This is a genomic window from Amycolatopsis sp. WAC 01376 (genome assembly GCF_003947415.1).
GTDB lineage: Bacteria > Actinomycetota > Actinomycetes > Mycobacteriales > Pseudonocardiaceae > Amycolatopsis.
Genome location: NZ_QHKL01000006.1, coordinates 230687 through 343001, shown reverse-complemented (window position 1 = coordinate 343001; position 112315 = coordinate 230687). Strand labels below are relative to the sequence as shown.

Genomic DNA, 112315 nt, shown 5'->3' with positions numbered 1-112315 from the left:
CGGTTGCGCGTCACGTTCGACGACCGACGGCCCATGATCCAGCCGGCGACGTGCCCGACGGCTCCGGTCGGCCGGTGGAACTGCGCCAAGATCCGGCTCAGCAGCCTTTCCTTGATCTTCATGGGGTGAGCCAAGCACTTCAAGTACGCTTGAAGTCAATGTCTGCCACCGAGCGCACCCCGGCGTCGTTGTCCATCGGCGAACTGTCCGAACGGACCGGCGTGCCGACGAGCGCGCTGCGGTACTACGACGAACTCGGCTTGGTGCGGCCGACGGCGCGGGAAGCGGGCCGACGGCGCTACGCCGAGTCGGCGGTCAGGGACGTCGGCGCGATCCTCTTCTTCCGCGAGATCGGATTCTCGCTGACGGAGATAGGACGCTTCCTCACGGGCGAGCGACAAGGCCGACGGGAAATGATCGATCACAAACTGGCTGAACTGACCGAACAGCAGCACCGTATCGAAATCGCCCGCGCCGCACTCGAACACGGCCGGAAATGCCCGGCCGTCGATCCCATGAAATGCACCCGATTCTGGGCGATCCTCGAAGGGCGACAGCGCGGCCTCTCGCTGGAAGAAAGCCACTCGCGAGTGCACTGACCGAACCTGTCGGGCGAACCCACGGACCTGCGCGCGGAGCCGCTCAACGCCTGGACGCGATGTCGGATTCCCGGTCGATGCTCGGGTTCGAGCCGAACCAGTCGAGGCAGACGACCATGGCGTCGTCGGCGGCCATGCCGCCCTTGCGGCGGTCGTGCAGTTCGGCGAGGACGGCGCTCGGGACGTGTGCCGCGGGCAGTTCCGTGGTCGTGAGGATGGCCTGGGTCAGTTCGCGGTCGCCGTAGAGTTCTCCGTGTGGTCCGGCCGCGTTGTACACGCCGTCGCTGACGAAGACGAACCTGTCGCCCGGCAAGGCCTGCAGGGTTTCGGCGGTATAGAGGGTGTCTTCGAAGGTACCGAGGGGAAGCTGTTCGTCGAATTGGACACGTTCGGCTTTGCCGTCGCGTAGCCGCCACAGGCGGGGTGATCCCGCGTCGACCGCGGTGATCCCACCGGTGGCGAGGTCGAATTCCAGCAGGAGCGTGGCGACGTGTTCTTGACCGCGGTGCTGCGCGTAGATGGCTTGGTCGGCGAGTTCCGCCTGCGTGTCCAGGGGGATCCCGGCGCGGCGGGCGTTGCGCAGCGCGTTGACGGCGAGGTTCGTCAGCAGGGCGGCGCTGCTGCCTTCGCCCATGCCGTTGACCAGCGTGACCGTCAAGGTGTGGGCGGAGGCCGACCAGTCGAAGCAGTCGCCGTAGATGGCGTACGCGGGTTCCAGCTGCCCACCGAGAGCGAATTCGGGGCGGCTGCACGCGCGGCCGGGGAGCAGCTGCCACTGCATTTCCGCGGCGAGCGTCAGCCGTGAGGAACGGCGGGCCTGCACGTACAGGTCGGTGTCGCGGTCGGCGACGAAGACCTCGTGCCCGAGCGCTTCGGCGAACCGGCCGAGTTCGGCCCACACCGGCGGTTCCGGCTCTTCGGGCAGCGTGACGACCAGGACACCGAGCCGGTCGCCGCGTACGGTGACCGGGAGGTTGGCGCGGATGCCGTCTTCGGCGGGTTCGAACGTCGCCAGCTGGGTGGTGAAGGCTTCGCCCGCCGCGGTGTCGGCCACCGGCATCGGCTCGGTCGTGTACGGCAGGACGGTCACTCGCCGCAGTTCGGTGAGGCTGTAGTCGGCCATCAGCAGCTCGACGGCACCGGCGCCGAAATGCTCGCTCAACGCCGCGCGCAGTCCGTCGAGCAGCGCATGAGGCTGAACGCCACGCAGGACGCGTTCGACTGCCAAGGATCTGTCCACCGCGTTTGCCTCCTGCCCACCCGGAACCCGGTGTCTCGGATCGAGCACACGGGATGAGTCCGCACCGCTCCGTCGGACCGGTCGCAGGACGTGCCGCGGTGAGCTGAGCTGACAGCTCAGCATAAGGATGCGAGAGTGGGTCTGTGAATCGGTCCTCCGAGCCGCACGGCACCGAGACGGTGGCGGCGGCCGTGACCGAGACGGCCGAGCTGCTCGAGATCATGTTCGAGCGGGCTCGCGAGGCGTCACCGCGTCCGCTGTCGACGTCCCAAGTACGCGCTGTCGTGGCACTCGATCACCACGACGGGCTGAACCTGCGCGCCCTCGCCGAGGTGCTCGGCTCGACCCCGCCGCTGGTGAGCCGTCTGTGCGACCGCTTGGAGGCGGTCGGCTTCCTCGAACGGCTGCCCAGCTCGGCCAGCCGCCGGGAGATCACGCTGCGGCTCAGCGACCGCGGCCGCGCGTACCTGCAGGACCTGCGGGCCCGCCGGCGCGAGAGCCTGCACGCGGTGCTGGCGAAACTCACCCCCGAAACCAGGGCGGCGCTCACCACGGGCCTGCAGGAATTCCGTGAGGCGGCGGCAGGCGACTAGATCCGGGTGTGACGTACCTGGCTCTCTCCAGTAGGCTAACTATTGTCATATGACAATGGTCGCTGCTCGCGCACAGCCGGAGGCGGCCCGGAACTCTCGGGAGGCCGCTCGGTGTTGAGGACGGACGACTCCGCCGTCCGGGACTTGCTGTCGCGGATCTTCGGTGAAGACCAGGACGAGCTTGCCGACGACTGGGTCCGCCGGCAGTCGACGGACTCGTCGGCCCTGCTCGACGAGTCGGCGCTGCGCCGCGAGGCGACCGAGTTCTTGGGCGCGCTCCGCGACGCGCTCGACACCGGATTGCCGCTGACCCGGATCATCGAGCGGAACCAGGCGGTCCGCTCCGCCCTGCGCGGGCTTTCCGAACGGCGCGCTCGCGCGGGTGCCACGCCCGCCGCCACAGCCACGGCGATCCTCGCGCTGAAACGCACGACCATGACCGCGCTCGAACGCCGGAGCGACGACCCGGCGGTGCGCTATCAGGCGTCGCTGCTGGTCAACCAACTCCTGGACGCCGCGGGCCTGTTCACCTTCTCGGTCTACGTCGAAGGGCGCGAGGAGATCATCCGCCGCCAGCACCAGCAGATGCTGGAACTGTCCACCCCGGTGGTACGGCTGTGGCGGCAAGTACTGGCCGTGCCGTTGATCGGCACCCTCGACAGCGCCCGCACCCAGGTCGTGATGAACAGCCTCCTGGAGGCCATCCAGACCCACGAAGCCCGCGTGGCGATCATCGACATCACCGGTGTGTCCACAGTGGACACCGCAGTGGCCCATCATCTGCTGCAAACGGTCAGCGCGGTACGGCTCATGGGCGCCGAATGCCTGATCAGTGGTGTCCGCCCGTCGATCGCGCAGACCGTCACCCAGCTCGGCATCGATCTCTCCCACATCGTGACCCGCGGCTCGCTGGCCGACGCCCTCGCCGCCGCGCTGGAGCTACTCGGCGACCGCACCGGCGCGGTGAACGGGTGACCACGCAGGCGGGACTGCCGATCCTGCGGCTCGGGGACATCCTGATCAGCGGCCTGCTGGCCGACCTGGACGACACGACCGCGTTGCGGTTCACCGACGAGCTCACCACGCGCATCGCCGACGAAGGAATCCGCGGGGTCATCCTCGACATCTCCCGGCTGGAGATCATCGACTCCTTCGTCGCACGGGTGCTGATGCAGCTGGCCGCCACCGGGCGCCTGCTCGGGGCGCGGATGATCGTCGCCGGCATGCGCCCGGCGGTCGCGATCACGCTGTCCGAACTCGGCCTGCGCCTCACCGGCGTCCAAACCGCGCTCAACGCCGAACAAGCCATGGAACTGCTCGGGTGGCGCCGTCCCGCCGAGGCGGCGCCTCATGCTTCCTGACGAACTCACCGGACCCGGGCAGGGCGTCCCCGCGCGCGAACACGCCGTCCGCGCCGAGGAGGACCTCCTCACCGCCCGCCACGCCGTGCGGGCCAGTGCGGTCGCCGCAGGCTTCACCATCGTCGACCAGACCAAAATCGTCACCGCGGCCAGCGAACTGGTCCGCAACGCCTACATCCACGGTGGCGGCGGCACGATGACGATCGCCGTCGCGCGAGACGGCCGGGGACGCGCGGGCCTGCGGCTGACCGTGCGCGACGAGGGCCCCGGAATCGCCGACGTCGAACAGGCCATGACCGACGGCTTCAGCACCGGCGCCGGCCTCGGGCACGGCCTCGGCGGAACCCGGCGGCTCGTCGACGAGTTCACCATCGACACCGCCCCCGGCCACGGCACCACCGTCACCATCGTGCGCTGGAAACCATGACCGTCACCGTCGCGGAACCCACCCGTCAGATTCGCATCGACCACGTGAGCGCGGTCTACACGGCGGCGCGCGTCGCTCGCGAGGTCGCCGCCGGCGCGGGGCTGCCCGAGGTGCTGGCCGAACGCGCGGCCGTCATCGCGTCGGAGCTGGCGGGCAACATCGACAAACACGCCACCGACGGCGCGGTCTTCGTCCAACGCTCGCTAGCCGGGTCCGGTGTCGATGTCTACGCCGTCGATTCCGGGCCGGGTATGGCCGATCTGGAGTACTGGCGGATCGACGGCCACAGCACGACCGCGACGCTGGGCACGGGCCTGGGCGCCGTCGGCAGGCTGGCCACCGAGTTCCGGATCCGATCCGCGGCGGGCTCGGGCACCGTCGCGGCGGCACGGACACTGGTCACCGGCACGAACGCCGCGGCCGTCGCGCACGTCCGCCTGGCCCGCGAGGGTGAAGACCGGTGCGGTGACGGCCTGGCACTGGCCTGCGTACCCGGTGTCCGGACCATCGCCGTCGTGGACGGTCTCGGCCACGGCCCGGCGGCAGGCGACGCGGCGGTGGCCGCGATCGACGTCTTCCACCGCGACCCCGGCCGTCCGCTCCGCGACCACCTCACCACCATGCACCGGTCGCTGCGGCAAACCCGCGGCGCCGCCGTCGCGCTGGCCCGGATCTCCGATGGTCTGCTCGAATTCTGCGGTGTCGGGAACATCGGCGGCCTGGTGCTGATGCCCGGGGAAACCCGGCCGCTGCTCAGCATGCCCGGCATCGTCGGATTCACCTTGCCGGACGCACACGTCCGGACGGTGAGCCTGCCGGAGCACCACCTCGTCGTGCTGCACACCGACGGAATCGGCAACGGCTGGCGCGGCGCCGCACCCCTCGGCCCGCTTCCGGCCCCGGCACTCCTCGCCGCCGACCTCGCCCACCGGCACCGCGATCCCCTCGACGACGCCACGCTGCTCGTGGTCGGATCCGGAACGGGCAAGCCATGACGCACTCCCCCGTCGACCGGCTACGCCGACGTCTTCGTGAGGCCTGCGCCGCCGCGGGTGTCGCCGTCGACGACCGCGCCAAGCTCGTTCTCGCGGTGCCCCTGCTCGCCGAGCACGCGGGGCAGCCACCCGAGCTGTCGACCTGTGCGGGTAACGGCAGACTCGCCGTCACTCTCCGGTTGCCCGGCCCGGTCGGGCAAGACCACCGCAACGCCCTGCCCCTGCTGCCCGACGCCGGAGACGGCGCGACCCTGACCTGGCACCTCCCCGCCGTCCACGACACGGCGACCGTTCCCGTGGACGACGAACCGGCCACCCGCGAGGAAATGCTCGCCCTCATCGCCCGCGCCGACGCGGTGACCCAGGAGCAGCGCGAACTCAAACACGAACTCGCCGAAACCAACAGCGGTGTGCTCGCCATGTACGTCGAACTCGAGGAACGAGACGAGCAACTCCGCCAAGCCCACGCGGTGATCTTCCGCGAACTCGAAGACGCGCTGCGGCCGCCACCACCACATGCGGACGCTTTCGAACTGGCTGTGCATTACGCGCCCAGCGAACCGGACTCCCCGACCGGCGGCGACCTCTACGACTGGTTCGTGCTGCCCGACGGGAAAGTGCACATCACCCTCGTCGACGCCGTCGGCCACGGCGTCACCTCGACCCGGCACGCCCTGACCGTCACCCACGCCATCCGAACCCTCGCCCTCGAAGGCCACGCCCTCCACGACCTGATCGCCCGCACCGCCAACGCCCTGGCGACCATCGAGCCCGACTTGATGGCGACCGTGCTGCTGGCCCGGCTCGACCCGGTCACCGGCGACGTCACCGTCGCCAACGGCAGCCATCCCCGTCCGGTCCTCGTCACCTCCGCCGGCGACACCGAACTCCTGGTGCCTTCCCGCGTCGGAAGAGGTGTCGGCTTCCCCGACCCAGGCAACGGCAGCCTCGTCCGCCGCACTCTCGCGCCGGGCGATCTGATCCTCCTGTACACCGACGGCTTGACCGAGAGCCGCAAGAACCACCAGGAAGGCGAGGCCCGGCTACTGGCCACCGCACCGCGCCACGCCGGAGAACCCACAGCGACGATCCCCAGCGCACTCGCCACCGCGATGCACGACGTGGTCCTGCACGCCGACGACACCGTCGTCATCGCGATCCGGCGCAGACCGTGACCCCGGTTACCGCGGCGCCGCAACCGAAAGAACTGACCGAGCAAACGAAACCCTTTGGGAGGCAAGAACTATCACGCAACTGCCCCTGAAGGTGAATGTGGAGCGGCAACCGCGGAGTTTGCTTATGTTCACCGCGGGGTACTGGTTTCAGTGCGCGATGTTTCCAGAAAAGCGTCTATGCGAGGCGGGTGGGACGGATGTCAACACAGCCGAGGGCTACGGAGCGCAACAAGCCGAACCCGGTCGACGTGGCCTACGACCTGGACGCGACCTCGACCAGGGACGTCCGGCACGGTGTTCGCGAGGTGCTGGGCCGATACCGGGGGCTCACCGTGGACGACGCGGTCCTGGTGGCCGACGAACTGGTCAGCAACGCCCACCGGCACGGTGACGCGCCGCGCGCCTGCCGCGTCGGGATCACGCACCAGGGCCGGTGTCTACGGATCGAGGTCGACGACGCTTCGCCGCGCCAACCGCGCCGTCGGACTCCGGACGGTTCCGGCGGGCGTGGATTGATGCTGATCGACCGGCTCTCCTCCACCTGGGGCGTCCAGAACTACGCCGATCACAAGACCGTGTGGGTCGAGCTCGCGCTGAACCGCGAGGGAAGCAGCGGTCACGCACCGCATCTGGCCGCGGCCCGCGACTGGCAAAGCGAGGACTAGCCATGTCCCGCACCCGAACAGGCGGGTACCGGACCAGCGACACATTCCCCGGTGTCGCTGGTCCGGTACCGTCGACCCTTGTGAGCCAACCGTCCCAGGCCGAGCCGCCACCACCCGACCTGGACATCGTCAGCCGTGTCGTGAACGGGAACATCGTGGTCTCGGTGACCGGTGAAGTCGACACCGAAGCCGCGCCGAAACTCCATGCGGCCGTCACCACGGCGATCGACGACACCGGCAGTGCCTGCGTTCTGGATCTGACCACAGTGGACTTCCTCGACTCCGCGGGCCTCGCCACGCTGATCACCGCCAACGCTCACGCGGAAACACACGGAAAATCACTACGCATCGCCGTGGACTCCAACAGCCCCGTGATCCGCCCCATCGAAATCACCGGCCTCGACATCGTGCTGAGGCTCTACCACACCGTCGACGAAGCACTCCAAGCCTCAAATCAGCCTCCGCGGTCAGAGCGCTGACACGCAAAGACGTCGTACTCCGCAGCGCCACCGCACCTGGCGTCCGTCTACGTGTCGGCCTGACCACCGGCCGGAAACAGGATCGGGCTCAGTAAATACTGCGTACGGCCTGGGGTGGCAGCGTTGCTCAAGTGCGGAAGAATCGCCGCGCGCAGACCGTCGATCAGGCTTCCGACCTCCTCACGATCGAGCCACACCGCGTGTTGCCGATAGCCGACCAGATCGGCGACCGGATCGGCGTCTTCACGATCGAGATAGGTGTTGAATTCGGCGAGCAGGGTGACCATGGCCAAGGCGAAGACCTCGCGGTGGTCTTCGGGTTTCGCCGCGGCCACCGCGTCTGCGTCGATGGTCGCGCGCTCTGGGCGCAGGCGGTAGGTCCGCTCCACGGCGCCCCGCACGCGGTGCTCGGCGGCGACCTCGAGAACACCCCCGCCGGCGAGCAGGTCGACGTGCCGGTACACGGTCGCCTTCGACACGTCGGGCAGGCGTGCGCACAGCTGCGCGGTCGTTTGAGTCCGCTTGCCGGACAGAGCGTGCACGATCCGCAGCCGCACCGGGTGCGCCAGCAGCTCCAGAGAATCCATGACCCCTATGCTCTCATTCGTGATACCGTTCTCAAAGTTGAGAATGGTGAGATGGAGGGCACTATGGCGTCAGTCGAATCGACCGATACGGACCTCGAGGCGTGGCAGTCACCGGACTATGCGGATCCGGACCTGTTCGACGAACATGCGGTGACTGTGGGTTCGGGCGCCTTCGCCGTGCCAGGAACAGTCACCGTCCCCCACGGCGAAGGCCCCCATCCGGCGGCTGTACTGCTCGCCGGCGGCGGACCGTTCGATCGGGACGGCACCGCCGGGCCGAACAAGAACTTGAAGGACATCGCCTGGGGTCTGGCCAGTCGCGGTGTGGCGGTCTTGCGTTTCGACAAGGTCACCCGCACGCACCGCGAACAGATCGCCGCCACCCCGGACTTCACCCCGGCCGAAGAATACGTTCCCCATGCCGTCGCGGGCATCGAGATCCTGCGCGGACTGTCGACAGTGGACGGTGAGCACGTCTTCGTGATCGGGCACAGCATGGGCGGCAAGTTCGCACCCCGGGTGGCCGCCGCCGGGCCAAGGGTGGCCGGTCTCGTCGTTCTCGCCGGGGACACGGTGCCGATGCAGTGGTCGATGGTGCGCGTCATCGAATATCTGACGAAGGCCGATCCGGCGACCGCGGCGTTGCTGCCCACCGTCGAGGCGGCCACCGAACACGCGAAACTGGTGGACAGCCCGGATCTTTCGCCCGCCACACCCGCCGAGAAACTGCCGTTCGGAATGCCCGCACCGTATTGGCTGGACCTGCGCGCCTACGATCCGGTGGCGGTCGCCGCGACACTGGATCTGCCCATGCTCTTCCTCCAAGGGGAGCGCGATTACCAGGTGACCATCGACGGCGATCTGGCCGGCTGGCGCGACGGCCTGGCCGACCGGCCGGACGTCACCTTCCGCACCTACGCCGCCGACGATCACCTGTTCTTCCCCGGCACCGGACCGTCGATGCCCGCGGACTACGCACATCCACACCACGTGGACCCCGAAGTCATCGCTGACATCGCCGACTGGCTCACCAACCGCGCTCGCCTTTGACCGCTGCGAGTTGAGGTGTGCTCAGGAGATCTTGCGGCGGTAGGTGATCGTGGCGAAGACGTACGCGACGACGAGGAGACCGGCGCACCAGGCGAGGGCGATCCAGATATCGGTACCGACCGGCTGCTCGGTGAGCAGGGCGCGGAGGGCGTTCACGATCGACGTCACCGGTTGGTGTTCGGCGAAGGCACGCACCGGGCCCGGCATGGTGGCGGTGGGCACGAACGCCGAACTGAGGAACGGCAGGAAGATGAGCGGGTAGGAGAACGCGCCCGCCCCGTCCACGGATTTCGCGGAGAGACCGGGGATGACGGCCAGCCACGTCAACGCCAGCGTGAACAGCAGCAGGATGCCTGCGACCGCGAGCCACGTCGACAGTCCCGCACCTGAACGGAAACCCATGAGGAGGGCGACACCCACGACGATCACGAGCGAGAGGAGGTTGGCGACGAGCGACGTCAGCACGTGCGCCCACAGCACACCCGAGCGTGCGATCGGCAAGGACTGGAAACGTTCGAAGATCCCGCTTTTCATATCGGTGAAGAGCCGGAGCGCGGTGTAGGCGACGCCCGACGCGACCGTGATCAGCAGGATCCCGGGCAACATGTAGCTCACGTACGAATCCGACCCGGTGCTGATCGCGCCACCGAACACGTAGACGAACATCAGCATCATGGCGACGGGCATCATCGCGGTCGTGATGATGGTGTCCACGCTGCGCGTGACGTGTTTCAGCGATCGTCCCAACAGGACGGTGGTATCGCCGAAGAAGTGCTTGTTCATCGTCATCCCCTTACTTGTCCGCGCCGACGATGGCCAGGAAGACGTCCTCGAGGGACGGCTGCTTCTCGACGTGTTCGACCTTGGCGGGCGGGAGCAGCCGCTTGAGTTCGGCGAGGGTGCCGTCGACGATGATCCGTCCTTTGTGGAGGATCGCGATCCGGTCGGCGAGCTGTTCGGCCTCCTCCAGGTACTGCGTCGTCAGCAGCACCGTCGTGCCGTTCGCGGCGAGTTCCTTCACCGCGGCCCACACTTCGATGCGCGCCTCGGGGTCGAGCCCGGTGGTCGGCTCGTCCAGGAAGATCACCGGCGGGTTCCCGATGAGGCTCATGGCGATGTCCAGCCGGCGGCGCATGCCACCCGAATAGGTCGACACCTTCCGCCCGGCCGCGTCAGTCAGTGAAAAGCGCTCCAGCAGGTCGTCCGCGATCTTGCCCGGCTGCTTCAGGTGCCGAAGCCGGGCTACCAGAACGAGGTTCTCGCGGCCGGTGAGGATCTCGTCGACGGCGGCGAACTGCCCGGTCAGGCTGATGACCTCCCGGACCTCCGCCGATCGCGTGGCGACGTCGAAGCCGTCGACACTCGCCGCCCCCGCGTCCGCCTCGAGCAAAGTGGACAGGATCCTCACGACCGTGGTCTTGCCCGCCCCATTGGAGCCGAGGAGGGCGAAGATGCTGCCTCTCGCCACGTCGAAGTCCACACCTCGCAGGACATGCAATGCCTTGTACGACTTCTCCAGGCCTCGCACCTGGATCGCCTGGGCTTGTGTCGCCATCAGACAATTCCCCCTCCTTGACTACTCAGTATCACTGACTACCGGTACACAGTAGCACTGACTAGTGATTGCGCAAGCACGTATGACGCTTGACGTAGTGGTGACGTCAAGACCCGGCCGTTCGGCATGCGAAGCCCGTAAGCGGCTCTTCAGCCGGTGTCGTCGACAGGTTCAGCTATCGGGATGCGTACCGTGCGCCGGAGACCGGTCTCCGCCTTGATCAGCTGTCCCCTCGGTTTCGCCGGTGCTCTCGCCGCGGCCTTTCTCGCACAGGCGGGCGGCGTTTCGCCTCAGCCGTTCGTTTCCGTGCTCCTGATGGTCGCGGTGATCGACGCCGTCGCCTTGTTCAGCACCGCACAAGCCGCCTTCGCCACCGCGGCGATCTGTTGGGTCCTGCACTCTTGGCTGGTGCTGGGGCATCCGTCCGGGCACGACGCTCTGGTGTTCGCGCTCAATGCCCTGGGCGCCATCGGTTTCGCGTTCTTGTCCCGTGACGTCCGACGCGGCGGTGACCCGGATCTCCGGCGCGTCAGTGCGGTGTCGGGTTCACCGGAATCGGTATCAAGAACCTGTCAACGCCCTCGCACCGACGAGGAGCAGAACCCCACGCTGACGGCGTGACAACCACACTCGCCCGCCCCGAGAGCGGTACCGACCGCTCCGAACGGCACCGTCTTTCCGTCGTCGGCGGACTCGCCGCGCTGTCCTTGGACGCGATGGCGTCGGTCGCCTACGGACCCGAGGCCATCGTGATCGTCCTGGCCGTCGCCGGCGGAGCGGGGCTGGGCTTCACGTTGCCGGTCACGCTCGCGATCGCGGTGCTGCTGGGTGTTTTGACGCTCTCCTACCGTCAGGTGATCGCGGCGTTCCCCGACGGCGGCGGCGCCTACGGGGTCAGCCGGACCTACCTCGGGCGCCGTGCCTCGCTGGTAGCCGCGGCCTCGCTGATCGTCGACTACGTGCTCAACGTCGCGGTCTCGGTGGCGGCCGGGGTGGCCGCGCTGACCTCGGCGTTCCCCGGTCTCCTGCCGTACACGCTGTGGCTGTGCCTCGGCGTCCTTGCCTTGGTCACCGCGGTGAACCTGCGCGGCATCGCCGAAAGCGCCCGGGTGTTCGTCGTACCCACCGTGATCTACGTCGGCGCGATCCTGACCGTGATCGTCGCCGGCCTCTTCCGGTCCGGTCCGGCCGCGCAGATCGCGGCCCCGGAACACGCGCAGAACCTGCAAGCGGTCGGGATTCTGTTGCTGCTGAAGGCTTTCGCGAACGGATGCGCGGCGCTGACCGGAGTCGAGGCGATCGCCAACGCGGTGCCGTCGTTCCGCAAACCCCGAGTACGGCGCGCGCAGCACGCGGAGATCGCACTGGGCGGCCTGCTCGGCGTGATGCTGATCGGGATCGCCGTGCTCATCGGGAAGTTCGCCATCCATCCGGTGGACGGCGTCACCGTGCTCTCGCAGGTGACCACCGCGTCCTTGGGCGACGGCTTCGGCTTCTACCTGGTGCAGTTCTCGACCGTGCTGCTGCTCGCTTTGGCCGCGAACACGTCCTTCGGCGGATTGCCCGTGCTGGCCCAGCTGCTCGCCAAACACAACAAGCTGCCGCACGTGTTCGCCCTGCGCGCGGAACGCCAGGTGTACCGCTACGGCGTCGGGTTCCTCGCCATCACCGCCGCGCTCCTGCTCGTCATCACCGACGGCGACATGAACACCCTGGTCCCGCTGTTCGCGATCGGGGTGTTCGTCGGGTTCACGCTGTCCCAGTCCGGGATGGTCCGGCACTGGCGACGCACCCGCCCGTCCGGCTGGCGCGGCAAGGCCACGCTCAACGGCTTCGGCGCGCTACTCACCGGCGTCGCCGCGATCGTGGTGACGACAACGAAGTTCAGCGAAGGCGGCTGGCTGATCGTGGTCGCGCTGCCACTGCTGGTGGCGGCCATGGAATGGGTCGAGCGCAGCTACCGCCGCATCGGCGATCGGCTCGGACTCGGCCTGACACCCACTCCCCCACGGCCGCACCGTTCGCTCGTGATCGTCCCCGTCCACACCGTCTCCCGCCTGACCCGTGACGCGCTCGCCGCCGCGCTGTCACTCGGCGACCACGTCGAGGCCGTGCACGTCACCCACCCCGGCGACGAACAGTCGGCGCAGGACTTCCTGGCAGCTTGGGAGAAGTGGCATCCCGACGTGACGCTGGTCCAGCTCCACGACGAACGCCGCCGTCTCGGCGATCCGCTGGTGGAGCACCTCCGCACCGTCGGCGACCGGCACGTCTTCGTGCTGATCGCCGAGGTCGAACCGGAGCACGGGTGGCAGCGGATCCTGCAGAACCAGCGCGGCGCAGTGCTCGCCCGCGCACTGCGCCGCCGCTCGGACGCCGTCGTCTGCCGCATGCGCTTCCGGTTGAGCCCCCACAGAAGGAATCCGTAAAACCGGATCAGCCGATCTTGCTCCCCGGAAGCGGACACGTTTTGCTGGAGCCATGGGCAGAGGTGACGTTCGCGGGCACGCGTGGGGCGTGGACCACGACGACCGTCCACCTCATCCGGTGCCGGTCGGCGATACCCCCGATTCCGGCGATTCCCCGGCCGGCCGTTGACCTTCCGGCCCCGGCGCGTGCGATCGCGCCCTTGAATCCTTTGTGGATGGACCCATGAACGAAAACCCCACAGTCCTGCTCACCGGAGCATCGGACGGCATCGGTTTCGAAACCACCCGGCTGCTCCTCGGCCAAGGGTGCACGGTGATCGCCCATGCCCGCACCCGCGAGGAAAGCGACGAATCCCGCGACCGGCTGGTGAAATCCGGCGTCGACACACGAAAGCTCCGGCCGGCCGTCGCCGACTTCACCGACCTTCGCCAGGTCATCGACCTCGCCATCGCCGTCACCGAGACCTATCCCCGTCTCGACGTCCTGGTCAACAACGCCGGAATCACCGGCCCACACGGACGCGTACTCACCAGGGACGGCCACGAACAGACCATCCAGGTCAACTATCTCGCCCCGTACCTGCTGACCCGGCTACTCGAAGACGCGCTCGACCGCTCCGAGGTGAGCCGCGTGGTGAACGTGTCCTCCTCGCTGCACCGCGGCGGCCGGATCAACTGGAACGACCTCAACTGGAAGCGCCGCTACAACCGCGGCGCCGCCTACGCGCAGTCCAAACTCGCCCTCACCATGATGACCACCGCACTGACCGAGTTCCGGCCGAAAGTCCGGGAAGCCGTCAGCGTGCACCCCGGCATCATCGCCACCAAAATGCTGCCGGGCTACAGCTACCGCGGCCGCCCGGTGACCGAAGGGGCCGAACCGGTCGCCCGGCTGGCAGACCCCGGGGCAAAGGTCCTCAACGGTGGCTACTACGACGGCCGGCTGCCCGCGAAAGCCGCGGCCGCCGCCGTCGACCCCGACTGCGTACGGAAATTATGGACACTCAGCGAACGCCTGACACTCTTCGACAAGCGAAAGGTCTGACGCCGCAACGGATGCCCGGGAACTCATCAACCACGCGTCAGAGGTGAGCGGGGAGGATTTGGGACGTTGAACGTCCTGATTCCTCCCCGCTCGACTGGTCGACGAAGGAACGAGGCCGAGACGAACTCGCTGACGATGGAGGTTTTGGGACACTGAACGTCCCAAAACCTCCATCGTCAGCGCCGAGACCCTTCAGGTGACGACGCGTACCGTGCCCAGCTCCGGACTACGCGATCCGCACGCCACACTGAACCGGCACGGAACCCGTCCACTTCGGACGGCTGGTGACGACGAACGTGGTCTGCCTTGCCAGCGAGACCGCGTGATCGGCGAACCGTTCGTAGTACCGGCTCAGCAAAACCGCGTCGACCGCTTTCACCGTCCCGTAGGCCCAGTCCTGGTAATCGATCACCGTGAAGAGCGTGCGGTGCAGGTCGTCCATGTCGTCGTCGACGCTGATGAGCGTCCGGGCCAACACGGCGTCACGACTCTCGACGGCCTGGCCTGCCATCACCGCCAGCCACACCGCTATCCGACTCATTTCGACGAACCGCGGCATCAGCACCTGCGGCACCACCCGGTCCGGATACCTGCGCTGGACGGCTTCGGCGACATGAATCGCCAGGCGTCCCATCCGGTCGAGGTCGCCGACGGCGTGGATGGCCGCCAGCACGACCCGCAGATCGGTCGCCACCGGGGATTGCAGGGCCAAGATCGCGTGCGCGTGCCCCTCTGCCTCGACCTTGGCCCGTTCCAGGGCGGCGCTCTCGGCGACGACCTCGCGCGCCAGCTCGCCGTCCGCCTCGAACAGGGCGGTTCCGGCACGGTCCATCATGTCCGCCACCACCCGCGACATCCGCGGCAGCCGGGCGACGAGCCGGTCGAGTTGCTCGTGATACGAGGTGCGCATGCACCCGATCTTCACGTGCCGGGACCCGTTTCCCGGCGCTGTGCGGCGTTTTTCACGCGAACAGAACGCCGACGGCCCCGATGACGGCCTCGCGTTGACGCCTGATGTCAGCCGACGTGGATTCCCGGCCGCCGGGCCGGGTCGCGTTCGCTGGTGCGGATGATTTCGCGGACCACCGGGGCGGTGTCGCCGCGACCGAGGATCAGGTAGCGGAACAGATGCCCCAGCGGGTTGCCCTCACTCCACTCGAAATGGCACTGCGGCCGCACACCGGTGGCGTCGCGCAGCGCGAGCAGGACAGCCGCGATCGCGTTCGGCGCGGCCGGGCTTTCCACGCGCAGGACACGGAAACCCTCGATCTCGACACCGCGGACCTTCAGCACGTCGCTGAACCCGGACGGGTCGATGACGTCGATTTCGAGGAACAGGACGTCGGCGGCGCCCGGCACCGGGTTCAGGCCTCGCTGTTCGGCTTCCTTCGCCCGGTATTCGTCGGCGTCCCCGGCCTGACGGCGGTTCGCGATGATGGTCAGCGCGCCGTCGTGCGCGATCGACTCGGTGACGAACCGGCGCGCGGGCTCGTCGAACTCGATGTGCTCCACCCGCAGTTCCGTGGTGCGGGTGACCCGCGAGATCAGCGACACCACGATGATCCCGAGAATGAAGAACGCGGAGATCGTGAGGCCGTCGGGCTTCTCGATGACGTTCTCCACCAGCGCGTAGATCAGGATCAGGGTCAGCACGGCGAACGCGATCGCGGCCTTGCGCTGACGCCTCTTCGCCGCGGAGATCGCCACGGCCACCGACGCGGACACCATCATCGCGAGGATCCCGGTGGCGTACGCCCCGGCCTGTGCGTTGACGTCGGCGTTGAAGATGATCGTGACCAGGACACAGATCGCGGTGTAGACCAGCACCACCGGCCGCACGGCCCTTGCCCAGTCCGGCGCCATCCCGTAGGCGGGCAGATACCGCGGCACGATGTTGATCAAACCGGCCATCGCCGAAGCCCCGGCGAACCACAGGATCAGGATGCTGCTGATGTCGTACGCGGTGCCGACCCAGTCGCCCATCAGCTCGTGCGCCAGGTACGCCAGCGCCCGGCCGTTCGCTTCGCCGCCCGGTTTGAACTGTTCCGCCGGGATCAGGATCGTGGTGACGAAACTGGTCGCGATCAGGTACACCGACATGATCAGCGCGGCCGCGGTGAGCAGCTTGCGGGTGTTGCGGATCCGGTTCGCGAGTTTCTGCTCGGCGTTCTCGCCCTTCGCCGCCACCAGCGGCATCATGCTCACGCCGGTCTCGAAACCGGACAATCCGAGCACCAGCAACGGGAACGCCAGGATCGCCGGGCCGATGACCCCGCCGATCCCACCGCCGCCGGAGGTCAGCGCGTCCAGCCAGCGATCGAACGCGGCGGGTTCGGTCAGCACCTCACCGATCCCGGCGACCACGACCACCGCGTTCAACACCAGGAAGATCGCGACCAGCGGGATCGCGACGCCGACCGCCTCGCTGAACCCGAGCAGGAACACCCCGCCGAGGATCAGCAGCAGGATCACCGTGATCAGGACTTCGTGTCCGTGCAGGAACGACGGCGCGATCGGGTTCTCCAGCGCGTGCACGGTGGCATCGGCGGAGGACAGCGTGATGGTGATGATCCACGAGGTCGCGACGAAACCCAGCAATACCAAGACGAAGATCTTGCCGCGCCAGAACGGCAGCAGGTTCTCCAGCATCGCGACCGAACCCTGACCGTGCGGGCTCTCCTTCGCCACCCGCCGGTACATCGGCAGCATGCCGAGCAGGGTGAGCGCGACGATCAGCAACGTCGCCAGCGGCGACAGCGCGCCCGCCGCCAGCGCGGCGATACCGGGCAGATAGGACAACGTGGAGAAGTAGTCCACGCCCGTGAGACACATGACCTTCCACCACGACTGCGGTGTGGCGTGCTCCTCATGGCTCTCCGGCCCCACCGGCTGGACCCGGTGCTCCATCAGCCACCGGCCCACCTTGCCCGACGGTGCCGCCTGCCGGACCGGGCTGTCCACCCGTGCCGGCACAGCGTGTTCTGGAACCTCGGTCATACCCCTGTCCTCCCCGGATCTCCCGTGCGCCGCACCCCGCCCCGCCATCTCCACCCCGGCGTGACGGCCGCGCACCGACGCGGACACTAACGATCCAGCGTCAAGAATGACCGAGCCGGCCGTAAAGAAAACATCAATGTCGCGCGACAAGCGGGTCCGACGTTCGCGGCGACGGCCAGGCCATGCCCTTGATCACCGGACGGGTCGAGTTCGGAGGTAGCGTGTACGCCGGACGAACCGAAGGGAATCCGGGCGCTGTGGCTGCTCCCCTACGGCGAGGTGGCCTCGGCACTGGCCTTGGCCTCCTGCGCAGCCTCGACGAAGCCGGCCTGATCACACCGCAATAAGCCGTCAGGTCAAGGGTTTGCCGCCGCACCATGGCGTGAACCACTCCACGCCACTGGTCCCTGGGCCACGGGTGGTGGTCAGTCCAGTCGGACGCGGCGAGTGAGGGCGTCACGGGCGAGTTCGGTCAGAGACCGGTCGTGGCGAAAAGAGTAGGCGCGGAGCCGGGCGAGTGCGTGATCCGGCGGGATGGCAAGGGTGGTGGCGAGGAACTCGGCGGCTTGCTGGACTTCTTCGCGGTAGCGGCGGAGGCCGGAGTCGCTGCCGGCCGAACTCGGCGCGCTCCGCAGCACCAAGGGCAGCAACGCTTGGCGGACGCGATGGAAATCGCGTGATTGCGATGCCGTCATGGCGCCGGGCGTGGCGCGGTACCCGGTAAGGGCTCCGACAGTGTCGCCGTCAACCCGAAGCGGGGCGGCGATGACGGCTCGGGCCGGGGACTGCATCGCGGCGGGCAGGAACAGCGGCCAGCGGGCCTGGTCGGTGGCCGCCAGATCGTGTTCGGTCACCGTGTAGCCGTGCTGGGCGGCTTCCAGGGTGGGGCCGTCACCGAGCGTGTATTGCAGGGTGTCCAGCTCGGGCCCTGGCCCGTCGACGGGGTCGCACCACACCAGTTCCAGTGTCCCGGCGCTGTTGACCAGGTCGATGGTGAGAGCGTCCAGACCGAGAAGCCCGGCGATGCGCAGGGAGGCGAGGGCGCCGAGATGCTGCTCGTCGGCGGCCGCACGGTGCAGGCGCGCCAGAATGGTCTCGAGGTCTTCGGGCGGTGTCATGGGTTCACCGCGAGACCTGCCGCATCAGGCGCCGTCTCGGCGGCGGCGAAGCGGTGTTCAGGGTTGTGCAATCGAAGTCACCTGTCGAGTGGTTCCTCAACCGCGGTGACGTGGATCCGGCCACCGGCGCGCTCAGGAGCAGTTACCCCGCAGAGGGGTACGTCATGCCCGCTGGCAGGTGCTCGGCTCGCCTCATTTTTCGGTGGCCCGCCCGAGGCCACAATCCGACCGGTTCCACACAGTCTGAACGACCTCACGATACGTGACTCATTGTAGCGCTACCGCCAGAAGGAGCGAACACGGCTGCCGCCGCAGGCTTCCAAGCCCGTGGCGAGGCGTATCGATATCCGGCCGTTTCGTGCCTGGTCCGGGGGTCGTGAGTAGCGAGGATGAGCGGGCGGCTGCTTCAGTGCTTCCGATGGGGCCGCCGTCGAGCCCTTCACGACATCCCCACGACCTCGAACACTCACGTGAGCGCCTGGCTGGAGGCCTTAACGGACCGGGCCCGGCATCAACCGCAGCCGGAACCCACGTAGATACCTAAGACACCCTTGGTTCTAACCCGAATCGCCACTCACGACCCCCGCCGAAACCGCACATGGACACTCAAGACGAGGCCGGCTCCCGTGGCCGGTCCGGAACCTCGCCATGAAGACCTCCTGACCACCTTGAAGCCGGCGAAATGCTCACAGCCTCAGCCCGTCAAAATCGCATCAAGACTTTCCGGACCTTTTCCAGCGACACCGAGATGGGTCAGCGGGCGGAAGAACTCGACGTCGATATCCGTGCGGAGAACGGTGTCTCCGCCGCTGCCGACCTACTCGAAACCCTGACCTGACAAGGAAAGGCCACCTACTTCCCCGCCCCGCCGATGGACTCCTGATAGAGGTCCGCGTAGGTGGGCGAGTCCTTGATCAGGTCGTCGCAGAAGGCGGCGACATCGTCGCCGATGAGTTCCAGTACTCCCTTGCCGGACGCGGCACCCTCCTCGAAGAAGTCCACGATCCCGGGGAGCAGGGGCCCGTCGGCGAGGTCGACCGGTCCCACCTTGAAAAGGTACTTCTGCATCTCCTGGTAGACGATCCGATAGTCCGGCGGGAGCGCCTTGACCCGTGCCACGTGCGCGCGCCACTGCTTCTTGCCCTCGATGATGTCCTGGATGCCCATGTCAGCCTCCCAGCTGCTTCAGTTTCCTGGCGACGTTCCTGTTCAGCTGCTCGCGCCAGCGGTCGCGATAGCCACGGCCACGTTCTCCCCCGGCCAGCGCCGCGCAGAAGCCCTCGATGTCATCGCCCAGCACGTCGTGCACGTTCTGCCCGTCCGCCGCGGTTTCCTCGAGCAGCCCCAAAGCGGCGTCGAAAATCGGCGTCAGGTTCCGTCCGCTGAAGTCCGAATAGGAAGAAAGATGCGCCGTGATCGCTTCCCACGCCGATCGGTGGTCGGCGGGCAAGGCCTTGGCCCGGACTTCGAACGCCTTCCATTCCCTGGTGAGATCGCTACCGGTGATGGTCTCCCAGAAGTTCATTTCCCGCCCTCCTTGAGCTTGTCGATCCGCGAACTGACGTACTCCCATTTCGCCCAGAACCTCGCGAGTTCTCCACGCCCCGCGTCGTTGAGCGCGTAGAACTTGCGCGGCGGCCCCTGCTCGGACGGCCGTTTCGTCACCTGGACCAGCCCGTTCTTTTCCAGTCTCAGCAGGATGGTGTACACCGTCCCTTCGACGACGTCGGCGAAGCCGAGTTCGTTCAAGCGACGCGTGATGGCATACCCGTAGGTCTCCTCGCCGCCGACGATCTGCAGCACACAACCCTCGAGCGTGCCCTTCAGCATCTCGGTCAGATCGTCCATCGTGCCCCCTTTCGACATCCAGTACCCAGTGCCACCGAGTACCAGTACAAAGTATCACAGAGTACTTCGGACCGCGCGACACCGCGATGAAGCCATGGTGAAACCGGCCGCTCGCACTCTCCTTTCATCCGTGGCCGACAGCGCCACGAAGAAGAGAGGGGGAACATGACCAGCACACGAGCACGATCGGCGATCACGGTGACCGGGCTGCGCAAGTCGTTCGGAGACAAGGTGGTGCTCGACGGCATCGACCTGGACGTCGCCGAAGGCACGACGTTCTCACTGCTCGGCCCGAACGGGGCGGGCAAGACCACCGCCGTGCGGATCCTGTCCACACTGATCGGCTCCGACGGCGGCCGAGCGTGGATCGCCGGGCACGACCTCGCGAAGGAACCGGAGGCGGTCCGCCGCGCGATCGGGGTCACCGGCCAGTTCTCCGCGGTGGACGACCTGCTCACCGGCGAGGAGAACCTCGTCCTCATGGCCGACTTGAACCATCTCGGTCGTGCGGAGGGCCGACGGCGAGTCGCCGAACTGCTCGATCGGTTCGATCTCGTGGAGGCTGCCGGGAAGCAGGCATCGACCTACTCCGGTGGCATGCGGCGCCGCCTGGACTTGGCGATGACGCTGGTCGGCGGCCCGCGGATCATCTTCCTCGACGAGCCGACCACCGGCCTGGACCCGCGCAGCCGCCACACGATGTGGCAGATCGTCCGCGAACTGGTGGCCGAAGGCGTCACGATCTTCCTGACCACGCAGTACCTGGAGGAGGCCGACGAACTGGCCGACCGGATCGCCGTCCTCGACCACGGCAAGCTCGTCGCGTCCGGCACCCCGGACGAACTCAAACGCGGAATCCCCGGCGGCCACGTGCGGCTTCGCTTCGGTGACACGGCCGGTCTCGACGCGGCGGCCCGCGCTCTCGGCGGGTCGACCCGTGACGACGATGCCCTCACCCTGCAGGTTCCGAGCGACGGCGGCGTCTCGGCGCTGCGGGCACTCCTGGACCGGCTGGAGCAGGCCGCGATCGAAGTCGACGGGTTGTCCGTGCACACCACCCCCGACCTCGACGACGTGTTCTTCGCGGTGACCATGGTGCGGCGCAACACCAAGCACACCTTGCGCAATCCCAGCACGATGATCATGACGATCGGGCTTCCGGTGATCCTGCTGCTGTTGTTCGTCGGCTTCCGGCCCGACGACCCCAGGGCGGCGAATCTGACCAAAGCCGTCCGCGCCTGCCTCGGATGACGGGAAGCTCCTCGTATTCGTGACGAAATGGGCGGAATCCGGCGCGTCCTTGCGTCCACTGTGGACAAATTTCGATGACTGAATGTCCGATGATGACGAAATGGGCCGTTTGTCAGGGGGTCGTGAGTGGCAATGGTCGTTCTAGCGAGCTTCCCCTTGGGTACCTACTGCGTGACCTGTGGCGCTTCTTGCGTGATGACGTGATGCCGGGTTGAAGTACATGAAGGACCCCTTCCTGTACCTAGGCGCAAGGATGGGGTCCTTCATGTACTCGGGTTCTGCGCGTGAAGGGCCCCTTTGAGACGTTCATCGTCTCAAAGGGGCCCTTCACGACATCCCCACGAACCGCGACCACTCACGTGAGCGCCTGGCTGGAGTCCTTTGGGTACCGGGGGGAGGTGTGAAGGTCGAGTTTCCTCGGCTGAGCCGAGGGAAGGGGGCCTTCACGCGCCACTGTTGTGGCTGCTGGCGCCTGTGGGGCGAACGTGGCGATGACCGAGTCCGGGGCCTGGCATCAACCGCAGCCTCAACCACGTAGGTACCTAAGACACCCTTGACTCTAACCCTCATTGCCACTCACGACCCCCTCTCACAGCTGCACAAAGCACCCAAATCGCGCACCCTGATCCGGGCTAGCGTCCCGTGTGGACAGTCGCGCCCCGGGTCCCCTGCCGGCGACTTGTCCGGCTTGATCGATCCTTTCCCGCCCGCCGCGGCGACAGGCGGTTCAGCTGATGAAACCCGCCGACTTGAGCCAGTCGCGGGCGACCGTGGCGGGCTTCTGGCCGTCGACGCTGACCTTCTTGTTCAGGTCCGTGAGCGTCGCGGTGTCGAGCTTCGCGGCGATCGGCGTGAAGACCTGCTCCAGCTGCGGGTATTTCTGCGCGAGCGGAGTGGCGATCGTGATCGCGGGGTTGTACGTCGGGAAGAAGTGCTTGTCGTCCTCGAGCACGGTGAGTTGCTGCGCGGCCACGCGCCCGTCGGTGGAGGCGACCGAGCCGAAGCCGCAGGGGTCCCCCTTGCCGATGCTCGTGTAGACGACGGCGTCGTTGAGCAGGTGCACGTGCGGGTCGGGCAGGGTGAACCCGTAGGTCTTCGCCAGGCCGGGGAATCCGTCGTCCCGGCTCTTGAACTCGGGGCCCATACAAGTCGAGGCCGCGGCCGGGTCCCGCTTCACCAGGGCCGCGTAGTCGGACAGCGTCTTGACGCCGGTCCGGGCCAGTGTCGCCGGGTTCCCGGCGAGGGCGTAGGTGTCGTTGGCGGGCGAACGTGCCCACCAGGTGACGCCGTTGGCGGTGTCGGCTTGTTTGACCGCTTCGTACTGCGCCTGCGGATCGCTGATCGGCTTGGTCTGGTTCAGGTAGCTGATCCAGGCGGTGCCGGTGTACTCCCAATACAGGTCGACCGCGCCGCTGGTGAGCGCCCGGCGGACATTGCTCGAGCCGGTGATGTTGGTCTTGTCCTGCGGGCTGGCCCCGGCCGCCTGAAGTGCGACGAGGGCGATCTGACCGAGTAGCAGCTGCTCGTCGAACTCCTTGGAGCTGACGCGGACCTGGGCGCCGTTCAGCGCGTCGATCTTCGTGATGGAACCCGCGCCCACCTGGGCGCCGGTCTCGTCCTTGCCGATCGTGCAGCCTGCTGTGAGCGCCGCTGCCACGGCGAGCGCGAGCACGGCTGCGGTCGTGCGCTGAAGCATCCGCATGGGTCGATCCTCCTTGAAGTCGGTCGAGCTACATGCCGCGCGGGTGCAGGAACTCCTCGGCGACCAGCCCCAGCCAGTCGACGAAGAGCGCCAGTGCGGCGACGATGATGCCGAAGGTCAGGCTCAGGATCGGGCGGTCCAGGCCGATCCCGGCGACGAGCCCTCCGCCGAGACCGCCGCCGTCGATGAAGGTCGCCAGCGTCGCGCTCGCGACGGTGAGCACCAGCGCGGTCCGGATCCCGGCGAGAATCACCGGGACGGCCAGCGGCAGTTCTATCCGCCACAGGACGGCCGTCTTGCCCATGCCCATGCCGCGCGCGGCGTCGACGAGGGTCGGATCGACGTCGTCGAGACCGACGATCGTGTTGCGCAGCACCGGCAAGGTCGCGTAGACGACGAGCGCCGTCACCGCCGTCGCGGTGCCCGTGCCGATCCAGAGCGCGAGCAGCACGACGAGCCCGATCGACGGGATCGCCTGGCCGAGGTTGCCCAGCCCCAGTCCGATGGGCCGGGCCCAGCGGGCGCCGGCGCGGGTGAGCAGGATGCCGAGCGGGAGGGCGATGGCGATCGTGCACGCCGTCGAGATCAGGGTGAGCCGCAGGTGCGCGCCCAGTTCGGTGAAGATCTCGCCGGCGTTGAGGAAACGCTGTTCGATCGAGTCGATCGGATGCGCACGCACGATCATGAAGAGCGCCAGCAAGGCGATGGTCAGCAGGACCGGGCGCACCAGCAACCCGAGCCGTCGCCGACGAGGCCGTGTGGGCACCGTGGCGTCCGTGCCCGGCGGTGGCGCCTCCCCTGTGTCCGCGGGCGCGGGCGCCTCGCCGGTGGGTCCCTCCTCTGTAAGCCTGAGCGCCGCGACGAGGCTGGGCACGTCGCACACCCCCAGCGGCCGCGCGGTGCCGTCCTCGGTGACCACGACCTCGGTGCTGCCGGTCCGCACCATCACGTCCAGCACGTCCCGCAGGGTGGCGTCGGGCCGGACCTGAGGCAAGCCGTCCGGCTCTGCCGACGGCCGGAGGCCGAGGTCACCCACCCGGATCAGCGCGAGCCGCTTCAGATTCCGCTTCGAGCCGACGAAGCTCGCGACGTAGTCGTCCGCCGGCGCGGCGAGGATCGCCTGGGGCGTGTCGTACTGAGCGATCACCGACCGCGGCCGCAGCACGGCGATCCGGTCACCGACCTTCAGCGCCTCGTCGAAGTCGTGCGTGACGAACACGATCGTCTTGCGCACTTCCCGTTGCAGGCGAAGGAATTCGTCCTGCAGCCGGGCGCGCGTGATCGGGTCGGTGGAGCCGAACGGCTCGTCCATCAGCATGACCGGCGGGTCCGCGGCCATCGCCCGCGCCACACCGACGCGCTGCTGCTGACCACCGGAAAGCTCACGCGGGTACCGGATGCCGTACTCGCGGGTCAGGCCGACGACGTCGAGCAATTCGCGCACGCGGCCGGCGATGCGTCGTCGAGTCCAGCCGAGCACCCGCGGCACCACGCCGATGTTGGCGTCCACTCGCAGGTGCGGGAAAAGCCCGACCTGCTGGATGACGTAGCCGGTGTTGCGCCGGTGTTCGTCGAGGTCGAGCGCCGACACGTCGGTGCCGCCGATCGTGACGACGCCAGCGGTGGGCTCGACGAGCCGGTTGATCATCCGCATCGTGGTCGTCTTGCCGCACCCCGACGGACCGGTCAGCACGACGATCTCACCCGCGGGGATGCGCATCGTCAGGCTTTCGACCGCCGGTACCGCTCGCCCGGGGTAGTGCTTGCTGACGTCCCGCAGCTCGATCGTCTCGCCGCCCTTTCCGGCCGCTCCCCCCGACGTCGTCGGAGCCACTCCTCGGCGGGCAAGGGGACGTCGCCGTGTGGTCAGCTTGCCGACCACCACGAAGGCCAGGTCGAACAGCAGCGCCAGCACCATGATCCCGAGCGTTCCGGTGAGCACCTGGTTCAGCGAGTTGACCGAGCCGAACCGGCCGAGCCCGTCGAAGATCTCGTTGCCGAGGCCGGGACCCTTGACATACGCGCCAATGGCCGCGATACCGATCGTGATCTGCGTCGAGACCCGGATGCCGGAAAGGATCACCGGCCAGGCAAGCGGCAGCCGCACGCGAAACAGCAGCCGCACGCGGCCGAACCCCATACCACGCGCCGCGTCCACCACGGCCGGATCGACGCCACGCAGCCCGACGATCGTGTTGCGCGTGATCGGCAGCAGTGCGTAGAGCACCAGTGCGCACAGGACATTCGTCAACCCCAGCCCGAACGGGCCGATCAGGATGCCCAGCAGCGCGATCGACGGGATGGTCAGGAACGCCGCCGTCGTCGTGGTCGCCATCGCGCCCAGCCACCGCCGCCGGTAGGTGAGCAGGCCGATCGTCATGCCGACCAGCACGGCCAGTGCCATCGCCGCCAGGGTGAGATCCACGTGCAGGATCGCGTCGTTCACGACGTCGATCCAGTTCTCTCGGAGGTACTCCCACAGGCTCAGGGCGCCGCTCCTCGACATCGCAGGATGGAAAATGGCCGACCACGTCAGGTTCGGCCGGGTCTCAGCCCAACATGTCCACGGGGCTCCTGTCCACAGCTCGGCCTAAAGATTCGGCACGACTCGACCCGATCGACATCAAGGTCCCGGTCTGCCCGCGCGAACAACTGCTGGCACGTGTACGAGAGGACCGCGTCGCCGGTGAAGTCGGCGTGTATGCCAGAAAGGTCGGTGCCCTCGTGCTCGCGCACGAGGACGTGGCAGATCGCCTGGGTGTCGGCGGGTCGATGCGGCACTGCGGAGAATCGGCTCGAGCATGAGAGTCATGGAGACCTCGACCGCATGATGCGCCTAGCTGGGCAGCCCCAGCTTGTCGAAGAACGCCCGGTTCCTCTCCGTGGCCGAGTTGACCAGCCCATCGAAGCTCATGACCTCGATGTACGCCTTGGCTGAGTCATTGAAGCCGAAGTATCCGAGGCCGTCGTGAGTCGGCCGCAGGTTTGAGATCTCGCACCGCTCGATCATCTTGGCCGTGAGGTCGGCGATGATGTAGCAGAAGGCTGGGGGCTCCTGTGTCGGTGGGATTGGTCTCCCCGTCGCGGTCAGCACGCCTCCTGCGCGGATCCTCTTGACATAGTCGAGGCACTGCTGGATCGGGTTCTTGTCCTCGGTAGCGTCCTTGCGCATCGGACGCTTGATCTCGACCACGACGATCGACGGCAGCGGCAGCTTCTGCCCCTCCGCTGCCAGCACCGGCGAGTCGTTGAGACGCGTCGCGAGTATGTCGGGCTCTTTGGTGGAAACGGACCCCGTGATCGGCATGCTCTTCAGCGTCTTGTCGGACGCGAGGTAGTCGTGGAATGCGAGCCTCTCATCGATGATCCACAAGTTCGAGCCTTCGGAGGAGACCTCATTGGAGTCTGTCCGCATGGGAACGATCAAGGTGTGGATCGCGTCCTCTCGGCTGTAGTTTCCGTCCTTGTCCGCGCGGATCAGACGCTCGAGTAGATCCAGCACCGTTCGGCGGCGCGCCACGTAGGCGGCCAGGTCTGATTGGTTGATCTCGCTGACGGTGCTGAGGTACGTCGCGAGCCGCTCCGCGTAATCCTCCCCCGGCTCCGAGTCGGCTTCCGCAAAGATCTCCTGTCCTTGTACTAGCGCTTCGGATTCGATCTTCTGCAGGTGCCGATGGAGCAGGAACTCAAGGTCCTGGTCCTTGACCGATGGATCGACCGTGATCCCACGCTCCTCGATCTTGGCCAGGACCGGTCGGTACCGCGGAGCATGCTTGCTCACGAAGTCGTGGATGCGCTGCTTGCCCTGCTCACGAGCGGACTTGAGCGGATCTTGGAGGATCTTTCCGACTTCTTCGTGGACGGCCTCCCGGATGTCGTCTAGCGAGAGGTCGTCGACGAGCGTCTCCCCAGCGTTGTGTTCGCTGATGTCGAACGCCGTCCGATCGGACCGGACACGGTCGTCAAGGTAATCCGATGTCAGATAGCACGCGTAGACGAATTCGCCGGACTTCTGGTCCTTGAGCTTGCCGTGGAGCCCTGGCACTTTCCCGCTCAGGTTCTCCTCGATGACGACGCGGCTTGCCGCGCACCAGTGGAGACGGGGTACGGAGTTGCGTGTAGACGACTTGAGGCGAAGGTTCAGCATGTCGAACTTCTTGCCCTTGACCTCGATCACCGACGACGACATCGCCGAGTCGACGAACTCGTCCATCAGGTCTGCCAGCGACACCGACTCGTCGTCGTCCGCGATCATCACGATAGGCGCGCCGCCGGGCCGGAGGAAGTACCAGATGCAGTGCTCGAACACCTCGCGCGCGATGGCGTCGACGCCTTTCGGCGCGTGCTGCTGGAAAGACTTCTTGAAACCGTCGAGGCTCACCACCGCACCAGTGCGCGTGAACCCGTCCGCGTCACCGCCGTGCTCGACCTCGCGATCGACCGAGAACCTGAACTGGCGTCCTCGTAACTGACCGCCCTCGTCCTCGTACGCGCTGCGGACCGACACCCTGTCGAAGGCCTTGAGCCACAGCAGTCGTCCGACGCCGCGGCAACCGAGGTCCGACTTGTAGCCGCTGTCCAACGTCTCGAACGAGGACATGTTCTGAGCCGTGAATCCCACGCCGTTGTCCTCGACCGTGAAGCCGACGATCGGCTTCATCGGGGCGCGCCCAGGACCCGATGGACCGAAGTCGAACTCGACCTGTGCGTCGCGATGCACCCTCACGTCGATCCGGCCAGGCACTGCGGAGTACTCCTGCCACGCGTCAATCGCCTGAATACCGTTGACGATTGCCTCGAGGAGCGGCAGGAGCGCGTGACTCTTGGGCAAGCTCGTGTTGCGGACTCGACCCGCCAGGGAGGTCGTCAGCGCCATGATCCATCCCTTCACCGCATACGGAGCGACCATACCGAAGAGCACCGACAACTGCCGTGCGCCGATCCACTCGCAGCGACCCGCATGATCAGTCGTCGCTGATCACAAGCTCGCCCAGCACCTGAGCGATCTTGGCGATGGTCACGGCCACAGGCAGGGCCCTGCTTGAACCTAACCTGGCGGTGGAGGGTCGCGCAGGTTCTCGAAGGTCAGGCCCCATCACAAGAGCGTTCCACGACCTTCACCAGACGATACGCACGGCGGCGGCAGCCCGTCGACATGGCCTGCCTTGACTCGCCAGGAGGCGGTTGACATCCGATTGCGCTGGCCAAGCCCGAAGTCACGAGCAGCCGCCCTCCGCCAGTTTTGTTAGCCGCCGCAAGGCGCCTTACGCCGGCGCACACGCCGCAAGCTGAAGTAAGGGTCATCCGGAGGCCCATGATCGGCATGCCGAGGGCCAGCTGATCGCGATAGATCGAAACCGCTGGGACAGAAGCTGCGAAGCCGAGCTCCGCGGACTGACGTAGCGAAGTGGGCAACCTCATCGTAAGCGTCGCACTCAGACCAAGCTGGATGCGCCCAGTCAGACACCACCGTCGCGATGAGTACGGCCCAGGCGCTGCCTGGATGAAGCCAGCTCGGCTTCATCGGAGCACAGCTTTCGTGCGCGCCGGTTGTCGGAGCGGCGTTTCCGGCTCTCAAACGGAGTCAAGTTGCTTCTGAATCCGGGCAGCTTCACTCGTCCGACCTTGAGTCTCGCACAGCATGAGAGCCTGTTGCCAAGCTTCGACAGCCTGGGCTGTTTGCCGCAGGGCAACGTATGTATGTCCGAGCCGGTCTAGCGTGTCGGGCTGACATCGCGTGTGGCCGCTTTCACGGAACAGATCGAGCGCTCTAAGGTAGCAATCGAGCGCTTCGGTGGGACGCCCGGTGTGGTGTGCCAGGTACCCAAGGATGTCAAGACTGTTTGCCTCGCCCGCCGGGTGGCGGTACTCTCGACTCAAAGTGAGTGCTGTCGCTCGATTCGCGTTCGCCTCGTCGTATCGTCCCAGACGCGCCAGATACCACGCCATCATATTAAGCGATTCGGCCTCGTAGACTCCAGCGTTGAGTGACCGAAACAGTCGTGCAGCGATCATCACGTGCTCATATGCATACGCCTCATCGCCAGACTGTTCATATAGATATCCAAAGATGCGGTGCGCCTGTGCTTCATTGAAGGGATCGTCGCTATTTTTGGCGATTTCTAGCGCTTTTCCATTGTGCACGATGGCGTTACAATGCTGCCCAGTTAGCCCCAGCGCGAACCCGAGGCGCCTGTGAGCATGAGACCGCTCCGCCGAATCGCCCAACCGCTGAGCAGCTTCGATAATCACAGGCGAGACGACCAGTTCGTCGTGAAATTTTCCCCGCGGGTAGTGGTATCCACCGAGAATTCGCCCAAGGCCTACGACAATGACGTCCCATTGCTTCTCCGCAGCCAAACGGATGATTGCCATCAAAGACTCATGCTCGCTGTCAAACCAGGCAAAAGCCTCCGTCAGGCTAGCCGAACGATCAATGTGGCAGCCCGACCGGGGGCGATCGAGCGTCGGCTGCACCCGCAGAGGCGGGATCATCTGATCACAGGCGAGGGCCGTATGAGTATAGTAGTCCGCGAGACGTCGTAGCGCCTCGGCAAGTTCACTTCTGTCGATAGTGCGGCGCGCCTGGTCCACTGCGTACAAGCGGACGAGATCATGTGTGCGCCATCGACCAGGCGCTGGCTGTTCAATTAACGACACTCGCTCTAATGCCCGCAGATGCAGTTTGGCGTCTTGGGCGGGCAGTCCGACCAGGCTTGCAAAGGCAGATTGGCCAATGGTGAAGCCTGGAGCAATACTTAGAAGGGCAAAACTGCGTACGTGGTCGAGTGCGAGCGCGGCGATCGACCACGATAGGACCGCCGGCAAGCTCGCGGTGTCGTCATCATCCAGCGCGCTAAGTCTTGTCTGCGTGTCACGCAGTTCGCGCGCAAGCGCCGCGAGTGGAAATTCCGGGTAGGAGTGCGCGCGTCCTGCAATGATACTAAGGGCAAGCGGTATCCCGCCGCAGCATCCGACTAGTTCCTCGACAGCAGCGGGTTCGGCCGTGAGCCTGTCTTCTCCTAATCGAGTTGCGAGCAGGGCACGAGCCTCTTCGCGGGGCAACACGTTGATAGGGACAAGGTGCGCACCGTAGGCCGTGACCAGGCCGGACATATGATCGCGGCTCGTCACAAGGACAGTACAGGACGAACCACCTGGCAGTAATGGCAGCACTTGCGCGGAATCACGGGCATTGTCCAGGAAGATCAGCATCCGTCGATCCGCCATCCGGCTCCGGTACATTGCAACCCGGGCGTCTGGATCAGCAGGGATACGCGCCGACTCGACACCGAGCGCCTCGAGGAATCTGCGTAGTACCACTTGCGGTGAGCGTGGCTCGTGCTCAGGCCCAAATCCGCCGAGATCGACAAAAAGCTGGCCGTCAGGGAAACGGCGCAGATGACGGTAGGCCCAGTGCAACGCCAACCAGGTCTTGCCTGCTCCCCCAACGCCCCTGACAACAGCTATCGCCACACCTGACATCGAGTTCTTCCCAGGCGCCAACTCCGCGTTCAGGGTCTCGATATCGCGTGTGCGGCCAACGAAGGAGTGCGGCTGCGCCGGCATTTGACGCGGGACTGCGACTTCCGGCCGAGGAGGCGGTTCGGCCGCCTCGACGACGGACAGACCCGGTTGATCTGGAAGACAAATCCAGCCGAGAGCATCGGTCTCTTTAACCGAGATGCGGACTAAGCGAAATTCTGCAGGGTCAAGCACGCTGCTGTGTCGCACGACTTCGTCGAAGAACCAATCCGAGGTGATCAGCGCGAGCACGCCGGGCGACCTCTGTAGCGCATCTTTCACGACACCGGCATCGAGGAGGCGAAACGCCAAATTGATCGAGGCTGAGGTAACGCCATAGTCGTCAAAGGTCACTTCACCGGCGTGCAGGACCATCCGAAGCCGAACACGGTCCGGCCCCTGATGACCAGCATTGTGTCGAGCCAGAGCCTGGGCAAGTGCCAGCGGGATTACGTCGACGAACGGCGTCTTTGGCGTTTCCGCCGGAGCCAAGATGAACACCCCGTCACCTCTGTCTTCGCAGTGACACGCTGCCCAGCTCACCTCCGCCGCTGCGAACGCAGCCTGCAACGCGCAATAGACTGCTCGCCGAATCGCGAGCTGATGACGATTCGTCCGACCGGGATCTCCGAAACTCTCCACGTCGACCACAATGATGGTTCTGTGCACTGCCACCCGTCGAACGTTCATGCGGTCCTCCCCGACCTAGCCGCCATGTGACTCAGGCCACGATAGTCGAACACAGCAGTTTCGGTATGGCATGCCTCTTCTGACCAAGCCAGATGACTGCTGCGCCGTGACCGTCGATACCTGGCGCCAGCTGCGCCCGTTATTGGGTCCTGGCACGTGCTGTCCGTCTGCTGAGACTCCGACGTCACCCACGTGCCACCGGCCTCGGCCGATCGGGATGCACCCTTACCCTCGTCCCCGGCACAATCCGCCCCCTACGTCACTCTGACCGTCTGCCGAACATCGCAAAGGGCATGCGGAATACGCGGTTTCAAGCAGGGTGCCCGCCGGTCGGGCATATCCAGTCCTGGTGGATTTCTCGCTGAGGAATCCTCATTCCTACTTTCCCAGCCCGTACGGTGACATCGCGCAGCCGGGGTTGAGTTTGCGGCTAAGCCGATCGGGCTTCGGCCAGCCGACATCGGTGGCCGGTCCGGCTGCGTCGAACAGCCAGATCAGCTGCGCGAAAAGCCGAGCTGACCTCTGATCGCCCTGTTGCCGCCTCAGCCTGCGGAAGCCACTTATCACGGCATGAGCGGACTCTCCGAGCCACGCCAATTCCGCACGAGCACGAAAGCCAAGTGAACGAACTGGACCACCTGGCTTGGTCTTGCGCTCATACGCTTGACCCCACCTGGGACCATGCACATACTCTCGGCCCTGATCAACAGAACAGACGCCGGCTTACGCATACCCCGTTTCTGTCTTCAGGGACCTCCAGCGCTGCATGACGCGCGGTACTACAGCCGTGATGACCAGGGGCCTTTCAGCGACCGATGTGCAACCTGCAAGAGTCGCCCCTTTGCCTCGGACAAGTCGACTCGCGCTGTGCATCCCAGTGGAGCCTGTCCGGGACCCCAACAACTACCCCACAAGCAGATCCAGCCCGCTGGGCTGGGAATTCTTGGGGATTCATGGTCTGGAGATCCTCTCCGCCGCCTGACCGATGTCGGGCAGCTGGTCTGCTGGGAGCTTGGCCGGTGGATAAGCCCGGCAGCGCTCCGTTCGGAAGGCCCCTTTGGCCTGCAGGGTGCGTTTTTCACCAACGCGGTCAATCACTGCCGTCGCCTGGCTTGGCTGCAGGCGTCCCACTGTTCCTGCTGTGGCACCGGACAGTTTTCAGGCGTCGCGTTCCGACCGCAGGATTCCCCGCTGATATGCGGCGGCGACCGCGGAGGCCCGGTCAGGGACCTCGAGTTTGGCGTAGATGTGCAGCAGATGCGTTTTGACGGTGGCCTCGCTGATGTGCAGCTCGGCCGCGGCCTCCCGATTGATCTTGCCGCGTGCGATCAGGGCGAGGACTTCGCGTTCCCGCGCGCTCAGTTTGGCTTCGGTCACCGGCTTTCGCGGCCGGACCCGGTCGAGGAGCAGCGCGACCACCGACGGGGAGAGCACGCTCTCGTTGCGAGCCGCGGCACGCACCGCGCGGAACAGCTCCTCGCGTGGCACGTCCTTGAGCAGATAGCCGATCGCCCCTGCCTCGACGGCGGGCAACACGTCGGAGTCGGTGTCGTGCGTGGTCAGCACCAGTACCCGGGTGGCCGGAACGCGTTCCCTGAGCAGCCGGATCAACGCGGCGCCGCTCGGGGCGGGCATGCGCAGGTCGGTCAGCGCCACGTCCGGGCCGGTGGCGGCCACCACGGTCAGTGCCTCGATGCCGCTCGCGGCCTCGCCGACGATCTCAAGGTCCGGCTGGGTGCCGAGCATGCCCCGCAAGCCGTCCCGCACCACCGGGTGGTCGTCGACGATCACCAGCCGCACGGACGTCATCGGGCCACCTCGATCATCGGGACGCTGACACTGACCGCCGTCCCCGCACTGGGGGCTGACTCGATGTCCACCGTGCCGGACAGCAGCCGTGCCCGCTCGCGCAGGGCGGTGAGCCCGAATCCGGCGGATGAAGCCTGGGTGTCGAAGCCGGTGCCGTCGTCGCGGACGTCCAGGATTATCACGTCCTCCATATAGGACAGGGTGATGTCGACCCTGTTCGCCTGGGCGTGCCTGCCGACGTTCGAAAGGGTTTCCTGCGCCGCCCGCAGGACCATCACCTCGATCTCCGAATGTATCGGTCGAGGCGTACCGGTCATGACGAAAGTCGCGGGTACGCCGTTCTGCTCCAGCCATGTCGCGACCGCGGCGGCCACCGCGTCGCCGAGCCTGGCGTCGTGCAGGGGGCCCGGCCGCAACGCCTCGATCGAACGGCGGACCTCCACCAGGCTCGAGCGGGCCAGCTGCCGGGCGGTGCCGATCCGGCCGCGCAGCGGCCCCTCGACCGGGGCCAGTTCCTCGGCGACCTCCAGCTGAGTGACGATCCCGGTCAGTCCCTGAGCGACGGTGTCGTGGATTTCCCTGGCGATCCGGGCGCGTTCCTCGGCGGTACCGGTGTCTTTGGCCCGCGCCAGCAGTTCCGCGTGCAATTCGGCGTTCTCGGCCGCCATGGCGACGAGCCTGCTGTTGGCCTTCCGGCGCCGAATCGCCTCCCGTTCCATCCCCCGGATCGCCCAGCCGATCAACGCGGCCAGCGGTGTCACCATCGCGAGGTTGAGCAACGTCTGCCAAATCTCGGTGCCCGACAGCACCAGCCACGGGACGTTCGCGAGCACCACCCCGGCATAGGCGAGCCAGCCGGGCAGGGCGACGAACGCGAGCACGTAACACACCGGGACGAACAACTGGAAACTGTCGCCGCGGAGCGCGAGGACCACGGTGCCTGCCAGCAACCCGGCGAAGTACACGACCATCGCCAAGGTCTGACGTTCCCACCACTGTGGATGCGCGACGATGAACCAGCCGTGCCACCCGCTCAGCGCCGCGACGATGGCCAGGGTGACCAGCCGGTCCGGCCAGGTGGCCGCATCGAAGACCAGGGAAAGGACGGTCGCGAGGCCGAGCAGCCCGTACGGAGCGAGCGCCCACGCCCGGTTCCATCGCCGTTCCAGCCGTTCCTCCATCGACGTCACCCGGCCCATCTTGTCAGCGGGAGTTCCGATAGGTCAGCCGCCGGAGCAGAACCTCCGCGGGTCCGCGTTTGCCCGCCCGCCGCATCCGGTCGGCGAGCAGCACCGACACCAGCCAGGTGCCCAAGGCCAGCAACGCGACTCCGGCCGATCCCAAAGTGCCGCCGAGGCCCAAGGTGTAGGGCATCAGCAACGCGACGAAAACCACCGACTGGAACAGATAGCAGCTGAGTGAGCGCTGCCCGCACGCGGTTATCGCCAGGACCACCGGGCCACTCCGGTCACGGAACCGCGACGCGAGCAAGCCGATCAGGGCCGCATAGCCAAGACCACCCGCCACCCCGGTGACCGAATGCGCGGCCGAAAAGGCCCACATGACCAGACCGGACGACGGGGTCCAGAATCCGCCGACCGCGAGACCCATCGGCAAGCCACCGGCCACCGCCACGACGAGTCCGCCGATCGCGGTGCGGACCAGCAGCGTGCGGTGCCGTTCCGGCTCGGTGAGCACCCCGCGCCGCGCCGCCCAGACACCGACCAGGACGGCGCTGCCGACGCCGAGCATTCCCAGCGGTGTCATCACCCATTCCACCGGATGCAGGGCGAGGGCGGTGGCCGGGTCGCTGACCGCGAAGGACCAGAAGAAGGAACGTTGTCCGCTGCCCTGCGGGGTCACGTAGGCGATCCCCTGGACCAAGGCGACCACCACCAGCCAGCCCGCGGCGATGATGAGCAAAGTCCGGTCCTTGACCCGCAGCATCGCCAGCAGCGCGAACCCCAGTACCCCGTACAGACCGAGCACGTCACCGGGGAACAGCAGTACCGCATGGACGAACCCGAACACGATCAGCCAGCGGAACCGTCGCCGCAGCGCCCGGCTGATGTCGTGGTCCGGGATACCCGTGGCCTGCTGCCGCCGCACCATTTGCACGACGCCATAACCGAACAACGCGGCGAACATCGGATAGCCGCGTACCTCCACGAAAACCACGTTGAGCATGCTGACCACCCGGTCGAGCAGGTCTTGCTCGACGATGTGCTGTCGCGCGCCGTACGGGCGGTCATAGAGGTAGAGCACCGAGTTCGCCAGCGCGACCAACGCGAGCATCAACCCACGAGCGAGATCCGGCGCGAGCGCCCGTTCGCGAAGGGCGACTGGGCCGGCACTTGTTTCACTTGTCGACATGCGCATCAGCGTGCTGGCGAGACGCATCGCCGAACATCGACGGAACGACTGATCCCCGGATCAACCGCGAGCCCGGCGTATCAACCGATCGATTGATGCGCTCACGGGTAACGGGATCACGTGGCAGGCGTCGCCTTCTTGAAGATCTCGAACACGGCCAAGTAGTTCTTTCCGCTGTAGCCCTCGGTGATCGCCCGTTCGGCGATCTCCTTCATCAGTCGCGGCTGATCGGAGTGGACGCCTTGTTCCACGCAGGTCCGGGTGATGTGCTCGAGCGCGTTCAGGTTCATTTCCATGGTGCCGAGGTCACCGGGGTAGTTGCCCTTGTCCAGGTCGGGCGCCTGCTCGGCCAGGGTCGAGTCCACCACCGAGGGCATGAACCAGCCCAGCGCGAGCTCGCTGAACTCGACCGCCGAGACGTTCGCCGAGCCGACCATGGCGGTGGCGTGCAGGAAGCCGTTCATGGTCGCGTACATCATTTCGAGCAGTGCCGCGTTGTACAACACCGCCAGGCTGGGGTCGGAGCCGAGGAACCGCGGGTCCCCCATGCTCGCCAGCGCCACCCCGGCCTTGTCGAAGACGTCCCGCGAACCGCTGTACAGGAAGACGGACCCAGGCTGTCCGACGAGCGGCGGCGGCACCATGATCGCACCGTCGAGGTACTCCGCTCCACGCTCGGCCGCCCAGTCGAGTGCCCTGCGTGCCTCCGTCGGCGTGCCGGAGTTGAGGTTCACCAGGACGCGGCCTTTCAGGGCGTCATCGGCGGACTCGAAGATCCCGTACGTGGTCTCGTAGTCCTTGAGACAGATGATCGTGACAGGGCTCGCGGACACCGCATCGGCGACGGTCGCCGCTCGGCGGGCACCCTTGGTGACGAGATCCTCGGCTTTGCCTGGAGTGCGGTTCCACACTGTCAGAGGGTGGCCCTGATTCAGAAGCGCCTCGGCGAGGGCCGTGCCCATGGGGCCGAGGCCGATGACGGTGACAGGGTTGCTGTGCGGGCTTGTCGGCTCCGGTGTTGTCATGAGCGAGACGTTAGAGTCTCACATGGATGTGAGAGTCAACTCGGAGATGTGTGGTGATCGGCACGTGCGTATCGGAGCTTTGTCCCAGCGGACCGGGGTCAGCGTCCGGCTGTTGCGCTACTACGAGGAGCAGGGCCTGTTGACGCCACACCGTCGCCCCAGCGGATATCGCGAGTACCAGGACGAGGACGTGCGCACCGTTCAGCACATCCGCACGCTGCTTGCCGCGGGCCTCACTACCCACACGATCGCCGATCTGTTGCCCTGCATGGTCGACGAAGGCCAGGGATTGGCGCCGGCTTGCCCCGACATGCTTCCCGACCTGTACCGCGAACGTGAACGGATCGACAGCGCCGTAGCCGATCTCGCGGCCGCGCGCGCCGTGCTGGACACCATCATCGCGGCCACGCCGCCGCACGACAGCGTTGAACCGGATGCCTGCCTTGCGATGACGATCAGTGCCACGCCATCGTGACGGACATGTGAGCCGCGGGTAGCGGCCGAACTCAGCTCTCGCAGTTGTCAGAACGGAGCACTCGCGTTTACGACCACATCCCGCCGGACGACGAATCCGCGCGCCCTGCCGACAACGACTTCGCCCTCGCCCCCGGCGAACGCCTGCTCTGGGAAGGCTCACCGAAACACGTCCGGTTCGCCAGAAAGCAGGACCTCGTCATCGTCCCCTTTCTGTTGGTGCCGTGCTACGCCATGTACCCCACCTTCGATAAACCAGGTGGCTGGTTCCTTCTCGGCCTGCTCGTTCTGCTCTCCGTGGCCAAGGGAGTTCACCGCTACCTCGCCATGCGTGCGAGCGCCTACATGGTGACCGACAGGCGCGTGGTCGCCTGGACCCGCGGGCAACCCACGATCTCACGATTCCTGGGCGAACTGGGACCACCTCACCTGGTGGAGCACAAGAACGGCACAGGAACCATCACCTTCGGCGGGCCGGGCAAACCACTCTTCTCCGTCGACGACGACCTACCGGCCGGAACCCCGGAACCGCCACCTTCACCTGAACTCAACGGCCTCGACCACGCGAGCCGGATCCGCGACCTCATCGCCGACGCACAAGACCGGTCACGCCGGGAGCACTAGCGAATTTCGGCGACCAGGCAGCCCTGAAATCTTCGATCATTCGGTTTCCGAGAATTCGCCCGCCGCCAGGTAAACGCGAGAACCAGATTATTCGCCACATCGCACTGTTTCGAAGAATTCGACATGAAATCGCACGGTTTCCGCGTCACGACACACCCGGCATACCCACCATGCTCGCTCCCAAACCTTTTTCAAGACTGAGTTCCAATGAACCGTCCGCGATAATGCCGCCTGTCTATTCAAGACCGTTCGGTGTAGGGTCCGGGGTGGTTGTTCATCGACCGCCGGTGACCGCTTTCAGCGGGACGTTTGAGCTTCTTGCTCCTCCACCATCGGTCTCGGATCCAGGAAAGTCAAAATGCGACACAATCGCACGATTTCCACGCTTGCCGGCGCTTTGGTTCTGGTTGCCGGATCGGTTGTTCTCCTCCCTGCCTCGGCTCAGGCCCGCGCGGAATCCGTTCCCTGCGACGAGGCGGCGCTGGTCTCCGCGGTCGACGCGGCCAACGCGGCCGGTGGCGGCACCGTGACCTTGACCCCCGGGTGCACTTACACCCTCACCTCCGCCCATGGTGACGACGGCGTCCACGGTCCGGCGGGCCTGCCGCTCATCACCACGCCCATCACCTTCGAAGGCAATGCCAACACCATCACCCGTGCGACGGCGGCGGCCGCTTTCCGCATCGGCCAGGTGACATCCACCGGCGGCATCACGCTCAAAGCGGTCACCATCAGCAATGGCCATGCGGCCGCCGCGGGCACTGACGACGGCGGCGGCATCCTCAGTTTCGGCGCGGTGACCCTCACCGGCGGCGCGTTGTCCGGCAACACCGCCAACGGCCGAGGTGGCGCCTTGTACAGCACCGGGACCCCGTCGGCGGCGACGTTCACCAGCAGCACGGTCAACGGCAACACCGCGGGCCAGGGCGGCGGAATCGCCAGTGTGAACGGGACGCTCACGCTCACCAGCAGTGTGGTCGGCACCAACGCCGCGACGGTGAATCCCGGCGGGATCTATTACGTGGCAGGGTCGGCGACGCTGAACACCTCCACGGTGACCGCCAACACCGCGACCAACTGCACCGGCAGTCCCTCTCCCGTTCCCGGATGCGTCGGATGACCGCCGTGTCCTTCTTGAGTCCCAGCGAAATCGTCTCCAGGAAAGAAGATGTGATGCGAAGAAACCGCGGTGTTCTGCGGGCCGTCGTCGGCGCGACCATCCTGAGCGGGAGCATGATCGCGCTGGCTCCCCTCGCGCAGGCGACCACCATTCCCGTGGCGTGCGGCGAAAACGCCCTCGTCGACGCCATCAACCTCGCCAACTCAACGGTCGACAGCGACACCCTGACGCTGGCAGGCGGCTGCACCTACACGCTGACCGCGCCGCACGGCGGCCTCGCCAACGGGCTGCCGGTCATCACCACACCGATCGAACTGCTCGGCCCGGCGACCATCACGCGCACCGCGCTGCTCCCCTTCCGGATCGCCGAAGTCGGCCCGACCGGCAACCTCACCCTGACCACCTCGGTCGCCTTCACCAACGGCAGCGTGGCCGGCAACGGAGGCGGCATCCTCAACCGCGGCGCCGTGACGCTCACCACCAGCAGCCTGAGCGGCAACTACGCCACCCTCGCCGGCGGCGGCCTCGCCAACGCCGACACCCCGTCCGGCACGGCACCCGCCGCGTCGTTCACCAGAAGCAACGTTCTCGGGAACACCGCGCTCCTTCAGGGAGGCGGCATCTACAACGGTCTCCGCGGCACGCTGACCACCACCGGCGTCTCCGGAACTCCGATGCTCATCAGCGGCAACAGCGGCGCCCAAGGAGGCGGTATCGCCGCGGTCGACTCGACCGCGACGACCATCACCCAGACCGCCGTGACCGTGAACCACGCGCTGCTGACTGCGGGCGGCGTCTACCGGGCCAACGGCACCATGACCACCAACAACGCGCCCATCACCGCCAACACCCCCAACAATTGCGTCGGAAGCACCCCTGCCGTGCCCAACTGCACCGGCTGACCGAACCCCGCCGTCGCACGACAAAGCCCCAGCGGACTCCCCGCTGGGGCTCTGTCGCGTGAAAGCCTTCGGCGCCAACGTGTTCAACGACGTGCCCTTGTACGGCTCCCCCGCTTGACTGATGGAGACGGCATGTGAGGCGGCAGATCTCCTGCTGCTACCGGAAATCGTGCCGCCGCACGTCGATACCGCCGCCTGATGGTCAGCAGGTGCAGATGCCGCCGTTGTTGATTCCGGCGACGCCGTTACCGCCCGCGAGCCCGCTGGTACCGGCCGGGGTGGCGATGGTGTCCGCCCCGTCGTTGATGGTTCCGGAGTTCCCGAGACCGCCGGCACCCGCGGCACCGCCGATGCCACCAGGACCACCAGGACCACTGCAACCGGTTCCACCGTCACCGCCGCCGGCACCGTTACCACCCTTGCCACCGGTCGCGGTGATGAGGTCGACACCGGTTCCGCCCGTGAGAGTGCCGGAGTTCCCGATCCCACCGGCACCGCCCGCGCCACCGACACCACCGGCGCCACCGGGCTGGACGGCGGCGGAGCCGTTGCCGCCCTTGCCACCGACGCCACCGTTACCGCCGAGCCCGCCATTGGACTTCAACGTATCGATACCGGCACCACCGGTGACGGTCCCGGAATTCCCGACGCCACCGGCTCCTCCGGCACCGCCGACGCCACCGGCGCCGCCGCCGTGACCGCAGCCTGCGACGCCACCGGCCGCGCCAGTACCACCGGCACCACCGTTGGCGGTGACGCTGTCGAGACCGGGATCGCCGAGATCGCCGGTGAAGGTTCCGGAGTTCCCGACGCCACCGGCCGCGCCCGCGCCGCCGATGCCCCCGGCGCCCGCGCCGCCGGCCACGAGGCCGCTGTTGCCACCCCGACCGCCGAGACCGCCGTTGCCACCCCTGCCCGCGGTGAAGGTCGCGGTGTCGCTGCCCGCGCCACCGGTGACGTTCCCGGCGTTGCCTGCACCACCGATCCCGCCGACGCCACCGTTGCCACCGGCGCCGCCCGCACCGCTGGCGAATCCCGTCCCGCCCTGGCCGCCGTTTCCTCCGGCACCTCCGGCACCACCGGTGACGGTGATGCTGTCGGTACCGGCGCCGCCGTCGACGACACCGGTGCTCCCCACACCGGCACCGCCGACGTTGCCCGCGCCGCCGTTGCCACCCGCGTCACCCGCGGGAGTACCCGCGTTGCCGTCGGCTCCCGGAGGGCCGTTGGTGCCCGCGGCACCGGCCACGCCGGTGACCCTGATCGTGTCGTTACCGGCAAGACCGTTCACGGTGCCGTTCACGGCACCGCCGGTGACGGTGATGATGTTGTTCCCCGCGGTGCCGTCCAGCACTTGACCGGCGGGGATCCCTGCGGTGCAGGTGAAGTTGGCGCCGCTTTGGGTGCACCCCGGAGGGAGAGCCCACGCCTGCGAGGGCACCAGAAGAGCGAAACCTGCCGCGGTGCCCACACCGATCAATGCCCGGCCGGCCCGGCCTGCCGTGCTGATACGTGCTGTCGATCTCATGATCAACCTTCCACCTGTGAAAGGGATCCGGGACTGCTGCCACGGACCTGCGAGGTGGTGTGATGACCGGGGGTCTGGGGTCACTGCCCGGTGCCGCATATCTGAGGGCACCGGATAACCAACACCCTCGACGTGACCGACCCTTCGCTCTTTCACCGGGCCTGGCAAGGCAAACGGTTGCCGGTCACCCGTACGTGGACAGGTCTCCCACCGGCTTCACAGTTCCGCGTCGAGGTGATCTCCCCGGATGACGGCGACGGGACACTCGGCGTGGGCGATCAGCGCCTGGCTGGTCGACCCGAGGAGCATGCCCTCGAATCCGCCGCGGCCCCGGCTGCCGACGACGAGAAGCCGTGCGCCCGCACCGATTTCGAGCAACGCGCGGACCGGCCTTCCCTTGCGGACGACGATCTCGACCGGAACGTCCGGACACTTCTCCCGCCAGGGAGCCACCTGTTCCTCGGTCGATTTCCGGTCTGCGGCCTCGATCTCGGCCGGATCGACGGCGAGGAACTGAGGCCGGATCGCGCCGTGGTCGACCAGTTCCGACCAGGTCCGGACGACCGTCAGGCGAGCGTTCCACAGCTTCGCTTCGTCGAACGCGAACCCGAGGGCCGCCTCGCTGATCGGCGAACCGTCCGTGCCCACGACGACCGGTCCCGCTTCCGGTGCGGCATCGTCCGGTCGCCGGCCTCGGGCCACGACGATCGGGCAATGGCCGTGATGCGCGAGCGCGACCGCGGTGGAGCCCACCAGCATCCCGGTGAAACCGCCGAGTCCCCGTGACCCGAGCACGACCGCCGCCGCCCTCGCCGACTCCTGGATCAGGGCGGCCGCCGGGTGCCACTCGCGGACCGCGGTCTCGACGACGAGATCCGCATGCCTGGCGAACACCGCTTCCTTCGCCTCGAGGATCCATGCTCGACCGCGGCTCTCGAAACCCTCACCGACCCCGTCGAACGAGGGGACCACCCCCGGCATCTTCACGACCGGGATCGTGAACACGTGGACGAGCCGCAAGGGCAGCCCACGTTTCGCGGCCTCGTCCGCCGCCCAGAGCGCGGCGGTCCTCGCGGACCGTGACCCGTCGATCCCAGCGACGATGGACTTCTCCGTGCCGACCGGCATTTTCACTCCTCAAGCTTTGTCTGACCGAATTCTTGCTTCAGCTCGCCGCGACCACCTTCGGATTCCCAACGGGCGAGGGCGTTCTCCGGGACGGGCCGCGCGCCGAACTCGTCAAGGAGCGCCTCCGGGCCGGCTACGTTGTTCTGCCCGGAGGCCGCCACCAGCACTCCCTCGGCAGCGGCCGGGTCCGCCTCCGGCGGGATGACCAGCAACGTGAGCCGCTGCATGTTCCCGCCGGTCACGTGCACGATATGAACGTTCTGCGAGCCGATTCCCTCCAGCTTGACCAGCCGCCCGTGCCAGATCAGCTCACGGACCGTGACCGCCCAGGCCGACGGCGGGAACGCCACCCGCCACACCGGGCCGATCCGGCCGTCGAGCGACGCGGCGAGCTCCGGCACTTCGACCGTCAAGTCACGCGACCGCGGCCACCAAGCGCCGTCGACGCGACCGCTTTCCGAGTTACGAGGCTTGATCCTCACCCGTTCGGCCGTGTCCAGGACGAGAGGGTCGGCACGCATATTCGGCTCCGGTCTCCGGCCACGAAGACCGGTATCAGATGAAGAACCGAAGGTGACATCGGTCGTTCTCCGACGCGCGAGATACTCTCGGTACTTTTATTGTACAGAGGAAACCGCGTCGCGAACCGGCGATAATTCATCTGTTCCGGATTCCAGCACGGAAATCGGCATATGAACAAGATTTCGTCCATTGAGGACAATGATCGTTCCGCCGGTTCCGGACGGCCGATATCGTCAGCGTAGCCCCTGAACCAGGCGCTACGACCATCGATGCGCGACCGGTGCCTCACGCCCGGTGCCCGCCGGTGGGCACGAGCCGGAAGACGAAACTTCCGTCACGCTCCGCTGAAGATCCGCCTCCAGGCGGCCGCCGGCGTGACCGCGCTGAACGAGGTGAGCCGAATCAAGGCCGCTTTTCGCCAACCGCACTGCCAATACACCAGGTCAGGACGTACCATGGAGGCAGGCGGCAGGCGTGACACTGTCCACGGCGCCGGTCCTGGCAAGCTCCCTGCCGCTGCTCGCGGCAGTCGAGTGATCAACGCTGCCTTCCCTTCTCGGCTCTCCTCGCATTTCACAGCCGGTTCTGACCGGTCCGACTCACTTCACAGGAGATCCTCCATCAGCGTTCCAGTCGTCCTGCCGCATGCAGTCAGCGCTCCTCGTTCTCTCACCGATGTATATGGCCCCGGCATCGCCGTCTGCGCGCGGCCCGAACTGGCCGCGGCCGAACCCGTGAACAGGCACCGCCACACCCGCGACGTGGTCTCCGCGCGGCCGATCGCCGTCGCGGCCGACATGCCGGTGATCTGCAGCGCCGGTGGGACTGACCCGGATTTGCTGGCACACCTGCGTGACAGCGGCCTGCCTGTCGGCACGGATTTGCGCGAGTTCCGAACCGAAAGGGAATTCGCCGACCGCGTCACCGAAGCGATATCCGACGGCCTGCTGATGTCGATGGAGTACCCGCAGCCGACCACGCTGTGCCCGGACGAACGCGCGCTCAAGAGCGCGCAGCTCGTCGGCTATTTGAACAACAAAGCCAGCATCACCACCTTGGTCGATCCACGTTTCCAAGCGCACCGCAGCGTCGTGACCCGCGGGCAACTCGCGGAGGCGGCACCGGCGGAGAAGTCGTGGGTGCTCAAGGCCGCGACCAACGACGCGCACGGCGGCAGCCTTGATGTCTATCTGCACCAGGCCCACGAGCAGATCACGCTGCCGGCGTTCACCGACGTGCTCAACGAGTTCGTCGTCGAGGAGTACTTGCAGATCCTGCGTAACTGGGGCCTGCAGTTCTATGTGGCAGCGGACGCGCGGGCTCGCCTGCTGGCGGTGACGGAACAACGCGTCGACGCGATCGGGGTCTATGCCGGCGGCCGATTCGGCGCGGTCACCACTCCTCCCGCCGAACTGCTCGCCGAATGCCTGGCGATCACCCAGCGCGCGGCCGATGTCGGCTACCGCGGCCTGTGCAGCCTCGACTGTGCCGAAACCCGGGACGGCCAGCAGGTCGTGCTCGACCTGAACTTCCGGATCACCAGTGGCTCGATCCCGTTGCTGGCGATGCAGTCCGTCCGCCCCGACGCGCTCGACCTCCCCGCCGAATCCGTGAAGCTGACCGTCTCCGGCCCACTCACCGACCTGCTCGCCGGGATACGCCCGGAGTTGGCCGCCGGTGGCCTGCTCATCGTGGCCGGTCATGACACCGGTCACACGGACAGTCCGCTCCGGCAAAGCACCTTGCAACTGCTGGTCCTCGGGGACGACCCCGGCGAGGTGACCGCTCGACGCCGTACGCTGGAAGAGAAAATCGGCAAGTAAGGCTCAGTCGTGCGACCGGCGGGCGTCGTCCGGACGTCCCGCCGATCACGCGACGACACCACGGCCTAGGCTCATTGGCACTGCGCCAATCCGAGATGGCGTGGCATGACCTAGCGGAAGGCACTTTCGATGGCACAAAAGGTATCCGTCCAGATCGTCGACGACATCGACGGTGGCGAAGCCACCCAGACCGTGCCCTTCGCGCTCGACGGCGTCACCTACGAGATCGATCTCTCCGATGACAACGCCGGCGCCCTGCGCGAAGAGCTCGAGCGCTTCATCGACGCCAGCAGGCGAGTCGGCGGGCGCAAGGTGAAGGTCGCAACCGGACAGTCCACCGTGGCCGGTGGCGCGGCGAAGCCCACCGACCGCGAACGCAACCAGCAGGTCCGCGCCTGGGCGTCGGCCAACGGTTACGCGATCGCCGAGCGCGGCCGCATTCCCAACGAGATCTACGAAGCGTTCGACAACGCCGAGTCGGCCCCCGCCGAACCGGTCGCCGAAGAGGCTCCCGTCAAGCGCAAGCGTGCACCTCGCAAGAAGTCCTGAATCGCCGATCGCGCCCTTGACGTCCTTTCCTCGTTAGACCGGACAGGGACCTCAAGGGCGCGTCGCGGGAATTGAGGCGCCGCACATTCAGCTGCTGTTCGGGCGCGGCCTGCCCCTGCGGCGGTTATCGAGGGGCAAGGCGAAGGTATCCATTTCGGGTACTTTTCGCGGGGGTCGTGAGTGGCAATGATCGTTCTATTGAGGGGAAGGCCGAACGTGTCGTGGCGCGGGGCCGGCGTCGCTTCTGCGTACGTGTTCTCCTGGTAGTGAGGGCCTCTTTGCCTACTCTGAAGGTAGGGAAGGAGGCTTTCGCTACTTTCAGGTGTGGTCCCTGGTGACAGTGGGACGGCTGTGACCTCGCATTGTCCCCTGTGGACACTCAAGCTCTCGTGGCCAGTCCAGAGCTACGCCACGGGGCTCTTCCACCGATCAGAAATCCTCCGCCACGTCGTCGGTTCTGGTGACCCCCTCGCACCGGTGGAAGGATTGACGACCATGACCGACGCCAGCCCGCTGAACACCGACGAGGCCACGTTCATCGCGGTGGCCCGCTCAGGCGATACCGCGCGGTTCGCGCTCATCACCGAACGCCACCGACGTGAGCTGCAGGTGCACTGCTACCGGATGCTCGCGAACTACGACGACGCCCAGGACATGACGCAGGAGACGTTCCTGCGAGCGTGGAACAAGCGGGAGTCGTTCAAGGGCCACGCCGCGCTGCGGACCTGGCTGTACCGGATCGCGACGAACGCCTGCCTCGACTTCCTTCAGAAGCGCGACGACCGCACACCGCTACCGTCCGAGGTGCTGTACCTGCAGCCGTACCCCGACCGGATGCTCCCCGAGGACCCGCAGGAATCGGTGGTGTCGCGGGAGACGATCGAGCTGGCGTTCATCGTCGCCGTCCAGCACCTGCCGCCGCGGCAGCGGGCGGTGTTCATCCTGCGCGACGTCCTCGGCTGGCCGGCGTCGAAGGCCGCCGACGCCCTCGAGCTGACCGTCGCGTCGGTGACCAGCGCATTGCAGCGGGCCCGCGTGACGATGCGCGAGCAGCTGCCCGACCGCCGCCTCGACTGGCGGAGCCCCGCTCCCCACGAGCTGTCGCAGGACGAGCGCGGCGTGGTGAAGGCGTATATCGACGCCCATGAGCGCAACGACCTCGACGGGCTGATGTCCCTGCTGCGCGACGACCTGCGCTTCGCGATGCTGCCCGAGCTGGGCCCGGTGACCATGACGGCCAAGGACGCGGTGGACGGCTGGGTCGCCGGCGGGCTCTTCCAGCGCGGCCGCGACGACTGGCGCGGTATCGCCACGACGGTCAACCGCATGCCTGCCGCCGTGCTGTACCTCCGCGCCCCCGAAGACGCGGAGTACCGGCTGTTCGCCATCGCAGTGCTGCGCATCGTCGACGGGAAGATCGCCGAGCTCACCGGATTCGACGCCGCCGGCAAACCCTGGCTGGACGCGCCCCCGGCACTCTGACCACTCAGCGCCTCGTCTCGTATCGGGTCAGCACCACGCCGCCGGGAAACGTCCGCGTCTCGACGAGGTTCAGGTTCACCCAGCTGTCCAGCGCGGTGAAGAACGGCGTGCCGCCGCCCACCAAGACCGGCACGGTGACCAGCAGGTACTCGTCGATCAGCCCGGCCCGCATGGCCGCCCCGGCGAGCGTCGCGCCGCCGATGTCCATCGGGCCGCCGTCCTCGGCCTTGAGCCGGGTGATCTCGGCGACCACGTCACCGGTGACCAGGCGGGTGTTCCCATCGACCTTGTCGATCGTCGAGGAGAACACCGCCTTCGGCATGTCCCGCCAGCGGCGGGCGTACTCGATCTCCGCCGGGGTGGCGCCGGGCTGCCGGTCGGCGGTCGGCCAGTGGGGACTCATCGCCTCCCACAGCTTGCGCCCGTACAGCGCCAAACCCGTCGCGGCCACCCGGTCGGACCACCACTGGAACAGCTCGTCGCTCGGCGAAGAGTCCGGTCCCTCACCCCCGCTCCAGCCGAGGTCGTCGCCGGGCGCGGCGATGTAGCCGTCCAGGGTCACATTCATGCCGAAGGTCAGTTTCCGCATGGCGTCAGCCTCCTGTGAATCGATCTCACACGTATAGACGGGCGCGGCGCGGAAACCTGATCGGTGCGTGTCGTCTGTCAGGGCGCGGTCTGGTGTCGGACGGCTTTGGCGAGGGTGCGGATGCCCTTGCGGATCTGGCGTTCGCTGACGTTCCCGAAGCCGAGTACGAGAGCGGGCGGGCGCGGCTCGGTGGCCGGGGCGGACGCGAACCGGTAGTGGTCGAGTCCGTTGACTCGGACACCCATGGTCGCGGCGGCCGCCACGACGGCGCGCTCGGATGTCCCGTCGGGCAGGCGCAGCAAGGCGTGGCAGCCGGCCGCGAGCCCGTGTAGCTTGCCTGGCCCGAAGGCGAGGTCGGCCTCGGCCGCCAGCACGTCCCGGCGGGCGCGGTAGATCTCCCGCACGCGGCGCAGGTGGCGGTCGAACCTGCCCGATTCCATGAGCAGCGCCAACGCTTCCTGGTCCAGCACGGGGGCGCCGCGAGAACTGAGTCGTTGCTCCTGGACGATCCCGGCCACGAACCGCGGTGGCGCGAGGACCCAGCCCAGGCGGATCGCGGGTGCGAGCGTCTTGCTGACCGATCCCAGCGCGATCACCCGGGCGGGGTCGAGGCCTTGCAGCGAGCCGACCGGCTGACGGTCGTACCGGAATTCGGCGTCGTAGTCGTCCTCGAGGATCACCCCGTCGACCTCGTCCGCCCAGGCGACCAGGTCGCGTCGCCGCGACGGGCCGAGCGCGACACCGGTGGGGCATTGGTGGGCCGGGGTCAGCAACACCGCCCGTGCCCCGGTTTCGCGCAGGCGGGCCACGTCGAGGCCGTGGTCGTCGACGCGGACCGGCACGGGGTCCAGGCCGGCGCGGCGCGCGATGAGGTCGTGCTCTCGGGGGCCGGGATCCTCCAGCGCGACCCGCTGGATGCCGTGCTGTGCCAGCGTCGCGAGGGCGAAAGCCAGCCCCTGCCGGAAACCCGAAACGACGACGGCGTCCTCGGCGACCGCGCACCCCGACCGAACGCGACGGTGGTAGGCGGTGACGATCTCGCGCAGGTGTCGCACACCGGCCGGGTCCTCGTCCCCCAGCCCGGCGGTCGGCAGGGTCCGCGTCGCCTCCGACACCGCCCAACTCCAATCGGCCAACGGCACCGAGCCGAGATCGGGGATGCCGTACTCGAAGTCGGCCTCGATCGGGTGGAACGGCGCGGCAAAAGCGGGCGCTTGCCGGGCGGGTCCGTCGGCGGGCAACGAGGCCACCCGTGTCCCGGAGCCGACCGCCGACTCGACGTAGCCCTCGGCCAGCAACTGCTCGTAGACATCGACGACCGTGCCGCGGGAAACGCCGAGCAGCTCAGCCAGGCGCCGAGTCGACGGCAGGCGCTCTCCGGCACCGAGCCGTCGAGCGCGGATGGCCGCCCGCAACTGGGTCTGGATCTGAACCCCGAGCGGTCCAGCGCCACGGTCCAACGTCACCAGAAGGTCGGGGCCACCGCGCGCCCACTCCACAGCCATGCCACCAGTACACCAAAATGGTCCACTCCCCGGGTCGGCGAGTGGACCTTCTGACCAGACCACCTCGGCCCCAGGCTGGAGGGCATGAACATCGGGATCCTCCTGGCACTCTCGTCGGCTCTCTCCTACGGCGCGGCGGACTTCGTCGGCGGCGTCGGCTCGCGCCGTCACTCCTCATCGCAGGTCGTTCTGGTCGGGCAGGTCGCCGGCGCGCTCGTCATGCTCGTGGCCGGCCTGCTGGTGCCGGGCCATCCGGCCACCTCGGACTTCATTTGGGCGCTGCTGGCCGGCGTCGGCTCGTCGACCGGCGGCATCTTCCTGTTCCGCGGGCTGGCCCGCGGCCGGATGGGTCTGGTGGCGCCGATCTCGGCGGTCGGGGCCGCGCTACTGCCCGTACTGGTGGGCGCGGTCCTCGGTGAGCGTCCCGGCCGGCTGGTCTGGGTCGGCGTGTTCGCCGCACTCGCGGGGATCTGGTTGGTCTCCCGCGAGACCACATCGGATCGACCGGCGCGCACGCGCGGAGCGCTCGTCGACGGCGCCATCGCGGGAGTGGGATTCGGGGTCCTGTTCATCGCACTGGACCAGATCTCGGCCGACGCCGGTCTACTTCCGCTGGCCGGAAACCAGCTGATCGGCGCGATCCTGACCATCCTCGCCGCCACGTGCCTGCGGCAGCGATGGCGTCCCAGCCGCGGTGTGGTCGGCTGGGGCAGCGCCTCCGGCCTGCTCGGCGTCTCGGGCACCCTGGGGTTCATGGTCGCCACCGGAACGACCAGCCTCGGCGTCGCCGGAGTCCTCGCCTCCCTCTACCCGGCCGTCACCGTGCTGCTCGCGGCAGGCGTGCTCGGGGAACGGATCGACACCCGGCAAAGAACGGGCATCGGCATCTGCACCCTCGCGGTCGCCTCCCTGGCACTGGGCTGAACCTCGACACACCATCAAGGCAGGAGACCACGAATGAACGACATCAGGCCGCAGGCCGCGGAAGGAGCTTCATGCTGACCCAGGTTGCCGAGGGCGTGCTGGTCCACCAGAGCGAGTTGCTTCGGAACAACACCGTTGTCGTGCAGGGCAATGGCGGCGTGCTGCTCATCGACGCCGGGATAACGGGCGACGAGATGGCCTGTCTCGCGAACGACCTTCGCGAGTTGGGCGAGCCCGTCGTGGCGGGGTTTTCGACCCATCCTGATTGGGATCACGTGCTGTGGCACGCCGAACTCGGCGACGCACCTCGTTTCGGTACAGCCCGCTGTGCGGCTTATACGCGAGATGTGCGGTCGAAGGCGGATTGGAAGGCCCGCGCCGCCGAGGGGTTGCCGCCGGAAATCGCCGAGGAAACACCGCTGGACCTGTACGGCCTCATCACGGGTCTGCCAGCCGGCACCGCGCGGATTCCTTGGGATGGCCCCGAAGTCCGGATCATCGAGCATCCGGCGCATGCCCCGGGCCACGCGGCACTGTTGATCGAAGAACGCCGGGTTCTCGTCGCCGGCGACATGCTCTCGGATGTCTTCATTCCGATGCTCGACGACGTGAACGACACCAATGACCCGATCGAGGAGTACCTCGTCGGGCTGCGGCTGCTCGAGGATGTGGCGGACGACGTCGAGGTCGTCATCCCCGGGCATGGTTCCGTCGGCAGAGGTGATCGGGTACGCGCGAGGATCCACCAGGATCGGGCATACGTGCACGCCCTGCGTGACGGCCGTGATCCCGACGACCCGCGAATCGGTCCCTCGGCCGAGCCCGGCTGGGAATGGGTGAGCGACATCCACGAAGGACAACGCCGGCGCTTCGCCGAGAGAACCGCACGCGGCTGACGCTACCGAACCAAGGAGCCTACGAATGAATGACACCGAACCGCAGACCGCGGCAGGAAAGGTGCTCTGGCACTTCACGATGTCGCTGGACGGCTTCGTGGCGGGCCCGGACCACGCGATGGACTGGATGACCGGGACGAACCGCCCGGGGCTGGAAGGCGAATACGTCAGGACCACGGGCGCCGTGCTGGGAGGTCGAGACGGCTGGGACATGGCCGCCGCGAGTGGGGGCCGCCCGTACGGCGGCGACTGGGACGGGCCGATCTTCGTGCTCACGCATCACCCCGAGGACGCGGCGCCCGCCGAGGGGGTCACCTTCCTCGACTGTGACCCCGCGGAGGCGGTACGGCTCGGACTCGAGGCCGCCGACGGCAAGAACCTCGAAGTGTTGTCCCCGGCCATCGGCGCTCAGCTACTCGATCTGGGCCTGATCGACGAGATCGACCTGCACATCGCACCGGTCCTGCTCGGCGAGGGCATCCGGCTCTACCACGCCCCTGGCCGCGCGCCGATTCACCTGCACCAGGTCGGCGACGGCGATCGCAGCTCGGAAGTCAACGTGCGGTACCGACCTGCCGGACCGTCGACGACCGGCGATTGACTCCCACTATTCAACAAGTTATATATAACCAATGCCATACCTTGGACGAGGTCGTGCGGTGGTGCTCGGTGCGGGGGTCGCCGGTCTCGTGACGGCACGGGTCCTGTCCGAGCATTACGACGAGGTGGTCGTGGTCGAGCGCGACGAGCTTCCCGACCGGCCGGGGCACCGGCGCTTCGTTCCGCAGTCGCATCACGCGCACGGCCTGTTGGGCTCCGGCCGCCGGGTGCTGGTCGGACTGTTCCCCGGCCTGTCGGCGGAACTGGCCGCCGGTGGCGCGCTCACGCCGGGCTCCAACGACCCCGCGATGGGAGACCGTTCGCTCTTCCTGGTCCGCGGCGAGACGACCATCCGGATACCGGCCTGGTGGAGCGCGGGTTTCGGCGCGAGCCGGATCCTGCTCGAGCACGCGATCCGCGCCCGCGTACGGGCGCTGCCGAACGTCACGGTCCTGGACCGGACACCCGCCACCGGGCTGCTGACCGACCGGTCCCGCCGCCTGGTCACCGGTGTCCGAACGCCCGGCGAGGACCTGGGCGGCGACCTGGTCGTCGACGCGTCGGGCCGGAACTCGCCACTGCCGGAGTGGCTCGAGCGGATCGGATACCGGCCGCCTGCCCGCTCGGTCGTCCACTCCGACGTCCGCTACGTCAGCGTGGTCACCGAACCCGATCCGTCCTTCGATCCCGAGTGGCTGGCCATCCTCGGCGGCCAGGCCGAATCCGGCTCCTCCGTCGGCGGTGTCGTGCTCCGCGTCGAGCACGGCCTGCTGCACATCTCGTTCGGCTCGATCGCCCGCGGCGGTCCGGTTCCGGCGGACCTGGCCGAGTTGCGCGGCTTCGCCGATCGGCTGACGGCGCCGGTGGTGGCCGAGGCGCTCCGCCGGTCGACACCGACCGGCCCGATCCGCGCCTTCCGCGTTCGCAGCAACACCCGGCGGCACTACGACCGCACTCGCGAGATGCCCGAGGGCGTCCTCGCCCTCGGCGACGCCGCCAGCGCGGCCAATCCCATCTACGGCCAGGGAATGAGCGTGGCCGCCCTGTCCGCGGCCGCGCTCGGCCGGGTGCTCGCCGCCGGGGACGACGCGGGGTTCGGACGCCGGGCGGCACGGGCCATCGCCGCCACGTCCGGCGCGGCGTGGCGCCTCGCGCTCGGGGAGGACCTCCGCTACGGATGCCGCACCGAAGGGGTCCGGCCATCGTGGACGGCCAGGTTCGGTGAGGGCTACCGCAACCGACTGGAACGAGCGGCGGCGCTGGATCCCGAGGTGGCGGCGGCTTTCAACGACGTGCTCAATCTCCACCGTCCGTTGTCGTCGCTCGGTTCCCCGCGGATCGCCCGGCGGGTGCTGAGGCCGTTGCGTGACCGCGATCCCGGTCCGCTGTCCGCGACCGTCGCCGCGGTACTCGGCGTCGCCTGAACCCCGTCCGAGCGAGGAGGCCCATGTTCCAGCCACAGTTCGTGGACGTCGACGACGTCTTGCTCCACGTCGAATCCGGCGGTCCCGGTGACGGTCCGGCCGCGCTGTTCCTCCACGGCTGGCCCGATCTCTGGTTCACGTTCGAGCCGCAGATGACCGCGCTCGCCGACCAGGGGTACCGGACACTCGCGCCGGACCAGCGCGGCTACGGCCTTTCGTCCAAACCCGCCACCGTCGCCGACTACGAGATGCCCCGGCTGGTCAAGGACATCGTGCTGCTCATCGAGCGGCAGGACGCGGCGCCGGTACATCTGGTCGGGCACGACTGGGGCGGGGCAGTGGCCTGGATGGTGGCGATCGAACGACCGGATCTGGTCCGGTCGCTGACCATCGTCAACTGCCCGCACCCACAGGTGTTCGCCGACTCGTTGCGACGCAAGCCTTCCCAGCTGCTGCGGAGCTGGTACATGGTGGCGTTCCAGATCCCCGGCCTCGCCGAGGCCGTCCTCGGCGCTCGCGGCGGCACGGTTCTCGCGGCGATGCTGAAACACGGCGCCCGGCTGAACGAGGCCGACCTCGGCCGTCACCGCGCCGTCTGGCGTCATCCCGGCACGATCCAACGGCCGCTTTTCTGGTACCGCGCGATGTTCCGGACGATACGGCACTCGCGACGCGCCGAATCCGACCTGACGGTACGCGTTCCGACCCAGATCATCTGGGGACGCCGCGACGGTGCGCTCGGCAAGCATCTCGCCGAACCCAGTGCCGCCCAGTGCGAGCGGTCCGAGCTGCACTGGCTCGACACGCGGCACTGGCCGCACCGCGAACAACCCCGGCACGTCACCGAACTCCTCGCCGCCTGGTTCGCACGGCACGCGGACCGGACCTGATCGGTTGCTATTCTCCGGGTCTCCCGCCGGAAGGAGCCCGATGCTCAGATTCGCCCTGCTGGGCTTCCTGCTCCGGCAGCCGATGACCGGTTACGACCTGGCCACCGCGATCCGCACCAGCATCCACTTCGTCTGGCCCGCCCAGCTCAGCCAGATCTACCGCACGTTGAGCCAGCTCGAGGACAACGGGCTGGTCGTGTCCGAAGTGGAGCCACAGCAGAGCAGGCCCGACCGCCGCGTGTACACGGTCACCGACGCCGGACGGGAGGCGTTCGGTTCCTGGCTGAGCGAACTGGTCACCGAACTCGACCCTGTCCGCGTGCCCTTCATGGTCCGCTTCTTCTTCGCCGGCTCCCGTCCGCTGGAAGACACCGTGACCCAGCTCCGGGTCATGCGCGACCTCCACGTCAAGGACCAGGAGCGGCTCGCCGTCGAACTGCCGGCACAGATCGCGGCGGCCGCGGCCCTCACCGGCGGCAGCGAACTCGATCCCCTCATCTGGGACTCGGTCCGCCGAGCCGGCGAGATGATGGCCCGGACCTGGGTGGACTGGATCGACGAAACCATCGAACGACTCCAAAACGCCGCACGCGACGGCCAGGGGTGACCCGGTCGGAGATATCGGCTACCAGCCTGGCCCGCCCGACTGTCCACAAGAGACACCAGACCCGACGGCAGTGCCCGTTTGGGCACTTTGCGCAGGGGTCGTGAGTGACGATTCGGGTTCTAACCCAATGCCATGTAGCTTAAGTTGATCTTGAGCGGCTGCCGTTCTGCTCGATCACGCCGGACAAGTCACCGGCAGTGGACCCGAGGCGCGACTGTCCACACGGGACAGCAGTCCGGATCATGGTGTCCGATTTGAGTGCTTTGCGCAGCTGCGATAGAGGTCGTGAGTGGCAATGAGGGTTAGAACGACCTTTGCCACTCACGACTCCTTGACAGAACCGCCCATTTCATCATCAATCGGACATTCAGTCATCGAAATGTGTCCACAGTGGACACTACGGGCATGCCGGCTCCCGTCGGCCAGGGCATCCGAGCGCTTGACCTGCGGCAACCGTCCCCACTTGCGATCAAAACCACGTCCAAGATCAACTTAAGCCATGTGGCATTGGGTTAGAACACGAAACGCCACTCACGACCCCCAGCACCGACCACGCCACCTTTGCCTTACCCCTCAAATAACCCGAATCGCCACTCAAGACCCCTCACGCCAGACCAGGGCCGAAGGCTCCCTTCGCCGGTCGGCAGAAGGCATGCGGGTGATCACCAGTCCAGGGCAGGGTCTTCGGTGACCGAATTCAGCGCGGTCACTGTCGCGTGGCCTTCACTCAGCAGACGGGCGTCGCTGCCCGGCGACAACTCGCCCTCGACCGTGACAGCGGTGACGGTGAATGCGCCTTCCTCGCCGTTCTGGACGTGACTGCGCACCGCACCGAATTCGGCCAGCCCGGTGCGTTTCGGGGGCCCCGCCTCGGCTCGATCGGGCACGTTGAGGTTCAGGACCGTTCCCGCGGGCAGTTCCGTGAGCCTGTCGAACAAGGTCGCGGCGACGGCGACCGCGGTGTCCCAATGGGGTCGCGGCCCGGGAGCCAATCCCACGTCGAGGGACACCGCGAGGGCCCTGGCGCCGTTGATCGAGGCGGTCAGTGCCGCGCCGACCGTGCCGGAGTGCAGAATCGCGCGCCCGACGTTCGCCCCGTGGTTCACCCCGGACAGCACGATCTCCGGCGGCTCGCCGAATGTTCCCTGCGCGGCGGCCAAGGCGATCAACCCGGGATGCGCGGCGACGGCGTACACCGGGACATCGGGGAGGCCGGGCGGTTTCCGCCGTTCGACCGTGACCCGCCCCTCTTCCCCGGCACCGGTCAAGCCCGCGCTGGTTCCGCTGGCCTCCGCCGCGGGTGCGGCGACCACGACGGTCCAGCCGTGGTCCACGGCGCCCCGGGCCAGCGCCGCCAGACCCGGGGAATCGATACCGTCGTCATTGGTGATCAGGGCACGCATCAGGAGGCCTCCCACGGTTTCAGGCGTACTCGTCCGGTGAGTTCCCGCACGGCGCCGTCGCTACCCGAACCGAGACCGTGTCGTGTCACGTTGATCGCGCCGGCCGCCGCCCCGAGCTTCACCGCGTCCTCCACCGACCGGCCTTGTGCGAGGCCGACCGCGAGCCCCGCGGTCATCGAGTCCCCGCCGCCGCGGGTGTCGACCGGGGTCAGGTCGGGTGATTCCACCAGGACCAGCTGTCCTTCGAGGTAAGCGAGCGTCTCCTCGGCGGCGCGGGAAACGACGACCGCGCGGGCGCCGCCCGACGCCAGCTCACGGCAACCGTCCGCGAGATCGGGCAGCGAATCCGACTTGGCCAGCCCGTCCTCGACCATTTCCTCATGGCTGACCTTGATCACCGCCGGATCGCCCGCGAGCGCTCGGGCGAGTCGTTCCCCGGACAGGTCCACCACGACCGGCGTGCCCTGCGCGCCCAGATCCCGGGCGAGCCGCTCGTACATCGAATGCGGCACCGGCACGTCATCCTCGTCGGGCCCGCTGAGAATGGCGACGTCCGCGCGCAGCCCCTGGACAAGAGTCAACTCGTACAGATCGTCGAGTTCGTGCCGGGTCAACGCGTCCGCGGGCATCCGCACCATCTCGTCACGACGGCCGTCACGCCGATCGTGCACGTAGGCGCCGTTGCGCGCCGCGACTTCGCGGACCTCGGCATCGACACCGATCAGATGCCGCAGCACCCTTCCCGTCTCCCCGCCGAGCGCGCAGCACACCACCGCCCGCGCGCCGAGGGCCTCGATCATCCTCGACTGCCACACCCCCTGCCCGCCCGCGTGCACGTGGACGTCGGGCGCCCCGTCCAGCTCTTCCACCGTCACCGTCAGCTGCGGAGACGGCGCGAACACCGCCACTCGACCCTCAGTCATACCGGCGTTTACCCGGTTTGCCGGATTTCACTCTTCGTCGTCAGTGGGGCCGCGACAAGTCGACAAGGCTGTCGAACAGCACCTCCGCCGCGTCGCGCACCGCTTGCGAAGTGGTGTCGAGCGGTTCGATGACCCCGGAAAGCTGTTCCCAGGCGAGCCTGCCCAGCACCCGGGCGACCACGGTCCTGACCGCGGCCGGTTCGCCGGTGAGTGAACGCAACGCGTCCTTTCCTCCGCTGAGCGCGCTGCCCGGCGCGAGTGCGTCGAGGCATCGCGAGAGCACCTCGCCGATGAGCCGGACCGCCACCGGACGGGAGGAGCCTCGCAGGTAAGGGGCGACGTCCGGCATGGTGGCCATCCGGCGCACCACGCCGACCACCATGCGGTCCCGGACCAGACGCAACTCGAGAGCGGACGCCAAGGGCTCCCGGAATCGCTTCGACACAGTCTTCCCTTCGGCAGGCAGTCCCCGCACAGCTTCTACGCCGTTGGCGGCACTGGCCAGCCCGAAGGCAATAAGTAAGGGCCCTCACTCATGGGTCGAAGCCCGCAATCCTCAACAGGACAGCGAAGCAACCGAATCTTGACTGTCCACACAGGACACATTGGGCTCGGTGAATGCCTGATCGAGGTCCATCTGCGCGAATGCGTAAGAGGGTCGTGAGCTGTTGAGGGAAAGTCGACCGTGGCGTGCCGGAAGCCGGGCATGCCCCCAATGTGGCATTGGAGACGGTCAGGGTCCCCAATGTCACATTGGGGGCATCAGACCGTGGCGCTTACCTCTCGACACCTCAAGAAACTCGCCGTCCGGCCGGGGTCAGCGCAGCGCCGCCAGGACGTAGTCGTCGCCGAACTGCCACACCGGGGCCGCTTCCGCGAAGCCCGCCTCCCTGAGCAGTCTCGTGTGCTCCTGTGGGCTGAGCCGGTTGCCGTAGCCGGTCGAGATACCCCGCAACTCGCCGGCGGTGAACCGCTCCCCCAGCGCGGGATCGGCGGCGACCGCGGTCCACCAGCTTTTCCAGTCTTCGTGGGACTCGACTCCGGCCCGCGTGGCACGACGGTTCTTGACGGCTTCGGTGAGGTCGCGGATGCCGGGTCGTACGTCGTAGAAGTGGTCGCCGTTGACGAGCGCCCCGCCGTCCCTCAGCGCGACGGCGAGGTCACGGTAGATCTCGGCGAGCCGTTCGGGACGCAGCCAATGCAGGGCGGTCGTCGAGACCGCGGCGTCGATCGGCCGCCACTTCAGCCAGCCGCGCTCGGCGAGGTCTGCCTGGACGTACTCGATGGCCGCGTGCGCAGGCCGGGTGGCCTCGGCGAGGCCGAGCAGGAACGGATCGTTGTCGATGCCGACGACTCGCGCTCGCGGTAGCCGGCGGGCGAGCCTGGTGGCCAGCGAGCCGGGGCCACAGCCGAGATCGAGTACCAGCGGCTCGGCGACGTCGCGGCAGACGTGCTCGACGACATCGATCAGGACGTCGAAGCGTTCTTCGCGGTCGGCGATGTAGCGTTCCTGCTGGACGTCCCACCGTCGCACCCAGCTTGCCGCGAGTTCCTGATCCACCGCGCTCCCCTCGTGATCTTCATCCTGTCTAGCACACCTCGATCATGGGTTACCGTGTGCGTCACAACGTAAGAAGGTGCCCGTCGGGGGAAGCCGGTGTGAATCCGGCGCTGACCCGCAACCGTGAACGGCCTGTGCCGTGAGCCGGACTGCCCGCCGAGTGCTGCCAGCCCCAACTGTCGTGGAGTACGGAGCGGGGTCCCGTTCACGTGCGGCCGCGCGCCCGGGACAGTGCTCGATGTCCCGGAGGTCCTTATGACGCGTCATCCGCTCACTCGTCGGCGCCTGCTCGCTTTGGCCGCGCTCACGCCCTTGGCCGCCTGCGGGACCGCGCCCGCGGCCGCGGGACGGCTGAAAGTCGCGTTCGCGGCGGGCGGGTCGAAGGAAACCCTTGATCCGGCCCAGGTTTCGCTTTTCGTCGACCAGGCGCGGGCCAAAGCGCTCTTCGACACGCTCGTCGCCTACAACGCCGACACCTCGTTGCGGCCGCGGCTGGCCGAATCCTGGGAAAGTGACGGTTCCGGTACGCGCTGGCGGATCAGGCTGCGGCAGGCGTCCTTCCACGACGGGCGTCCGGTCACCGCGGACGACGTGCTCCACAGCTTCCGGCGGATCGCCGATCCCGCACTGGCTTCCTCGTCCCGGCAATACTTCGCGAAGGTGGACTTCGCCCGCAGCAAGGCGGTGTCGCCCGCCGAACTCGAACTGACGCTGACCGCTCCCGACTTCGAATTCCCGTCGGGGTGGGGCGCGCCGGGTGCGGAGATCGTGCCCGCCGGGACGACGGGCTTCACGGCGCCGATCGGGTCCGGCCCGTTCCGCTTCGTCTCGTTCACTCCCGGCGGCCCGGCGGTGTTCCGTAAGAACGAGTCCTATTGGGACGGCGCACCGAGTATCGACGAGCTGGAGTTCGTCCCGGTCAACGACGAAACCGCGCGCGTCAACGCCTTGCTGTCCGGACAGGTCGACTACGCCCACGATCTCGCGGCCGGCACCGCGGCCCGGCTGACCGGCGACGGGCGTGTCTCGCTGCTCGAAGCCAAGGGAACGACGATGCAGGGCCTGATCCTGCGCCTGACACAGCCGCCGTTCACCGATCCGAGGTTGCTGCGCGCCGTACTGTCCGGAGTGGACCGGGAGGCGTTGAACCGGGTCGCGCTGGCCGGTCGCGGCGAAATCGGCAACGACCTGTTCGGCAAAGGACTCCGCGGGTACGCCGCCGGCATCCCGCAACGTCGGCGCGACGTGGAACTGGCCAGGGCGCTCGTGCGGGAGGCAGGAGCCGAGGGGCTCGCCTTCGCCGTCGAAACCAGCGACGTCGACCCGGGCTTCGCCACCGCGGCCACGCTGATTTCCCAGCAGCTCAAGGAAATCGGGCTCACCGTCACGCCGAACACACGCGCGTCGAGCAGCTACTTCGGCGAGATCAAGACCAAGGGGGTCGCCGCGCTCACCCGCACGGCCACCCTGCCGGTGGCGACGTTCCTCAACCAGCGCTTCCGCACCGGCGGCTCCAACAACGTCAACGGATTCGGCTCGCCGGAATTCGACGCCCTCATGGACCGCGCCGCGGCCACCGCGGACGAAGCCGCCAGGCTCACCCTGTTCGGCGACGCCCAGCGGATCGTGCACGACTCCGGCGGCCTGCTCGCCTGGGGGTTCAGCACCTGGACGATCGCCGTGTCGAAGCGGGTTTCGGGGTTGGTGACCGCGCCGCCGAACACCTTCGAGTGGGCGAGGTTCGACCGCGCCCGGCTGTCCTGACGTGCCGGGTCACACCGTGCGGCGGCTGGGTTTCGCCGTAGTGCAGGCGATGGTCGTGCTGGTCGCGACGTTCGCCGTGACCGCGTTGCTCCCCGGCGACGCCGCCTCGGTCGTGCTCGGCGAACAGGCCACCGACGAGCAGGTGGCGACCGTACGCCAACGGCTCGCCCTCGACCAGCCGCTCCTCGACCGGTTCGGGAACTGGCTTTCGGGACTGGTCACCGGCGATCTCGGCCGGTCGCTCGTGACCGGTGCCCCGGTGACCGACGAGATCGTCCGCCGTTTCGCCGCCACCGCGGTGCTCGCCGGAGTGACCCTGCTCGTGCTCGTACCGCTCGCGCTCGTCATCGGGGTGACCTGCGGCCTGCGCGAAGGGTCGCGGATCGACCGGATACTCAACGCTGTCACGCTGTTCCTGCATTCGATACCGGAGTTCGTCCTCGGCCTGCTGCTGGTCGCGGGATTCGCCGTCTACACCGGGTTGCTCCCGGCCACCGCGGCCGGAACGGACCTCGCCGCGCGTCCCGAGGTGCTCGTGCTGCCGGTGATCGTGCTCGTCGCCAGGCAACTGTGCGACGTCGCCCGGCAGCTCCGGATCGGGATCGCCGAGCAGACCCGGGGGCAGGTGGCCGAGCATCTGCGCCTGCTCGGCCTGCCCGAACACACCGTGGTGCTGCGGCACCTCCTGCCCGCCGCCGCGGCCCCCGCCGTGCAGCAACTCGCCCGCGCCGTCGAAGGGCTGCTGACCGGCACGGTGATCGTCGAGTCCCTGTTCGCGATCACCGGCCTCGGCACGGGTTTCGTCGAAGCCGTGCAGAATCGGGACATCCCGCAGGTGCAGGGATACGTGCTGGTGTTCGCCGGGGTGGTCGTGCTCGGGAACCTCGTCGCCGATCTCGTCGCGCACCGGCTGACCCCACGCCGGGAGCTGGTCACGTGGTGAGCAGAGCCCTCGGCCGGCCGCTGCTCGCGGTGCCGCTCCTGCTCGCGGTGGCCGGGCCGGTGATCGCGGGCCCCGTGGTGTCCGTCGGGGCACCGTGGCAGGCACCGGACGCCGCCCATCCGCTCGGCACCGACGTCCTCGGCCGCGACACGCTCACCGTGATCCTCGCGGGTGGTCTTCCCGTGATCGGCATGACGGTGACCGCGCTCCTGCTCGCCTACCTCGTCGGCGTGCCGCTCGGTCTCGTCGCGGCCGGGCGCGGACGGCTGGCCGACGAGACCGTGATGCGATCACTCGACCTCGTGCTGGCCTTCCCCTCGCTGCTGGTCCTCATGGTGCTCGCCGCGACCGGACACCGCGGGCCCGGCGTGCTCGTCCCCGCCGTCGCCGTCCTTCAGTTACCGGCGATCACCCGCGTGGTGCGGGCCGCGGCACTGGCGCCAGGCTGCCGAACCGCCGTGGAAGCCCTGACCCTGCAAGGAAAATCGTGGTGGCGCATCCAGCTCGGATACGTCGCCCGGCACGTCACCGGTCCGGTCGCGACCGACGCCGGCACGCGGCTCGGCGTCGTGCTCTACCTGCTGGCATCGGCGAACTTCCTCGGGCTCGGCCTGCCTGCCGACTCCCCGGACTGGGCCGTGGTCATCGAACGCAACAGCGAAGCTCTCTACACCGCCCCAACGGTGGTCCTGGTGCCCGCCGCGCTGCTGATGGCTCTGTGCGTCGGCACCAACCTCGTCACCGACCGGCTGCTCGCCGCCCGGCGGATGATCCCGTGACCGTGCTGGAGATCGCCGGGCTGTCCGCCCGCGCCGGGGAAACCGTTCTGCTCGAGGACGTCTCGCTGGCCCTCGAACCCGGCCGCGTCCTCGTCGTGCTCGGCGCGTCCGGCGCGGGAAAGACCACACTGGGCCTCGCCGCGACCGGACGAGCCCGGCCGGGGATCGAGCTGTCCGGCTCGGTCCGCCTCGCGGGCTCCCCGCTGCTGGACCGGCCCGCATCCGAACTGCGACGGGTGCGGGCCGGGGTGGTCGGCCACCTGCCGCAGCAGCCGTCGGCGGTGCTGGACCCGGTCCGCCGCTGCGGCCCGGTGCTGGCCGAACTCGCCGCGCTTCACCACCATGGCCGCGCCGCGCGGCTGGCGGCGGCCCGCACCGCCTTGGCGGAAGCGGGACTCGAGCCGGACCTGTGGCGCCGGTTCCCGCACCAGCTGTCCGGCGGACAGCAGCAGCGCATGGCCCTCGCCACCACCCTCGTGACCAGGCCCCGTGTTCTCGTTCTCGACGAACCGACCAGCGGTCTGGACGTGGCGAACAGGACCGCGCTCACCGCCCGCCTCGCGGCACTTTCCCATGCCGGGACGGCAATGCTGATCCTGACCCATGACCTCACGCTGGCGCGCGCCCTCGCCGACGACGTCGCCGAACTCCGCGACCACGGGTTGATGCCGTCCCCCGCCGTTCCCGAACACAGCCGTTTCGAGGGATCTCCGGCCGCGTCGCCGACGTCCCCGGTGCTCGTCGTCCGCGGGCTCACGGTGCGGGCCGGGCGGACGACGCTCGTCGAGGACGTCGACCTGGAGCTGGCGGCCGGCAGCCGCACCACGCTCACCGGTGCCTCGGGCGCGGGCAAAACGACGCTCGGCCGCGCGCTGGCGGGTTTGACCCCACCGGCCGCGGGCACGATCGAAGTCGACGGCGTCCGTCTCCCCCACCTCGCCCGTCGTCGCGATCGCGCGCAACTGCGTGCGGTTCACTACGTCCACCAGGACAGCCGCGCCTCGTTCGACGAGTTCCGCGGGGTGCTCGACCAGGTGGCGGACACCGGCCGCCTCCTCCGCGGCCTCAGCCGCGCGGACGCCCGGCTCGAAGCCGAGGAGCTCCTGCGTTCCCTCGGCGTCGATCCGCTCGACCGCCGCCCCGGCCTGCTTTCCGGCGGACAGCTCCAGCGCTGTGCCGTGGCCCGCGCGCTCATGGCCCACCCGAGAGTCCTCGTCTGCGACGAGGTGACATCGGCTCTCGACGCGGCCAACCGCACCCGGCTGCTCGACGTCCTCACCGCCGCGGCGAACCGGCACGGCACCGCGCTGCTCATGATCAGCCACGACGAAACCTTGGCTCCGTTCGTGGATCGCACGCTCTTCATCACCGGCGGACGCGTTTCCACGAGCGTGGTCACCCGCTGAAGGGCGAGCTCAACGGCACCACGTCAGGGAAGCTCGGCTCGGGCCGTGTCGAGGCCGGCGAGCAGATCTCCCTGCTCTCCGACGCGGTCGAGGACGTCGTCCGCGGTGAACACCAGCTGCGCCGGACGACGGCAGGAGCGGACCTCCTCCCAGGTGACCGGGGTGGAGACGGTGGGATGGTCGCGACCGCGCAATGAGTACGGGGCGACCGTGGTCTTCGCCGGATTGTTCTGCGACCAGTCGATGAACACCCGTCCGGTTCGCTGGGCCTTGGCCATCACGGCGGTCACGTCGTCCGGGGTCTCGCGTGCGAGGCGTTGCGCGAGTTTCTTCGCGTAGGCCGAGGGCGCGGCGGGGTCATCGGTGGAAACGGCGCAGTAGAGCTGCATACCCTTCGACCCGGACGTCTTCGCGAACGGCGTCAGCCCGTCGGCGGTCAGAGCGTCGTGAAGCCGTTCCGCGACGCGGCAACAATGCACGATCGAGGTGCCCGGCCCGGGGTCGAGGTCGAACACCAGCCGGTCCGGCGGACGGCGGGCTCCGTCGGCATCGACGGTCCATTGTGGAATGTGAAGTTCGAGGGCGGCCAGATTGGCAGCCCACACCAAGGCGCCGAGTTCGTCGAGCAGTGCGTACGTGATCGCTTCACCGGAGCCGCGGGAGCCGGAGCGGGCCAGCCGCACGGTGGGAAGCCAGGCCGGTGCGCCGTGCGGGACGTTCTTCTCGAAGAACTGCTCACCTTCGACGCCGTCGGGAAAGCGGATGAACGTGATCGGCCGCCCGGACAGGTGTGGCAGCAGGACGGGGGCGATGCGGGAGTAGTAGTTGATGACCTCGCCTTTGGTGAACCCGTCCGGGTAGAGCACCTTGTCCAGGTTCGACAACGTGAGGCGGCGTTCTCCCGCCTGCACGGTGATCTTCGGGCCGAGCCGCACGGGTGCCTCGGTGCCGGGCGCTTCGGTGGCGATCCGGGCCGGCTCGGCGCCACGGGGCCCTGGCTGCCGAGGTTTGAGGACCTCGCGAGGTTCCTTGTCCTGCCGGAGACCTCGCCAGGCTGTGTGGCGGAGGCGGCCGGCGCCGCGGGTGAAGTGCCGGTATTCGACCTCGCCCACCAGCACCGGGTCCACCCAGTGCGCCCGCACGGTGTCCTCGCGCGGCGGGGTGACGGCGAACGGATGGCTCCGCCGTGCCAGCGCGTCCAATCGGGTTTGCAACCGGGAGCGTTCGGCCTCGCTGAACCCCGTCCCGACGTCACCGATGTAGACGAGGTCGCCGGTGCCGGGATCGTGGGCACCGAGCAGAAGACCACCCATGCGCCCCGTGATCCGGCCCTGACCGGGCCGATAACCACAGATGACGACCTCGGTGGTCCGGGTGAGCGGGTGTTTGAGCCAGGCGTCGCTGCGGCGGCCGGGACTGTAGACCGAGGTGCGGTGTTTGGCGACCAGTCCTTCGTGGCCGCTGGAGACGACGTGCTCGAGCAGATGCGCCGGGGTGCGGCGGTCCGCGGCGAGTTCGGTGAAGGTGAAGCCGCGCACCGTGGAGATCCGGTAGGGATCGGGCATCGGCAGCCCGGTCAGCAGCAGGCGGCGCTCGTCATAGGGCTCGTTCAGCAACTTCTCGGTACCCAGCTGCAGCAGGTCGAAGGCGAGATACCGCACCGGGACATCGTCGAAAGGCCCGCCGCGGCGGCTCGTGCTGTGCGTCTGGAAACGGCCACGGCGCTCCTGCAACGCCCCGAAGTCGATCTCCCCGGCCTCGTTGTAGACGACGATCTCGCCGTCCAGCACCGCGGCCCTGCCCTCCAGGGCTTCGGCGAGGACGCCGCCGAGACCGGCGAACTCGGCGGTGAAGTCGATACCGTTGCGGCTGGTCAGCACCGTCGTACCGGCGGGCGATATCCGCATGCACGCCCGATAGCCGTCGAGTTTGTACTCGTAGGCCCACTCGGGGCCTTCCCGCAGCCTGCCGCCGTCCGGTTTGGCCAGCATCGGCTCCACCCAGGCGGGGACCTCGGTGCCACCACGGCCGCCCGCCGTCCGCGCCATCACCAGCTCCCGTCGTCGAGCCTGCCGGAACCCGCTCGTCCGGCAGGCTGAAACGACGGTAACCCGAACAGCCTAACAATGCCGGGTCTGCGCAGGTGGCGGCCTGGTACCGCGGCCCCGGCAACCCGAACGCCCTGATCCTGCTCACCGGTGCACCGCCGTTTCCGCGCGGGATGCCGGGGTATCACCGGCTGGTGAAGGCAACGGAAAGACGTGAAGAGTTGCAGCGGATCGCCGCGGAGGTCTTCGGCTGGCCGGAACTCACCGGCGAGCAACTCGAGGCGATGGAGCACGTCGTGGCGGGTCGCGACGTACTGGTCGTACTCCCCACCGGCGCGGGAAAGTCCGCGATCTACCAGGTGCCCGCCATGAAGCTGGACGGCGTGACGCTCGTGGTGTCCCCGCTGATCGCCCTGCAGAACGATCAGCGGGAAAGCATCGAGGACAGCCAGGCGCCGGACGCGGTCGCGGTGAACTCCTCCCAGCGGGCGAGCGAGCGGAAGAACGCGTGGAAGGCCGTCGAGGAAGGCGAAGCGGGGTATTTGTTCCTCTCGCCGGAGCAACTGTCCAAAGAAGACGTTCTCGGCACGCTGAACGAACTGGAGATCTCCCTGATCGTCGTCGACGAGGCGCACTGCGTCTCGGCTTGGGGCCATGACTTCCGCCCCGATTACCTCCGTCTGGCGCCGGTGATCGAGCGGCTCGGACATCCGCCGGTGCTCGCCCTCACCGCCACCGCCGCGCTGCCGGTGCGCGAAGACATCGTCGAACGGCTCGGCCTGCGGGACCATCGGGAGGTCATTGACGAACGAGCACGGAACCGGCCTGGTGTACGTCGCCAGCCGGAAGGACGCCGAGTACTTCGCCGATGAGCTCGCGCGGGCGGGTGTGCGCGCGGCGGCTTACCACGCCGGTATGAAGACCCACGGTCGCGAACAGGTCCACGAACGTTTCCTCGACGGTGAGGTGGACGTCGTGGTCGCCACCTCGGCGTTCGGCATGGGCATCGACAAACCCGACGTGCGGTTCGTCCTGCACGCGTCGGCCCCCGATTCGCTCGACACCTATTACCAGCAGATCGGCCGGGCCGGCCGCGATGGCGAACCCGCCACGATCACGCTGCTCTACCGGCCTCAGGACCTGGGTCTCCAGAAGTTCCTCACCGCCGCCAAAGCCCCGGAAGAGCTTCTCGGCCAGGTGGCGAAGACCCTCGGCGAAAACGGCTCACCCGTCCGGGCGGCCGAGCTGAAGGACACAGTGGACGCTTCGGCGGCCCGGCGCACCAAAGCGGTCAATCTCCTCGAAGAGACCGGGGCCGTCGGCACCACCGGTGACGGGCGGCTCGAGTACGTCGACCGCGACCTCCCGCCGGACGAGGCGGCCCGGCAAGCCGTCGAGGCCGCCGAGCGGCACCAGCGGCTGGTCCGGTCCCGGATCGAGATGATCCGGGGCTACGCGGAGACCATGGAATGCCGTCGGCGGTATCTGCTCGGCTATTTCGGGGAACAGCTCGCCGAGCCCTGCGGTAACTGCGACACCTGCGACTTCGGCACCGGTGAGCAGAAACGCGTCGAAAGCGGCAAGTACGCCGTAAACAGCACCGTCCGCCATTCCGAGTGGGGCCGGGGCGCCGTCATGTCGGTGGAACCGGACCGCGTCACGATCCTGTTCGACGACATCGGCTACAAGACCCTGGACCTGTCCGCCGTCGACGAGAACGACCTCCTCACCGTCGAGGAGACCACGACCCGGTGAAAGCCGTCCGCCGCCGGGCGGTCGAGTCGCCCGGCGGCGGATCACGGTGACACCGGAGATGCGACGGGGCAGACGCCCGCGGCGAGCCATTTCTCCCGGAGGTCCGCCGGGATGGTCAGTGCGGTGGATTGTCCGTCGGTGAGGGTGCGGACGCTGCCGCCGAGCAGGAGATCGCCTGCCTTGTCGAGCACCGCCGTGGCCACCCGGCTGCGGTCCTCCGATCGTTCCAGCAGCCGCATGGCCCGTACGCCCGCGCCGACGGCGCGACCCCAGCCGCGTGAGCGTGGTACCTCGAGCCAGTCGGCGACGTCTTCGGTGACGACTTGGCGGATCATCGCGGCGACCACGCCGTCGAAGGCTTTGCCGGGCACCATGTTTTCGTACAGGCGCAAGAGGTTGCGGGTCAGTTCGATGCCTTCGGCGGAGGGACCGTAGCTCGCCTCGACGAGTCCGGCGTTCAGTTCTCGGGCCTCTCGCAGTGTTTCGGGCATCGCTTCGGCGGGGATGCCGAGCATCGCGCCCGTCACCCGCCAGACGTAGTAGTAATCCTCGGCTTCGCGGTCGGTCACCGTGACGCCCATCCGCCGCATCCCGTCGATGACCTGCACCGAGAAGATCAGCAGTGCTCCCAGCATGTCCTGCTGGCACAGCGGGACGCCGTCCGCCTCGACGTCCCACTCGCCGGACCTGGTGATGAAATGCCGGACGGCCGCGTGGATCAGCCGGGTCTTCTGGATCGTGGGCACGAAGCCGCCACCGGAACCGAACGGGTCGGGGCCCATGAGGTTCAGCACGAACTGGGAGGTCTCCGACAGCCGGCGGTGCGGCTGATTGAGCCGGTGGGTCAGCGACAGGACTCGGGACGGCCGCGGCTGGGCATAGCAGTTCACCATCGCCCCGAACGACAGCACCGAAGCGACGTGCATACCGTCGTCGACGAAGAACTCGTACGCCGCCGCGACCCGCTCGAGATCCGCCCAACCCGGCGGTGTGTCGGTCTCGATCAGGTACCGGCGCACCGATTCCGGCAGGTTCTCGGGAATGGGTTGGTCGTTGTCCCTGAACTGTGCCAGCACGTCGTTCACCGCGCTCGTCCGCTCACTGGCCACCAATTCGGCGACGACGGCGTCGGCGAGCGGATCGCCTTGATACTTCAGTCTTTCCAGGGCCGACAGAGTTTCCGACATCGGGTCAGCCTTGTGCACGCCGGAATGCCCCGCTAGCGCCGTCAGGGGTCAGCTCGAACTCGATCTGATGGCACCGTGCTCGCTGTCCGTCACTCCGCGCGGCCAGTAGGGCGCTGACGACCAAGGTGACGAGCCGGCTCAGCCGATCGCGGCCTCGATGTGGGCGAGCTGGACGGCGAGGATCTCTTCGAACACGGCGAGGCGGTCCACACCGAGAGGGCGGACGTCGCGGGCGAAATGGGCCAGCGCGGGAAAACGTTCGGGATCGGCGCCGAGTACCGCGACGCGGAACAGTTCCATTCCCTGTTCGTACTCTTCGGGAGTGAGGGTGCTGACCCCGGCCTCGGAGGCGATCAACGCCGCGATGAGGACCGCGATCCGGTGGTAGCGCGCCGGGATCTCCGCGTCGGGCAGCCCCGACTCGCGCAGCGCCTGCAGCACTTCTTCCATGACGAGGCGGGAACCGGTGCCGCCTGAGGCGTAGCGTCCCCAGACCGCGGCGAGCTGCGGCTGCTGGCCGAAGGCCTCCCGCACGCGCAGGGCCAGGGTCGTGATGCGCTGCTTCCAGTCGCCTTCGGGCCGGTAACCGTCCATCGCGGACAGAAGGATCCGGTCGGCGACCGCGCGCAGCAGTTCGGTCTTGCTGCGGAAGTGCCGGTACAGACTGGACGAATCGGTGCCGAGCACGGCCGCGAGCTTGCGCACGCTGAAGGACTCGGCGTCGCCCGTGCGCAGCAACTCCGCCGCCGCGTCCAGGATGTCCTCGGTCGACCAGCGCCTTCTGCCTGTCATCCCACCCCTCTCGTCGAGCCCCAGTTTAACTTATGCACTTGGTGTTGCACGCACTGCGTGCATAATGGTGGCAAGAGACCGACTCGGGGAAGACGAAAGGACGTATGTCGTGAGGAAACCGCTGGACTCCGCGAAGCTGACCATCGCCATCGAGAATGTCCACCGCGCCGGGATGCCGGGCGTGTTCGCCGAGGTACGAGAAGGCGACGAGGTCTGGTCCGGCGCCGCCGGGGTCGCCGACCTCGCCACCGGCCGCCCTGTCACCGCCGACATGCGGCACCGCGTCGGCAGCATCACCAAGACCTTCACCGCGGCCGCCGTGCTGCAGCTGGTCGAAGACGGTCGGATCGGGCTCGACGCGCCGATCGGCCGCTACCTGCCGAAGCTGGTTCCCGGGACCCGCGGCGACGCGATCACGGTCCGGATGTTGATCAACCACACCAGTGGCTTCGCCGAATACCTTCCGTACGTCTACCCCTCGCTCAAGGCGTTCCCGGCCCTCGCCGAAACCACGCCGCAAAGCCTGGAGGATCACCGGCACACCCGGTTCGACACCATCGAGCTGATCGAGAATGGCGTCGCCGCACCGGCTTTCTCCGCGCCAGGCGAAACTCCGGGGTTGTACTCCAACACCAACTATCTGCTTCTCGGCCGGCTTCTGGAGCACGTAACCGGCACCACGGCCGAAAAGTGCATCACCCAGAACGTCATCGAACGCGCCGGCCTCCGCGACACGGAGTTTCCCGATGGACCGCGGTTCGACGGCCCGCAGTCGCAGATCTACGAGGCGTGGTTCGGCATGTACGAGCCGCCGCGCGACTTCAGTGTCTTCGACATGTCCTATGTGGGGCCGTCGGCTTCGCTGATCTCGACCGTCTCGGATCTCAACCGATTCTTCGGCCAGCTGTTCGCCGGGGAGATCGTCAGCCCGTCGTCGCTGGCGGAAATGCGGCGCACCGTCCGCGTCGTCTCCCAGGAAAGCAAGATCATCGACTACGGGCTGGGCCTGTACCCGATGGAGACGCCCGCCGGCACCTTCTGGGGACATGGCGGCACCGTCTGGGGTGGCGGCGCATTGGCCATGACCAGCGCCGACGGCAAGCGGCGAATGGCCGTCGCGGTGAACATGCAGCGGTGGAACAGGTTCGACTCCACGGGCACTCCGCAGCCCCATCCCATCAACGACGCGCTCGCGGCTCTGTACGACGCGGCGATGTGCGGCTGACCGGGCCCTCACGAAATCAGGAGAACGATGACTACCACCGATTTCGCGGCGGGACAGTCCATGGCCGGGCTGCTGCGCCCTTACAGATGGAGCTTCGGCGCCGTCGTCTTACTGCAGGTGATCGGCGCGCTCGCGGGACTGGCGCCGCTGCTGGCGGTCGTCGAACTGGGGCGCGCGCTGCTGGCCCCTGGCCCGATCGACCACGATCGGGTCTGGTTCGTCGCGATCGCCGGTGCCGTCGGCCTGCTCGTCCGGCTGCTGTTCACCGCCGCGTCGTCCGGAATCGGGCACCTGCTCGACGGCCGGGTGCAATTGGCCTTTCGCCGTCACCTGGCCGCGCGGCTGGGTCGCGTGCCGATCGGCTGGTTCTCCCGGCGCCGGACCGGTGAACTGGCCAAGGTGGTCGGCGAGGACGTCAGTGCCGTGCACCCGTTCATCGCCCACGCCCCCGGCGAGCTCGTCGCCGCGTTCGTGGTGCCACTGGTCTCGCTGGTCTACCTGTTCACCATCGACTGGCGGCTCACGCTGATCACGCTGATCCCGGTGGTGCTGGCACTGGCGCATATCCCGCTGATGATGACCCCGGCCCGGCTGGAACAGGAGAAGCGGTTCGACGCGGCCATGGGGCGGATCGCCGATTCCGTCGTCGAGTTCGTCCAGGGCATCTCGGTGGTCAAGGCGTTCGGCGGTGCCGGGCGCGCCCACCGCAGGTTCCGCACGGCCACCGACGACTTCGTCGGCGTTTACCACGGCTTCGTACGCGGCCTTTCCGTGCTCGCGGCCGGAATGCAGCTGGTGCTGTCACCTCCGTTCGTCCTGCTGGTCGTCCTGATCGGCGGCACCGTGCTGATCACGACCGGTGGCCTGCCCCCGGCCGACCTGCTGCCGTTCCTGTTGCTGGGACTGGGTTTGACCGCTCCGGTGGCGGCTCTGATCGCGCACGCTTTCGACGACCTGCAGGCCGCCAAACGCGCGATCGGCCGGATCAGGACCGTGCTCGACGTGGCGCCGCTGCCGGAGCCCGCACATCCGATCGCGCCGCGGGGCCACCGGGTGGAACTGCGTGATGTGCGCTTCGGTTACGAAGCCGATCGCGAGGTGCTGCGCGGAATCGACCTGGTCCTCGAACCGGGCACGGTCACCGCGATCGTCGGGCCCTCGGGCAGCGGCAAGTCCACCTTGGTTCAATTGCTGCCGCGTTTCTTCGACCCGGCCCACGGTTCGGTCACCCTGGGCGGCGTCGATCTGCGCGAACTCGGCAGCCATGACCTCTACCGGATGGTTTCCTTCGTCTTCCAGGACGTTCGCCTGCTGCGAGCCTCGGTCGCGGACAACATCGCGCTCGCCGTACCGCACGCCGATCTCGACGACGTGGTCCGCGCGGCCCGGATGGCGAACATCCATGATCGGATTCTCGAGCTGCCACACGGCTACGACACGGTGCTGGGGCGGGAAGCCGGGCTGTCGGGTGGGGAGGCGCAGCGGATCTCACTCGCCCGCGCCTTGCTCGCCGCCACCCTCGTCCTGGTGCTGGACGAGGCGACCGCCTTCGCCGACCCGCAAACCGAGCAGGCGGTACGGCGGGCGTTGACCACGCTGGAAAGCGATCGCACGATCCTGCTCATCGCCCACCGCCTGGAGACGATCGCCGACGCCGACACCGTCGTGATGCTGGACGACGGGTCGATCGTCGAGCAGGGCAAACCCGCCGACCTACTGGCACAGAACGGAAAGTTCGCCGCCTTCTGGCAATCCGAGGAGTACCGATGATCCGCACCCTGCTGCACGTCCTCGGCCAGGACTACGCCCGGCCAGTGCGCCGCACCGTGGCCTTGATGACGACGACCGCGATCGTCGAGGGGTTGTCCTACGCACTGCTGGTTCCCGTGCTGACAGCGCTGTTCGGCGGCAATCCCGCGGACGCGGTGCCCTGGCTGATCATGTTCGGCGGCGCGGTCGCGATCTACGCGGTGCTGCGCTATGTCAGCGATCTGTTCGGCTTCCGCGCCGGAACCACGCTGCTGGGCGGGATGTACCACCGCCTCGGCGATCATCTGGCCCGGCTGCCCCTCGGCTGGTACAGCACCGGCCGCGTCGGAGAGCTGTCCGTCCTGGCGGGCCAGGGCGTGCTGGAGACGATGGGCGTGATCGCGCATCTGCTGGGGCCCTACATCTCCGCCTTCGTCACCCCCTTGACGATCATCGGCGTGATGCTCGCCTTCAACTGGCAGCTGGGGCTCGTCGCGCTCCTCGCCGTTCCCCTCGTGGTGGCGATCCAGCTCCGGGCAGGCCGCTCGGTGGCCGCGGGCGATGCCGACCGCCACGAACGGGACACCGAGGCCACCGGCCGCGTCATCGAGTTCCTTCAGGCCCAGCCGGTGCTGCGCGCCGGCGGCCGGAGCGCCCACCGTTTCGCGTTGCTCGACGAGGCACTGCAAGGACTTCAGCGTGCCTCCCGCCGTACCGTGTTGTCGGTTTTGCCCGGCATGATCGGCTTGACGCTCGTGGTGCAGGCGATGTTCACCGTGTTGCTGCTTCTGGGCACCTACCTCGCGCTCGGCGGGAGCATCGGTGTCGCGGAGGTGCTGACGATCCTGGTGCTGGCCGCCCGCGGCGCCGATCCTGTCCTGTCGCTGGCCGACATCGGCGGCAAACTCCGCTCCGCACGCTCCGAACTGGCCAGGCTCGACGCGGTCCTGCGCACCGAGCCCCTGCCGGAAGCGGCCGACCCGATCCGGCCGGTGGGTCATGGCCTGGATCTTGAGTCCGTCACCTTCCGGCATGGCGAGCGCACGGTGTTCGACGACCTGTCGTTGTCCGTGCCGGAGGGACAGCGCCTCGCCGTGGTCGGCCCCTCGGGCGCGGGCAAGAGCACACTGCTGCAGGTGCTCGCGCGCTTCCACGACGTGGACGCGGGCGCGGTGCGCGTGGGCGGCGTGGACCTGCGCTCCGTCGCCACCGAGGAGTTGATGGCGAGGATCGCCATCGTCTTCCAGGACGTCTACCTTTTCGACGGCACGATCGAGGACAACGTACGGCTGGGCCGTCCCGAAGCCACCGAGGCCGAACTGCGGGCGGCGGCGAGCGCCGCGCGGCTGGACGAGGTGATCGAGCGGCTGCCCGGCGGCTGGGCGGCGACCGTCGGCGAGGGTGGCACGCTGCTGTCGGGAGGCGAACGTCAGCGCGTCTCGATCGCGCGGGCGCTGCTGAAGGACGCGCCCATCGTGCTTCTGGACGAAGTGACCTCCGCGCTGGACCCGGTGAACGAGGCCGCCGTCCACGAGGGCATCGAACGCCTGATGGCGGGCAGGACGGTCGTGATGGTCGCGCATCGGATGCGGACGGTCCGGCGCGCCGATCGCATCGCCTTCCTCGACGGCGGCCGGATCGTGGAAGAAGGCCGCCATGACGAACTGCTCCGCCGCGGCGGCCGCTACGCCGACTTCTGGAACGCTTCCCTGGCACCGGCCTAGCGCGGCACGCTCGGGTTCGCGGCCGCATTGTACGAATCTTGTACGCGCTTCGAGAAGTTTCGATCGGACCTCGAAACTCGACGAAGGTGAGCGCTCATGTCCGAGCACGTTTCCCGACGTTCACTGTTGCGCATGGGCGGTGGACTCGCCGCGACGACGGCGCTGCTCGGCACCGGCGCGATGTTTGCCGGACCGGCTTCGGCCGCGATCACCGCGATGCCGGTGTCCAAGCGTTTCGACCTCACCAAGCCGTCCTACGACGAGTTCCGCAGCAAGATCCTGCACGAGTCGCACCACGTGATGCAGGGCTTCGCCTTCGACAACCAGAACGTGCGCATCTTCATCGTGAACGCCCGCAACGGCGGGACCGGGGACGACCTGTGCGTCACGCAGGTCAACTTCTCCGGGGAGATCCAGGGCTCGATGCATCTCAACAACGCCGGGCACGGTGTTTCGATCGGCGTCGAACCGGTGGGCACCGACTCCTACATTTGGATGGAATGCGACTCGGACGGACCGACCGGCGCCGGTCGCGGGACGGCGCTGGCCAGGTTCAAATTCGTCAACGGTGGCACGCCGTCGGTGAAGAAGTTCCTCACCGGCAGCGACACGATCACCTGCGCCACCGATCCGATCAACAAGCGGATCGCGGTGCGCCGCAAGGAAGGCGGCAAGATGCACATCAGCGTGTACCCGCTGGCGTCCGCCGCGGCAGGCAACTTCAGCGCACCGCTGGCGCACTTCCCGCAGCCCGCACTGTCCGACCAGGCGGTGACGTTCCAGGGGTACACCATCTACGGCCAGTATCTGTACACATTGGACGGTACCGGCCACGCGGATCCCGCCGACATCAATTCCTACGTCACGTGCATCGACATGAACACCGGCCAGGTGAAGAGCCGCGCGCTGACCAAGGCGGGGCAGTCGCTGGTGTTCCGCGAGCCGGAGGGACTCGGGATCTACCGGAGCCTGGCCGGCGAGACCCGGTTGTACATGGGCTTCGGTTCGCGCAGCAGCATGGACAACATCAACCGCTACGCGAACCTGTTCTACAAGAACGTCCTCATCGACTGAGGCCGGGACTCAGTGTCCGCGGGCGATCCACTCGGCCAGATGGGGCGCTTCGGTACCGATGGTGGTGGGGTCGCCGTGTCCGGTGTGGACCTTCGTGTCCTCGGGCAAGGCGAAGAGCCGTTCCCTGATCGAGGAAATGATCGTCGGGAAGTCGGAGAACGAGCGCCCCGTCGCGCCGGGGCCGCCCGCGAAGAGCGTGTCCCCGGAGAAGAGCGCTTTGGCCTCGGGAAGGTGCAGGCACACCGATCCGGGTGAGTGCCCCGGCGTGTGGATGACCTCGAGTTCCGTGCCGGCGACGGCGATCCGCTCGCCGTCCTCGATGTGCCGGAAGTTGCGGCCGGGGTGGGTCATCTCCCACAGCTCCTGGTCCCCCGGATGCAGTACGACGGGGGCGTGCAGGTGTTCGCTCAGCATCGGAGCGACGGTGACGTGGTCGTTGTGCCCGTGGGTGCAGACGACGGCGACCACGTCACGGCCGCCCACGGCCTCGGTGATGGTCTTCTCGTCGTGCGCGGCGTCGACGATCACGACCTCGTCGTCGTCCCCGACGAGCCAGACGTTGTTGTCGACGTCCCAGCTCCCGCCGTCGAGTTCGAAGACCCCGGCGGTGACGACGCGTTCGATCCGCAGGTTCCCGCTCACAGGATCACCACCGAACGCAGGACCTCGCCGGCGTGCATGGCGTCGAAGGCCTTCTCGACCCCGTCGAGCGGGATCCGCTCGGTCACGAACCGCTCCAGCGGCAACCGGCCCTGCAGGTACAGGTCGATCAGCATCGGGAAGTCCCGCTCCGGCAGGCAATCGCCGTACCAGGACGACTTCAGCGCGCCACCGCGGGAGAAGAAGTCGATCAACGGCATCTCCAGGCGCATGTCCGGCGTCGGGACGCCGACCAGGACCACCGTGCCCGCCAGGTCACGTGCGTAGAAGGCGGCCTTCCACGTCTCCGGGCGGCCGACCGCGTCGATGACGACGTCGGCGCCGAAACCACCGGTCAGTTCCTGGATCGCGGCGACCGTGTCGGTGTCGGAGGCGTTGACGGTGTGGGTCGCGCCGAGTTCACGGGCCCACTCGAGTTTCCGCTGGTCGCGGTCGACCGCGATGATCGTGCCCGCGCCGGCCAGCCGGGCACCGACGACGGCTGCGTCGCCGACTCCCCCGCAGCCGATGACCGCGACCGAATCCCCGCGGCCGACGGCGCCGGTGTTGACCGCCGCGCCGAGTCCGGCCATCACGCCGCAGCCGAGCAGGCCCGCGACGGCCGGGTCCGCGGCCGGGTCCACCTTGGTGCACTGTCCGGCGTGGACGAGCGTCTTGTCCGCGAACGCTCCGATGCCCAGCGCCGGGGTCAGCTCGGTGCCGTCGGTCAGCGTCATCTTCTGTGTCGCGTTGAAGGTGTCGAAGCAGTACTGCGGGCGTCCGCGCTTGCAGGCCCGGCACTGTCCGCACACCGCACGCCAGTTGAGGACGACGAAATCCCCCGGTCGTACGGAGTCCACGCCGTCGCCGACGCTCTCCACCGTGCCCGCGGCCTCGTGACCGAGCAGGAACGGGAACTCGTCGTTGATGCCGCCGTCGCGATAGGTCAGATCCGTGTGGCAGACCCCGCAGGACGCGATCGACACGACGACCTCGCCGGGGCCCGGATCCGGGATCACGATGTCCGTCAGCTCCACCGGAGCGTTCCGGGACCTGGCGATCACTCCGCGCACCTGCTGTGACATTCCCTGTTTCCTCCGCCGTTCGGCAACACAGGCATGCGCGTCGACGCATGCTTCACCTGAGGCTAAGCCGGGAAGCCGCGCAAGCGACCTGGTCATCGGTCCAGTGGATCCTGTCCTTTCGACCAGGCGAGCCGGACACTAGGCTCACTGGATGCCCGACTCCGCCGACCTGACCGCACTGCGCGACGTGATCGAAGGCCCGTTGCGCGAAATCGCCGACCGGTTCTCGCGCTTCCTCGCCGACGGCTGGCCGCATCAGGCTCTGGTCATCTTCACCCGGGAGTGCACCGGGCGGCCGCGCAAGGTCACCGGCGCCAGGGAGATCACCGACAAGATCACCATCGCCGAACTCGAAGCGCTCAAAGCGAGCGTGCCGCCCGGCCATCAGCTGACCACGACGGCCACTCTCGGCGGCGCCACCCGGACCGTTTGGGCCGTACAGGACCCGATCGGCACCCTGCTCGCGCTCGTCCCCCGGTCGAGCCGGACCCGCTTCCCGCATCCCGCTCCCCTGGCCGAGGTCTTCGGCGTCGTCGCGACCTCGATCCGCCAGCAGGTGACGCAGGCCAGCCCCGACTACCTCGCCGAATCCCGCGCGGCCTCCAGCGAACGCGCAAGGACGATCGCCGAAATGGCCGCCGCGCACGAAACCGCGCTCGTCACGATCCTCACCACACTGCGGTCCTCCCGGCTGGACGACCACCGCGCCCGGCTCGCCGCGCCCGACTCCGCCTCGGCCGCACTGGTGGCGCTCCGATCGGCCCAGAAAACCGATCTCGCCCAGTCCGAAGAGCCCGCGCACACCGCGTTCGGCAGGCTGCGGCGGGAAATCCGGCAAATGCTGCGCCACCACGACGCGCGACTGGACTTCGTCGCCCCGCCGAAAAACGAGCGGCCGATACCCGGCGAGATCGCCCACGCCGCCCGCGCGATGACCTGCACGGCGGTGCTGGCCTTCACCAGCCAGCCCGAGTTGACCCGCCTCCGGATCGCCTGGTCGACCGACAGCACCGCGCTGCACCTCGACGTCCGCGATCAGGGACCGGGCAGCCTCGACAGCGCCGGCCTGCGCCTGCAACTCGACGGACGCGCGAAAACCCTCGGCGCCACCGTCCGGATCGACGCCCTCCCCGAGTGGGGAAGCCACGTCGCCATCAGCGTTCCCTTCGAACCGGCCGCGGGCCGGACCGACGAGACGCTGCCGTCGAATCTCAACCGCCGCGAACTCGAAGTGCTGCGGCTGGTCGCCAGGGGGCAGCGCAACAAGTCCATCGCCGACGCGCTCGGGATCACCGAAAGCACGGTCAAGTTCCATGTCACCGGCCTGCTGAAGAAGCTGGACGTCACCTCACGCGGTGAAGCCGCGGCCCTGGCACTGAGCGCCGGAATCACCACCATCTGAGTCGCGGCAGCGGACTCAGTCGGGTGCGAGGATTTCCGCCAGCCGAAGGGTGTCTTCGAGGTAGCGCTCGTAAGGAAAGCCGGCCGCGACGAGTCCCTCGCGGAACTCGTCGTAGAGCGGCTTTCCCGCGGCATGGAAGGCTTTCCGGCCGGGATCGGTGAGCCGGACGAGCCGCCGCCGCGCATGTTCGGGGTCGACGGTGATCCGCACCAGACCGTCCGCTTCGAGTGGGCGCAAGGCCCGGCTGATCGCCGGGTCGGAGACCGACAGCGCCTGAGCGAGCCGGTGCTGCGTCGTCGGCTCGATGTCCTCAAGCGTGCCAAGAAGCCGTATCTGGCTGTAGGTCAACCCACCGGAGTCATCGGCGCGCCGACGGGCCGCTTCGCCCATCAGCATGACCACGCGGTGCAGCAGGTCTGCGAGTCCGTCATCCACGACCTCACCATACCAGAGTGTTGACTAGTTAATATTAACTGGGTAAGACTGAGCTCATGGACACCTTCTCCTACCTCGCCCAATCCGCCTTCCCGCTGGTCTGGATCGTCGTGCCCGCCGCCGGAGCCTTCCTCCGCGCCCGCCACGCGACGTCACCCGAGGAACGGCTCGAGATCTGGCAGCGCTGGTGGGCCATCGGCGCCTTCGGCTGCGGCAGCCTGTGGATGACGGTCGCTTTCCTCGCCTTCCCGGACGTCATGGCCACGGCGATCGGCTTCGACCGGACGCCGTTCATGTTCGAGATCGCCTTCGCCAACCTCGCACTGGCCGTCATGGGCTTCCGGGCCGCCTCGGCGTCCGCGCGCGAACGCATCACCATCGGCCTCGGCGGCGGGATGTTCCTCTGGGGAGCCGCGATCGGCCACGTCTACCAATGGTTCGCGGGCGGCGACCACGCTCCCGGCAACACCGGCGGAGTCCTCGTCAACGACATCGCGATCCCGGCGGTCATGATCATTCTCGCCGTGCGATCCCGGCGACTCGCGAACCTCCCACGACCGGCCGCGGCAATCGCCGTCTGAGACCACGGGAGCTCACCATGACGACACAGACCGACGCGATCGGGAAGGCCGCCGCCGAGCGGCTCACCACCTTCGTCGACGCGGTGATCGCGATCGCGCTCACCTTGCTGGCACTGGATCTCCCGATCCCCCACGGCGACACCACCGCCGCCATGCTGAGCTCGATTTCGGCCCACGGCAAGGAGTACGTCGCCTTCGCGCTCAGCTTCGCGGTGATCTCCGCCCACTGGCGCGCCCACCACGAGATCTTCCCCTATGTCCGCTCGCTGAACGGCCGCCTGATCAGCCTCACCCTGGGATGGCTGTTCATGCAGGTCCTGATGCCGTTCGCGACGCGGGTGATCACCGCCGAGGGAGCCTTGCCGCTCCGGTTCAGCCTCTACGCGACGGTCCAGGTGCTGGCCTCCGCGTCGTTCGCGCTGATCATCCGGGAGATCCGGGGCGAACATCTGTACCGGACCGACGGCCCACCCCGGGTCTTCACCCAAAGCCTGACGCGCAGCATCTGCCTGGCCGCGGTGTTCGGGGTTTCCATCCCCGTCTCGTTCCTGACCGAGGACGCCGGCGCGTATCTGTGCTGGCTCGTGGCGCCGATCGCACTCGCCATCGCCCGCCGGGTCCAGGACCGCGAACCGTGAGCCGACGCGTACGTGTCATGCAGCGCCGTGCGGGTCCGTCAGGGGCGCACGAAGCCCGCGATCCGTGGCGTGACGACAGCGGTGCCGTCGTCGATCATGCCCCGCATCCCCGCCAGCACTCGTTCGTCCGGCGAGCCGTGCACCTGGAAATCCACCACCGTGCAGTGCTCCGACACAGCGTTGATGTGGTTCTCGGAGATCCGCCAGTGTTCGAGGACCGCGTCCGAATCGGCGTACATCTGATAGCTGTAGGCCAGCATGCGATCAGCGTCCACGAACGTCTGCACCATCACCTGCGGCGCGTTGCGCTCGACGAAGTCGACCGCTTCGCGCACGGCGGCGGTGAACTGCTCCAGGTGGCCGTCGGTGATCCGCATGGTGTTCCGGAACAAGAGCATTTCGTCTGCTTCGAGGGTCATGGCCTCATGGTTGGACCTCGACCAAGCTCGAGGTCAACGCGGAAGCCCGTGCGGTCCGTCACAAACGTTCTCCGGGTGAGTCCCTCGACATCGAGTACATGGGAGGACGACGCACTCCACCGACCACCTTGATCCAGCACTACGTCGGTGCACTGGTGGAACGTGATCACAACGCCAGCGGGCCACTGTTCTATTGGGTCGAAAAGTCAAACGTGTCGTGTTCGCGCCCCGACCTGGTTGTTGAGGGTAAGTCAAACGTGTCGTGACGCGGGGTCGGTGTCCGCTTCTGCGTAGGCGTTCTCCTGGTAGTGAGGGCCTCCTTCCCTACTCTGACGGTAGTGAAGGAGGCTTTCGCTACCGTCAGATGTGATCTCTGGTGACAGTGGGACGGCTGTGACCTCGGCGGCCGGTCGTGAAGGCGTGACTCGCGTGCTTGAGGACGTAACTCGCGTGCTTGGGGACGTAACTCACGTGCCTGGATGCCGCACTCGCGAGTGCGGAATCTGAACACGCGAGTTACGTCTCTAAACACGCGAGATCCGGGTCTGCGCACGCGAGTGCGGTGTCGCGTCACCCAGCCCACCGTCTCGCCCAAGACACGACACGTTCGCCTTACCCCTCAATAACCGGCATGAATGCCGCCCGACCGCAACCTCCAGAAGGCATGAAATCCGTCAAATGACAAATCATTCCGAGGGCACAGAATTGTTCACTCCGCAAATCCCGCCGAGGGCATACAATTCATTCAACCGCAACAGTATCGCCAAGAAAACCGAAGTTTGACAGCGTCGCGGAGTTTCCTTATGGTCGCTCGAGTTCCCGCCGATCGATATCCGAAGGTGCTCATTGACCACGCCTGCGACGCTGCCGAAATTCAGGCAGCGGTTGATTCTCGCCGTTCTCATGTTGTGTTCGCTGCTGATTTGGCTGGACAACACCGTCCTGAGTACCACGCTGGAGACCCTCGCAGACCCGGTCCGCGGCCTTGGGGCCGATCCCGGTGAACTGCAATGGGCGACAGGTTCGTACACGCTGGCCTTCGCCACCTTGATGTTCACCGCGGGCGCTTTGGGCGATCGTTTCGGTCACCGGACGGTGTTTTCCAGCGGCTTGGCGGTCTTCGCCGGATCCTCGCTGTGGGCGGCGTACGCGAGCGATGCGGGCCAGCTGATCGCGGCCCGGGCGGTGATGGGGGTTGGCAGTGCGCTGATCACGCCCGCCATGCTGGCCATCCTCATGTGGACCTTCACCGGCCCCGCCCGCGCTGCCGCGATCGGCGTTTTCTCGACGTCGGCCGGTGTCGGAATGGCCGCGGGCCCGGTGCTGGCGGGGTTCCTGCTCGATCATTTCCGGTGGGGCTCGGTCTTTCTGATCAATGTCCCGGTCTCGGTGTTGGCGTTCGCCGGGCTCGCCTTGCTTGTTCCGAATTTCCGCAGCCCTGCTCCGCGGCCATTGGACCCCGCCGGAATGATGCTGTCGGCCGGCGGACTCGTGGCCTTGGCGTACGGACTGATCCGGGCGGGGCAGGTGACCGCGTGGAGTCGTGCCGACGTCTGGGCGCCGATCGTTCTCGGCCTGGTTCTGCTGGCCGTTTTCGTCCTCGTCGAACTGCGTGCCAAGGTGCCCAGCTTTGACCCGAGGCTGCTCGCGCGACGCGCGTTCGGTGGCGGCAACGTGGCGCTCGGATTGCTGCTCTTCGCCGTGGCCGCGGTCACCTTCTACAACGCTTTCTACCTCCAAGGCGCGCTCGGATTCTCCCCGATGAAAGCGGGTCTGGCCAATGTCCCGACCGCTCTCGGCGCGCTCGCCGGGGCGCCCCTCGCCACCCGTCTGGTCCGTCGCCTGTCGCTACGCCTTGTCACCGTGCCCGCGCTGACCATGGCCGCGCTGACGATGGCCGGATACGGGTTCCTTGCGCTGCACACCCCACTCGTCTGGATCGAGATCCTGTTGCTGGTGCAGGGTCTTTCGATCGGCATGGTGATCGGCCCCGTCACGGCCGCGTTGATCGGCGACCTGCCGTTGGACCAGGCCGGTGCGGGATCCGCCGTCACCAACACGGTGCGGCAAACCGGCAGCGTGCTCGGGATCGCGGTCGGCGGCACGATCATGTCGATCGTGTACCGGCGGGCGATCGAACCTTCGCTGGCGGACGCACCCGGCCCGGTGCGGGATCAGGCGCGGGTTTCCGCCGAACAGGCCCGCCACGTCGCCGCCGCCGTCGGCGAGCCCACGCTCGCGCGGGCCGCCGACGACGCGTTCATCCATGCCATGCACGTCGGCGCGGGCTGGATCGCGGTCGTCACCCTCCTCGGTGCGGTTGTCCTGCTGATCACCTTGCCTGGTGACGGGAAGAAGAAGGCGCCGGCCGAATCGGTGACATCGGTGTCCGGGTGAGTTCGGCGCAGGGGAATCCGGGTTCCCGTCGTGGCCACGTCCGCAGCGCGATCACGACGCCGGTCAGTCCGAGCGCGGCGAGCACGATCCAGGTGACGGTGAAGCCCGCCGCCGTGGCCAGCCATCCGGCGATCGGATAGGCCAGCAGCCAGCACGCGTGCGACAAGGAGAACTGCGCGGCGAACACGGCGGAACGGTCGCCTGCACCGCTCGACCGTCGCAGGACCCGGCCGACCGGGGTCAGGACCAGCCCGGTTCCGGTGCCGACGACCGCCCACACCGCCAGCGCGGCGGGCCAGCGCCACCCTCCATCATGGACGGTGGAGAGGCCGATGGCCCCGGCGATCCCGGCCAGGAGCACCGACGCGCCGGTGAACATGACCGTCCGTTCGGCGATCCGCCCGAGCATCCGCGGCAGCAGCAGCGCCGCGGCGATGGTGCCTGCCCCGTTGCCCGCGAGCAACAAGGCGACGTCGGCCTGGCTCCGGCCGAGCGTGTCCTGGACGTAGTTGACGGTGTTGACCATGACCACCGAGCCGACCGCCGCGACCACGAGGTTCAGCCCCAGCACCCCGCGCAGCCGTGGCGTGGCGAAGAAGATGCGGGCTCCGGCCAGCGTGCGATCCCGGACACCACCGCGATGGCTGCGCACCGCGTCCGGGATACGCGTGCTCAGCACCAACGCGGCCGAGAGCACGAAGCCGGCCGAGGTGCCGGTGAACAGCCAGTGGAAGCTCACCACGCTGAGCACCGCGGCGGCGATCACCGGACTGAGCAGGCTTTCCATCGTCGACGCGAGCTGAGAGGCCGACAAAGCCCGGGTGTAGAGCTTCTCGTCGGGGAGAATGTCCGGGAGTACCGCCTGAAACGTGGGGGTGAAGGAGGCCGACGCGGCTTGCAGCACCACGATCAGCACGTAGATCTGCCAGACCTGGTCGACGAACGGCAAGGCCAGCACCACCAGCGCCCGCACGAGGTCCAGGCAGACCAGCGCGTTCCGGCGCGGCACGCGGTCGGCGTAAGCGCCCGCGAGCGGCGCCACCGTCACGTAGGTGATCATCTTGATCGCCAGCGCCGTCCCCAGCACCGCGCCGGCGTCGGCACCCGCCAGGTCGTAGGCCAGCAGCCCCAGCGCCACGGTCGCGAGCCCGGTCCCGGACAGGGCGACCAGTTGCGCTCCGAACAGGCGGCGATAATCCCGGTGGCCGAACAGCGACGACATACCGGAAGACTCCTCACCGAACGACGACACGCCCCCATGATAGGTGCATATGTACGCACATGACGAGTCCGGTGACCAATGGTCGGCGCTTCCGCCGCCCGACCAGGTCGAAGTCGCGTCCACGGCCTTGCGGATGCTCGCCGATCCGACCCGGATGCGGATGCTGTGGCTGCTCAGTGGCGACGAGTCCGACGTCGCGTCACTCGCGGCCGCGGTGGGCATCGCCCGCCCGGCGGTCTCCCAGCACCTGGCGAAACTGCGGCTCGCCGGCCTGGTCAGCCTGCGCCGCGACGGACGCCGCGTCCTCTACCGCGCCCGCGGCGGACATGTGCGGCGCCTGCTGGCGGAGGTCATGAACGCCGCCGATCACCACCTGCACGGCATCCCGGACCACGACTGATCCCGGTTCAGAGGCCGCTTGCCGCCCGCATCACCCCGTGCACGTCGGTGTTCTCGACCGTGCCGCCCAGCCGGGTGGCGCCGGGGCCTTCGGCGGTGACCGGGGTGTCGGAGCCGGTGTGGTCGTGTGTCGTCCAGTCCACGGTGAACTTGAGCTTCGAGCCCGGCACGTCGAACGGGCCGTCCTGGTCCGGATCAGTGTCGGAGGGGTCGTAGTTCTCGATCGACAGTCCGCCGGTCTCGTGGTCGCCGCCGATGATCACCAGCGTGTCGGGGTGCGTGCGGACGAACCGCATCACCTCGGCGACGGTGGCGTCGAGCGCGCGGCCGGCGTCGATCACGCCGTGCGCGTTGTTCTCGTGCGACATCCCGTCGGTTCCCTCTTCTTCGAGGAAGAGGAAGAAGCCGCGCGGGTTCTTCGACAGGGTGTCCAGCGCCTTGCGCGCCATCTGCTGGAGCGGCACCCGCGGCGCGTACTTCCCGACACCGTCCGGGCCGTAGTCGACCATGTCCTCGTTCGCGAACAGGCCGAGGATCCGGTTCGCCCGCGTGTTCCGCAGTTCGTCGCCGTCACGCACGTAGGTGTAGCCCGTTCGCTGCGCGCGTTCGACCAGGTTGCCGTAGGGACTGCGGCTCTCCTCCCCCGGCTTGTCCGGCCACAGCCCGGGATTCCCCTTCGGATACCACCAGTCCTCGCCGCCGAGGAGCAGGACGTCCGGGCGGCTGTTCTCGATGTACTGCTTCGCGATGTCGCTCTGCGAGTCCCTGTTGGGCACGTGCGCCGCGAAGGCCGCCGGCGACGCGCCTGTCACCTGCGCGGTGGTGACCAGGCCGGTCGACTTCCCCGCCCGCTTCGCCCGTTCGAGGATCGTTTCCAGCGGGCGGCCGTGGGCGTCCACGCCGACGGCGCCGTTGCGCGTCTTGTGCCCGGTCGCGAGGGCGGTGGCCGCCGCGGCCGAGTCGGTCACGATCTCGTCGGGATCGTCGGACGACGTCCGCACGAGACCGGTGGCCGCGAGCCCGTCCATCGCCAGCTTGCCGTGCTTGCCCTTGAGCGCCAGGCGGAGCAGGTCTCGCTGGCCGAGCCCGAGGCCGTCGCCCTGGAGGTAGATGATGTTGCGCGCCGTCCGCGCCGTCGTCGTGTCCGCGACGGCGGCCGAACCGCCGCACAGGACCACCAGAACCGTCGCCGCCGCCAGTCCACGTCCGCGCACATCGCCTCCAGTTAGTTAGGAACCTTTCCTAACAGAGAAGTCGTGCGAAGACCAGAGGTCCTTACAGCCCGCGGCCGGGCCATACCCACGAACGGTGAGATCCAGACCACACGATCGGGTCGTGACGATCTTCGCGCCGCTGGGTCTATGGAGTGTGGAAGTGAAGAACTTCCACCGCAGGCAACGGAAACCGGACTTCAGGAGAGCGCGATGACGAACACCGCCATGACCACCAAGCCGAACTCGAACTCCGCCGCCCCCGCCGAGAACAGTGCCCTCGTCACCACGCAGGGCGTGACCACGATCGCCGACACCGTCGTGCAGAAGGTCGCGGGCCTCGCGACCCGCGAGATCACCGGTGTCCACGCGCTCGGCGGCGGCGCCGTGCGGGCGTTCAACGCGCTGCGCGAGCGCATCCCCGGCGCCACCGCGTCCGCCGGTCAGGGCGTCTCCGTCGAGGTCGGCGAACGCCAGGCCGCGGTCGACCTGCAGATCGTCGTCGAATACGGCGTCGCGATCGCCGATCTGGCCAAATCGGTGCGCCGCAACGTGATCGGCGCGGTCGAGCAGATGACCGGGCTCGAGGTCGTCGAGGTCAACATCAACGTGTCCGACGTGCACATCCCTGGCGACGACGACGCCGACGAGACCACCGAATCCGGCCGCGTCCAGTGACCACCGGCGCCGTCCGCGCCCCCACAGCAAGGAGAACGTTCATGAACGCCACCCATCTCGGCCTGTTGACCGGTCTCGTGCTCGGCGTGGCCGGCGCGTTCGGCGGCTTCGGCGCCTTCCTCGTCGTGCTCGTCCTCGCCGCCCTCGGCCTGCTGGTCGGCCGGTTCCTCGACGGCAAGCTCGACCTTTCGGCCCTGGCCGGCCGCGACCGGGGCTGATCGCCATGACGACCATGACCGCCGCCGCGCCGGAAACGGACGGGCGCGGCGGCCTGACCGTCGCCGGTGGTGCCGTCGAGCGGATCGCCGCACGGGCGATCACCGAACTCGACGGCATCGGCGGCGCGGCTTCCCGGGTGCTCGGGATCGCGGTCGGCGGCGAAGACCTCGACCAGGGCGCCAAGGTGAGCGCGCACGTCACCGGCTCGGCGACCACTTTGGACGTCCGGCTCTCGGTGAAGTACCCGCTTTCGGTCCGCGCCACCACCGAAACCGCGCGAGAGCATCTGATCCGCCGCGTCGGCGAACTCTCGGGCCTGACCGTCTCCCGGGTCGACATCACCGTGACGGCCTTGCATTCCACCGAGACCGAAACGAGGAGGGTCCGATGAAACGGCGCCCACGCCGCAGCGTCCCGGCCGTGCTCGTCGCCATCGTGGTGCTCGCCGGATGTGTCCTCGCCGCCACCGTCGCGGTGCAGACGATCCTCGGGGAGAACCCGTGGATCCGCTACGACGCCGTCGCGTCGACGCTGCACGGCCTCCGGTGGAGTGATCCGCTCCCGGCGATCGCCGGCGGTGTGGTCGCGCTGCTCGGCCTCGTGCTCCTCGTGAGCGCGATCGTCCCGGGGAAGCCGACGGTGCTGCCGCTCGAAGGCGACCCGGACTCCGGCGCCTCCCGGCGCAGCTACCGGTCGACCCTGCGCACCGCCGCGTCCACTGTGGATGGTGTTTCGGCGGCGAAGCTGAAGGTCAAGCGGCGCGGGATCGTCTCGGTGGTGACCACCGCGCGGACGAACACCGCGGGGCTCGCCGACGCCGTCCGCGCCGCCATCGAGCACCGTCTCGCCCAGATCGGCCCGGCCACCGTCCCGGCCGGGCGGGTCCGGGTCAAGGCCACCAGGAGCACGTCATGACCGACCTCAACCGTCCCGCTCGGCTGAACCGCACCCTGCTGGTGCTCACCGGGCTCGTGCTGCTCGCCGGTGGCGTGTTCGCCGTCGGCACCCATTTCGGCCGGATCCCGCCGCTCGACCCCGGCGCCACGCTCGTCCCCGGCACGGCGATGCCGCCCGGATGGGTCTGGTACGCCGTCGCCGGTGGCGCGGTGGTCATCGGCCTGCTGGTGCTGCGGTGGCTCATCGCGCAGCCCGTCCGCAAACCGAAGTCCCACACCTGGCGCTTCGGCCAGGACACCGGCCAGACCACACTGGCCGCGAGCACCGCGGTCGACCCGTTCACCGCGGAGGTCGCGACCTACCCCGGCGTCCACGCCGCGCACGCCACGCTCGGCGGCACCCAGGACGCGCCGGTGCTGGCCGTGGTGCTGAGCGCCGAACAGGACGGCGATCTGGCCGCCATCCGCGAGCGGATCACCACTGAGGGCCTGCCGAGGCTGCGCCAGGCACTGGACCTCGACGAACTCCCGACGACCATCGAGTTCCGCTTCTCCGCGAAGGCCGGCGCCCGCCTCGCGTGATCCGCCTCCAATCACGTGAGTTACGCCTCCAATCACGCGAGTTCGCCTTCCGATCACGCATGATCCCCCTCCGGTCACGTCCCGAGGGGGATCATCGCGACGGCAGGGGTGGACGGCGTCCGCGAACCTCCGGCGGGTTCCGCGGTGATGCCGACCCGGTCGATCCCGCCGGGCAGCTCCGCGAGGACCGGGAGAGTCCGATGTGGACCGTCCTGCGCCAGCAGCCCGGCCGAATGCACGCCGCTCGCGCCGAGAAGCCAGACCTGATACGCCTTGCCCGGCGCCAACGGCGGCAGATCGCCCGCCAGCACGACGATCTTGCCGTGGCTCCGCGAAGTCACCACCGTGGTCGTCCCGGGTTCGGCCCCCTTGGCCGTCGCGGCGTCGGGTGCGGTGAGCACCGCGTTCACCGAGGCGAGCCGCTGTTGCGCGGGATCGGTCCCCGGCTCGGTGTTCGTGGTGACCAGGCCGAACACCAGCGCTCCGGCGGCGGCCGCCGCGGCACCCCAGAGGGCGATCCGCGTCTTCAACGGCCCGTCTCGACGTGCGACAGCGACCAGTGGAGGCCACTGACGGGTCCCGGCGACCAGCGTGAGCGTCGCTTCCCTCAGCCTCGCCGGTGGCGCGGTGCCGATCGCCGCTCCCAACCGCGCCGCGGTCTCCCGCAGTTCCCGGACTTCCTGGCCGCACGAGGGACAACCCCGCAGGTGCCGCTTGAACGCCGCGGCCTCCTCCTCCGGGACGGCGTCCAGGGCGTAGGCCCCGGTCAGGGTGTGCAGTTCCGCCGTCATTGCCCGACCCCCAAGCAGTCACGCAGCCGGATCAGGCCGTCGCGGATGCGGGTCTTCACCGTGCCGGGCGCGGTCTTGAGCACTTCCGCGACTTCCGGGTAGGTGTAACCGTTGTAGTAGGCCAGCACCACCGATTCCCGTTGCAGGTCGGTCAGCGCGGTCAGGCATTGGCGCACCCGTTGCTGTTCGAGATTGCTGATCGTCGACTCGGCGACCTCGTCGAACGGGCGCCGGAAATCGAGTCTGCCCGCGCGGTCGTCCCGGTCGAGCGAGGCCTGATGCGAACGCACCCGGTCCACCGCCCGCCGGTGCGCGATGGTGAGCACCCAGGCCAGCGTGCTCCCCTTGCCCGGTTTGAACCGCGCAGCCGTCCGCCACACCTCCACCAAGACCTCTTGGGTGACCTCCTCGGCGAACGTGCCGTTGCGGACGACCCTGTTCACCACTCCCCACACCGGTCCCGCCACGACGTCGTACAGTTCGGCGAACGCCTGTTCGTCTCCTGCCGCGACCCGTTGCATCAAGCTCGTTTCGGCAGGCTCCGTTCCGGTGCCGCCGCTTCCGCGCGGACTCGTCCGCACACCCTCGACCATCAAGCTGCCTCCACCTCACCCGACGCCCGGCTACGCGGTTCCATGGCGTCCGGGAGGGATTCGGCGCCGAGGGCGGCATGGACTGGTCGGGTGGGTGAGAACCCTCGAACGGTGGCTTACCCCTGTTCTTCGAGCACTTTGTCCATTGTGGACCGCAGATGCCGCAGAAAGGCCTCGAACCGTTCGATCTCCTCGGCCGGATACTCCGCGACCAGCGCCGCGAGCCCGGCACTGAACGGGCCGAAGAACTCCCGCGCGGGCCCTTGGATGTCGGGACCACTGCGCAAGGTCACCACCCGCCGGTCGGTGTTCTCGCGGGTGCGCACCACGTAACCGAGGTTCTCCAGGCGGTTCAGCAGGTTCGTGGTCGCGCCGGAGGTCAGCGAGATGCGTTCGCCGAGCCGGGCCGGGGACAGCGGGGAGCCGGTGTCTTCGGCGTAGAGGATCTCCACCAGCGCGGCGGCGTCGGTGGCGTGCAGGCCGAGCCAGTTCGCGAACCGCCGGGTGAACTCGGTGTAATTCGCCCCGAAGCTCCGGAGGCCGTCCAGCAACGACGTGACGCGATCCTCCATCAGCCCTCCTCGACTCAAGTGCTTTGACAACCTACCGGTCGCAAATATACCTTCATCGTGAAGCTACTTTCTCATGAAGGAGTTCCCGTGCTCCCCGATCCGTTCGCCGCGAAGACCCGCGGCATCACCGAGCCCGATCCCGTCCGTCCCGCGCTGCGAGCCGCCGGCCCACTCGTCGAAGTGGCCGCGCCCGAGGGCGGAAGCGCCTGGATCGTGACCGACGAGAAGCTGGCCCGTGCGGTCTTGTCGGATCCGCGCATCGCCAAAGATCCCGCGCTGGCCCCCGAGGGGTGGACAGGGCTCGAACAAACCGCCGCCGAACAGCCGTCCCTCACCACACTGGACGGCCCGGACCACACGCTCTTGCGGCGAGCGCACGCTCCGCTCCTGAGCGCCAAACGGATCCAAGCTCAGTCGGATCGGATCCACAAGATCGCGCAGGCGCTGCTGGCGGAACTCGGCGAGGGAACCGTCGACCTCATGGACGGGTTCTCCACCCGTTTCCCGCTCACCGTGCTGCTCGACCTGCTCGGCATCCCGCTCCGGCTGCTCGACACCGCCGTCGACGCCTGCCGCCGCATGTCCGACCCCGCGCCGGGCGCCCAGGGCAAGGCCATCGCCGCGATCGCGGACCTCGCCGCCGCGGGGCTGACACCGAACCGAAACGGGCTCGCGAAGGAACTTCGCGACAACCTGCCGCCCGAGACGTCCGAAGACGATCTGCGGTATCACCTGTTCGCGTTGATCTTCGCCGGGCAGCTGACCACCGACGCCTCGATCGGTTTCCTGATCTCACGGCTTCTCAACGGGGACACCGCCCCCGAGGGCACTCTGGTTCGCGAAACCCTCCGGGAGCATCCGCCTGCCCCGTTCACCCTCTGGCGGTTCACGACCACGGAGATCGAGCTCGCCGGGATCCGGCTCCCCGCCAAGGCCCCGGTGCTCGTCGACATCCAGGGCGTCAACACCGACCCGGCCAGGAAGCCCGGTCCGGATCTGACCTTCGGCGCGGGCCCGCATTTCTGCGTCGGCGCCCAGCTCGCGCAGCTCGAACTGCGGGCGGTCGCGACGGTCCTGCGCACGGACTTCCCCCGAGCCCGGCTCGCCGTGCCCTACGCCGGACTCCGGCAGACGTTCCTCGGTGGCATCCAGGGCACGCGGCTCACCAGCCTGCCGGTGCTCCTGCACGGCTGAAAAGCGGGCCGGGGCGCGGGAATCCGCCGCCCCGGCCCGCGAGAGCCACTACTTCTTGAAGGTGTCGCGGAGCTTGTCCGCCGCGTCGCCGACGGCGTCCTTCACGTTCTCGACGGCGCCCTTGAGACCGGCCTTCGCCTGGTCGGCTTGGCCTTCCGCGCGCAGTTCCTCGTTGCCGGTGGCGTCGCCCGCGGCTTCCTTGGCCTTACCGCCGAACTCTTCGGCCTTGTTGCTGATCTTGTCGCCCAACGACATCGAGTCCTCCTCCGTCCGTGGCGCCCGGATCGTGCGCCTACCCGGTAGGACAAGCGAAGATCCAGATCGTCATGCGCACGGACGGGTGATCACCCTCACGGGAGCAGCGAAGCCACAGCGGCGGCGAAAGCCTCGGGCGCTTCCTGAGGGACGTTGTGGCCGACACCCGGCAGAACGCGGTGGTCGTACGGCCCGGTGAAGTACTCGCGATCGCCCGCGGCGCTGGGCCCGCCGATGCCGTCGTCCCCGCTTTCCAGCACGACCGCCGGCACCGTGATCGCCGGTTCGTCCGCGATCAGGTCTTCGAGCGCCTGGTACCGCGGATCCCCTTCCACCAGGCCGAATCGGTGCCGGTAGGAGTGGATGACGACGTCGACGAAGTCCGGGTTGTGGAGGCTCGGGGCGCTGGCCGGGAACGCCGCGTCGGCGCCGGTCCAGGTCGGCGACCAGGTGCGCCACAACAGGGCGCACAACTCGTCACGGTTCTCCGCCAGCCCGCGGCGGCCGCGCTCGGAATGGAAGTAGAACTGGTACCAGTAGGTGCGTTCCCATTCCGGCGGCGCCGGTTCCCCGGCGTAGGCGAGGTTCTGGACGTTGTAGCCGTCCACCGACACCAGTCCGCGCACGCGTTCGGGCCGGAGCGCCGCCGTGATGCACGCCGCGCGGCCGCCCCAGTCGTATCCGGCGACGACGGCGTTTTCCAGCTCCAGCGCGTCCATGAATTCGATCAGGTCCTGCGCGAGCGCGGCCTGCTGTCCGGAGCGAGGCGTGGCGTCGTCGAGGAAGCGCGTCCCGCCGAACCCGCGCAGATACGGGACGTACACCGAGGCGCCGCCGTCCGCGAGGATCCGGGCGACCTCGTCGTAGGCCCGGACGTCGTACGGGAAACCGTGGAGCAGGACCACCGGCGGCCCGCCGGCCGCACCGGTGTGTTCGTACTCGACCTCCAGAACCGGTGTGGTGACGCGCTTCGTGCCCATCAGCCCGACCAGCCACTCAGCCGTGTCAAAAGCCGTTCCAGGACTTCGGGATCGGCGCCGACGGGCGCACCGGAGACAGGCTCGTCCACCAGGGTGCGGCGGTCGCCCCGCCGCGGCAGCTGGACCTGTCCGGCGGACAGGCCACCGGGCAGCGGCAGCTCGCACCAGAAGGTCACGCCGCGGGTCTCACTCGGCGCCACCCCGGTCCGCTCACCCGGTGCGGGCGTCGGCACGGGAAGCCCGTCCACGTCGTGGTCGACCTCGATGACCAGGACGTCCGAGCGCAACCGCAGTCTGAGCGTCAGGAACGGCGGCTCCTTCGGGTCGGCGACGTCGACGAGCGCGCCCACCAATCTGGCGGCGGCGGTCTTCGCCTGATCGAGCAACGGCCGCAAGGACCAGTCCGACAAGATGAGACGGACGAAAAGCTCGGAGCACAACACGGCATTCGGTTGTGCCACCAGCCGGAGGTCGTCCATCTGGGAAGTGCGCGCGCTCAAACCAAGGCCTTCCTCGTCGACGTGCGAGCGTGCATCATGCCACTCCATCCGGTGAAGCCTTCACGCCGCCTCAGGCAAGCCTTTGGTCCAGTGGACCGGACGGACTTTGGCTCTGTCCACGGGGCCAAACCACGCGCACAGTGATCCCGTGAGCATCGCCTTCCTGATCACCACGCTGGTCGTGGTCGCCACGCCCGGCACCGGCGTGGTCTACACGCTTTCCGCCGGACTGGCCCGCGGCAGGCGCGCGAGCGTCATCGCCGCGACCGCCTGCACCCTCGGCATCATCCCGCATATGGTCGCCGCGATCACCGGTCTCGCGGCACTGCTGCACGCGAGCGCGCTGGCGTTCGAAATCCTCAAGTACCTCGGCGTGGCGTACCTGCTCTACATGGCTTGGGCGACGCTCAAGGACCGGGAAGCGATCGTCGTGGAGGGCGATCCCGAACCCGCGTCGACCCTGCGGACGATCACCTCCGGCGTGCTGATCAACGTCCTGAACCCGAAGCTGACACTGTTCTTCTTCGCGTTCCTGCCCCAGTTCGTCCCGGCGGGCGAGCCCGGTTCGATCCCCCGGATGCTGCTGCTGAGCGGGGTGTTCATGCTGGCGACGTTCGTGGTGTTCAGCGTGTACGGCGTCCTCGCCGCCGGCGTGCGGCACCACGTTCTTTCCCGGCCACGCGTCCTCGCCTGGCTCCGGCGGATCTTCGCCGGTTCCTTCGCCGCGCTCGGCGTCAAACTCGCGTTCACCACCCAATAGACAGGTCCAGCATGCGACTCCAGCACCACCCCGAGATCCACGCCGCTCACCCCGGCCTCGCCGTCGGCACCGTCCAGGCGAGCGGCATCATCCCGGAAATGCCGGTCGACCTGGAGAAGTTCGTCGAGCGAGCGACCCGGCGGCTGGCTGATGGCCCGGAATCGGAGTTCCCCGAGATCCAAGCCTGGCGGCGGGCGTTCGCCAGGATGGGCTTGAAGCCGACGCAGTACCGCTGCGCGTCGGAGTCACTGCTGCGCCGGCTGCGGAAAGAAGGCTCGCTCCCCCGTATCCACCCGGTGATCGACCTCTGCAACGCGGTTTCGGTCGCCTACGCCGTTCCCGTCGCGGTGCTCGACGTCGCGAAGATCAGCGGCTCGCTGGAGGTCCGCCACGCGCGAGGCGACGAGAAGTACGTGACCTTCGCCGGCACGGTCGAACAGCCGAACCCCGGCGAGGTGATCTTCGCGGACGAAGACGGTCAGGCCCACGCACGGCGGTGGACGAACCGGCAGAGCGGGCACTCGGCGGTCTCCGCCACGACGTCCGAAGTGCTGATCGTTTCCGAAGGGCTGCACGCGACCGCGGCCGAGGACGTCCGGCTGCTGATCGAGGCCATCGCGGGCGAACTGGCGGCGGCGGGCATCGTCACGAGGCCTTGAGCGCCTTCTCCAGACCGGCCCGCGTCATCTTCGACCGCCCCTTGATGTCCCGTTCCCGGGCCAGCTTCTCCAGGTCCGCCTTCGACAACGAAGAGAGATCTTGCTTCGCTGGAGGCTTCTTCGCCCCGGACTTCTTCTTGGCCTTCCCGCTCTCCACGCTCTTCGAAAGCGCCTCGAACAGGTCGACGACCTTCGTCGGCTCACCGGGTTCGGTGGCGGGCGTGATGGTGTCGCCCTTCTTCTTGGCCTTGATCAGCTCACGCACACGGTCGGTGTAGGTGTCGCGGTACTCCTCGGGCCGCCAGTCGTCGCTCATCGCGTCGATCAGGTTGACGGCCATGTCGAGTTCCTTGCCGCGTGCCTTCGCCTTGCCGGGGAGATCCGGCAGCTGCTCGGCGGGATCCCGCAGGTCGGCGGCGAAATGCAGGGTGTTGAGCACCATGACGCCGTCGCCGGAACGGACCAGGGCCAGGTACTCGCGGCCGCGCATGACGAACTTCGCGATCCCGGCCTTGCCCGACGAACTCATCGCCTCGAGCAGCAGCGCGTACGGGCGCTCGAACTCGTCCTTCGCGGGCGCGAGCCAATACGTCTTGTCGAAGAACATCGGGTCGATGGCGTCCAGCTCGACGAAGCTTTCGATGTCGAGCGACTTCGACCGCCCGGGGGCGATCTCGTCGAGTTCCTCGGGTTCGACGACCACGTAGTCGCCGCTGTCGAGCTCGTAACCCTTGACGATGTCCTCGTAGCCGACTTCCTTGCCGGTGCGCTCGTTCACCCGCCGGTACCGGATGCGGTCTTCGGTGCCGCGCTGGAACTGACGGAAGTGCACCGTGTGGTCCTCGACCGCGCTGTACAACCGGACCGGCACCGTCACCAGACCGAGTGAAAGCGAACCGCTCCAGACCGGGCGCATGGGCACACTCCTCTCCTCCAGCCACCTGGTACCCGCGACGGCGGCGGATCACACCTGGTCAGAGGCTGAAAGCGAGGGACTGCAGGAGAACGACCCCGAGGAACACCAGGGTGAAGGCGAGATCGAACGCCACTCCACCGGCCCGCACCGGCGGGAGCACGCGGCGGACCGGCGCCAGCACGGGCTCGGTCAGCCGATGGGCGATCCCGCGCGCCCGGAAGGACCAGGCGGGCGGCCGGGTGGCGAGGTTGACGGTCCAGTCCAGCACCATCCGGACGACGAGCACGATCAGGAACAGGGTGAGCAGAACGCCCACAAGATAGCCAAGAGCACTCATGACGGCACACTCCTCTTTGTTCCAGTGTGCCGTGCTCGGCTGGGAGCAACCTGTGCGCGAAAAGGGCTACCAGGGCGGTTGGCCACCCCCAGTTCGAAGGCCAACCGCCGCGGAGCCCCTACACACGGTTCGGCGCGCTGCCCCGTCGCGCCGATCCGCCAGCTGATGTCTTCAGCTTTCCAAGGCCCTGCATCGGAATTACATCGGCTCTCCACCGCCGGGCATCCGCGCAGTTCAGGGGCCGCCGGGCGTAGAATCGAACCGGTTCCAGGGCAGCCGAGCGCGCGCCCGTTAGGCCGAATGCCGGACGGCGTGCGCCCGCGCCGACCTGGCTGGAGGCCGAAGCGGTGGGCTAGGGTGCCGATCAGCCGGCGAACGGACTGGAGGTAGTGCGTGAGCACGCTCACGGTCTCGGACGACATAGTCGCATATGACCGCTGATCGTTTACCCGATTCGGCGGGATCTCCCCGGACCGCCGCCCACAGCTCCCAACTCGGCTTCTCCGTTCTCGGCCCGCTCGAAGCCGAGGTCGACGGCGTCCCCGTCCGGCTCGGCGGGCGTCGTGAGCAGCGTCTTCTCGCCGCCCTGCTGATCAACGCCGGCAGGCTGGTCCCGGTGTCGTACCTGATCGGCACGATGTGGCCGGAAAATCCGCCGAAGACCGCGGTCCGCCAGGTCAGCAACGCGATCGCCCGGCTGCGGCACGACCTCGGCGTGGCCCGCTCCGCCGTGGTCACCACCGGCTCGGCGTACCGCGTCGTCATCAGCAGCGCCTCGCTCGACTCGGTCCGCTTCGAAGCGGACTACAACCAGGGCGCCGAACTCCTGGCGGCCGGGCTGATCTCGCAGGCGGCCGTCAAACTCGAGGACGCGCTCTCGCTCTGGCGCGGCCCGGCCTTCGACGGTCTCGAAGGCGACGCCATCGAGCAGACGGCTCGACGGCTCGACGAAGAACGCCTCGCCGCTTGCGAGCTCCTGATCGGCGCCAAGCTCCGGCTCGGCGAGACCGAGGCGGCGGCCCGCGAGGCCTACGACCTCGCCGCCTGGCATCCCACTCGCGAAACCCTGCAGTGCCTCACCATGCTGGCGCTCTACCGGGCGGGCCGCGGCGCCGACGCGCTCCGGACGTTCGACCGGACCAGGATCGCGCTCGCCGAGGAGCTCGGCGTCGACCCGAGCGCCGAACTGAGCGCGCTGCACCAGCAGATCCTGCGCGCCGACGCCGAACTGATGGAGGACGGCGCCCTCGTCCGGTACGGCGTCGGCGGGCTCCGAGCCGGGATGGACACCGTCGGGCGGCGTGAGAACGCGGACGCGCAGAAGGCGCTCTTCCCCCGCCCCGCGCAGCTTCCCGCGGACCTCCCCGCGTTCGGCGGCCGCGCCGCGGAACTGCGGACCGTCCTCGAAATCGGCCAGGACGGCTCCTCCGCGGGGCCGCGGCTGATCGCGATCGACGGGATGCCCGGGGTCGCCAAGACCGCGCTGGCCGTCCACGCAGCGCACCGGCTCGCCCCGCTGTTCCCCGACGGGCAGCTGTTCGTGAACCTCGAAGGGTTCTCGCCGGCGGGTGATCCGGTCGATCCGGGGTCCGCGCTCGAAGCACTGCTGCGATCGCTCGGCATCCAGGGTTCGGACATCCCCGCCGGGACCGGGCAGCGCGCGGCGTTGTTCCGCAGTTGTCTCGCCGGCAAACGCGTGCTCCTGGTGCTGGACAACGCCATCGGGGCGATGCAGGTGAACCCGCTGCTGCCCGGTTCGGCGAGTTGCTGCGTGCTGATCACCAGCCGCACCCGGCTCGTGGACCTCGACGGCGCCGAACTGCTGTCCCTCGAACCGTTCAGCCGGGCCGACGCGGTGGACCTGCTCGGCCGGATCGTCGGCCCCGCCCGGCTGAAGCGGGAATCCCCGGACGCGGCCGACCGGGTCGCGAGCCTGTGCGGCGACCTCCCGCTCGCGCTGGCCGTCACGGCGAGCAGGCTGCGCGCGCGGGCCTCGTGGACGCTCGACTTCGTCGCCAGGCAGCTGCGCGACGAGCGGAACCGGTTCGGCGAGCTCACCGCGGGGGAACGCGACGTCGCGGGCGCCTTCCGGGTGTCCTATCTGAACTTGAGCGAAACCGAACGCCGGGTGTTCCGCCGGCTGAGCCACCATCCCGGTGCCGCTTTCGATCTCCATTCGACCGCGGCGCTGGCCGAAGTGGACCTCGGCGAGGCCCGCCGCCTCGCCGAACGCCTCGTCGACGTGAACCTCCTGCGCCAGCCGTCGATGGACCGGTACGAGATGCACGACCTCCTCCGCAGCTACGGTCGCGAACTCCTGCTCGCCGAGGAGCCCGAACACCAGCGTGAGGCGATGATGCGGCGGCTGTTCGACTACTACCGCAGCACCGTCGCGGCCGCGATGGACTTCATCGACCCGGACTCCGAAGAGGAGCCTGGCGGCCTCGAAGTCCCCAAGAGCGAGTACGGACAGTCCTTCGCGGACTACGACCAGGCCGCGCACTGGATGGACGCCCAATGGCAGAACGTGCTGCCGGTGGCCGTCGCGATGAACAACCACCAGCGCTATTCGGACCTCGTGCCGTTCTGCTCGGCGGTGTGGCGCTACTTCGACAACCGCGGCTACTACCGGCAGGCCAGGGAGCTGGAGACCCTCGCCCTGTCCGCCGCGCGGGTCACCGGGAACGTGGTCCTCGAGTACCAGGCCCTGCACATGTACGCGCTGACCCTGTGGCGGCTCAACGAGTTCACCGAAGCGAACCGGCTGTTCAACGAGGTGTTCGAACTGGCCGCGACCACCGGCGACGTCCGGATGCAGTGCCGGGCCAGGGGCAACTCGGGGGTCACCCACTGGCTCAAAGGCGAGTCGGACGAGGCGATCGAACACCTCGGCTGGGTCCGCGAGACCGCCCACGCCCACGGCAGCGTGCTCATCGAAGCCCGCGCCAGGCACCGGATCGGGCTGATCCACACCGAGAACAGGCGCTATCCCGAAGCCGCCGAGGAACTCGACGAGGCGCTGAGACTCGCGCACGAGAACGAATCACCCGATCTCGAGGCGGAATGCTTTCTCGCTCTCGGTATCAATTCGCGTGCACTCGGCGATGCCGCGCTCGCGGTCGGCCAGTTCACGACCGCGGTGGAAGTGCTCGAATCGACCGGTAATCGCAGCATGCTGCCCATCGCTCACAAGGAGATGGCGACGGCGTTCGACATTCTCGGTAAGCGACTGAATGCGGAACGTCATCGCCGCTTCGCATTGCGCTTGTACACCGATCTCGGCATTTCCGATTCGCCAGAGGTGCGCGAACTCAAACAGCACCTGACTGATTACTCCGCGTAATTAGCCGTTCCGCTCCGGTACTCTGTTGGCGTAGGTATATTCGCTTGACCGGAGTAACCGCTCACGGAGAGGATCGGCGGCATGCACGATGAAGATGACGACGAGTTCTTGTACGAGCTCGAAGCGGAGTACAAGGCACAGAGCACCTGGGGCGGGTTCGAGCCGCCGCCGAACGGCGGGCCTCCTTTCCGTTCGCGACGCTGAATGACCTGACGTATTCGGAAAGTATTACTGGGGACTGGGGCGCAAGACATTCGATGCTGGTAAGGGTTTCCTCTTGCGGAACGCTCTATTGGTCCGATGGTGACGTCGTCTGGGACGACCACCTCGGACATCGCCAGCTCAAACTCGCCGAAGGAACCGAACGCGTCCTGCGCTGGTTCGGTTCTTGGCGAGAACCGGAATCGGTCCGCGCGGCGGACGAGAATCCCGAGATCGGGGAAAGGCTCGTCCGTATCGCGCGAGCCATGATCCGGTACGACGTGCTGGTGGTCAAAGATTCTTCCCGGCACCAGCGGGAAGAAGAGATCCTTCGGGATTGGGGCCCTTGGGGAACGTCCGCGAGGGCTTTTCACTATGGCACCCGCTCGTTGCGTGAGACCGAGTTCACCACCAGCGAAATGACGGCGAAATCCTTGCTGGAGAAGGCGAAGGCCAGCCCTCCGCCTTCTCCGGTGCGACCTTCGGGCGAGTACGAGACGATAGCGCTGCCCGAACCGTCGCCGGAGAAACTGAACGCGATCGGACTCGGCGACGCACTGAACCAGCGCAGAAGCGTCCGCGAGTTCGGCGAAGAACCCTTGCGGCTGAGCGATTTGAGCGCACTTCTCACCGCCGCCCGGCCGACGAGACCGGAAACGCATCCCGACATCCCCGCCACCGGCAACGTCTTCAAGACGAGCCCGTCCGGTGGAGCGAGGCACCCGACAGAGGTGTACGTCTACGCGAGGAACGTCGAAGGCCTCGATCGGGCCGTCTACCACTACGACGGTTTCCGGCACGGCCTCACGCCACTGGACGGCAAGATCGACGACGACCAGCTGATCGCGCTCGCCGGCGACCAGCACTGGACCGGCAACGCAGGCGCGCTTTTGATCTACACCAGCGTCATCGAGCGAAATCAGTGGAAGTACCCGGTGAGCCGCACCTACCGGGTCCTGCTGATGGACGTCGGCCACCTCAGCCAGACCGTGTACCTGCTGGCGACCGCACTCGGCCTGAACGTCACGTTCACCGCGGCGCTCCGCGACGAACTGGTCGAGGACCTCATCGGCTGCGATCCGGCGAACGAACTGGTGCTGGGGATGTCGGTGCTCGGTACCCGCGTTTGAGGTTCGCTTGTTTGCTTTGCTTTGCGCCGCAGCGAGTCGGAGTGGCCGGGGCGGGGAATCCAGCCGGGTTCGTCGTCGGATCGGCTCGGGCGCCGTCGCCGGTTTCCGGCAACGGTCTTCGGTCAGGCGGGGGTTCATGCAGCGGCGGACACGTAAGAGTCGTTGCCGAAAAACAGCCACGGCACAAAGGACCAGGGCGCCTGCGAACGACAACTCGCCGAAGCCCACACCGGCTCGTTGCCGTTTTCCGGCAACGGCTCAGAAGTGGTTCCCTTGCGGCCAAGGGTGCGGTGGCGGGTCATCGTCGTGGTGAGGGCGCGCTTGGCTGAGGGAGTCGTGGCCATTTTCCGGCGACGCCCCGAGAGCAGATGGTTCCTCGGCTGAGAAGAGTCTTTGAGCAAGCTCCACCGCCTCACCGTTGCCGTAGAACGGCCACAGCACAGGGGCTCAGGCCGTTGCCGTTTTCCGGCAACAGCTCAGAACGGCGGTGGCTCGTCGGCCACCCGGGGTTCGTGCAGCGGCGGAGGCGAACTGTCGTAGCTCTGTCCCGTCGGGGTGGTGACCGTAAGAGTGCCGTCTGGGGCGAGCGAGTAGACCCAGCCGGGTTCGTCTTTGAGCCGATGGTCGCGGCGGCACAAATCGATCAGCTCGTCGGCGTTGGTGTGGCCGCCGAACTGCCACGGCACCACATGGTCAAGATCGCAGGCCTGGGCGGGACGGTGGCAGCCGGGTCTTCGGCATTCACGATCCCGCACCCGCACGAACTCGCCCACCCCTGCCGTCGGCCGATAGCGGTCCCGGCCCAAATCCAGCACCTGCCCTGAGAGCGGGTCGGTAATGATCCGCCGCAACACCGTATCCGGCCCACCCGCGATCTCCCGCGCCAACGACGCCGGAATACACCCATGCCCGGCCAGCTCCGCCGGATCCTCGTTCACACCGAGATAGGTCGCCAAATCCATATAGAGGAACACCTCGCACCGTTCGCTCTTCCCGCCCTGCCCGCCGAGCAACAGATCCAGGGCGACATCGGCGCGCAGCTGGTCCAAGGTGCGGGGCTCGTCGCCGGTCTTGAGCGCCCGCGCCTCCCGATCGATCCGGGTGTAGGCGGCGGTCACCTTCTCCACTGGCCCGTCCTCCACCTCGATCGAGGCCACCCCCACCTCACCCTGGCGCACCGCGAGACGACGCCCCGCGCGGTGATGTTCGGTCCGGCGGGAAGCACCATCACGATCGACGGTCGACGCCGCATGACTCGCCGCCTTCCGGATCTGCTCCGAATTCCTCCCCTCCAACCGATCCTCCAACAACACGTCGACGGCTCGGGCGTCCTCATCCGACAGCCACGACGTCGCCGCGGCCACCTTCGCGGCCCCGAACCCATCCACCAGCCCCTGGTCCATCAACCCGAGCGTCCGCGGTAGCCGGGTGGTCAACGCCTCCGCGGTAGAGACCAGGGTGCCCGCGTGACGGTCCACAACAGACAGTGCGAAGGCCACCTCCTGCACCACACTCCCCACCCCACCACGATGACGACCCAACTGCGCGATAGCGCGGAACCGCACCGCCTCCAACCGCGCGATCCCCTCCGACGCCGCCACCGCGACATCCACAACATCCTTATCCCCCAATGAATCCAGCGAACCGTTGACCTCCTTCAACACATCCGACTCGGTCATTTCCTTGAGCAGCGCCACAATGGCGTTAGCAGTATCCACACACAGAACCTACAACCGGCCACCGACAGTTTTCGATCTCACAGACGCCACGGGCAACGCCGTAACCAGCTCACTACAAAGTCGCAGCGCCCAAAAACTGCGGCACAGCAACAAACCCCCCACCATCAACCTGCTCCGCCAGCCAAATCTCCCCCTCCTCACCAGAAACCGCCCCCACCCGGACAGCCACGTCCACCAACCCGCGAAAGAACGAAGCCCCGCCAAGGAACCCGACGACCCCTTCCACCGAAACCTCACGAAACCCGCATCCGGCCAGCAACCGTCGAAACCCGCGAGCGATCCGGGGTGCGGCGATCACCGAAGCCCGGGCGCGCACGATCTCGCGCGTCAGTGCCGGATAGGAGGAATCGATCATCAGCGCCTCCCAATCGGGTCCTGACACCACGATCCGCCCGCCCGGAGCCAGAACTCGGCGCGCCTCCGCCAAAGCACGCTCGGGCTCGGCCAGTTCATGGAAGACCTTGTCCGCCCGGTATCCCGCGAACCCGCCGTCGACTGGCAGCGCGTAAGCATCGCCGACCAGAAACTCAGATCCAGGCGATCGACGGTGGGCCTCTTCGATCATCTCGGTCGAGAGATCGACACCGACAGCACGGAATCCGCGCGAAGACAACTCGGATACGGCCAGGCCGGCACCGCAGCCGACGTCGAGCACCGCGGAACCGGGCTCGAGCCGGAGCAGTTCGTAGGTCCGGGCTCGCAGTTCGGCGGCTCCCGGCAGGGCATCGGCGGCGTCGAGCCGCTGCAACATGGACATACCGGGGATCGTCCGACTTAATGGCGACATGAAGTCAAGCACCTTGAGCGTCGGCGAGGTCGCGGAGCGCTTCGGCCTGGCGACGCATGTCCTGCGCCATTGGGAATCCGTCGGCCTGCTCAAGCCGGCGCGGGCGGGCGATCGGCGGCGGTACGACGACGGCGATCTGTGCCGGATAGCGATCATCCTGCGCTCGAAAGAGGCGGGACTGAGCCTCGACGGCATCCGTGAGATGTTCCAGAAGCCGGGTGAACGCGAAGCGGTCCTCAAGCAGCACAAAGAAGAACTCGAGCGACGTATCGCCGCCGCGCGGGCGTCGCTCGCGATCGTCGACTGCGCTCTCGGGTGCGAACACGAAGACTTCACCCAGTGCTCGCATTTCCGGGAGGCGGTGGCGCGGGCCTGCTGACCCGCGCCACCGTCCCGGCTCAGCCGAGCAGTGCGCGCATCTCGGTGATCTCGGCCTGCTGACCGTCGATCACCTTCTGTGCCAACGCCTTCACCTCGGCGTTGCTGCCCTGTTGCAGGGCGGTCTTCGCCATCTCGAGCGCGCCTTCGTGATGTTTGACCATCATCTCCAGCCACTGCTTGTCGAAGGCGGCGTCCTTGGCTTGGCCGAGTTTCGCGAGATCTTCCTCGGTCATCATGCCGGACGCCGAGCCGTGCCCGGAGTGCTCGCCCGACGGCGCCACTCCCCAGCCTTTCAGCAATCCGTTCAGCTGCTGGATCTCCGGATCCTGCGCCTTCTGGATCCGCGCGGCGAGGTCGGCGACCTTCGCGTTGCGCGTGCGGCCGTCGACGAGTTTCGCCATCGCGAGCGCCTGTTCGTGGTGCGGGATCATCCCTTGCGCGAACGTGACGTCGGCCTGGTTGTGGCCTGCCTGCTGGGGATCCGGCGCCTTCACCGTGGACATGTCGTGCCCGGTGGAGGCGGTGTCGGAGCTCGCGCATCCGGTGAGCACGGCGAAGGAGGCCAGGGCGGCGAGGGCCGCCCCGACCAGTTTCCTGCTGGTCATGATTCTTTCCTCAACTCGGTTTCGGGCAGGGCGGGACGAACCCGCCTGTCACACCCGCAACACGCAAAGGAAGGACAATCTCTCGGGAACCGGTCTCCAGCGCGGAGGATCACGGCCCGACGCCGAACCGCCGCCCCGGCGTGACTTCCAGGTCGCCCCCGCCGTCCGTCCATTCCGGACGAGCAGCCAGGTGACGATCAGCAGCACGGCCGCGGCGAGTACCGCGAGACACAGATGCAGTCCTTTGTGTCCGCCGTCGTCGTGCGAAGGCGTGTCCGCGCAACATGGATCCGCCATCGCGACGGCCGAGTGCCCCGCGCCGTGGCCGGACTCGGCGACGACGTGATGCATGCCGACCAGCCCCAGCGCCACCACGCACAACAGCAGCCACCGCAGGGCGGCCGGGTACGAGGACTGGGTCACGGTTCCACCGTAGCCGGATTCAGCGCGCCGCCGGACGGTGGGGTTTCCCCGCCGAATGCAGCGCCGGGATGTCGCGATCGATGTGGTCGGCGTGGAACAACGCCTGCGCGAGCAGGCCGCGGACGTGGTCGTTGGCCGCCGAGTAGTAGACGAACGTCCCCTCTCGGCGGCCCTTGACCAGTCCGGCGAGCCGCAGCTTCGCGAGATGCTGGCTGACCGCCGTCGGCGCCGCGCCCGCCAGTTCCGCGAGACAGGCGACCGAGGACTCGCCCTGCAGGAGCGCCCAGAGCACCTTGATCCGGGTCGGATCCGCGAGCAGCCGGAACGTCTCCGCGGCCAGGTGGACCTGCTCCTCGGTGGGCATCTCGAAATCCGGGACCGACTCGTGCATGTCAGGAGGATAGCCGCTACCCTTCTGTCTGCGTACCTGCATGACTGCGCAGGTATCAGAACAGTGAGGTGAGGAATGACCGGCCATGGACACAGTCACGGCCACGGGCAGGGGAAGAGCCGCCTCCGCCACTTGCTGACCCCGCACAGCCATGACAGTGCCGACCGCGTCGACACCGCGCTTGAGACCAGCAAACGCGGCGTCCGGACGCTGATCTGGTCGTTCGCCGCCCTGTTCGTCACCGCCGTCGCCCAGCTCGTGCTCGTGCTGATCACCGGTTCGGTCGCCCTGCTCGGCGACACGATCCACAACTTCGCCGACGCGCTGACCGCGGTCCCGCTCGGCATCGCCTTCCTGCTCGGCCGCCGCGCCGCCACCCGCCGCTACACCTACGGACTGGGGCGCGCCGAAGACCTCGCCGGCGTGCTCGTCGTCCTGCTCATCGCCGCGTCGGCCTTCCTCGCCGGGTACGAGTCGATCCAGCGGCTGCTCGATCCGCGCCCGGTCCAGCATCTGTGGGTGGTCGCCGCGGCGGGGGTCATCGGTTTCGCGGGCAACGAAATCGTGGCCAGGTACCGGATCACCGTCGGCCGCGAGATCGGGTCCGCCGCACTGGTCGCCGACGGGCTGCACGCGCGCACGGACGGCTTCACCTCCCTCGCGGTCGTGCTCGGCGCGGCCGGTGTCGCGTTCGGTTTCCCGCAGGCCGACCCGATCGTCGGCCTCGCCATCACGGTCGCGATCCTGTTCGTCCTGCGCGACGCCGCCAAGGAGGTCTTCCGCCGACTGATGGACGCCGTCGACCCGGCCGACGTCGATCGCGCCGAACGCGCGGCCGCCGAGGTGCCCGGGGTGCTCGGCACGCGGGACCTGCGGATGCGCTGGATCGGTCACAGCCTGCGTGCGGAACTGGCGGTTTCGGTCGAGTCCGGACTGAGCGTCACCGAGGCACACCACCTCGCCCATCGGGTCGAGCGGCGGCTGCGCGAGGTCCTCCCGCGGCTCGCGGAAGCGGTCGTGCACACCGAACCGGCGAACGCCCATGAGATCGTCACCGGGTGACGCTGTCCGACAACGACATCCGCGCCGTCCGCGCCCACGCGCAACTGCTGGCCGCCCCGGCCGCGGACGTGCTCGCCGTGGCCAGGTCGGTCGCGGCGATCCAGGCACAGTCGACTCCCGCCGCCCGGCTCGCGGTCCGTGCCCGCAGCCGGGGATTGACCGCGCCGGACGTCGACGAGTCCCGTGCGGTGGCGCGCACCTGGCTGATGCGCAAGACGCTCCACCTGGTGCCGACGGCGGATCTCCGCTGGCTGAACCGGCTGTTCGGTCCGCGCAACGTCCAGGCGGGGCAGGGCCGCCGCACGCAACTGGGGCTCACCGACGAACTCTGCGAACGCGCACTTGCGAAGCTCCAGGATCTGTTGCCGGGCAAGGCACTCACCCGGCAACAGATCCTCGACGGCTTGGCCGCCGACGGCATCGCGCTCGACGCGAGGTCCCAGGCTCCGGCCCATCTCCTGGCGTACGCGGCGAATCGCGGTCTGCTCTGCCGAGGTCAGGACGACGGAACGGAACCGACGTACGTCCTCCTCGACGAATGGGCCACCGAGGACCACACACCGGACGAACCGCATACGGAACTCGCCCACCGGTACCTGACCGCGTACGGCGTCGCGACCGCCGAGGACTTCGGCGCCTGGTCCGGGCTCCCGCTCGGCCTGTGCCGCAAGGCTTTCGCCGCGCTGGATCTCGTGCCCGCCGGCCACGGCTTCGCGCTCTCGGAGACCGGCCTCTCCGCTCCACCGTGTCCCCCGCGCCTGCTCGGCGCCTTCGACACCTACCTGCTGGGCTACCGCGACCGCGAACTGCTCCTCGACCAGGCCGAGGCGAAGCGCGTCAACTCCGGCGGCGGAATGATCGCGCCGACCGTGCTGGTCGGCGGCCGGATCGCCGGAACCTGGCACACCAAGCGGACCGCGAAGCGGACGAAGGTCGTCATCGAGCCCTTCGCCACGCTTCCACGGTCCGCCATCGACGGCCTGGAGTCCGAAGTGGACGATTACGGCCGCTTCCTCGGGGAAGCCGCCGTCCTCGTCATTTGAGAGAGCGAAAGAACTCCCGCACGTCCCCGACCAGGATTTCAGGCTCCTCCAACGCCGCGAAGTGCCCGCCGCGATCGACATCGGTCCACCGCACGATCGTGTGCGCGTCCTCCGAGTACCGCCGGATCCCGACGTCGTGCGCGAAGATCAGCGCCGCCGTCGGCACGCCGGAGTTCTTCTCGACGGCTCCCCAGGTTTCCGCCTGCGCGTAGCCGACGTACGCGGACGACGCCGCCGTGCCGGTGAGCCAGGTGAACATGACGTTGGTCAGCAACCGGTCTCGGCCGATGATCTCCTCCGGCAGCGTCGGGCGCGGATGCGTCCACTCCCGGAACTTGTCCATGATCCACGCCAGCTGCGCGACCGGAGAGTCCACGAGCCCATAGCCGAGGGTCTGCGGCCGCGTCGACTGGATCGCGATGTACCCGAACTCCTCCTGCATGAACGCTCCGATCCGCTTCACGCGGTCGCGTTCGATGTCGGTGAGCGAAGCGAGTTCCTCCTCCGACAACGACATCGGGGGCATCGGCGTCAGTCCGCCGTTGACGTGCACGCCGATCACCTTGTCCGGCGCGAACCTCGCCACCTCCGGCGACACGGAAGCGCCGAGGTCGCCGCCCTGCACGCCGTAGCGTTCGTACCCGAGCCGTCGCATCAGTTCCGCCCATGTGCGGCCGATCCGCGGCATGGTCCAGCCGGAATCCGAGACGGGGCCCGAAAAACCGAAACCGGGCAGCGACGGGATCACGAGGTGGAACGCGTCCGCCGGGTCGCCCCCGTACGCCTTCGGGTCGGTGAGCGGACCGATGACGTCGAGGAACTCCACCACCGAACCCGGCCAGCCGTGCGTGAGGATCAGCGGCGTGGCGTCGGCTTCGGGCGAGCGGACGTGCAGGAAGTGGATCCGCTGCCCGTCGATGACCGTGGTGAACTGCGGGTGGCCGTTGATCTCGCGTTCGGCGGCGCGCCAGTCGTAACCGTGGCGCCAGTATTCGGCGAGTCCGCGCAGCCATGCCACCGGCACTCCGGTGTCCCAGCCGTCGCCGGGGAGCGGGGCGGGCCAGCGCGCGCTGTCGATCTTCGCGTGCAGTTCGTCCAGCTGCTCCTGAGGGACGTCGAGGCGGAAGGGGCGGATCTCGGTGTTTTCCATGATGCCCACGTTACGAGGCATTGCGGACAGGTTCGGTCCTCAATCGGAACCGGCTTCCGAAGTACGGGAAGATGCGCTCGTGACGGACAAGTACTTGGCCTACGGCAGGCTCATCCGCGACGGGAAGATCCTGTTCATCCGGCGGCGGCCGGGGTCCTTCCTCGGCGGCCACTGGGAGCTGCCGGGCGGGACCGTCGAACCGGGCGAGCGGCCCGCCGAGACCGTGGTCCGCGAGTTCGCCGAGGAGACCGGGCTGACCGTCCGCGTCACCGGCGAACGCGGCGCCCGCAGCTGGGACGACGTCGCGGGCAAGCCGATGCGGATCCACGCCACGGTGTACACGCTCGCCGAAGGGGAGCCGCGAGACGTCGTGCTCGATCCAGAGGAACACGACGCCCACGTCTGGTACACGCGGGAAGAAGCCGTCGCGCTCGACCTCGCCGAACACTTCCGGCACGCGCTCAGGGACTGATCGGTCCACATCGGACGGTCACCGAGATGTCATGAAAGGGTCGTTCAGGACACTTTTCGTCTTGAACGACCCTTTCCTGACATCCGGCCGCCGCGGACCGCCGGAAACTGTCGTACCCCGGTGGTCTCCTCTTCCCAGGCGACAGCGGGCCCGGCCGGGCCCGCGCGCGGAAGCGAGGAGAAAGTCCCATGGCCGGAGAAACGGTGCTCACGGTGATCGGAAACCTGACGACCGACCCGGAGCTGAGGTTCACCCCGTCGGGGGCGGCGGTCGCGAACTTCACGGTCGCGTCGACGCCGCGCGTACTGGACCGCGCGAGCGGGGAATGGCGCGACGGCGATCCGCTGTTCCTGCGCTGCTCATTGTGGAAACAGGCCGCGGAGAACCTGACCGAGTCACTCACCAGGGGGACCAGGGTGATCGTGCAGGGCAGGTTGAAACAGCGATCGTTCGAGACGAAGGAAGGCGAGAAACGCACGGTGGTGGAGCTCGACGTCGACGAGATCGGCCCGTCGCTGCGTTATGCCACGGCGAAGGTGAACAAGGCGGGCCGAAGTTCGGGAGGCACCCCGTCGGACGGCGCGTGGGAACGAACGCCGGTGACCGCCGGAAGTCCGGAGCCGCCCTTCTGACCCGGCGATTTCCCTCCCGGGAGGGAACGATCTCCCTCTCGGGCGCCATGCGGTCGCGGCCGTCCGGCTCGGAAGCTGGAGGTCGTGAACACGACCACGATCCTCACCGAAATCGGGCTGGACCCGGCCGACGAGCGGCACGCGGAGTTCGCCGCCGAACTCCGCACCGGGTTGTCCCTGGTCGAAGACAGACTTCAGGAGGTGTTGCGCAGTCCGGGGCAGCCGGATCTCACCGAAGCCGCCACCCATCTCGTGCGCGCGGGCGGAAAACGGCTGCGGCCGTTGATGGCGCTGGCCGGAGCGGCGTTCGGCGACGGACGAGGCGATGCGATCTCGGCGGCCGTACTCGCCGAGCTCGTCCACGTCGCGACGCTCTACCACGACGACGTCATGGACGAGGCGCCGATGCGGCATGGGGTGACCAGTGCGAACTCGTTGTGGGGTAACAAGAAGGCCGTCCTGATCGGCGATTACGTGCTCGCCTGCGCGGCACGGGTCGGTGCCGGGCTCGGCGACTTCGCGTTGCGGTCGCAGGCGCGGACGTTCGGCAGGCTCGTACGCGGGCAGTTCCTGGAAACGACGGGACCGTTCGAAGAGTGTGGCCGTCACGCGCCCTACGAACACCACATCCAGGTGATGGCCGACAAATCCGCCTCGCTGATCGCGATGGCGGGACGGCTCGGCGCCCAGGTGTCGGGTGCGGATGAGCGGACCATCGAAACGTTGGGCCAGTACGGCGAACTGATCGGCGTCGCGTTCCAGATCTCCGACGACGTCCTCGACATCTCCGCGTCCACCACGGACCTCGGCAAGTCCGCGGGCACCGACCTCCGCGAAGGCATCGTCACCCTGCCGATGCTGCACGCGCTCGACGACGAGGGGCCCGATGCCGCGCGGTTGCGCGAGATCATCGGCCACGGGCCGGTTTCCGATCCTGCGGTCCGCCAGGAGGCACTCGGTCTCCTGCGCGGCTCCGCCGGTGTCGATCGCGCCCTCGCCGAAGCCCACGGATACGCCGCCAAGGCGAAGGACCTCGCGCTCGGTCTCCCCGACCGGCCGGCGAGAGCGCTGCTCGTCGGTCTTTCGGCGTTCGTGGTCGACCGTGGCGAATAGGCCCGTGACGGGTGTGACCAGGTTTAAGGTGGCGGGATGACCACCGACAACCTGGGAAACGTCGAAGGCCGCGACATCGGCTCCGGAATCTCGATCATCCGCGAACGGACCGACGTCGACGGTTCCGGACCGAGGCTGCACCAGCACCCGTACCGGGAAACGTTCGTCATCGTCCGCGGCCGGGCCAGGTTCACCATCGGCGACGCCGAACGTGAAGGCGGCGCCGGCGACGTCCTCGTCGTGCCCGCGGACACCCCGCACAAGTTCGCCGTGATCGGCCCGGAGACCTACGAAGCGGTCCACATCCACGAGAACGACCACTTCGTCACCGAATGGCTCGAATGAATTCTATCGGGCGCAAGAAAACCCTTTCCCAGGCTAGAATCCGGCGACGTGCTCGTGTCCGGCGGGCACCCGAGGCGACGGGAACCGGGAACTGTGACCGACGTGGCGGACCGCAGCGGTGACGAAACCCGCCGGGTGGACAGATTCGACCAGCGACGCGCGCAGCTGGCGATGTCGGCGCTGGTCACGTTGTCCGAACTGGGCTACGCGCGCACGAGCCTGCGGGAGATCGCGCAGAACTCCGAGTTCTCCCACGGGGTACTGCATTATTACTTCCGGAACAAGGCCGAGCTGATCACCTACTGCGTCAAGCAGTACAAGGCCGAATGCGTCACCCGGTACGACCGGATGGTCGAGACCGCGGAAACGGCCGAAGAACTGAAGCGCGCCTTCGGTGCCGCGACGGCGGCCACGCTGCGGGAAAACGCCCGGCTGCACCGGCTCTGGTACGACCTGCGTAACCAGAGCCTGTTCGAGAAGTTGTTCCAGACCGAGGTCCTCGCCATCGACGAGACACTCGAACTGATGATCTGGCGGGTCGTCTCCCGCTATGCGGAACTTCTCGGGAAGCCGGCGGATTTCGCCTCGTCGACGACGTACGCGCTCTTCGACGGCCTGTTCCAGCAAGGTCTGCTGAAACACCTCGCCGGCCGGGCAGACGCGGCGAGGTGCCTTCAGGAATCGGTCGAACAACTGCTGGCGCGGCTGTTCACCACTTGATGATCGGATACCAGATGACGCCGGTCCGGCCCAGCACCCGCAGATCCCAGTACAGCAGCGTGAAAGTGCCGGCGACCAGCAACGCGGCACCGGTCACCACGGCGATCCTGGTGGGTTTCGCGAGCATCCATCGCTGAAGCCGCCCGCCCGTGCCGTGGGTGAGCAGCAGGAACAACAACGCCATCACCAGGATGTTGCCGACCGACTGGAGGGAGAACGCGGCGGCGCCGTAGAAGACGTTGTGGCTTTCGGCCGCGCTGCGGAACATCATCCGGAACAGCGGGAACGGCCTGCCGATCAGGAATCCGCCGATGAGCGCGCCCATCAGCACGAGCGGCGCGGGCGGGAACCGGCGGGTGAGGCCGCCGATCGGGTTGCGGACGAGGCCGACGGACGCCAGGCCCAGCACGATGAACACGATCCCGATCACGCCGTAGACGATCATCGACTGGATGTTCCGCGGGGTGAGCCCGCCCGGCGACGAAACCGTCGAGAACTGCGGCATCCTCGTGCCGACGAGCGCGACGACGACGCCGTACACCACGGAGACCGTCAGCATTCCCGCCGCGATCCAGCCCAGCGGCTTCAAGGTGTCGGTGAACTTCGGCCGCCCGGTGGCCCCTCCGCCGACAAGCGGCGCGACGGCGCCGAAAGCGGCGATATTGCACGCGGTGAACGTTCCGGCGAGGCCGGAGACGAACGCGAAGAACGTCCCGGCCAGCACTCCGCCGATCGGGGTCTCCTTGGCGTCGTGACCGAGGAGGGTGTTGGCGACGCTGTCGCCGATCACACTGTCCACAAAGGGCGCCGACCAGATCACCGTCAGCGCGAATCCGGCGAGGACGGACCAGAGCACCACCCGCCACCGATGTTCCGGATACGGACCGGAGCCGAGGAAATGCGCCTGCGGCGAAACGGGAGCGCGTTCGGTGACGGACATTCGTGCCTCCAGCGGCAGATGGCTTCCCCCTGCCGCTCATCGTTGTTGCGCCGGAGGGGTCGCACCACCTCCAAAATGCCGATCTGTCCTTGGGCCGACCGGCCCCGGGTAATCCGCGTTCCGCCGGGTACGCCGAAAGTGGAGCGTGACCGAATACCACCGAAAAGGTGAAAGCTCCGCGGTCTCGTGGGATCATCGTCGGACGAATGCGGCAGCATGGCCACCTGATCGGCCTTGACCGGCCACTGACCCTGCGGAGGACGATGGACTTCGACCAGGTCGCGGATGAGCTCTACGCCGGCGATCCGGCCGAGTTCGTGTCGGTGCGCAACCAACGGGCGAAAGAGGCAAAAGCGGCGGGGGAAGCCGCCTTGGCCGAACGGATCCGCGCATTGCGGAAGCCCACGCTCGCGGCCACGATCCTCAATCGCCGGGCGGGCTCCCCCGAGCTCGCGGAGCTGGCAAGGCTGGGCGACGATCTGCGAAAGGCCCATTCGGCCCTGGCCGGCGCGGACCTGCGCAAGCTGGCCCGGCGGCGTCAGGAACTGGTGAACCGGATCCTGCGGGACGAACGGTCGATGAGCGAGCCTGTCACCCGCGAAGTCGAAGCGACCCTCGAAGCCGTCGTGGCCGATCCCGAGGTGGCGGCACTCGCGCTGGCCGGGCGGCTGAGCAGCGGCGCGGACAGCTCGGGCGATCAGTGGCTGACCAGCGGGTTCACCCCGCAACCGAAGCGCAAACCCGCTCCGGAACGGGAAAAGCCCGCCACCGTGTCGCATTTGGACGATCGGCGGAAGGCGAAACGGGAGGCCGCGGAGAAGGCCGACCAGGAGCGGACCGCCAGGGCCCGCGAAGAGGCCGAACGCGAAGAGAAACGGATAGCGGAGTTCAACCGGCTCCGGCGCGAGGCGGCCGATCTCGCGAAGGCCCGCAAGCAGGCCGAGATCGACCTCTCCCGCGCCGAACGCCGGTCCGAAAAGGCCACCGAGAAGGCGAACGACCTCCGGCGGCGGCTCGCCGA

At 68.0% G+C, this 112315-nt stretch carries 112 protein-coding genes, 1 pseudogene and 1 riboswitch (2 of these 114 cut by a window edge); of the genes and pseudogenes, 61 read left to right on the top strand and 52 right to left on the bottom strand.

What is annotated here, in order from left to right; translation table 11 throughout:
• Window positions 1–122, bottom strand: the 5' end (the start) of a protein-coding gene (locus DMH03_RS28525; RefSeq protein ID WP_125795067.1) for a class I SAM-dependent methyltransferase. Its footprint begins 586 nt before the window's first position; only the first 122 of its 708 coding nucleotides appear in the window; its start codon is at window positions 120–122; its stop codon lies off the left edge, out of view.
• Between the two features lie 36 nt (window positions 123–158).
• Between DMH03_RS28525 and DMH03_RS28520 the strand changes: the two genes are divergently transcribed.
• Complete coding sequence (locus DMH03_RS28520; protein WP_125795066.1) at window positions 159–599, top strand: MerR family transcriptional regulator; 441 nt, start codon at window positions 159–161, stop codon at window positions 597–599.
• A gap of 43 nt (window positions 600–642) precedes the next feature.
• Here the strand turns inward: DMH03_RS28520 and DMH03_RS28515 are convergent, their stop codons facing one another.
• Window positions 643–1839 carry a PP2C family protein-serine/threonine phosphatase gene (locus DMH03_RS28515; RefSeq protein ID WP_125795065.1) on the bottom strand — a complete coding sequence of 399 codons (1197 nt, stop codon included), beginning with the start codon at window positions 1837–1839 and terminating at the stop codon, window positions 643–645.
• A gap of 143 nt (window positions 1840–1982) precedes the next feature.
• Between DMH03_RS28515 and DMH03_RS28510 the strand changes: the two genes are divergently transcribed.
• The 8 genes from DMH03_RS28510 (at window position 1983) to DMH03_RS28475 (ending at window position 7534) form a co-directional block, all read left to right on the top strand.
• The gene (locus DMH03_RS28510) at window positions 1983–2432 is read left to right on the top strand and encodes a MarR family transcriptional regulator (protein ID WP_233611687.1); all 450 of its coding nucleotides are present in this window, start codon (window positions 1983–1985) and stop codon (window positions 2430–2432) included.
• Between the two features lie 111 nt (window positions 2433–2543).
• On the top strand, window positions 2544–3407 hold the full coding sequence (locus DMH03_RS28505) for an STAS domain-containing protein (protein ID WP_125795064.1): 864 nt from the start codon (window positions 2544–2546) through the stop codon (window positions 3405–3407).
• On the top strand, window positions 3404–3793 hold the full coding sequence (locus tag DMH03_RS28500; protein ID WP_125795063.1) for an STAS domain-containing protein: 390 nt from the start codon (window positions 3404–3406) through the stop codon (window positions 3791–3793). Before DMH03_RS28505 ends, DMH03_RS28500 begins: the two co-directional genes overlap by 4 nt.
• Entirely contained in the window at window positions 3783–4220 is a 438-nt protein-coding gene (locus tag DMH03_RS28495; RefSeq protein ID WP_125795062.1) for an ATP-binding protein, read from the top strand. The genes DMH03_RS28500 and DMH03_RS28495 overlap by 11 nt, the downstream gene beginning before the upstream one ends.
• A complete protein-coding gene (locus DMH03_RS28490) occupies window positions 4217–5215 on the top strand; it encodes an ATP-binding protein (protein WP_125795061.1) in 999 nt (332 codons plus the stop codon). Before DMH03_RS28495 ends, DMH03_RS28490 begins: the two co-directional genes overlap by 4 nt.
• Window positions 5212–6390, top strand: a complete 1179-nt coding sequence (locus tag DMH03_RS28485; protein WP_125795060.1) for a PP2C family protein-serine/threonine phosphatase — start codon at window positions 5212–5214, stop codon at window positions 6388–6390. Before DMH03_RS28490 ends, DMH03_RS28485 begins: the two co-directional genes overlap by 4 nt.
• A gap of 197 nt (window positions 6391–6587) precedes the next feature.
• The gene (locus DMH03_RS28480) at window positions 6588–7055 is read left to right on the top strand and encodes an ATP-binding protein (protein WP_158633127.1); all 468 of its coding nucleotides are present in this window, start codon (window positions 6588–6590) and stop codon (window positions 7053–7055) included.
• Between the two features lie 80 nt (window positions 7056–7135).
• The gene (locus tag DMH03_RS28475) at window positions 7136–7534 is read left to right on the top strand and encodes an STAS domain-containing protein (protein WP_158633126.1); all 399 of its coding nucleotides are present in this window, start codon (window positions 7136–7138) and stop codon (window positions 7532–7534) included.
• A 47-nt stretch (window positions 7535–7581) separates the two neighbouring features.
• Here DMH03_RS28475 and DMH03_RS28470 read toward each other — a convergent pair whose 3' ends face one another.
• Entirely contained in the window at window positions 7582–8121 is a 540-nt protein-coding gene (locus DMH03_RS28470; RefSeq protein ID WP_125795057.1) for a helix-turn-helix domain-containing protein, read from the bottom strand.
• A gap of 63 nt (window positions 8122–8184) precedes the next feature.
• Here DMH03_RS28470 and DMH03_RS28465 point away from each other — a divergent pair, with 63 nt between their 5' ends.
• The gene (locus DMH03_RS28465) at window positions 8185–9171 is read left to right on the top strand and encodes a S9 family peptidase (RefSeq protein WP_233611686.1); all 987 of its coding nucleotides are present in this window, start codon (window positions 8185–8187) and stop codon (window positions 9169–9171) included.
• Between the two features lie 21 nt (window positions 9172–9192).
• Here the strand turns inward: DMH03_RS28465 and DMH03_RS28460 are convergent, their stop codons facing one another.
• Window positions 9193–9954 (bottom strand): ABC transporter permease, encoded by a 762-nt coding sequence (locus tag DMH03_RS28460; protein WP_125795056.1) that lies wholly within the window; start codon window positions 9952–9954, stop codon window positions 9193–9195.
• A 10-nt stretch (window positions 9955–9964) separates the two neighbouring features.
• Complete coding sequence (locus DMH03_RS28455) at window positions 9965–10726, bottom strand: ABC transporter ATP-binding protein (RefSeq protein WP_125795055.1); 762 nt, start codon at window positions 10724–10726, stop codon at window positions 9965–9967.
• Window positions 10727–10918: 192 nt separating this feature from the next.
• Here DMH03_RS28455 and DMH03_RS28450 point away from each other — a divergent pair, with 192 nt between their 5' ends.
• The 3 genes from DMH03_RS28450 to DMH03_RS28440 all read left to right on the top strand — a co-directional run bounded on the left by DMH03_RS28450 (window position 10919) and on the right by DMH03_RS28440 (window position 14200).
• A complete protein-coding gene (locus tag DMH03_RS28450; RefSeq protein WP_125795054.1) occupies window positions 10919–11347 on the top strand; it encodes a hypothetical protein in 429 nt (142 codons plus the stop codon).
• Window positions 11344–13155, top strand: coding sequence for an APC family permease (locus tag DMH03_RS28445; protein WP_125795053.1), 1812 nt, complete (start codon window positions 11344–11346; stop codon window positions 13153–13155). Before DMH03_RS28450 ends, DMH03_RS28445 begins: the two co-directional genes overlap by 4 nt.
• A 223-nt stretch (window positions 13156–13378) precedes the next feature.
• Window positions 13379–14200, top strand: a complete 822-nt coding sequence (locus DMH03_RS28440) for an SDR family NAD(P)-dependent oxidoreductase (RefSeq protein WP_125795052.1) — start codon at window positions 13379–13381, stop codon at window positions 14198–14200.
• A gap of 226 nt (window positions 14201–14426) precedes the next feature.
• Here the strand turns inward: DMH03_RS28440 and phoU are convergent, their stop codons facing one another.
• The 6 genes from phoU to DMH03_RS28410 all read right to left on the bottom strand — a co-directional run bounded on the left by phoU (window position 14427) and on the right by DMH03_RS28410 (window position 20163).
• Complete coding sequence (gene phoU / locus DMH03_RS28435) at window positions 14427–15110, bottom strand: phosphate signaling complex protein PhoU (RefSeq protein ID WP_125795051.1); 684 nt, start codon at window positions 15108–15110, stop codon at window positions 14427–14429.
• A 107-nt stretch (window positions 15111–15217) separates the two neighbouring features.
• Window positions 15218–17197, bottom strand: a complete 1980-nt coding sequence (locus DMH03_RS28430) for an amino acid transporter (RefSeq protein ID WP_125795050.1) — start codon at window positions 17195–17197, stop codon at window positions 15218–15220.
• Between the two features lie 425 nt (window positions 17198–17622).
• Window positions 17623–18315, bottom strand: a complete 693-nt coding sequence (locus DMH03_RS28425; protein WP_199749054.1) for a hypothetical protein — start codon at window positions 18313–18315, stop codon at window positions 17623–17625.
• 852 nt (window positions 18316–19167) lie between these two features.
• Window positions 19168–19482, bottom strand: coding sequence for a DUF1048 domain-containing protein (locus tag DMH03_RS28420; RefSeq protein WP_125789133.1), 315 nt, complete (start codon window positions 19480–19482; stop codon window positions 19168–19170).
• 1 nt (window position 19483) lies between these two features.
• A complete protein-coding gene (locus DMH03_RS28415; protein WP_125795049.1) occupies window positions 19484–19840 on the bottom strand; it encodes a DUF1048 domain-containing protein in 357 nt (118 codons plus the stop codon).
• Window positions 19837–20163, bottom strand: coding sequence for a PadR family transcriptional regulator (locus DMH03_RS28410; protein WP_125795048.1), 327 nt, complete (start codon window positions 20161–20163; stop codon window positions 19837–19839). Before DMH03_RS28410 ends, DMH03_RS28415 begins: the two co-directional genes overlap by 4 nt.
• A gap of 165 nt (window positions 20164–20328) precedes the next feature.
• Between DMH03_RS28410 and DMH03_RS28405 the strand changes: the two genes are divergently transcribed.
• Window positions 20329–21414: an ATP-binding cassette domain-containing protein gene (locus DMH03_RS28405; RefSeq protein ID WP_125795047.1), complete on the top strand. Its 1086-nt coding sequence runs from the start codon at window positions 20329–20331 to the stop codon at window positions 21412–21414.
• Window positions 21415–22141: 727 nt separating this feature from the next.
• Here DMH03_RS28405 and DMH03_RS28400 read toward each other — a convergent pair.
• From DMH03_RS28400 to DMH03_RS28365, 8 genes are all read right to left on the bottom strand, one after another.
• Window positions 22142–23116 (bottom strand): glycine betaine ABC transporter substrate-binding protein, encoded by a 975-nt coding sequence (locus DMH03_RS28400; RefSeq protein ID WP_125795046.1) that lies wholly within the window; start codon window positions 23114–23116, stop codon window positions 22142–22144.
• A gap of 28 nt (window positions 23117–23144) precedes the next feature.
• Window positions 23145–25622, bottom strand: coding sequence for an ABC transporter permease subunit (locus DMH03_RS28395; protein WP_125795045.1), 2478 nt, complete (start codon window positions 25620–25622; stop codon window positions 23145–23147).
• Between the two features lie 330 nt (window positions 25623–25952).
• Entirely contained in the window at window positions 25953–27992 is a 2040-nt protein-coding gene (locus DMH03_RS28390) for an ATP-binding protein (RefSeq protein WP_125795044.1), read from the bottom strand.
• A gap of 698 nt (window positions 27993–28690) precedes the next feature.
• A complete protein-coding gene (locus tag DMH03_RS28385; RefSeq protein ID WP_125795043.1) occupies window positions 28691–31330 on the bottom strand; it encodes a tetratricopeptide repeat protein in 2640 nt (879 codons plus the stop codon).
• A 1158-nt stretch (window positions 31331–32488) separates the two neighbouring features.
• On the bottom strand, window positions 32489–33139 hold the full coding sequence (locus DMH03_RS28380; protein ID WP_125795042.1) for a response regulator transcription factor: 651 nt from the start codon (window positions 33137–33139) through the stop codon (window positions 32489–32491).
• A complete protein-coding gene (locus DMH03_RS28375) occupies window positions 33136–34320 on the bottom strand; it encodes a sensor histidine kinase (protein WP_233611724.1) in 1185 nt (394 codons plus the stop codon). Before DMH03_RS28375 ends, DMH03_RS28380 begins: the two co-directional genes overlap by 4 nt.
• A gap of 22 nt (window positions 34321–34342) precedes the next feature.
• Complete coding sequence (locus tag DMH03_RS28370; protein WP_125795040.1) at window positions 34343–35512, bottom strand: DUF418 domain-containing protein; 1170 nt, start codon at window positions 35510–35512, stop codon at window positions 34343–34345.
• Between the two features lie 116 nt (window positions 35513–35628).
• Complete coding sequence (locus DMH03_RS28365) at window positions 35629–36537, bottom strand: NAD(P)-dependent oxidoreductase (protein WP_125795039.1); 909 nt, start codon at window positions 36535–36537, stop codon at window positions 35629–35631.
• A 112-nt stretch (window positions 36538–36649) separates the two neighbouring features.
• Between DMH03_RS28365 and DMH03_RS28360 the strand changes: the two genes are divergently transcribed.
• The 4 genes from DMH03_RS28360 to DMH03_RS28345 all read left to right on the top strand — a co-directional run bounded on the left by DMH03_RS28360 (window position 36650) and on the right by DMH03_RS28345 (window position 39657).
• On the top strand, window positions 36650–37012 hold the full coding sequence (locus DMH03_RS28360; protein ID WP_370310892.1) for a MerR family transcriptional regulator: 363 nt from the start codon (window positions 36650–36652) through the stop codon (window positions 37010–37012).
• Window positions 37013–37056: 44 nt separating this feature from the next.
• Window positions 37057–37635, top strand: a complete 579-nt coding sequence (locus tag DMH03_RS28355; RefSeq protein WP_125795037.1) for a hypothetical protein — start codon at window positions 37057–37059, stop codon at window positions 37633–37635.
• Window positions 37636–37993: 358 nt separating this feature from the next.
• Window positions 37994–38755: a hypothetical protein gene (locus DMH03_RS28350; protein WP_125795036.1), complete on the top strand. Its 762-nt coding sequence runs from the start codon at window positions 37994–37996 to the stop codon at window positions 38753–38755.
• 53 nt (window positions 38756–38808) lie between these two features.
• On the top strand, window positions 38809–39657 hold the full coding sequence (locus tag DMH03_RS28345; RefSeq protein ID WP_125795035.1) for a hypothetical protein: 849 nt from the start codon (window positions 38809–38811) through the stop codon (window positions 39655–39657).
• A 202-nt stretch (window positions 39658–39859) separates the two neighbouring features.
• Here DMH03_RS28345 and DMH03_RS42980 read toward each other — a convergent pair whose 3' ends face one another.
• From DMH03_RS42980 to DMH03_RS28330, 3 genes are all read right to left on the bottom strand, one after another.
• A complete protein-coding gene (locus tag DMH03_RS42980) occupies window positions 39860–41185 on the bottom strand; it encodes a hypothetical protein (protein WP_158633125.1) in 1326 nt (441 codons plus the stop codon).
• A gap of 216 nt (window positions 41186–41401) precedes the next feature.
• On the bottom strand, window positions 41402–42313 hold the full coding sequence (locus tag DMH03_RS28335) for a universal stress protein (protein WP_125795034.1): 912 nt from the start codon (window positions 42311–42313) through the stop codon (window positions 41402–41404).
• Window positions 42314–42315: 2 nt separating this feature from the next.
• Complete coding sequence (locus DMH03_RS28330; protein ID WP_125795033.1) at window positions 42316–42834, bottom strand: DUF5994 family protein; 519 nt, start codon at window positions 42832–42834, stop codon at window positions 42316–42318.
• 375 nt (window positions 42835–43209) lie between these two features.
• On the opposite strand from DMH03_RS28330, the gene DMH03_RS28325 reads away from it, so the two are divergent.
• The 3 genes from DMH03_RS28325 to DMH03_RS28315 all read left to right on the top strand — a co-directional run bounded on the left by DMH03_RS28325 (window position 43210) and on the right by DMH03_RS28315 (window position 46689).
• Window positions 43210–44658 carry a hypothetical protein gene (locus DMH03_RS28325; protein ID WP_148106385.1) on the top strand — a complete coding sequence of 483 codons (1449 nt, stop codon included), beginning with the start codon at window positions 43210–43212 and terminating at the stop codon, window positions 44656–44658.
• A 129-nt stretch (window positions 44659–44787) separates the two neighbouring features.
• Window positions 44788–45207, top strand: coding sequence for an Lsr2 family protein (locus DMH03_RS28320; protein WP_125789117.1), 420 nt, complete (start codon window positions 44788–44790; stop codon window positions 45205–45207).
• A 495-nt stretch (window positions 45208–45702) separates the two neighbouring features.
• Window positions 45703–46689, top strand: a complete 987-nt coding sequence (locus DMH03_RS28315) for an RNA polymerase subunit sigma-70 (protein WP_125795031.1) — start codon at window positions 45703–45705, stop codon at window positions 46687–46689.
• 4 nt (window positions 46690–46693) lie between these two features.
• On the opposite strand, the gene DMH03_RS28310 is transcribed toward DMH03_RS28315, so the two are convergent.
• Together DMH03_RS28310 and DMH03_RS28305 are read right to left on the bottom strand one after the other, a co-directional pair.
• Window positions 46694–47278: a dihydrofolate reductase family protein gene (locus DMH03_RS28310; protein WP_125795030.1), complete on the bottom strand. Its 585-nt coding sequence runs from the start codon at window positions 47276–47278 to the stop codon at window positions 46694–46696.
• Between the two features lie 77 nt (window positions 47279–47355).
• Entirely contained in the window at window positions 47356–48783 is a 1428-nt protein-coding gene (locus DMH03_RS28305; protein ID WP_125795029.1) for a PLP-dependent aminotransferase family protein, read from the bottom strand.
• 84 nt (window positions 48784–48867) lie between these two features.
• On the opposite strand from DMH03_RS28305, the gene DMH03_RS28300 reads away from it, so the two are divergent.
• The 6 genes from DMH03_RS28300 to DMH03_RS28275 all read left to right on the top strand — a co-directional run bounded on the left by DMH03_RS28300 (window position 48868) and on the right by DMH03_RS28275 (window position 54124).
• On the top strand, window positions 48868–49707 hold the full coding sequence (locus DMH03_RS28300) for an EamA family transporter (RefSeq protein ID WP_125795028.1): 840 nt from the start codon (window positions 48868–48870) through the stop codon (window positions 49705–49707).
• A 71-nt stretch (window positions 49708–49778) separates the two neighbouring features.
• Complete coding sequence (locus DMH03_RS28295) at window positions 49779–50603, top strand: MBL fold metallo-hydrolase (RefSeq protein ID WP_125795027.1); 825 nt, start codon at window positions 49779–49781, stop codon at window positions 50601–50603.
• Window positions 50604–50628: 25 nt separating this feature from the next.
• On the top strand, window positions 50629–51204 hold the full coding sequence (locus DMH03_RS28290) for a dihydrofolate reductase family protein (protein WP_125795026.1): 576 nt from the start codon (window positions 50629–50631) through the stop codon (window positions 51202–51204).
• A gap of 58 nt (window positions 51205–51262) precedes the next feature.
• Entirely contained in the window at window positions 51263–52627 is a 1365-nt protein-coding gene (locus DMH03_RS28285) for an NAD(P)/FAD-dependent oxidoreductase (RefSeq protein WP_125795025.1), read from the top strand.
• A 23-nt stretch (window positions 52628–52650) separates the two neighbouring features.
• Entirely contained in the window at window positions 52651–53517 is an 867-nt protein-coding gene (locus tag DMH03_RS28280; protein WP_125795024.1) for an alpha/beta fold hydrolase, read from the top strand.
• Between the two features lie 40 nt (window positions 53518–53557).
• Window positions 53558–54124: a PadR family transcriptional regulator gene (locus DMH03_RS28275; protein ID WP_125795023.1), complete on the top strand. Its 567-nt coding sequence runs from the start codon at window positions 53558–53560 to the stop codon at window positions 54122–54124.
• 662 nt (window positions 54125–54786) lie between these two features.
• On the opposite strand, the gene surE is transcribed toward DMH03_RS28275, so the two are convergent.
• From surE to DMH03_RS28255, 4 genes are all read right to left on the bottom strand, one after another.
• A complete protein-coding gene (gene surE, locus DMH03_RS28270) occupies window positions 54787–55527 on the bottom strand; it encodes a 5'/3'-nucleotidase SurE (RefSeq protein ID WP_125795022.1) in 741 nt (246 codons plus the stop codon).
• Window positions 55527–56450, bottom strand: a complete 924-nt coding sequence (locus DMH03_RS28265; protein ID WP_233611685.1) for a 1-phosphofructokinase family hexose kinase — start codon at window positions 56448–56450, stop codon at window positions 55527–55529. The genes surE and DMH03_RS28265 overlap by 1 nt, the downstream gene beginning before the upstream one ends.
• A gap of 40 nt (window positions 56451–56490) precedes the next feature.
• Complete coding sequence (locus DMH03_RS28260; protein WP_125795021.1) at window positions 56491–56895, bottom strand: hypothetical protein; 405 nt, start codon at window positions 56893–56895, stop codon at window positions 56491–56493.
• Window positions 56896–57267: 372 nt separating this feature from the next.
• Window positions 57268–58011, bottom strand: a complete 744-nt coding sequence (locus DMH03_RS28255; protein ID WP_125795020.1) for a class I SAM-dependent methyltransferase — start codon at window positions 58009–58011, stop codon at window positions 57268–57270.
• Window positions 58012–58068: 57 nt separating this feature from the next.
• Window positions 58069–58183, top strand: a riboswitch (cobalamin riboswitch).
• An 83-nt stretch (window positions 58184–58266) separates the two neighbouring features.
• Here DMH03_RS28255 and DMH03_RS28250 point away from each other — a divergent pair.
• The 4 genes from DMH03_RS28250 to DMH03_RS28235 are packed head-to-tail and all read left to right on the top strand — an operon-like array spanning window position 58267 to window position 62903.
• Entirely contained in the window at window positions 58267–59775 is a 1509-nt protein-coding gene (locus DMH03_RS28250) for an ABC transporter substrate-binding protein (protein ID WP_125795019.1), read from the top strand.
• Between the two features lies 1 nt (window position 59776).
• Window positions 59777–60718 carry an ABC transporter permease gene (locus tag DMH03_RS28245; protein ID WP_125795018.1) on the top strand — a complete coding sequence of 314 codons (942 nt, stop codon included), beginning with the start codon at window positions 59777–59779 and terminating at the stop codon, window positions 60716–60718.
• Complete coding sequence (locus DMH03_RS28240) at window positions 60712–61497, top strand: ABC transporter permease (RefSeq protein ID WP_125795017.1); 786 nt, start codon at window positions 60712–60714, stop codon at window positions 61495–61497. The genes DMH03_RS28245 and DMH03_RS28240 overlap by 7 nt, the downstream gene beginning before the upstream one ends.
• Window positions 61494–62903: an ABC transporter ATP-binding protein gene (locus tag DMH03_RS28235; RefSeq protein WP_125795016.1), complete on the top strand. Its 1410-nt coding sequence runs from the start codon at window positions 61494–61496 to the stop codon at window positions 62901–62903. The genes DMH03_RS28240 and DMH03_RS28235 overlap by 4 nt, the downstream gene beginning before the upstream one ends.
• A gap of 23 nt (window positions 62904–62926) precedes the next feature.
• Here DMH03_RS28235 and ligD read toward each other — a convergent pair whose 3' ends face one another.
• The gene (gene ligD, locus DMH03_RS28230) at window positions 62927–64951 is read right to left on the bottom strand and encodes a DNA ligase D (protein ID WP_125795015.1); all 2025 of its coding nucleotides are present in this window, start codon (window positions 64949–64951) and stop codon (window positions 62927–62929) included.
• 173 nt (window positions 64952–65124) lie between these two features.
• Here ligD and DMH03_RS43060 point away from each other — a divergent pair.
• Window positions 65125–66706: pseudogene (locus tag DMH03_RS43060) on the top strand (DUF3553 domain-containing protein).
• A 41-nt stretch (window positions 66707–66747) separates the two neighbouring features.
• Here DMH03_RS43060 and DMH03_RS28220 read toward each other — a convergent pair.
• Window positions 66748–67893, bottom strand: coding sequence for an oxygenase MpaB family protein (locus tag DMH03_RS28220; protein WP_125795014.1), 1146 nt, complete (start codon window positions 67891–67893; stop codon window positions 66748–66750).
• 138 nt (window positions 67894–68031) lie between these two features.
• Window positions 68032–68685 carry a TetR/AcrR family transcriptional regulator gene (locus tag DMH03_RS28215; RefSeq protein WP_125795013.1) on the bottom strand — a complete coding sequence of 218 codons (654 nt, stop codon included), beginning with the start codon at window positions 68683–68685 and terminating at the stop codon, window positions 68032–68034.
• A gap of 109 nt (window positions 68686–68794) precedes the next feature.
• Here DMH03_RS28215 and DMH03_RS28210 point away from each other — a divergent pair, with 109 nt between their 5' ends.
• From DMH03_RS28210 to DMH03_RS28195, 4 genes are all read left to right on the top strand, one after another.
• Window positions 68795–69910: a serine hydrolase gene (locus DMH03_RS28210; RefSeq protein ID WP_233611684.1), complete on the top strand. Its 1116-nt coding sequence runs from the start codon at window positions 68795–68797 to the stop codon at window positions 69908–69910.
• A 27-nt stretch (window positions 69911–69937) separates the two neighbouring features.
• A complete protein-coding gene (locus DMH03_RS28205; protein ID WP_199749052.1) occupies window positions 69938–71680 on the top strand; it encodes an ABC transporter ATP-binding protein in 1743 nt (580 codons plus the stop codon).
• Window positions 71677–73383, top strand: a complete 1707-nt coding sequence (locus DMH03_RS28200) for an ABC transporter ATP-binding protein (RefSeq protein WP_125795011.1) — start codon at window positions 71677–71679, stop codon at window positions 73381–73383. Before DMH03_RS28205 ends, DMH03_RS28200 begins: the two co-directional genes overlap by 4 nt.
• A gap of 96 nt (window positions 73384–73479) precedes the next feature.
• Window positions 73480–74457, top strand: a complete 978-nt coding sequence (locus tag DMH03_RS28195; RefSeq protein ID WP_125795010.1) for a teichoic acid biosynthesis protein C — start codon at window positions 73480–73482, stop codon at window positions 74455–74457.
• A 9-nt stretch (window positions 74458–74466) separates the two neighbouring features.
• Here the strand turns inward: DMH03_RS28195 and DMH03_RS28190 are convergent, their stop codons facing one another.
• Window positions 74467–75099 carry an MBL fold metallo-hydrolase gene (locus tag DMH03_RS28190; protein WP_125795009.1) on the bottom strand — a complete coding sequence of 211 codons (633 nt, stop codon included), beginning with the start codon at window positions 75097–75099 and terminating at the stop codon, window positions 74467–74469.
• On the bottom strand, window positions 75096–76181 hold the full coding sequence (locus DMH03_RS28185) for an S-(hydroxymethyl)mycothiol dehydrogenase (RefSeq protein ID WP_125795008.1): 1086 nt from the start codon (window positions 76179–76181) through the stop codon (window positions 75096–75098). The genes DMH03_RS28190 and DMH03_RS28185 overlap by 4 nt, the downstream gene beginning before the upstream one ends.
• A 151-nt stretch (window positions 76182–76332) precedes the next feature.
• On the opposite strand from DMH03_RS28185, the gene DMH03_RS28180 reads away from it, so the two are divergent.
• Window positions 76333–77583 carry a LuxR C-terminal-related transcriptional regulator gene (locus DMH03_RS28180; protein WP_125795007.1) on the top strand — a complete coding sequence of 417 codons (1251 nt, stop codon included), beginning with the start codon at window positions 76333–76335 and terminating at the stop codon, window positions 77581–77583.
• A gap of 15 nt (window positions 77584–77598) precedes the next feature.
• Here DMH03_RS28180 and DMH03_RS28175 read toward each other — a convergent pair whose 3' ends face one another.
• Window positions 77599–78018 carry a MarR family winged helix-turn-helix transcriptional regulator gene (locus DMH03_RS28175; protein ID WP_125795006.1) on the bottom strand — a complete coding sequence of 140 codons (420 nt, stop codon included), beginning with the start codon at window positions 78016–78018 and terminating at the stop codon, window positions 77599–77601.
• Window positions 78019–78074: 56 nt separating this feature from the next.
• Between DMH03_RS28175 and DMH03_RS28170 the strand changes: the two genes are divergently transcribed.
• The gene (locus DMH03_RS28170; RefSeq protein WP_125795005.1) at window positions 78075–78599 is read left to right on the top strand and encodes a DUF6790 family protein; all 525 of its coding nucleotides are present in this window, start codon (window positions 78075–78077) and stop codon (window positions 78597–78599) included.
• 17 nt (window positions 78600–78616) lie between these two features.
• Entirely contained in the window at window positions 78617–79237 is a 621-nt protein-coding gene (locus DMH03_RS28165) for a TMEM175 family protein (protein ID WP_125795004.1), read from the top strand.
• Window positions 79238–79275: 38 nt separating this feature from the next.
• Here DMH03_RS28165 and DMH03_RS28160 read toward each other — a convergent pair whose 3' ends face one another.
• Window positions 79276–79656, bottom strand: coding sequence for a hypothetical protein (locus DMH03_RS28160; RefSeq protein WP_125795003.1), 381 nt, complete (start codon window positions 79654–79656; stop codon window positions 79276–79278).
• Window positions 79657–80502: 846 nt separating this feature from the next.
• Between DMH03_RS28160 and DMH03_RS28155 the strand changes: the two genes are divergently transcribed.
• Window positions 80503–82053 carry an MFS transporter gene (locus DMH03_RS28155; RefSeq protein ID WP_233611683.1) on the top strand — a complete coding sequence of 517 codons (1551 nt, stop codon included), beginning with the start codon at window positions 80503–80505 and terminating at the stop codon, window positions 82051–82053.
• Here DMH03_RS28155 and DMH03_RS28150 read toward each other — a convergent pair.
• Window positions 81989–83275, bottom strand: a complete 1287-nt coding sequence (locus tag DMH03_RS28150) for an MFS transporter (RefSeq protein ID WP_125795445.1) — start codon at window positions 83273–83275, stop codon at window positions 81989–81991. The genes DMH03_RS28155 and DMH03_RS28150 overlap by 65 nt on opposite strands.
• Before the next feature lie 49 nt (window positions 83276–83324).
• On the opposite strand from DMH03_RS28150, the gene DMH03_RS28145 reads away from it, so the two are divergent.
• Window positions 83325–83675 carry a metalloregulator ArsR/SmtB family transcription factor gene (locus tag DMH03_RS28145; protein WP_125795002.1) on the top strand — a complete coding sequence of 117 codons (351 nt, stop codon included), beginning with the start codon at window positions 83325–83327 and terminating at the stop codon, window positions 83673–83675.
• A 7-nt stretch (window positions 83676–83682) separates the two neighbouring features.
• On the opposite strand, the gene DMH03_RS28140 is transcribed toward DMH03_RS28145, so the two are convergent.
• Window positions 83683–84888, bottom strand: coding sequence for an alkaline phosphatase (locus DMH03_RS28140; protein WP_125795001.1), 1206 nt, complete (start codon window positions 84886–84888; stop codon window positions 83683–83685).
• Window positions 84889–85098: 210 nt separating this feature from the next.
• Between DMH03_RS28140 and DMH03_RS28135 the strand changes: the two genes are divergently transcribed.
• Genes DMH03_RS28135 through DMH03_RS28120 form a run of 5 tightly spaced genes read left to right on the top strand, consistent with a single transcriptional unit; the run spans window position 85099 to window position 87260 of the window.
• On the top strand, window positions 85099–85563 hold the full coding sequence (locus DMH03_RS28135; protein WP_125795000.1) for an Asp23/Gls24 family envelope stress response protein: 465 nt from the start codon (window positions 85099–85101) through the stop codon (window positions 85561–85563).
• 41 nt (window positions 85564–85604) lie between these two features.
• The gene (locus DMH03_RS42410) at window positions 85605–85781 is read left to right on the top strand and encodes a hypothetical protein (protein WP_037321503.1); all 177 of its coding nucleotides are present in this window, start codon (window positions 85605–85607) and stop codon (window positions 85779–85781) included.
• Window positions 85782–85786: 5 nt separating this feature from the next.
• The gene (locus tag DMH03_RS28130) at window positions 85787–86173 is read left to right on the top strand and encodes an Asp23/Gls24 family envelope stress response protein (protein WP_125794999.1); all 387 of its coding nucleotides are present in this window, start codon (window positions 85787–85789) and stop codon (window positions 86171–86173) included.
• Complete coding sequence (locus DMH03_RS28125) at window positions 86170–86697, top strand: DUF6286 domain-containing protein (RefSeq protein WP_125794998.1); 528 nt, start codon at window positions 86170–86172, stop codon at window positions 86695–86697. Before DMH03_RS28130 ends, DMH03_RS28125 begins: the two co-directional genes overlap by 4 nt.
• Window positions 86694–87260 (top strand): alkaline shock response membrane anchor protein AmaP, encoded by a 567-nt coding sequence (locus tag DMH03_RS28120; RefSeq protein WP_125794997.1) that lies wholly within the window; start codon window positions 86694–86696, stop codon window positions 87258–87260. Before DMH03_RS28125 ends, DMH03_RS28120 begins: the two co-directional genes overlap by 4 nt.
• A 74-nt stretch (window positions 87261–87334) precedes the next feature.
• Here DMH03_RS28120 and DMH03_RS28115 read toward each other — a convergent pair whose 3' ends face one another.
• The 3 genes from DMH03_RS28115 to DMH03_RS28105 form a co-directional block, all read right to left on the bottom strand.
• Window positions 87335–88051: an anti-sigma factor domain-containing protein gene (locus tag DMH03_RS28115; RefSeq protein ID WP_125794996.1), complete on the bottom strand. Its 717-nt coding sequence runs from the start codon at window positions 88049–88051 to the stop codon at window positions 87335–87337.
• Window positions 88048–88644 carry an ECF RNA polymerase sigma factor SigK gene (gene sigK / locus DMH03_RS28110; RefSeq protein WP_125795444.1) on the bottom strand — a complete coding sequence of 199 codons (597 nt, stop codon included), beginning with the start codon at window positions 88642–88644 and terminating at the stop codon, window positions 88048–88050. The genes DMH03_RS28115 and sigK overlap by 4 nt, the downstream gene beginning before the upstream one ends.
• Window positions 88645–88760: 116 nt before the next feature.
• On the bottom strand, window positions 88761–89216 hold the full coding sequence (locus DMH03_RS28105; protein WP_125794995.1) for a MarR family winged helix-turn-helix transcriptional regulator: 456 nt from the start codon (window positions 89214–89216) through the stop codon (window positions 88761–88763).
• 87 nt (window positions 89217–89303) lie between these two features.
• Here DMH03_RS28105 and DMH03_RS28100 point away from each other — a divergent pair, with 87 nt between their 5' ends.
• Entirely contained in the window at window positions 89304–90410 is a 1107-nt protein-coding gene (locus DMH03_RS28100) for a cytochrome P450 (RefSeq protein ID WP_125794994.1), read from the top strand.
• A 48-nt stretch (window positions 90411–90458) separates the two neighbouring features.
• Here the strand turns inward: DMH03_RS28100 and DMH03_RS28095 are convergent, their stop codons facing one another.
• The 3 genes from DMH03_RS28095 to DMH03_RS28085 all read right to left on the bottom strand — a co-directional run bounded on the left by DMH03_RS28095 (window position 90459) and on the right by DMH03_RS28085 (window position 92145).
• A complete protein-coding gene (locus DMH03_RS28095) occupies window positions 90459–90665 on the bottom strand; it encodes a CsbD family protein (protein ID WP_125794993.1) in 207 nt (68 codons plus the stop codon).
• A 95-nt stretch (window positions 90666–90760) separates the two neighbouring features.
• Window positions 90761–91645 (bottom strand): alpha/beta fold hydrolase, encoded by an 885-nt coding sequence (locus DMH03_RS28090; RefSeq protein WP_125794992.1) that lies wholly within the window; start codon window positions 91643–91645, stop codon window positions 90761–90763.
• A complete protein-coding gene (locus DMH03_RS28085) occupies window positions 91645–92145 on the bottom strand; it encodes an ATP-binding protein (RefSeq protein WP_125795443.1) in 501 nt (166 codons plus the stop codon). Before DMH03_RS28085 ends, DMH03_RS28090 begins: the two co-directional genes overlap by 1 nt.
• Window positions 92146–92293: 148 nt before the next feature.
• Here DMH03_RS28085 and DMH03_RS28080 point away from each other — a divergent pair, with 148 nt between their 5' ends.
• Both DMH03_RS28080 and DMH03_RS28075 read left to right on the top strand, forming a co-directional pair.
• A complete protein-coding gene (locus tag DMH03_RS28080) occupies window positions 92294–92905 on the top strand; it encodes a LysE family translocator (protein WP_125794991.1) in 612 nt (203 codons plus the stop codon).
• An 11-nt stretch (window positions 92906–92916) separates the two neighbouring features.
• Window positions 92917–93564 carry a B3/4 domain-containing protein gene (locus DMH03_RS28075; RefSeq protein ID WP_125794990.1) on the top strand — a complete coding sequence of 216 codons (648 nt, stop codon included), beginning with the start codon at window positions 92917–92919 and terminating at the stop codon, window positions 93562–93564.
• Here DMH03_RS28075 and DMH03_RS28070 read toward each other — a convergent pair.
• Window positions 93551–94480, bottom strand: a complete 930-nt coding sequence (locus DMH03_RS28070) for a Ku protein (protein WP_125794989.1) — start codon at window positions 94478–94480, stop codon at window positions 93551–93553. The two genes, DMH03_RS28075 and DMH03_RS28070, sit on opposite strands and share 14 nt — an antisense overlap.
• Before the next feature lie 58 nt (window positions 94481–94538).
• A complete protein-coding gene (locus DMH03_RS28065) occupies window positions 94539–94817 on the bottom strand; it encodes a YggT family protein (protein WP_125788567.1) in 279 nt (92 codons plus the stop codon).
• A gap of 430 nt (window positions 94818–95247) precedes the next feature.
• Between DMH03_RS28065 and DMH03_RS28060 the strand changes: the two genes are divergently transcribed.
• The 3 genes from DMH03_RS28060 to DMH03_RS28055 all read left to right on the top strand — a co-directional run bounded on the left by DMH03_RS28060 (window position 95248) and on the right by DMH03_RS28055 (window position 99491).
• Window positions 95248–98160 (top strand): BTAD domain-containing putative transcriptional regulator, encoded by a 2913-nt coding sequence (locus tag DMH03_RS28060; protein ID WP_125794988.1) that lies wholly within the window; start codon window positions 95248–95250, stop codon window positions 98158–98160.
• 81 nt (window positions 98161–98241) lie between these two features.
• Window positions 98242–98364, top strand: a complete 123-nt coding sequence (locus DMH03_RS42905) for a hypothetical protein (protein WP_255431256.1) — start codon at window positions 98242–98244, stop codon at window positions 98362–98364.
• Between the two features lie 53 nt (window positions 98365–98417).
• On the top strand, window positions 98418–99491 hold the full coding sequence (locus DMH03_RS28055) for a SagB/ThcOx family dehydrogenase (protein ID WP_125794987.1): 1074 nt from the start codon (window positions 98418–98420) through the stop codon (window positions 99489–99491).
• Between the two features lie 476 nt (window positions 99492–99967).
• Here the strand turns inward: DMH03_RS28055 and DMH03_RS28050 are convergent, their stop codons facing one another.
• Window positions 99968–101170, bottom strand: a complete 1203-nt coding sequence (locus DMH03_RS28050) for an HNH endonuclease signature motif containing protein (protein ID WP_125795442.1) — start codon at window positions 101168–101170, stop codon at window positions 99968–99970.
• A gap of 112 nt (window positions 101171–101282) precedes the next feature.
• Window positions 101283–101987: a methyltransferase domain-containing protein gene (locus DMH03_RS28045; RefSeq protein ID WP_125794986.1), complete on the bottom strand. Its 705-nt coding sequence runs from the start codon at window positions 101985–101987 to the stop codon at window positions 101283–101285.
• Window positions 101988–102015: 28 nt separating this feature from the next.
• On the opposite strand from DMH03_RS28045, the gene DMH03_RS28040 reads away from it, so the two are divergent.
• Window positions 102016–102396 carry a MerR family transcriptional regulator gene (locus DMH03_RS28040; RefSeq protein ID WP_125794985.1) on the top strand — a complete coding sequence of 127 codons (381 nt, stop codon included), beginning with the start codon at window positions 102016–102018 and terminating at the stop codon, window positions 102394–102396.
• Window positions 102397–102415: 19 nt separating this feature from the next.
• On the opposite strand, the gene DMH03_RS28035 is transcribed toward DMH03_RS28040, so the two are convergent.
• Genes DMH03_RS28035 through DMH03_RS28025 form a run of 3 tightly spaced genes read right to left on the bottom strand, consistent with a single transcriptional unit; the run spans window position 102416 to window position 103817 of the window.
• The gene (locus DMH03_RS28035) at window positions 102416–103003 is read right to left on the bottom strand and encodes a DUF305 domain-containing protein (RefSeq protein WP_125794984.1); all 588 of its coding nucleotides are present in this window, start codon (window positions 103001–103003) and stop codon (window positions 102416–102418) included.
• 48 nt (window positions 103004–103051) lie between these two features.
• The gene (locus DMH03_RS28030) at window positions 103052–103426 is read right to left on the bottom strand and encodes a DUF6153 family protein (protein WP_125788573.1); all 375 of its coding nucleotides are present in this window, start codon (window positions 103424–103426) and stop codon (window positions 103052–103054) included.
• A gap of 19 nt (window positions 103427–103445) precedes the next feature.
• The gene (locus DMH03_RS28025) at window positions 103446–103817 is read right to left on the bottom strand and encodes a metalloregulator ArsR/SmtB family transcription factor (protein WP_007030039.1); all 372 of its coding nucleotides are present in this window, start codon (window positions 103815–103817) and stop codon (window positions 103446–103448) included.
• A 75-nt stretch (window positions 103818–103892) separates the two neighbouring features.
• Here DMH03_RS28025 and DMH03_RS28020 point away from each other — a divergent pair, with 75 nt between their 5' ends.
• Window positions 103893–104879 (top strand): cation diffusion facilitator family transporter, encoded by a 987-nt coding sequence (locus DMH03_RS28020; RefSeq protein WP_199749051.1) that lies wholly within the window; start codon window positions 103893–103895, stop codon window positions 104877–104879.
• Window positions 104876–105922, top strand: coding sequence for a winged helix DNA-binding domain-containing protein (locus tag DMH03_RS28015; RefSeq protein ID WP_125794983.1), 1047 nt, complete (start codon window positions 104876–104878; stop codon window positions 105920–105922). The genes DMH03_RS28020 and DMH03_RS28015 overlap by 4 nt, the downstream gene beginning before the upstream one ends.
• Here DMH03_RS28015 and DMH03_RS28010 read toward each other — a convergent pair.
• Window positions 105915–107072, bottom strand: coding sequence for an epoxide hydrolase family protein (locus tag DMH03_RS28010; RefSeq protein ID WP_125794982.1), 1158 nt, complete (start codon window positions 107070–107072; stop codon window positions 105915–105917). The genes DMH03_RS28015 and DMH03_RS28010 overlap by 8 nt on opposite strands.
• Window positions 107073–107151: 79 nt before the next feature.
• On the opposite strand from DMH03_RS28010, the gene DMH03_RS28005 reads away from it, so the two are divergent.
• The 5 genes from DMH03_RS28005 (at window position 107152) to DMH03_RS27985 (ending at window position 110354) form a co-directional block, all read left to right on the top strand.
• Window positions 107152–107544 (top strand): NUDIX domain-containing protein, encoded by a 393-nt coding sequence (locus tag DMH03_RS28005; protein ID WP_125794981.1) that lies wholly within the window; start codon window positions 107152–107154, stop codon window positions 107542–107544.
• 188 nt (window positions 107545–107732) lie between these two features.
• Window positions 107733–108176 (top strand): single-stranded DNA-binding protein, encoded by a 444-nt coding sequence (locus DMH03_RS28000; protein WP_125788577.1) that lies wholly within the window; start codon window positions 107733–107735, stop codon window positions 108174–108176.
• Between the two features lie 84 nt (window positions 108177–108260).
• Entirely contained in the window at window positions 108261–109289 is a 1029-nt protein-coding gene (locus DMH03_RS27995) for a polyprenyl synthetase family protein (RefSeq protein ID WP_125794980.1), read from the top strand.
• 36 nt (window positions 109290–109325) lie between these two features.
• Complete coding sequence (locus DMH03_RS27990; protein WP_125794979.1) at window positions 109326–109634, top strand: cupin domain-containing protein; 309 nt, start codon at window positions 109326–109328, stop codon at window positions 109632–109634.
• Window positions 109635–109727: 93 nt separating this feature from the next.
• A complete protein-coding gene (locus DMH03_RS27985) occupies window positions 109728–110354 on the top strand; it encodes a TetR/AcrR family transcriptional regulator (RefSeq protein WP_125794978.1) in 627 nt (208 codons plus the stop codon).
• Here DMH03_RS27985 and DMH03_RS27980 read toward each other — a convergent pair.
• Window positions 110344–111294, bottom strand: a complete 951-nt coding sequence (locus tag DMH03_RS27980) for a hypothetical protein (RefSeq protein ID WP_125794977.1) — start codon at window positions 111292–111294, stop codon at window positions 110344–110346. The two genes, DMH03_RS27985 and DMH03_RS27980, sit on opposite strands and share 11 nt — an antisense overlap.
• A 263-nt stretch (window positions 111295–111557) precedes the next feature.
• Between DMH03_RS27980 and DMH03_RS27975 the strand changes: the two genes are divergently transcribed.
• On the top strand, window positions 111558–112315 hold the 5' portion of the coding sequence (locus DMH03_RS27975; protein ID WP_125795440.1) for a hypothetical protein. It continues 112 nt past the right edge of the window; only the first 758 of its 870 coding nucleotides appear in the window; the start codon lies at window positions 111558–111560; the stop codon falls past the right edge of the window.

Excerpts from the sequence above, each read along its gene's own strand:
- DMH03_RS28520 (WP_125795066.1), top strand. The coding sequence starts at position 159 with ATGTCTGCCACCGAGCGCACCCCGGCGTCGTTGTCCATCGGCGAACTG.
- DMH03_RS28495 (WP_125795062.1), top strand. The coding sequence starts at position 3,783 with ATGCTTCCTGACGAACTCACCGGACCCGGGCAGGGCGTCCCCGCGCGC.
- DMH03_RS28490 (WP_125795061.1), top strand. The coding sequence starts at position 4,217 with ATGACCGTCACCGTCGCGGAACCCACCCGTCAGATTCGCATCGACCAC.
- DMH03_RS28485 (WP_125795060.1), top strand. The coding sequence starts at position 5,212 with ATGACGCACTCCCCCGTCGACCGGCTACGCCGACGTCTTCGTGAGGCC.
- DMH03_RS28480 (WP_158633127.1), top strand. The coding sequence starts at position 6,588 with ATGTCAACACAGCCGAGGGCTACGGAGCGCAACAAGCCGAACCCGGTC.
- DMH03_RS28470 (WP_125795057.1), bottom strand. The coding sequence starts at position 8,121 with ATGGATTCTCTGGAGCTGCTGGCGCACCCGGTGCGGCTGCGGATCGTG.
- DMH03_RS28465 (WP_233611686.1), top strand. The coding sequence starts at position 8,185 with ATGGCGTCAGTCGAATCGACCGATACGGACCTCGAGGCGTGGCAGTCA.
- DMH03_RS28460 (WP_125795056.1), bottom strand. The coding sequence starts at position 9,954 with ATGAACAAGCACTTCTTCGGCGATACCACCGTCCTGTTGGGACGATCG.
- DMH03_RS28455 (WP_125795055.1), bottom strand. The coding sequence starts at position 10,726 with ATGGCGACACAAGCCCAGGCGATCCAGGTGCGAGGCCTGGAGAAGTCG.
- DMH03_RS28440 (WP_125795052.1), top strand. The coding sequence starts at position 13,379 with ATGAACGAAAACCCCACAGTCCTGCTCACCGGAGCATCGGACGGCATC.
- phoU (WP_125795051.1), bottom strand. The coding sequence starts at position 15,110 with ATGCGCACCTCGTATCACGAGCAACTCGACCGGCTCGTCGCCCGGCTG.
- DMH03_RS28430 (WP_125795050.1), bottom strand. The coding sequence starts at position 17,197 with ATGACCGAGGTTCCAGAACACGCTGTGCCGGCACGGGTGGACAGCCCG.
- DMH03_RS28425 (WP_199749054.1), bottom strand. The coding sequence starts at position 18,315 with ATGACACCGCCCGAAGACCTCGAGACCATTCTGGCGCGCCTGCACCGT.
- DMH03_RS28420 (WP_125789133.1), bottom strand. The coding sequence starts at position 19,482 with ATGGGCATCCAGGACATCATCGAGGGCAAGAAGCAGTGGCGCGCGCAC.
- DMH03_RS28415 (WP_125795049.1), bottom strand. The coding sequence starts at position 19,840 with ATGAACTTCTGGGAGACCATCACCGGTAGCGATCTCACCAGGGAATGG.
- DMH03_RS28410 (WP_125795048.1), bottom strand. The coding sequence starts at position 20,163 with ATGGACGATCTGACCGAGATGCTGAAGGGCACGCTCGAGGGTTGTGTG.
- DMH03_RS28405 (WP_125795047.1), top strand. The coding sequence starts at position 20,329 with ATGACCAGCACACGAGCACGATCGGCGATCACGGTGACCGGGCTGCGC.
- DMH03_RS28400 (WP_125795046.1), bottom strand. The coding sequence starts at position 23,116 with ATGCGGATGCTTCAGCGCACGACCGCAGCCGTGCTCGCGCTCGCCGTG.
- DMH03_RS28395 (WP_125795045.1), bottom strand. The coding sequence starts at position 25,622 with ATGTCGAGGAGCGGCGCCCTGAGCCTGTGGGAGTACCTCCGAGAGAAC.
- DMH03_RS28390 (WP_125795044.1), bottom strand. The coding sequence starts at position 27,992 with ATGGCGCTGACGACCTCCCTGGCGGGTCGAGTCCGCAACACGAGCTTG.
- DMH03_RS28385 (WP_125795043.1), bottom strand. The coding sequence starts at position 31,330 with ATGAACGTTCGACGGGTGGCAGTGCACAGAACCATCATTGTGGTCGAC.
- DMH03_RS28380 (WP_125795042.1), bottom strand. The coding sequence starts at position 33,139 with ATGACGTCCGTGCGGCTGGTGATCGTCGACGACCACCCGGTGGTGCGG.
- DMH03_RS28375 (WP_233611724.1), bottom strand. The coding sequence starts at position 34,320 with ATGGAGGAACGGCTGGAACGGCGATGGAACCGGGCGTGGGCGCTCGCT.
- DMH03_RS28370 (WP_125795040.1), bottom strand. The coding sequence starts at position 35,512 with ATGTCGACAAGTGAAACAAGTGCCGGCCCAGTCGCCCTTCGCGAACGG.
- DMH03_RS28365 (WP_125795039.1), bottom strand. The coding sequence starts at position 36,537 with ATGACAACACCGGAGCCGACAAGCCCGCACAGCAACCCTGTCACCGTC.
- DMH03_RS28350 (WP_125795036.1), top strand. The coding sequence starts at position 37,994 with ATGCGACACAATCGCACGATTTCCACGCTTGCCGGCGCTTTGGTTCTG.
- DMH03_RS28345 (WP_125795035.1), top strand. The coding sequence starts at position 38,809 with ATGCGAAGAAACCGCGGTGTTCTGCGGGCCGTCGTCGGCGCGACCATC.
- DMH03_RS42980 (WP_158633125.1), bottom strand. The coding sequence starts at position 41,185 with ATGAGATCGACAGCACGTATCAGCACGGCAGGCCGGGCCGGCCGGGCA.
- DMH03_RS28335 (WP_125795034.1), bottom strand. The coding sequence starts at position 42,313 with ATGCCGGTCGGCACGGAGAAGTCCATCGTCGCTGGGATCGACGGGTCA.
- DMH03_RS28330 (WP_125795033.1), bottom strand. The coding sequence starts at position 42,834 with ATGCGTGCCGACCCTCTCGTCCTGGACACGGCCGAACGGGTGAGGATC.
- DMH03_RS28320 (WP_125789117.1), top strand. The coding sequence starts at position 44,788 with ATGGCACAAAAGGTATCCGTCCAGATCGTCGACGACATCGACGGTGGC.
- DMH03_RS28315 (WP_125795031.1), top strand. The coding sequence starts at position 45,703 with ATGACCGACGCCAGCCCGCTGAACACCGACGAGGCCACGTTCATCGCG.
- DMH03_RS28310 (WP_125795030.1), bottom strand. The coding sequence starts at position 47,278 with ATGCGGAAACTGACCTTCGGCATGAATGTGACCCTGGACGGCTACATC.
- DMH03_RS28305 (WP_125795029.1), bottom strand. The coding sequence starts at position 48,783 with ATGGCTGTGGAGTGGGCGCGCGGTGGCCCCGACCTTCTGGTGACGTTG.
- DMH03_RS28300 (WP_125795028.1), top strand. The coding sequence starts at position 48,868 with ATGAACATCGGGATCCTCCTGGCACTCTCGTCGGCTCTCTCCTACGGC.
- DMH03_RS28295 (WP_125795027.1), top strand. The coding sequence starts at position 49,779 with ATGCTGACCCAGGTTGCCGAGGGCGTGCTGGTCCACCAGAGCGAGTTG.
- DMH03_RS28290 (WP_125795026.1), top strand. The coding sequence starts at position 50,629 with ATGAATGACACCGAACCGCAGACCGCGGCAGGAAAGGTGCTCTGGCAC.
- DMH03_RS28280 (WP_125795024.1), top strand. The coding sequence starts at position 52,651 with ATGTTCCAGCCACAGTTCGTGGACGTCGACGACGTCTTGCTCCACGTC.
- DMH03_RS28275 (WP_125795023.1), top strand. The coding sequence starts at position 53,558 with ATGCTCAGATTCGCCCTGCTGGGCTTCCTGCTCCGGCAGCCGATGACC.
- surE (WP_125795022.1), bottom strand. The coding sequence starts at position 55,527 with ATGCGTGCCCTGATCACCAATGACGACGGTATCGATTCCCCGGGTCTG.
- DMH03_RS28265 (WP_233611685.1), bottom strand. The coding sequence starts at position 56,450 with ATGACTGAGGGTCGAGTGGCGGTGTTCGCGCCGTCTCCGCAGCTGACG.
- DMH03_RS28250 (WP_125795019.1), top strand. The coding sequence starts at position 58,267 with ATGACGCGTCATCCGCTCACTCGTCGGCGCCTGCTCGCTTTGGCCGCG.
- ligD (WP_125795015.1), bottom strand. The coding sequence starts at position 64,951 with ATGGCGCGGACGGCGGGCGGCCGTGGTGGCACCGAGGTCCCCGCCTGG.
- DMH03_RS28220 (WP_125795014.1), bottom strand. The coding sequence starts at position 67,893 with ATGTCGGAAACTCTGTCGGCCCTGGAAAGACTGAAGTATCAAGGCGAT.
- DMH03_RS28215 (WP_125795013.1), bottom strand. The coding sequence starts at position 68,685 with ATGACAGGCAGAAGGCGCTGGTCGACCGAGGACATCCTGGACGCGGCG.
- DMH03_RS28205 (WP_199749052.1), top strand. The coding sequence starts at position 69,938 with ATGACTACCACCGATTTCGCGGCGGGACAGTCCATGGCCGGGCTGCTG.
- DMH03_RS28200 (WP_125795011.1), top strand. The coding sequence starts at position 71,677 with ATGATCCGCACCCTGCTGCACGTCCTCGGCCAGGACTACGCCCGGCCA.
- DMH03_RS28195 (WP_125795010.1), top strand. The coding sequence starts at position 73,480 with ATGTCCGAGCACGTTTCCCGACGTTCACTGTTGCGCATGGGCGGTGGA.
- DMH03_RS28185 (WP_125795008.1), bottom strand. The coding sequence starts at position 76,181 with ATGTCACAGCAGGTGCGCGGAGTGATCGCCAGGTCCCGGAACGCTCCG.
- DMH03_RS28180 (WP_125795007.1), top strand. The coding sequence starts at position 76,333 with ATGCCCGACTCCGCCGACCTGACCGCACTGCGCGACGTGATCGAAGGC.
- DMH03_RS28170 (WP_125795005.1), top strand. The coding sequence starts at position 78,075 with ATGGACACCTTCTCCTACCTCGCCCAATCCGCCTTCCCGCTGGTCTGG.
- DMH03_RS28165 (WP_125795004.1), top strand. The coding sequence starts at position 78,617 with ATGACGACACAGACCGACGCGATCGGGAAGGCCGCCGCCGAGCGGCTC.
- DMH03_RS28160 (WP_125795003.1), bottom strand. The coding sequence starts at position 79,656 with ATGACCCTCGAAGCAGACGAAATGCTCTTGTTCCGGAACACCATGCGG.
- DMH03_RS28150 (WP_125795445.1), bottom strand. The coding sequence starts at position 83,275 with ATGTCGTCGCTGTTCGGCCACCGGGATTATCGCCGCCTGTTCGGAGCG.
- DMH03_RS28145 (WP_125795002.1), top strand. The coding sequence starts at position 83,325 with ATGTACGCACATGACGAGTCCGGTGACCAATGGTCGGCGCTTCCGCCG.
- DMH03_RS28135 (WP_125795000.1), top strand. The coding sequence starts at position 85,099 with ATGACGAACACCGCCATGACCACCAAGCCGAACTCGAACTCCGCCGCC.
- DMH03_RS42410 (WP_037321503.1), top strand. The coding sequence starts at position 85,605 with ATGAACGCCACCCATCTCGGCCTGTTGACCGGTCTCGTGCTCGGCGTG.
- DMH03_RS28130 (WP_125794999.1), top strand. The coding sequence starts at position 85,787 with ATGACGACCATGACCGCCGCCGCGCCGGAAACGGACGGGCGCGGCGGC.
- DMH03_RS28125 (WP_125794998.1), top strand. The coding sequence starts at position 86,170 with ATGAAACGGCGCCCACGCCGCAGCGTCCCGGCCGTGCTCGTCGCCATC.
- DMH03_RS28120 (WP_125794997.1), top strand. The coding sequence starts at position 86,694 with ATGACCGACCTCAACCGTCCCGCTCGGCTGAACCGCACCCTGCTGGTG.
- DMH03_RS28115 (WP_125794996.1), bottom strand. The coding sequence starts at position 88,051 with ATGACGGCGGAACTGCACACCCTGACCGGGGCCTACGCCCTGGACGCC.
- sigK (WP_125795444.1), bottom strand. The coding sequence starts at position 88,644 with ATGGTCGAGGGTGTGCGGACGAGTCCGCGCGGAAGCGGCGGCACCGGA.
- DMH03_RS28105 (WP_125794995.1), bottom strand. The coding sequence starts at position 89,216 with ATGGAGGATCGCGTCACGTCGTTGCTGGACGGCCTCCGGAGCTTCGGG.
- DMH03_RS28095 (WP_125794993.1), bottom strand. The coding sequence starts at position 90,665 with ATGTCGTTGGGCGACAAGATCAGCAACAAGGCCGAAGAGTTCGGCGGT.
- DMH03_RS28090 (WP_125794992.1), bottom strand. The coding sequence starts at position 91,645 with ATGGGCACGAAGCGCGTCACCACACCGGTTCTGGAGGTCGAGTACGAA.
- DMH03_RS28075 (WP_125794990.1), top strand. The coding sequence starts at position 92,917 with ATGCGACTCCAGCACCACCCCGAGATCCACGCCGCTCACCCCGGCCTC.
- DMH03_RS28070 (WP_125794989.1), bottom strand. The coding sequence starts at position 94,480 with ATGCGCCCGGTCTGGAGCGGTTCGCTTTCACTCGGTCTGGTGACGGTG.
- DMH03_RS28065 (WP_125788567.1), bottom strand. The coding sequence starts at position 94,817 with ATGAGTGCTCTTGGCTATCTTGTGGGCGTTCTGCTCACCCTGTTCCTG.
- DMH03_RS28060 (WP_125794988.1), top strand. The coding sequence starts at position 95,248 with ATGACCGCTGATCGTTTACCCGATTCGGCGGGATCTCCCCGGACCGCC.
- DMH03_RS42905 (WP_255431256.1), top strand. The coding sequence starts at position 98,242 with ATGCACGATGAAGATGACGACGAGTTCTTGTACGAGCTCGAAGCGGAG.
- DMH03_RS28055 (WP_125794987.1), top strand. The coding sequence starts at position 98,418 with ATGCTGGTAAGGGTTTCCTCTTGCGGAACGCTCTATTGGTCCGATGGT.
- DMH03_RS28050 (WP_125795442.1), bottom strand. The coding sequence starts at position 101,170 with ATGACCGAGTCGGATGTGTTGAAGGAGGTCAACGGTTCGCTGGATTCA.
- DMH03_RS28045 (WP_125794986.1), bottom strand. The coding sequence starts at position 101,987 with ATGTCCATGTTGCAGCGGCTCGACGCCGCCGATGCCCTGCCGGGAGCC.
- DMH03_RS28040 (WP_125794985.1), top strand. The coding sequence starts at position 102,016 with ATGAAGTCAAGCACCTTGAGCGTCGGCGAGGTCGCGGAGCGCTTCGGC.
- DMH03_RS28035 (WP_125794984.1), bottom strand. The coding sequence starts at position 103,003 with ATGACCAGCAGGAAACTGGTCGGGGCGGCCCTCGCCGCCCTGGCCTCC.
- DMH03_RS28025 (WP_007030039.1), bottom strand. The coding sequence starts at position 103,817 with ATGCACGAGTCGGTCCCGGATTTCGAGATGCCCACCGAGGAGCAGGTC.
- DMH03_RS28020 (WP_199749051.1), top strand. The coding sequence starts at position 103,893 with ATGACCGGCCATGGACACAGTCACGGCCACGGGCAGGGGAAGAGCCGC.
- DMH03_RS28010 (WP_125794982.1), bottom strand. The coding sequence starts at position 107,072 with ATGGAAAACACCGAGATCCGCCCCTTCCGCCTCGACGTCCCTCAGGAG.
- DMH03_RS28000 (WP_125788577.1), top strand. The coding sequence starts at position 107,733 with ATGGCCGGAGAAACGGTGCTCACGGTGATCGGAAACCTGACGACCGAC.
- DMH03_RS27990 (WP_125794979.1), top strand. The coding sequence starts at position 109,326 with ATGACCACCGACAACCTGGGAAACGTCGAAGGCCGCGACATCGGCTCC.
- DMH03_RS27980 (WP_125794977.1), bottom strand. The coding sequence starts at position 111,294 with ATGTCCGTCACCGAACGCGCTCCCGTTTCGCCGCAGGCGCATTTCCTC.